Below are 115343 nucleotides of genomic sequence, written 5' to 3'. Positions count from 1 at the left end.
AGGGTCACCAAAGCGGCAGTTGAATTCCAAGACATCCGGACGCCCCTCATCCACCATGAGACCCGCATAGAGCAGCCCCGTATAGGGGCGGCCTTCCCCCTGCATGGCCTCGAGGGTCGGGAGGATCACCTCGTCCATGGCGCGCCGTTCCAACGCGGGCGACCAGCTGACAACCGGCGCCGTCGCTCCCATCCCCCCCGTGTTCGGCCCGGCATCTTTATCCTCGGCTCTTTTATAATCCTGTGCGGTCGGCAGCAACACTGCATCGGAGCCGTTGGTCAAAACGAAGAGGGACATCTCTTCACCCTTGAGACACTCTTCTACAATAAGCCGGTTGCCGGCGCTGCCGAACTCTTTCTGAACCAGCACCCTTTCCACAACCGACTTGGCTTCCTCAATCGTCTTCGTGACAAAAACTCCTTTCCCCGCGGCGAGGCCGTCGACCTTGAGGACCTGTGGAAAGGACTGCCGCTTGAGAAAGGCGATCGCATCCTGCGGTTTGGTGAAGATCTCGAACGCGGCGGTGGGGATGCCGTGGGAACGCATGAGGGTTTTTGAGAAGACCTTGCTGCCCTCGAGAGCGGCCGCATGACGGGAGGGACCGAAGACATCATGCCCGGCGGCCCGCAGGCGATCGGTCAATCCGCCGACAAGGGGTTGTTCCGGACCGACAATGGTGAAATCGATCCCTTCACGGCGCACCACTTCAAGAACCAATTCATTGTCGGATGGATTTCCAGCGACACACCGGCCCAATTCCGCGAGTCCTGGATTCCCAGGCAATCCGATGATTTCGGGTTTGCTCGGGGAATTCGAGAGGGCCCATGCCAGGGCATGTTCCCGGCCGCCGGACCCGATGATGAGAACCTTCTCGACTTCACTCAATGGCGGACCCTCCCCATGATGCAGCCTTGAATCCATTCGTCCCCGACGTTAGAAGCCGCAGAACCCAAAGTCAATGCGCGGAATGTAAAACCCTTGCCCCGGCTCTTTGATACGTACGCATCATCTTCACGCCTTGTTCTTCACTGCGGCAGAACGGTATCGGCCTCACTCAGCCATCCCCAGGATCCCTTGGAGCGCTCCCGCAGCCACGCCTCCAGCTCACGGCCGGTGGCCAGGGGCTGCCATCCCAGGGAGCGGATCTGCTCGGGGTGCTTCCCGCTGATCTCTGAGTAAAAGGCGACCCTCCGTTTCCCTGTCGCTGTCATGAGGGCGACCGCTGTCTGAAGATGTCCCGCATCAGCTTCCTGGGCGGTTACATCAGATAAGGATCTCAGGCTCAGACTTTTCACCATATCGAGGAGTCCCGCTGAACCGAAACCCTCCCCGCACTCACCGATCAACAAGATCCATCCATCCGGACGCAGGAATCGGACAGCGTGTTGAAGGCTCTTGTGAACCTGAAGAAGATGGCGATCCCTCGGATACCCGCCGGCATCCACGATGACACCCTGCAGCGGCGCCGACAAAACAACCCGGTGCCCTCTATGATAAAGGGCGCGGCAGCGGTTGATGCTCAGAACCCAATCTTCCCGCCCCGCCATCGTAACAACACCGATCTGATCCCCGAAGCCGAGGGTACTGATCACCGCATGGGGCGGCGCGAGGGTCGCAGCCTCGGCGATATCCTCCGCAACCGGATTGCCGGCGATCTGAGCCGGCGCGCAGGCCGGATCCCATCCTGACATCCCGCGGCCCAAAGCCCGCAGATGGTTCATCAGAATCCCCGGCCGGGAGGCCAATCCGGGAAAAACAAGCTTGGGACCGCCGCCGAATCCGGCGAAGTAATGATAAGAGGTCCCCCCCAAAAGAATCCGGGCGTCGGATTCGAGATAGTGTCGGTCGATGGAGACGGGGGTTCCCCGTGGCGTTGTCCCCACAGGAAGATTTCCCTCATCAGAATGGTGTTGAACGATTTTTATGCGGCCCGATGCGGCGGCCTGCCGGCCATCGTGATCCGCCGGCGCCGCGTGATCGCCGAACCGGAGATGACGCTCGATATCATCCCGTGAGACCTCTGCATGAATTCCGGTGGCGACGAGAATCTTCAATTCCGTCGCGGGCCATCGCATCAGCAGATCAACCACCAATGATGGAAGGATGTCCTGCCAGAACCCCCTGCGGGTGGCGTCGGGAACAACCAAAACAGGATGGCGCGGCGCTCTTGGGAAAAAAGAAGAGAGCGGCTCCCAGTTGGGCGGCTGCCGGGGCCCGCAGGCGCAGGACCGGGTCTCCCCCAGTTCTTCGAGGACCTGATCCGGCTCCATCTCCTGCCAGGCGCTCCTTCGGCCGCGCCAACGCATGGCGGGTTTACCCAAAATCTCTTCCGAGGGACATTCGAGGCAGGCTTTTCCGTAGGGAATTTTCATTCGCCCCCCTTCGCTTTGCGGAAGGCCAGATCCTCAGTTAATATCATCGCGACCGTCCGGGGGCAGGCCTTTCCATCCGACCTGCGCATCACACAGCCGACAAAGTAGGATTTTAAAACCGCTTTGCCGGCGAGATATTCTTCCACAGCATCCGGGTTATTGTTCAAAACTTCAGCGATCCATCCGCGGATGGTGGCTTCATCATTGATCAACGCCAAGCCCTGTTCTTTAACAATCTGGTCCGCAGGGCGGCCCGTCTGAACCATTACCTCCAAGACAGCCCTGGCCGTATCCCCGCTGATCACGCGATCCATAACCAGACGCAGGAAGGCAGCCATCGCTTGAGGCGCAGGCCGGCGCGCGCAAGGGCCTTCTTCCCTCAAAACCCTCCTTAAAATCCTCCTTAGGTCGCCGATGACCCAGTTTGCCGCGGTTTTGACAGCCTGTTCGGCGTCTGATCCCCGCCCGTCGCCCGCTGAGAGTTGAACCACCAGGCTTTGGAAGTCACAAGCATCAGGACGGGTCCGCGTCAGCCGCTCGGCGTCCGCCGCCGGGAGATTCCAGTCCTCTTGAAAACGTCTCCGAATGTCCCAAGGGAGTTCACCCGCCTCCCGTTGCGCATGCTTTAACAATTCATCATCCAGCACCAGCGGCGGCAAATCGGGTTCGGGGAAATACCGATAGTCGGGACGTTCCTCCTTGGACCGCATGGAACGCACACCGCCGGCCACCTGATCCCATAGCAGCGTCATATGCGTCACCGGGCCGCCGCCCCTTCTGATCAGATGTTGTCTAATTATTTCCGCCTCGATGCCCTTTTCTACATTCTTTATGGAATTGAGATTTTTTAACTCGGTCCGGGGATTCATTTCAAGGCTTCCCCTGCGGCGGATCGAAACATTGGCGTCGCAGCGGAGATGCCCCATCTCCATCCGCCCCCCGCTGATTTCAAGATATTGTACAAGTTGACGGACGGCGGCGAGATAGGCCGCCGCCTCAGAGGGCGATCTAAGCTCCGGCTCACTGACAATCTCCGCGAGAGGCACGCCGCCACGGTTGAAATCAACGCTGGAGTCTCGCTGCCCCTCCCTCTCAGGATGTGACATCTTCCCGGCATCTTCCTCCAAATGGATCCGCTTAATGCGAATCTCCCGCTCCCCGCCCTCAACCAGAATCGGGATCGCACCCCCCTCACAGAGGGGAGACTCAAACTGAGTGATCTGGTACCCCTTGGGAAGATCGGGGTAGAAATAATGTTTTCTGGCAAAAAGACTGCGGCGATGCACCCTTCCACCGACGGCGAAACCGAGACGAGCTGCCAACGCCACCGCCCTCCGGTTGACAACGGGAAGGGTCCCGGGATGCCCCAAACAGACGGGACAGGTTTGCGTATTGGCGGGCGCGCCAAAGCCGGCCGGACAGCGGCAGAAAAGCTTACTGCGGGTCTGAAGCTGGATATGAACCTCGAGACCGATCACAGGTTCAAAATCCTGGATCTGATAATCGGTTTTCCCCTCATGGGCGGACATGCGATCTATTCAACCCCCCGTTCAATCCCCAAGAGCCGGCTTATCCGGCGCGATTTGTGCAAGCTGAAGCGTTTGTTCTAAAAGGTGGGCGGGCCGGATCCAATGCTCTTCCTCGCCGGGGCGCCCCATCAACTGAAGACCGACCGGAAGATTGTTTTGAGTGAAGCCCGCTGGAAAAGCCAGCGCTGGAGCGCCGCTCAAGTTTGCGCTTACCGTGAAGAGGTCGGAAAGGTACATCTGCAGAGGCTGTTTGATGCGCTCACCCAGTTTGAAGGCCGGTGTCGGGCTGGTCGGCAGCAGAAGAGCGGAGACCCTTTCAAAGGCCCGCGTTAATGATTCCTTCACCCAGCCGCGGATCTTTTGAGCCCGCAGATAATAGGCGTCACAATAACCGGCGGACAACAGGTAGCTGCCGAGGATAACCCTTCGCTTGACCTCGGGCCCAAACCCCTTGCCACGGGTATGCTTATACAATGATTCCAAGGATTCAAGGGCCTCTCCATCCGCAGCCCGGTAGCCGAATCGGACTCCATCATAGCGCGCTAGATTTGATGAGGCCTCGGCATCGGTCAAGATGTAGTAGCAGGAAACCGCATGATCCGGCTTGGGCATATCGATCTCTTGAAAACGGACCCCGGACTCTTTGAGAACCCGAACGGTATTTTCGTAAATATCAAATACCTCCCGGTTGCACCCCTCCTCAATCCAGCGACGGGGAAGACCCAGAACCAAATCAGCAACCGGACCCCTTAGAGAATTTAAATTGATCGGAGTCGAGTCGGGCGCTGATGTGGAGTCCATCGAATCAGGCCCACAGATAACATTGTACAATTGAAGGCAATCGGCCACGCCGCGGGCCATCGAACCCATGGTGTCGAAACCGGACGCAAAAGCCACAAGGCCATAGCGGGAAACGGCCCCGTAGGAGGGCTTGAAGGCCGTGACGCCGCAGAAGGCGGCCGGTTGCCGGACGGATCCTCCCGTATCGGTGCCGAGGGCCAAGGGGGCCATTCCGGCGCACAAGGCCGCGGCGGATCCACCGCTGGAGCCACCGGGCACACGGGTTTCATCCCATGGATTCCGGGTGGGTCCAAAAGCGGAGTTCTCGGTGGAGGATCCCATGCCGAATTCATCCAGGTTCGTCTTTCCAAGGATCACCGCCCCCGCCCGGCGAAGCTTCTGAATGGCGGTCGCGTCATAGATCGGATCGAAATCCTTCAAAATCCGGCTGGCGCAGGTTGTTCTGAGGTCTTTGGTGCAGATATTGTCCTTTACCGCAACAGGGATGCCGGCGAGGGGCCCGGGGTCGGAGCCTTCACGAACCAGGTTGTCGATAGCGGCTGCTTGCGTTAGGGATCCTGCTTCATCCACCTTCAGAAAGGCGTGGATCTCCTTCTCTTTATCCTTGAGCCTTGAAAGACAGGCGCCAACGAGTTCCGCGGCCCGCAGTTCGCCGCGCCGGATGAGCCCGGCCGCTTCAACGGCCCCCATCCGCCAGAGGGTCATGGCGCCTGCTCCTCATGACCCTCCCGCAGGGTCAACTCAACGGTGCGGGGAACCCGAAAAGAATCATGATGGACGGCAGGAGCTTCCCGCAGGGAAAGCCCGCGGTTCGACCCCCGGCGGGGATGATCATCACGCATGGGTGCGGTGAGACCGGTGGGGTGGGCCATGGGAGGAGCGTCGCCGGTGTCGACCTCATCGAGAACCTGCAGATACTTTAAGATAGCGCCGAGATCGCGATCCAGATCACGCAGCTCCGCCGGTGTGATATCGATCCGCGCCAAATGAGCTATCCGGCGAATGAGTTCGGGATCGACCAGCGGAGAGTCCGCCATGACATCACCTCAGTTTCTCTTTTGTGGAGATGACGGCGTACGGTGCGGGAATCATCGTTCCCGGCGGCGCGTTTTCACATTACAGCACCTTAAGAAAGTTTCGCTGTATTTTCTTCTGACCGCTTCGGGGAAAACGAACGGTGACCCGAGCGCCATCCCCATCCCCATCGACATGCAGAACGCATCCCTCCCCGAAAGTGGGATGCGAAACACGGGCGCCGACAAGGGGATCATCATAAGAGATGACCGCTTCACCGGAATCGTCATCCCGGTACAATCCCCGCCGATCGTATGAGGGGTTCGGCGCCGCCGGCGCCAGATCCGTCACCTCGAATTCAAGGAGATCAGGGGGGATCTGTGTAACAAACTGCGAAACACCGCGATCGAGCGGGCGGTTCGTCCGGCGCCGCTCCCGCGCGGCGGAGAGATGCAGTCGATCACGCGCCCGTGTGCAGGCGACATAGAACAGCCGCCGCTCTTCTTCCAGCTCTTCTTCATTGCGGTAAGCCGACATATGCGGAAAGAGGCCTTCCTCCAAACCGCTCAGAAAGACCTGATCGAACTCCAGACCCTTGGCGTTGTGAACCGTCATTAGACTGATTGAGGAAGCGGCGGTCTGGGCGGAGTCGATTTGGGATAAGAGGCTGAGTTCGCCGACATATTCGTCAAGCGTCCCCTCGGGAGAACGTTGTACATAAACCTGCGCGCCGGAGATAAACTCATCGACGTGCGCCAGCCGGTCTTCCACATCATGTTCGTTCTGGTCTTGAAGGTATTTTCGGTACTCGATCGCTTCGACAAGCTCTTCAATAACCGGACCGGGCGGACCGTTGCGGCGTTCGCGAAGTTTCAGGATGAGATCCGCCCATTCTTGCAGAGCTTTGCCGGACCGGCCGCCGACCGGTGAACTCTCTCCCGCCGCCAAAGTGACCGGATCGATACCCCGGATGCGCGCTTCGGCCAGCCATCGCAGAATCGTCTTCTCACCGACGCCCCGCCGGGGCACACCGACCGCGCGCCGCAGACTGATTTCATCCAGGGGATTCAATGACAGGCGCAGGTACGCCAGAAGGTCCTTAATTTCACGGCGCTGATAAAAGGTGACCGAACCGACAATGATATAGGGAATCCGTCTTGCAAGACAGGCATCTTCCAAAGGTCGGGACTGGGCATGCGTTCGGTAGAGAATCACAATCTCACCCGGCGACACCTGGCCATCCTTCAGAACCTCGCTGATGTTGGCGAGAATCTCCCGGGCTTCGTCGTCTTCGTTATGCCCAAGATAGAAGCGCACGGGTTCGCCGGGGCCGCGGCCTGTCCAAAGCTTTTTGGGTTTCCGGCCCCTGTTTCTTGAAACCACGGCGTGGGCGACATCCAGAATAGAGGAGGTCGATCGATAATTTTCCTCGAGACGGATCGTCTCCACTTTCGGGAAAGCCCGTTCGACATCAAGAATGTTCCGGATATCGGCGCCGCGCCATCCGTAGATCGACTGATCATCGTCACCCACAACAAAGATATTGCCATCCGGACCCGACAAAGCCTCCACGAATTGGAACTGAACGGCGTTGGTATCCTGATATTCATCGACAAGAATGTGTTCAAACCGCCGGCGGTAGGAATCCTGAATGGATGGATGGTTGCGAAGCAGGGCCAGGCTTTCGATCAGGATGTCATCGAAGTCCACGGCGTTCTGGCGCTTCAATTCTTTCTGATAACGCTGCCAAATATGAGCGATCAGGGCCGCGCGGGGATCCCCACCGGTCATCTGATCCGGGGTTTGCATGGCGTTCTTTGCGCGGCTGATCCGCCCCAGCATCTCCCGAGCCTGGTGGCGCGTCTCGCCAACATTTTCTTCTTTAAGTATCCTCCCGAGAAGCGCCCGCTGGTCATCCGTATCGAACACCGTCAAACCTTCTTTAAATCCGGCCTCCCTAACGTGGATTCTCAGCATGCGGAGTCCAATCGAATGGAAGGTGCCGATCCAAAGACCCGTGATGCCCACCCCTATGAGAGTTTCCACCCGGTCCCGCATCTCAGCAGCCGCTTTATTTGTAAAGGTGACGGCGAGGATTTGCGAGGGGCGGACATTTTGCTGATGGATGAGGTAGGCGATCCGGTGTGTCAGGACGCGCGTTTTACCGCTCCCGGCTCCGGCCAATACAAGCAGCGGACCCCGGCCATGCTCGACGGCCTCCCGCTGAGGGTGATTAAGATTTACGGTTGGTGATATGGTGGGCATGAGACCTCGTTGTTGCTTTCCCTAGCCTTTACTCATACTCGATGCGGAATTTCAAATCAAGGTTATACTCTTCAGCGGAATGCCCGCCCTGAACCGATTCTCTTAAAACTCCGGCCTTCAAATAAAGGATATTGCTCAGCCGGTAATGCATCGTCACTTCCTGCGCGGGTGAGGAGGAGAGTTCCTGGGCATAGTTGAGACTGAATTGCGGGCTGAGGATCGGTTGAATCAGTATCTCATCCATATCGGGCGCCACCCGCACACGGTTCAGCCAGGGAATCTCCTCCGACAGCTGATTCTCCAAACGGGCGACCATTTCGCTGATGAGGAAATCGCGCGTTTCCCCTGACGCCGCATCCCTGCCGGATCCATGCGAGGCGATTCTTCCAAAACTCAGAAGTTCGATGATCTCCTCACGGCTCAATTCGGGCTCAGAAGAGAGCGCCACCTGCAATTCATCCGCCCGACCGGTGACATCGACCTTAACGGTCACCGCTCCCACCGGTTCCCCTTCTGCAGAGAGGACTTCCGTCGCCTGCGTCTCGGCCTGCAGATTGACCCTGACCTCAATACCGGACCCGCTATCTTGAAACTCCAGATCGCCGCTCCTCACGGCGAATTGATTGTTAAAGACCCTGTACCACCCGCCCTGAACATCAATACCCCCCGCCAAGTTCCACCAGTTGTCCCTCTCCGAAACAACCAGCTTGCCGTTTCCCAGCATGAGTTGGGTCGTCGGCTGGGTCACCATGATCTTCGTGGGAGCTTCAACGTCGAGTTGTATCAGCCAGGGTGTCGGCCGAACCGGTCCGGGGATTTTTCTTGGCGTGATATCGAGGATCATGGCCTCACGTATGTAAGCATCTCCGAGGACATGCGGCCGGATTTGTCCACTGATGGAGTCCACCCGCGAGATGATGCGGATATTCCCGTCGGCTTCCACACGATAAACGCCTGTCTCAAAGAAAAGTCCCTCACGGACGGTGAGATCGAGATCCATATCCTCCAATGTGAGAAACCGTCCTGTGGCGGTGATGCGGCCCTTCGGGCCGATGCGGGCCTTTACCGACTCAAGGTGGACGCCGAGTGAATCCATCCTTAATTTGGCATGGATCTCTTCGAGACGCTCCTCTCTCAGTGGGATCCTTAAAGATCCGCCGTCAATTGTCAGATTCCCTGTGATAAGGGGCGGATGAAGAGGACCTTGAATCCGGAGATCGGCTTGGAAAACACCCTTCGGCTCCTGTAGCAGCTCGCTGAGGGAAGACCAGATGGCCAGGTTCCCTTTGGGAATGTTCAAATGCAGATCAATATCCTCTCCGTCATTCGGGAGATGAACCGCGGCGGGCAAGGCCGAGAGTTCGAGCGGAATAACGCCGCTGATCGCGCCGCCCAATCCCTCTTTAAGCCAATGCAGATCTCGAATAGACAATTCCCCGGATTCATAGTCGATTTTGAGAGAAAGAGAATCGAGCCGGGTCCGTCGATAAGCGGCATCCTTACCTTCGACATTAAGATGGAAGAGCGGATGAGCAGGCGTGCCGGAAAGGTTAAGATCGATATCAAGGATTCCTTCAGGACGGATGGCATCATACGATCCTTCGATGGTGGTTTTCGGTCGGACAATCCGGATGATTGATTCCAGATCCCGGGTGGCGGTATCCTGCACCGTTCGAGGCTTGTATTCATCGATCCGCCAGCCGGAGTTTTCCATGAGCCGGTCCAAATCCAGGTTCCGGAAAGTCGCCGCGCCGGCCCAAGGCGTATCCGGCAAATGCAGGGAATCGGGAGAACTCAGATGGGAAAGAAAGGTTGCGAAATCGACATTGATGAACAGCTGCAATGAATCGATCGCGGCCGCCCCCCAGCGTCCCCTTGCCTGTAGACGCCTTAGATCGATGGCTCCTTCCCGCCAATCGAGCGCGCCAGTAAAGTCATTGAGGGGCCAATTCCAAAGAGCCAAGGAGTCGCTCTGAAAACGCACGCTCATTCCGGGATTCGGCCAATATCCCGAGAGTGAGGCGTCGCAGTTGATTTCCCCCCCCGTCGCTTCGGGCCGGAGGCCCCACGAAGAGAGCAGCGGCAGAAAATCGCCGTGCAGGCTGAACCGGCCTTCTACATTATTTTCAGCACCCCACAATCCATCGAAGCTCAAATCCCCGGCGGGAGAGATCAAAGAAAGTCCATCAATCGATACGCCGCGGGAGCCCCACCCGATGAAGAAGGGTTTCTCGGCATCCCAGGCCGCACCCTCCGGCGGCCGCCATTCAAAATTCTCTATCTGAAGACCACCTTCCGGAGCGGGATCCAGGATACCGACGATTGAAACGGCTTGATCGGAGAACCGGGTGCCGCCCCGCACAAGAATCCCCATCTCTAAATCCTGTATCTCGAGCCACACTGAATCAGCGGCAAAAGCTCCGGCATGGAATCCCGAAAGCCGGACCCGGCCATCAAGGTGATTCCCAGGAATTGTATAATCAACCCATGGAAGCCGGATCTCGCTTGCCGCCAGCTCGCCCCAATTTATATCCCTTCCATCCAGCGAACCGTAAATGCGCATCGCCTCTCCGGTTTTTTGCATCTGGAGCCGGCCGAAAAGACGACCCTCCACAGGCGCATCGAGAAAGGGATCGGTGATGGCCGGAGCCGGGACATTCTCCAAGCGGATGGCGGCGTTCATAACGCCGTCTTGCAGATCAAATCGCCCCCCGCCGGTTAATCGTCCCTCGTCCAGATCAATGAGGAATGTATCGGCTTGTACAAATGAGGATGTTACCAAACCTCGAGCTTGAAGCCCGTCCAAACGCTGGTTCCCAATAGCGCTCGGACCCAACCTCAAAGAATAAATGATCTCCCAGATCTCATTTTTCGGCCGGCGATAAACGAATTGCGTCGATCCAGCCAGATTTGTCCTCCCGATCGGTGACGCCCTCCAAGGAAAATCCGGGCCGTTCAGATTCGTTTTCTGGAATGTTACATCACCATCAATATGGGCGAATTCCGAATCAGCGCGCCCTGAAAAGATCAGATCAGCCCCGGGTCTTTTGAGATGAATCTCCTCCGCCTGCCAACCCTCGGGTGTGCGCTGAACCAGCCCTGCGATATCCGCAGGCCCCCCGCCCCAAAAACCCTGAAGCTCCCCATGAAGTGCGAGGGTATCCGGGACAAAAGTCAGATTTATCGATCCGGTGAGCGTATCGCTGGTCCCGGGCGAATAGGGGTCGGGTACCTGCAGCCTCAGGCTATCCATCATTTCAGCCGGCAGGATTTTCTCGAGCTGCATCGTGACAAACCACTCGGAGCCTCGGCTTTGGCGGAGCCAGAGCTGGCCCTCCAATCCGGCGCTCCTCACATCCAAATGATCCAGCCGCAGGGTTCCCTTCGACTCATAACGTAGATCGCCGCCTGAAAAATTGAGCGCCATCTCAGCCGAGGAGGGCCTGAGAGCGCCGGCGGCGAGAAGGACCCGGATCGAATCGACATCAAGTCGAAGGTCTCCCTTTTCCAATTGTATCGAATTCAATTCCATACGCGATTCGCCCACCGGCATCCCTTCTCTCAACAGTGAGAGATGTTGGAGTCCGAAATGGGAACACCTCACGCTACGCGCACGACCAGGACCCGGGTCGGCCAGTTCATCAACAACCCCGGCCTCCGCGTGCCAATGAGGAACGCACGATCTCTGAAGATTCACGGACACCGAATCCAATTCAAGGCGATCGATACTATAGCGGCCCCAAATCAAATCGCTGATATCCCAGGAGGTGTTGAGATGGGATATCCGCGCCCAGTCACTCCAATCTCCAAGACTGTCTTTGCAGGACAAGACGATTCCAGAGAAAGAGGCCCCGCCGGGATCCAATCGGTGGACGTTCCCCACCCGCAGACGGGTTCCCGCGCCTAGAAGCCAATTCCCCGGCCCGTTGTCGAGCATCCAGTTTCTCGGTGTCTCGAAACGAACGAGGATAAAGGGCGCAATGAAGCAGAAAAATAGACCGGCCAAAAGTCCCACGGGAAGCCAGCGCAACCACCGCCGATGGCCCGGTTTGCCACCCCTGGAATTATTCTTCCGATCGTCCGTCATCAGAATGCCTGTCCAAGACTGAAGTGAACCTCTCTCGAGGATTCGCCCTCTGCCGGCTCCCTCCCGATCATTACACCGTAGTCAAGCCTCAAAGGTCCAACCGGTGTTCTGAACCGCAGACCGAAACCGAGAGAGAAAGCAACGGCCAGAGGTGAATAAGGACCATGCTGAAAACCCTCGCGGAATCGACTGATTTTGAACTCCGCGGGATCGGCCCAGACATTCCCCGCATCCATGAATAAGGCTCCCTGAAACTGCCAGACAAGGGGGAAACGAACTTCAACATTTCCAATAAAGAGGGCGAGTCCGCCGATCGGCTGGTCTTCCCCTGTTCTTCTTCCCAAGCTCTCTTCTTTGTACCCGCGCACTGTTGTCCCGCCTCCGGTCCGGTACCGGTCTTCAAAGGGTACGCGCGCGACCTGCAGCGAGTCGGCCCCGGGACCGGTGAGTTCCGGGCCCAGGGGCTGTATATATCCGGCTTTCAGGCGGAACGCCGTGACAACCCCGCTGCTCAATGTGAAATACCAGGAGGCGGAGGCCGTGGTTCTGAAAAAGTTGTTCTTGCCTCCGAGAAACCCGCCGGCATAGTCGGCGATGAACCGGTAAGAACTTCCCTGCGAAGGGTCAAAGATGCTGTTTCGCCGATCTTGATCCAATGTAAAAGTAACCAGATGCGTGTTGTAATGTTCTCGAAGAGCCGTTGAGTCGGATGTGCTGACCCAACGAACCTCGAAATCGATTTTCCCCCTGATTTTCCTGGTCAGTTCTCTGCGAAATGTCTGGATCACACCGTCAATTGTTTGTTCGAAGGTTTTTTCACGTTCGAAGTCATGATAAAGAGTGCTCTGGCTCGCTACCGGTGTCTCAAACAGAAAGGGTTCCGTAAAACGCATCTCCGCGAATCCTTCCCGTAAAACCAGGGGTGTATCACCAAGTGTCTTATCCAGGCTGTATTTGAGACTGCCGGTCACCTGCAGGGCGCGCCATCGTCCGCGCAGATTCCGGTGCCCCCATTCCGCCACGATCCGCGCCTCGTCGTCGGAACTGTAACCGATGCCGGCCCCGTACCACCCCGGTTTCTTCTCCGAAATTTTCACGAGGAGGTCGGCCTGGCCGACGTAGGTTGAGTCGACCAGAGGAATGATCCTTACCGATCGGAAAAGACCGGTTCTTAGCAGACGGGCTTGGCTCTCAAGAAGGCGGGATCGGCGGAAGGTATCCCCCGGCTTTAACAGTACGAGCCGCTGTATAACTCCGGCGCGCGAACCGAACTCTCCCTCCACACGGATATCTCTGATCGAGATAACCGGTCCTTCCTGAACCTGATAGACGATATCGGCTTGAAGGGAATCGGCCAGGTAGCGAACCTCACTCCGCGCTTCCGTCATGGCCATTCCGCGATTGGCATAGTAGATCAGGATTTGTTCAATATCTCTGCGGACGATATCCTCCCGGAGCGATCCTCCCTTCTTTAGCCGGATCTCCTTCCGGACCCCCGGAGCCAGCGTCGGCCGGACCCCTTCCAGAAGAATCTCCCGCACCTCGACCCGCCGGCCTTCATCCAGCGTGATACCGATCCGGATGTGGGTGTCCGTCTCTTCATACTCAACAAGGGCGTCCAGGATTCTCGCGAAAGGGAACCCTTCCTCATGGTAGAGATCCAGGATTCCCAGCAGATCCTTTGCCAGAACATCCCTGCCAAGAAAACGGGGACGGCGGAGAGGATTCCAGGGAGAGGGCTGGCGGTGGCGCATGCCGGCGCGTAACCTGTCGCCGGAAATGGAATGATTTCCCGAGAAGGTAATCTTCCTGATAAAAGGCGACGCGAATTCATCCGGCGCCGCAGCACCAGAACCAACCCAGAGTCCCGCGAGGAAAAGACCCGCGAGAACTAGGTTCCGGATCCGACAAGCAACCCGGCCGCGTTCCGAGCCCACCGGTCAGCCTCCATGATCTTTTCCACAGAATCGGCTTCGCCTCCATCCGATTCCGACATGATCTGTTTCAGGAGTCGGGGGATATCGGTGAATGGGATTTTCTCGCGCAGGAAAGCATTGACGAAGACCTCATCGGCGGCATTGAGCATCGCCGGCGCGGTTCCCCCCCGCCGTGCGGCATTCTGCGCTAAAGCCAGACAGGGATACCGCTTGAGATCTAAATCCTCAAAACTCAAATTTCCGATAGCCGGAAGCGAACAGGGTCCGGCCGGGGATGCAAGCCGCTCGGGATAGGTCAATGCGTATTGAATGGGTATCCTCATATCAGGTTGCGACAATTGCGCCAGCAAGGATCCGTCCCTTAATTCAATCAAGGCATGGACTATCGATTGTGGATGAATCCATACCTCAATGTGATCAATAGGCACTTGGAACAAGTAACAGGCTTCTATTAATTCTAATCCCTTATTCATCAAGCTGGCCGAGTCGACAGTGATCCGCGGCCCCATATTCCATGTCGGATGATCCAAGGCTTGATCAACTTTTACATTTTTTAATTGATCCAGCGGCAGGGTTCGAAAGGGACCGCCGGAGGCGGTGAGAATCAGCCGGGCCACGGAATCAGGATTGATATTTTCAAGAAGCTGAAACAGGCTGCTGTGTTCGCTGTCGACCGGCAGGATTTGTCCCCCATGGCGACGCGCTGTCTCCCGCAGCAACGGTCCCGCCATAACCATGGACTCTTTGTTTGCCAGCGCGACCCTGCGACCCGTTTTGAGGGCCGCAAGTGTGGGCGGGAGTCCGAGGGCGCCGACCAGGCCGTTGACGACAATATCAGCCCTTGAATCACCGGCCAATTCCGCGAGAGCAAGCTCCCCTTGGGATATCTCTCCCTGCCAACCATCTTGTACAATTCTTCTCAGCTCCGCGGCTTCGTTCGGCCCCTTCACGACAACCCGTTCAGGCTTCCAAACAGCGATCTGATCCGCAAGGCGACCGGTCCGAGTTCCCGCCGCCAGTCCGAAGACCTTGAAACGGTCCCGATGAAGTGCGAGAACATCCATCGTGTTTATGCCGATGCTTCCGGTCGAGCCGAGCACAACAACAGATCTGCGCCTTGGGCTCAGCTCCTCCACATCAACGCCCTCCACCGCTTACCAAGAGCAACAAATAAAGATAGAGAATGGGAAGAGAGAACAGGAGGGAGTCAAAGCGATCCAGAATCCCCCCGTGGCCGGGTATCAGGGACGAGGAATCTTTCATTCCAGCCTCTCTCTTCAGGAGCGATTCCGCCAGATCTCCGACCTGGGAGACGGTGCCGCCGATGATTCCAAAGACAACGGCCTGCTCCGTATCCAAGAATCCGGCAAACCATACTTTTCCCAAAAGAGCCATGAGGATGGCGCCGGCGGCCCCCCCTACCGCTCCTTCCCAGGATTTTTTCGGGCTGACCCGGGGCCACAACTTATGGCGGCCGAAAAGACGGCCGAAGGTATAGGCGAACGTATCACAGCCCCAAACAACGAGAAAGATAAGGAGGACCGCGTCACGGCCCATCTCAGGAAACTCTACGGTGGAGAGAATCCGAATTTTGTAAAAGAAGGCGGGCAATAGACCGGTATAAAGGCCGCCCAGAAGCGTTGATCCAAGGAGCAGAAGGGGGCGCATGGAGCCGCAGATCAATTCCAGAACAAATCCGGCGAGGAGCAGGAGCGCCAGCACTACAGCCATTCCTTCCCCCCCGGCGTAACAGGCGCCGGCGAGAAAGCCGAGGGCGGCGATGGCCGTCCAGCCCGGCCAGGGTTTCAAGCCACGAGACTTTAACAACTGCTCCCATTCAAAGGCTCCAAGAATCACCAATAAAAATATGAAAACCTGAAAGGGCCAGGATCCGATGGTAATGAGAAAGTAAAGCAGAGGAAGAAAGACAGCAGCGGAAACGAGACGCCAGGCTAAAGATGATCGCGAGGCGGGACGGAGGGGTGCAGCGGTACCGTGGGGTGGAGCATCAGCCGACACGGCCAAAGCGTCGATTTCTCTTCTGATAGTCGACCACAGCCCGGAAGAGGTCTTCCTTCCGGAAATCGGGCCATAATGTTTGGGTAACCCAGATTTCCGCATAGGCCAACTGCCAGAGCAGGAAATTGGATAGGCGCAATTCCCCGCTGGTTCGTATCAGTAGATCGGGATGAGGCATGCCTTTGGTGTAAAGGTGCTTTTCCATCAGCTCTTCATCCACATCGTCGGTTTTCACACGGCCTTTGATGACCTCATCGACAATCCGGCGCACCGTATCGACGATCTCCGCGCGGCCTCCATAACTAAGAGCCAAATTCAGGCAGAGGCGGTCACCCCCCTCGAGAAAGCGCCGTGTCGTCTCTAATTCATTACGGACCGATTCCGGAAGATCTTCAAGCCGGCCGATCGCCTGGAGTTTAACACCGTTTTTCTTAAGCTCCTCCCTTTCTTCCACCAGAACTTGGCGCAGAAATTCCATCAGCGCCTGCACCTCATCAAGAGGACGTTGCCAATTCTCGATTGAAAATGTGTAGAGGGTAAGGAGAGGAATTCCCACATCAACGCAGCCTTCCACCACCTGCCGGACTGATTTGCGGCCCGCTTGGTGCCCCGCGATTCGGGGTAATCCGCGCTGCTGAGCCCAGCGGCCGTTGCCGTCCATAATGATCGCCACATGCTGCGGGACGTTCGAGTTTTGCGAGATAACCTTCCGAAACTCGGCTAATGTTGCTTCATGCATAACTTGTTCAGCGCTAGTGGACATCCCTGATTCCCTCTGTCAAAGGCTGGGTACGCTTTCCCGCTCGTTTTCCTCAGTCTTCAAGAATCTCCTTTTCCTTGCCGGTCAGAAGGGAGTCGACCTGCACAATATAGTTGTCGGTCGTCTTCTGTATTTCCGTCTGGCCCCGGCGGAGTTCGTCTTCTGAAATCTCTTTCCCCTTCTCCTTCTTCCGGAGTTCTTCAATGGCGTCGCGACGGATATTGCGAACGCTGACCTTATACTCCTCCGACGTCTTCTTCACCTTGCGGACCAAATCCTGCCGCCGCTCTTCCGTCAGGGGTGGAATGGGAATCCGGATGATCTGGCCGTCATTCGAGGGGTTGAACCCCAGATCAGCCTTCTGAATCGCCTTTTCAATATCTCCCAGAACGGTTTTGTCATAGGGTTGCACGACCAATAGACGCGGTTCTGGGGCGGATATGGAAGCAATCTGTTTGAGCGGAACAGCCGAGCCATAATAATCAACGCGAACTCCATCCAAAATGGCCGGAGTCGCCCTTCCCGTGCGGACACTCATTAAATCCTGTCGGAAGGATTCCAAGCTTTTTTTCATCCGTTCTTCGGCGCTTTTTCGCGTCTCTTCCATGGTTGTTATCCTTCTCCTTCCTGGCCCCGGAGGATTCGTGTTCCCAATCTCTCACCCTTGAGCAGCCGTTCAAGATTTCCCGGCACCGTAATATTAAAAACAACGACGGGAAGATTGTTCTCCATACAAAGCGTGAGCGCTGTTAAATCCATGACGCGTAGCTGGCGGGACAAAGCTTCCTGGAAAGTCAATTCACTGTAGAATTCGGCCGCCGGATTGACGACAGGATCCGAGGAATAAACGCCATCCACCTTCGTCCCTTTGAGAACCACCTGGCTGTGTATCTCTGCGGCCCGAAGCACCGCAGCGGAATCTGTTGTAAAATAGGGATTCCCCGTACCCGCCGCGAAGACAACGATACGGCCCTTTTCGAGATGACGGATGGCCCGGCGCCTGACAAAGGGCTCGCAGACCTGTTCCATCCGTATTGCAGAGAGAACCCGGGTCTCTTTACCCAGGTTCTCGAGCTGGCCTTGGAGGGCCAAAGCATTGATGGTTGTACCGAGCATGCCGATTGTATCGGCGGCCGCCGAATCCATCCCGTCCGCGATGGCCTGCCGGCCTCGGAATAGATTGCCGCCACCGACTACGATCCCGGTTTCACAGCCCAAATCATGGACCCTTGAAATTTGCCGTGCCAAATTCTGAATGGTCGAAAAATGAAGACCTGTTCCCCCGTCACCGGCAAGGATTTCCCCGCTCAGCTTCAAGAGAATCCTTTTATAAATTGGCTGTATCACCGGTTCACCAGAGTTCAACTCCGGTCGAGGTTACTCCCCCACCCTAAAGTGGGCGAATTGATGAATGACCGTATTCTCACCCAGCTTGGCGATAAGCGCCTTCAGGAGATCATTAATTGTTATCTCAGGATTCCTGATATGCCCCTGCTCCAACAAGCAAGCCTCACGGTAATACTTTTCCATGCGGCCGTCTATCATCTTGTCCCAGATTTTCTCTGGCTTTCCGGATTCTTTCGCCTGTTCCCGGTAAATTTCCCTCTCTTTGGCAACGATCTCTGGGGGGATATCTTCCCTGGAAATAGCAATCGGATGCGCGGCCGCGATATGCATGGCGATTTCCTTGCAGAAATTCTTAAAATCGTCGGTCCGAGCCACAAAATCGGTTTCGCAATTGATCTCGACCAACACACCGACCTGATCCCCTGGATGGATATAGGCATAGACAAGCCCTTGGTTCGTCGACCGGCCGGTCTTTTTATCCGCCAGAACAAGACCCTGCACGCGCAGTTCTTCCTTGGCCTTCTCTATATCACCGTCCACCTTCTGAAGAGCCTTCTTGCACTCCATCATCCCCGCTCCGGTCATTTCGCGGAGCATTCTCACTTGTTCAGCTGTAATTGTCATCTCTCTTCCCTCTTTCTTCTTGTCCGGGGCAATGCCCGCCTGACCGGCACGCGATCAAAGACCGGGCATTAGGATGAATTAGGAATTCTCGGATGCGGACGCGGCCGTTGCCTCTTTCTCCTCATCGGCAGACGCCGACGCTGCGTGAGGAGCCACCGCTTTCGATTCCAAAATGGTATCGCCGATATATCTCGCGAAGAGCCGGATGCTCCTCAGCGCATCATCATTGGCCGGAATCGGATAATCGATTTCATCGGGATCGGAATTTGTATCGACCAAGCCGATAACCGGGATTTCAAGACGCTTGGCCTCATGAACCGCGATGGCCTCTTTCTTTGTATCCACGACAAAAATGGCGCCCGGCAGCCTATGCATCTCTTTGACTCCGCTAAAAGTCTTTTCGAGTTTCAGGTATTCCTTCTCGAGTTTTGATGCTTCCTTTTTAGTGAGGGTCTGAAGACTTCCGTCTTCCCGCATCCGCTCTAAAGTTCTGAGACGGCGGACAGACATTTTAATTGTCTGAAAATTGGTGAGCATCCCGCCGAGCCACCGTGTTGTGACAAAGAACATCCCGCAACGGCGGGCTTCTTCCTCAATAATGTCAACCGCCTGCTTCTTGGTTCCCACAAAAAGGACCGATCCACCAGCGCTGACGGCACGCTGGACAAGTTCCCCGGCCTGCTCCATCGCCTTCATTGTGAATTGGAGATCGATGATATGAATGCGGTTCCGCTCCATAAAGATATACTTCTTCATTTTTGGATTCCAGCGGCGCGTCTGATGGCCGAAATGAACCCCCGCATCCAACAAGTCTTTAATCGTAATCTGCTGCATAATTCCTCCGCTTGTGCGTCTTTCGCCTCCGCCCCAGGACCCGGCAGAAGCCGGGAAGACGTCCTATCGGGACGTGTGAATTGAGTGGGAACCGTCGTTCAACCGCCGTCTCCCACCCTCGATAGATCAATCTCTATTAACGCTTGGAGTACTGGAATCGTTTCCTTGCACCGGGTTGCCCATACTTCTTACGTTCCTTCGCCCGGGGGTCGCGCGTTAAAAGGCCTTCTTTGCGAAGGGCCAATCTTAGTTCAGGTTCGATCTGCAACAGGGCGCGGGCGATCCCATGACTGATGGCACCCGCCTGTCCCCGCAAACCGCCACCGGAAACCAAGGCCTGAATGTCAAATTTTTCTTCGTTTTCGGTCACCGTCAGGGGGCGTCTTGCTTGAAGAACCAGGTTTCCTCTCTGGAGATACTCCGCCAGCGGTCGCCCATTAACCTCAATTTTTCCGGATCCGGGTATAACCCGTACCCGGGCAACAGCCTCTTTCCTGCGTCCCGTTGTGGCAACCACCGCCGTCTTTGTAACCATCTTCTTTACTCCTCACCCATGGGGATTTACGACTCTTCGGTCGTTTCACCGACCGCCTCCAGGAAGTGCCCGTGAGCACCCGGTTTCAACGGGATCGGGTTTTGAGCCTGATGGGGATGTTCGGCCCCGGGATAAACTTTGAGCTTCCGGACCATGGCCCGCCCCAACGCGTTGTGAGAAAGCATTCCCCACACCGTTCGGCGAACCAGCTCCTCCGGCCGATTTTCCATATCTTTGGACCAAGGCGTAAATTTTTCACCGCCAGGGTAGCCACTATGCCGGAAATGAGATTCTTGCTCCAATTTATTACCGGTAATTTTGACCTTGGCCGCATTAATAATGATGACGTGGTCGCCTACATCGAGATAGGGGACATAGTTACGCTTCCACTTCCCTCTGAGAATGCCGGCCACTTCACTGGCCATCCGTCCCAGAACCTCTCCTTCAGCATCGACGAGATACCATTTGCGCTGAATCTCGCCCGCTTTTGTCGCGTGTGTTTTCATCGCTTACAGCGATCCTCCTTCATGAAAATTTATAGGGCATACAAACTATGCATTGTGCCGGGTGATGGAGCGGATGTCAACCCCTTAGCGCGTTCCCCCTCTCATCATGGAGGATCGGGCCGCAGCCAATCGCTTCTCGGTAAAGGGTGGCTGGAGAATGCCTCCCTCCGTGATCCATCCCGTGATATGAGTGGCGGGCGTGATATCAAAGGCCGGATTAAAAACATCGATCCCCTCGGGCGCCGTTCGGCGTCCTCCCCAGAGGGTCACTTCCTCTTCGCCGCGGTCCTCGATCGGGATGGCCTCTCCATCCGGAATCTTGGAGTCAAACGAGCTGGTTGGGGCCACAACATAGAGGGGGACTTTGTGGGCTTGGGCGGCCAGGGAAAGCATATAAGATCCGATTTTATTGGCGGTATCGCCGTTCCGGGCGATCCGATCGGCGCCATAGAGAATAATATCGATCCCCCGGCTCTTGATCAGCCAGGGGGCCGCCCCATCGACCTGCACCGTCACAGGAATCCCGTTCCGCTTGAGTTCCCAGGCATTGAGACGGGCGCCCTGCAACAGCGGACGTGTCTCATCGGCAAAAACGTGCGGGTTTTTTCCTTGAAGATGAGCCTCGAAAGCGACGTCCAAGGCGGTCCCCAGCCCACCCGTCGCCAATCCGCCTGTATTGCAATGGGTGAGAATGCGAGCTCCCGAGGGCAAAATGGCGGCACCGGCTCGTCCCATGGCCCTGGACATCTCCAAATCTTCTGCATGGATCCGGAGGGATTCCTTTTCGAGACAGGCAAAGATCTCCCCGGGTGACTCCGGACCCTCGCTCTTCAGCCGATCCAGAACCCGATCCAGGGCCCATCCCAGATTGACCGCCGTAGGGCGCGTGGCTCGAAGGCGCTCCGCCGCCGCGGCGACCGCCGGCATCACATCCGCCCCTTCATTCAGAGCGATCCGAGCGGCGAGAGCCAGACCCATCGCGCCAATAATCCCCAGGGCCGGGGCCCCGCGAACTCTTAGCGTACCGATCGCCTCGCAGACTTCTTCCAGGGTTACGAGATCGAGATAGATTTCGTCTGAGGGGAGGCGCGTTTGATCAATGATCCGGATCCCATTCCCGGTCCACTTCATTGTTGGGATCATCGGGTTCATCATTTCTTTCTATATCTCCTTCAATGGCCGGCGGAAGATCAGGTTTCCAATTCCTCAAAGAGCCGGCGCAATCTGGCGAGCGGCAGTCCGACGACATTGAAATAGCAGCCGGAGACGGCCTCAATGATAAGGGCGCCGATGCCCTGAATCCCATAGGCTCCGGCCTTATCCATCGGCTCACCGGTTCTGATATAACGACGGATGGTTCCATCATCCAACGCGGCCATACGAACCCGGCTCGCTTCATATCCGGTGACTTCCCGGCCGTCCCCCCTTCGATGCAGGGCGAGACCGGTGATCACCGTGTGTTCCCGGCCGGCCAGCTGTTTGAGGTACCGGAAAGCTTCATCCTCGTCCTTCGGTTTTTCCAAAACATCCTCACCGAGGATAACAATTGTATCAGCGCCTAGGATAACGACCGGAGAATCTTCCGGCTGGTTCAGCGCCACCGCCCGGCACTTCTGCAAGGCCTGGGTCACGGCATAGCGTTCAGGATCCGAGACCCTTTCCGCCGCCGGGGGATCTTCAGGCGGAGGGACAATTCGGAAGGAAACGCCCAACATCTCAAGCAGCATTTTCCGCCGGGCGGATCGCGAGGCAAGAATGAGATCCTCGCTTCCCCGCCGCAAAATCTCTTCGGCCGGTGGGCTTTTCCCGATCATGACCCGGCCTCTCCGACGGTCCGGGAGTCCGAGGCGCTGGAAGCGGCGGCCTGACTATCGATAATGAGGGTCACCGGTCCGTCATTGACCAGCTCGACATCCATCATCGCCTGAAAAACCCCCGTTTCCACTCTGAAACCCATTCCGAGCAAATGGGAGACAAAATCTTCGTAAAGAACCTTGGCTTTATCAGGAGGCGCCGCTTGTACAAAACTGGGTCGCCTTCCCTTGCGGCAATCTCCCAGCAGCGTGAATTGTGAAATAACGAGAATTCCGCCGCCGGTTTCGGCTAAACCGAGATTCATCTTGCCGTCGGAATCGTTGAAAATTCGAAGCGAGGCGCATTTTTCGGCGGTCCACCGGACATCCTCCGGGCCGTCGTCGCGGCGGACGCCCAGCAAGATGAGGAGCCCGGGTCCAATGGAACCGGTGATCAGACCGTCAACACGGACTTCGGCCCGGCTGACCCTTTGAACAACGGCGTTCAATTGAATTTCAAATTGAGGCCGAGATAGGCCGAGTTCATATCCGGCATATTTTTGTCGAGCACATCCTGATACCGGACCTCCGCGAAGGCGGATAGGGGAAAGGTCGGCAGCGACACCTTGAGACCCAAAACACCATGCCACTCGACCTCGGTGCTCTCGCCCGCCACTTTTTTTATCGCCTCTTCAACAGCATCTTTATCAACGAAGCTCTTGTTGATGGGATTGATATCCACATTAAGGAAATGGGCGCTGAGACCCAGACCGACATAGAAGTGGCTCAGGAAGGGAATGACTCCTGGGACACCGACCTTCGCCGTGCCGAGGATGATGAGATCACTGATCTTTCCATCACCGTCGGTAATGACATCATCGAATTCCCCATCACTAAATGAGAAATCCTTTTCATAGGTCTCTCCCGCCAGCTCGACATCGAGGATGGGAAGGAAATCGAAGATGACTTGCAAACCCATAAGATGGGTATTGCCGAGATCATTCATCCCCTTGAAGAGGTCCTTCCCCTGAATATTGGTTCGGCCGTATCGAATACCGATCTCCGTCGCCTGCGCGGTACTGCCACAAAGGACCATCACAAACAAGGCGCTCAGCATAAAGATTCCTATCCGGCTTCCCTTGTTTTTCATCATCTTTCCTCCCCGGTTCATTCTTCCTCTTTCGGAGACCAGGCAAACCGCTCGGCCCGGCTGACGCCTTTCACTCTCCGGATGGCGCTCATCACGCGTTCCAGTTGAAGGGTGTTTGCGATTTCGACAACAAACTCGCCCCGGGCATCTTTATCTCTATGGCCCATCCGGGCCTCGTAAATACTGACACCCTCCTTGGCGACCGCCGCGGCGACATCAGCCAAGAGGCCGGGGCGTTCCGAGCCATGAACAACAAGGCCGACCTGGAAGATCTGACCCGGCTCAACGCCCCAGGATAACTCCACTTTGCGTTCGGGCTCCACCCGGTCATCAAAGGTGTTGGGGCAATCGACACGATGCACCGAGACACCCCTGCCGCGGGTCACGATCCCGACAACATGATCCCCCGCGATCGGACGGCAGCATTTCGCAAGCCGCATGAGAAGGGAATCAACATTCTGAATGCGGACACCTTTGACGGATTGGCGATCCGGCTTCAGGACGGGAGGAGCTTCCAATCCTTCGGACCCGGTTTTCACTTCCTCTTTCGGCTCAAACCGGGTGATCACCTTTTCGACCGACACATCCCCCTCGCCGATTCGCGCAAAAAGAAGATGCCGGTCATGGATACCCAATTCGACGGCGATGTTGTCCAGGCTCTTGTCGCGTGGCTTGCGGATCTTCCGCCGTTTGAATTCGCGCAGGAGCATATCCCGCCCGAGGTTGATGGCGTCTACCCGGTACTGCTGTTTGAGCCAGCGTCTGATCTTCGCCTTCGTCCTGGGAGAAGCGACAAAGGTCGTCCATTCTTCACGCGGATGAGCATGGGGCGAGGTGATAATCTCGACGACCTGCCCGCTTTTCAATTTGTGGCGCAGGGAAACCTGCCTTGAATTGACCTTGGTTGCGGCGCAATGGTTCCCCACTTCGGTGTGAATGGCGTAGGCAAAATCAACAGGCGTGGAGCCGTCTTGGAGGCGGATGAGCGATCCTTGAGGCGTAAAGACAAAAATTTCATCGGGATAGAGCGAAGCCCTCAGAAAATCCATGAAGAGTTGGGGATCATCGGAGTCGACCTCCCAATCGGTCGTTCGTTCGACAATCGCCTCTCCAAGGGCCTTGGCCAGTTTCGTGTCCCGCTTCCCCCCTTCCTTATAGTGATAGTGGGCCGCGATGCCGAATTCGGACGTGTGATGCATCTTTCGCGTCCGGATCTGTATCTCGACCATCCTTCCATGAGGGCCGATCACGGTGGTGTGAAGCGAGCGGTACATATTCGATTTCGGCATCGCAATATAATCTTTGAATCGCCCGGCCACCGGCGTATACGAATCATGCAGCAATCCCAGCACACGATAACATTCATCACGAGTATTCACGACGATCCGCAGGCCCAATAAATCATAGATCTCTTCAAATCGCGCATCGTCGCGTTTCATCTTCTGATAGATCGAATGGAAAGATTTCGGACGCCCCTGCACCTGGGCTTTAATATCCCAATCATCAAGTTTTTTCTGAATCGGATTTTGTATATTCCTTATCAGTTCCTCGCGTTCTTCCCGCTTCAACCGAACTTTATGGGCAATCTCTTTATAGGCCTCCGGTTCAAGGTATTTAAAAGAGAGGTCCTCCAATTCCCACTTCACGCGAGCGATCCCGAGCCGATGAGCCAGAGGCGCGAAGATATCCATTGTTTCCCGGGCGATACGCCGCCGCTTTTCATCTTCGAGATGTTCCAGGGTCCGCATATTGTGCAAGCGATCAGCCAATTTGATCAGAATGACGCGGATATCCCGGACCATCGTGAGAAGCATCTTCCGGAAATATTCGGTATTCTGGTGCAGGCGGTCCTTGAAGGGGAGACCGCTGATCTTTGTCACGCCATCGACAAGGAGCGCCACATCCTCACCAAAACGGTCTTGGACCATCGCCCTGGTGATTTTTTTGTTGTCTTCCAGAACATCATGAAGCAGGGCCGCGGCCAAAATCGTCAGATCGACCCTTCGCCCAAGGAGATCCATGAGGATGAGCGCGACATTGAGACAGTGTGTGTAATAGTGGGCGCCCGATTTTCTAGGCTGGCCTTCGTGGGCCGCTTCGGCAAATTGATCCGCCTCGCGCACGAGCGTAAGATCGGCGCCGCGGCGCACCTTGCGGAGATTGCCGTAAAGCTCTCTTCGCAGTTCGGGTATCTTTGCCTCTTCTTCTTTTGGCAAATCTATGTCACCCCGCCACGCCACTCGGCTCTGAAGAACCCGGCTCGGTTCTGAGGGAAACCGAACCGGGATGGGACGATCAATTAAGCTGGCTCTTGATATCAGCATCCTTGCGGAGTGTCTCTACCAAACTGGAGAGCTTCTCGCCAAGAGCCTCCTGCCGGAGTTGGTTTTCGATTTGGGGCCGGGCTTGGCTGAACGCCATCCGTCCCCCCTCTTTCCGACTCTCCAATTTAATGATGTGAAATCCAAAACGGGTCCGCACGAGCTCACTGACCTTTCCAACCTTTAAGGCAAAGACCGCCTCATCAAAGGGTGCGACCATTCGGTTTCTTCCGAAAGAGCCGAGATGTCCACCATTGGGACCCGTGGGGCCTTCCGAAAATTCCTTCGCCAGCGCATCAAAATCCTCTCCGCTCTTAGCCCGGGCCAGAACGGGATTCGCCCGCTCCAGAACCGCGTTCACCTCTTCGGCCGGAGCTTCTTGATCAAGTTTGAAAAGGATATGCTGGGCTTCCACTTCTTCACCCGTCACAAATTGATCCATATTCTCATCGTAATACCGCCGGATGGCGGTGGAATCGATTGAGATGGAAGAGCTCACATCCGCCTGTATAAATTCCTGTATCGACAGATCCTGCTTGAAAGCCTCGCGCAGCTCTTCAAGTTCAAAGTTCATTCCGGTCAAAGCTTCCGTCAACTCCTCTGGAGATCGAAAGCGGCTCATGAAAGCCTGCATCTGTCTATCAACCACAAGAGAATCGGCCCTGAATCCCTTGCGCTCGGCCTCCTGAAAGAGCAGTATCCGCTCCGTCAATTGCTTCAGGGCTTCCTTCCTTAACTCTGTTACCGGAAGACCGAGATCGACCGGCGCCTTCTCGGATTGCCGCCAATGAGAAACGACCCGGTCGACCTGGGGCATCGTGATCGCCTCTCCATTAACGAGAGCCGCCACATCTCCGATAGCCTCTTTCCCCTCCCCGCTGGTGGAATCCTTTTTCCCGGAACAGGAAAACAACAACGATCCGACAGTGAGCATAAGTATAAAAACGCCGAGATATTTGCGCATCGAGTACCCCTTTCGCCTCTCATGGCTTCCGTGAACGATTTTCAGAGTTTAGTGTTGGGGAAGCGTAATAGAAAGGACCGGAGATGACTTCTATGGAAAAAAACGAACGGCGCTCCCTTCCCGGGCGGGGTGGTGAGGTCGATCTGGATATTCGGGATCTCGCCTTCGGCGGTGCGGGAGTAGGAGATATCGATGGCCTGATCGTCCTGGTCCGCGGCGGATTCCCCGGGGACCGCGTGCGGGCCCGGATTCGCCGTAAACGGTCCGGATACCTCGAAGCCGATGTTGTCGAGCTCCTGAAAGCCTCCCCGCGACGGCGGAATCCACCTTGCCGGCATACCGCCGTCTGCGGAGGATGCGCCCTGATGCCCCTCGATGAGCATGAGCAGACAGAGATTAAGCAGCGGCAGGCGGTGGACCTCCTGCAGCGGATCGGCGGATTCAAACCCGCCGAACTCCTCCCGCCGCTTATGCTCCCCTCCCCACTTGAATACCGCAACAAGATGGAGTTCACCTTCTCCCGCAGACCCTGGACCGAGGTCCCGCCCGATCCGCTGGCCGCACCCTCCGATGAAGAGAGGCTGGCATTGGGCCTCCACCCCCGCGGCCGCTTTGACGCCGTTTTCGATGTGACCGATTGCCGTCTTCAGAGCCCCCTGACCAACCGGATCCTAACGTGCCTGCGCGAGGAATCGATCCGGTTGGGTTTGCCGGTCTACGACAGCCGCCGTGACAACGGTTTGCTCCGTCACGTCATCACGAGAATCTCCACGCACTGGCCCGATCTGCTGGTCGTCCTCGTGACCCGGGACTGGGATGACCGGATCCGCCTCCTCTCAGCGACCTTGCGCCGGCGGGTACCACAGGTCACCGGCGTCGTGCTGCTTATCAATCGGGAGAAAGCCACCGTGGCCCGGGGGGATGAAACCCATCATATCTGGGGACGGCCTTATATCCGGGAAACAATCGGCGGATGGACTTGGCGGATCGGCCCCTCCACATTCTTTCAAACCAGCGCCGCCGGGGCCGAAAAACTATTGTGCAAGGCTTTGGAATGGGCCGATCCAAAATCCGATGAGACGGCGATCGATCTTTACTGCGGCGCGGGAACATTCACCCTTCCGCTGGCCCGCCGGATGAAACAGGTGGTGGGTATTGAATCGGTCTCCGAAGCCGTATTTGAGGGACGGGCCAACGCGGATCGTTTGGGGATGAAGAATGTTATATTTCATGACGCGCTCGTCGAAAACATTCTCCGTCCCAAGCATGGAAATAACCGGGAAGCGGCGCAGGCCGAGATCTTGGAGCGGCTCAAACTTAAACAATCACCGGACCTGATACTCCTCGACCCTCCGAGGGCGGGACTGCATCCAAAAGCCCTCCCCAGTCTCGCCCTTCTCGCACCGAAACGGATCGTTTATATATCCTGCAATCCGTCCACACAGGCGCGGGACGCCAAGGCTCTCATCGAGGCGGGTTATACGGCGAACAGATTCCAAGTTTGTGACTTGTTCCCCCAGACACCCCATATGGAAACGATTCTTCTAATGGAGCGAGCGCGGGCAGGCGGAGGCCGTCTTAAAGATTGAGAATCGGCATCTTTTTATTCAGCCTGATGCTGATCCGGCCGGAGGGATGGCTTGATATCGTTGGGGAAGTGGCCCTCCGCCCCAACCGGAGGATCCCAGATCGACTCTATCTCCTCCATGAGATCCTTCTCTTCGGCGGTCGGTCTCAAGATGGAGGCCACGATATCATCCGCCTGAAGATACAACTCATCCGGGGTGCAGGCGGCGATTCCTTGCGGGGACAACCAGCCTTCCATCCCTTGTGAAATCCTCCGCCAGCCGGCGCTGTCCGGTACGGGTACGGGTACCAACCGCTGGGTTTGTGGATACAATTCAACCACCGATCCGAGTTTTTTACCGAGCAGGCGCGAGGCGATCCGGCCGGGCCGGCTTGATAAATAGAGCGCCAGCCAGAATACCGCCTGCCGGGCGGTGACCCCCTCAAAACGCCGCAGGACGCCCTCGCACAAACGCCAAGTATAGATATCGGCGCTGAACCGGATCCCTTCGGGAGCCGCGGCGGCACGAACGATGCGCGCCTTCGCCGGCGTCAGGATCCTCGCCCCTCGGAAAAGTTCCTCTTTCCGGCCCCATTGCAGCGACCACCAGGGGATGCGCCCTTTGGCCACCTCGCGGCGGCGTTCCAGATGACTCTTATACTTTAATAAATGACGACGAATGCCCGGAAGGAGCGCAAGATCGGTTTCAGGTGGTAAATGTAATAGTGATGCCGGCGTCTTGCCGACCCGTAGCGGCTCCAGTTGCCGGGATTTGATCCAGGGGAAAAGGAATCGCCTTTCCTCGCGCGTCCATTTGAGGTCATCCACTTCTTCGGGATCGAGAACAAATATGCCCCCGCCCCCGCGGGAGCGATCGGCGCCGGTAATGATACCCTGCGCCGGGGCGGCCCACGTCTCAAGGGCGCTTCCATGCGATCGAAGGATTTCAAGAAATCGTTCTTCCGACTTTAACAGCAGCGGCCAGGGTTCCCGGGTCTTGGAATATTCCATCGAGCGCCGGTCCAAAGGATCGCCGTCCATACTATTTTCAGGCATCAAATAATAATGCATTTTGCCGGTGGACCCCGGTCTGTGCCGCTTTCGAGCCCAAAGACCGAGGACCTGGACACCCGCCCCGGGAAAAAGGTGGCCGCCGGGCCATTGCCGGATCTCCACTATATCGCACTCACGGATAAGCTGATCCCTCAGCGCCTTTCCTGTTCCACCCTCCAGCCAATACCGCGGCAGAATCAATGCAATGAGACCCCCCGGTTCCACCAGTTGGATCGACCGCATCATTGAAAAGCCGGAAAGATCACATTTTCCAAAACCCGGGCCGTAGGTGAGGGATAACCGCCGGCGGAGCGCGGCCCCTTGTGATTTGAAACCCAGGTAGGGTGGATTACCGATGACCGCCCGGAAGGTTTGCGTTTCCGGATTCCAAACCGCGCCCCCGTTCCGGACCTCCCGCCATCCGTCAAAAAGAAAATCGCCGTGATAGATTTTTAAATTCTGATGGACCAGTCGCTGTGCGGCCAATCGGGCCAGCGCCTCATCCACCTCAATACCACAGAAAGAATACCCTTGATCATGGGGCAGCCGCTCCATCATCAGATTCAGAAAGAGACCCGATCCGCACCCGGGATCCAGGATGCCCCCCCCCCGCCCCGCCGCCGACCATTTTTCCAAGCGGCGGCAGGCCAGGTCGGCAAAGGGACCGGCCAGCGATTCCGGCGTGGTGATGCGGGTCCGCTGTGAGGGCATCTTTGGGCCTCTAGAACTCCCCGGCAAAGGGTTCAGGATCGAGTGCCGATCCGGTAAGGTGACGTAACAACACTTCGCCTGGAAGACTCGCCCCTTTGGCAAAAAACTCTTCAGCAAGGATTGTCCCGATCTCACTATGGTTCAACAATCGGCCGAATCGCTTCATAAAATAGAATCGTAATTGGGCCGCAAAGAGATCGGCGAGTATATAATTCTGCAGATAAACCGGATGGGTTACAAAATGTGGGATCTGCGCCCATACCTGAACCTCCGGATGTTCGGGTATCATAAGATATCGACCTAACATTTCCCAGTAGAGTTCAGAGAGATCCTGATCCGGATTCTGATAGGCCCTTTCCTCGAATTCCAGAGCGGCAAGATACCAACGGATATTGAATAGTCTTCGATCCCCACGCCACTTCAGATACGAAACAGCAAGGGATTCAGGAACACCCGCGACCGCAACCAGCCACTCTTTTGTATAAACGAGTTGGCCGAAGTATTCCCCAATCCCCTCGCCAAAGGAGCCGGAAGGCCAATCCTGGAGCAGATGCCCTGCCTGGCGGTATGATACGGCGTGGACAGCATGCCCCATCTCGTGGAGCATCAATTCCGATGACAGCAATCCCTCCCTGGCATTAGCGAGAACCCGGACATCCTCGGGGGGGCTTACCGCAACGCACATGGCGTGCTGGCTCTTCCCCTCCCGGGGCTCCAAATCCATGGTGATGGGTATGGTGTCGAGATCGATACCCAGCCCCCTGTAAGTCCGCCATGTCCGAACCACCATGGAATCGGGGGACAGATACGATTCAATCGCCGCCGTGATCCCGCTCGAATCATAAAGCAGATCCCAGGCCTCGATGGTTTCAACGCCAAGCGCCGCGCGTTGCTTCGCTAGAAACAAATCAAAAGCGGGGCGGGTCATTTCTGCGAGCATCATTAATATCTCGCGCAGCTTTTCCGGCTGGATCTCATCCAGGGCGAGACGCAGTGTATAATAGTCGCCGTATCCCAACTCCGCCGCCGCCTTGGCGCGTGACGCGAAGAGTTCGGCGAGATCACCGCCGATCTTGTCTCCTACCGTCGCCCGGGCGAGGAAAGCCCCTTTTCTCCGCTCCCGATCCTTTTCATGCCTGAGAATAAACCCCAATTCCCCGTCCTCGGTCTCCCGCCCCTCAAATACAGCCCGAAAATTGGTCTGAGCTTCCGAGAGCTCATCCATTAATTCGTAGAGCCGGCCGTAATTGTCGATTCGGGCTTCGAGCACGGCGCGGTGCAGCATTTCGATCTTGCGATTCAGAAGAGGATCCCGGATGAGACCGGCCCATTGTGAAAGCTGATCCGAGATCACGGGGTCATTGAGAAATTCCATGCGGGCGGCGTCGCGGGCGGGAAGTTCTCCCAGTTCGCCTGTCGTATAGAGGATCCAGAGCGCCGCTTTGAAATCGCGGTCCAGCCGGCCGAGCTCGATTTCCCACTTATCGAGGAGGGGGCGCACGCCGGTTGTATCGATCGGGGTTGCGCCGATCGGGGCGCCATCCGCCGGTGATACAGGCGCCGTCTCAAACACCAACGGGATCAGTAGGAAGCATAGAAACAAAATCCGGAATAACATGTACAGCCTCCCCGCCTCTCAAGCACAGAGTTTCACAATCCCAACTGGCTGCGCGCCATCTCCAGGTTCCGTTGGATACCGCTCCGCAAATCTTCATCGGGATCTAACAAAAGGGCCCTCTCCCAAGCCTCGATCGCTTCAGGCAGGCGGCCGCTCTGGGCGAGCGCAACGCCCTGATTGTTTCTCAGCAAGGCCGACTCATAGTCGAGCGCCAGCGCGGCGTCGTAGTGCCTCAGCGCCGGCAGCCAATCTTGAGATTCCAAATAGACATTCCCAAGGTTGACATGGGCGATGGCGTATTCAGGCTGGACCTTGATCGCCTTTTGATAAAACCGCCGCGCGGCCGCCAGGTCGCCCTCTTCTTTGGCGCGCCAGCCCTTCCGAAAATTGGCCAGGGGTTCATTAGGGTCGGCGCTGATAGCCGCCGCCGTCAATGAATCTCCCTCTTCCATCCGCCCCTTCGAATAGGCGATATCGGCCAACTGCGCCAGGCTCGGCGCGTGGTATGGAAAAATGGCGAGCGCCCGCCGCAGGGCGTCAACAGCCCGGGATTCCTCATGAGCTTTTCGATATAGAAGGGCAAGACGACAGTAAGCTTCATAGCTATCGGGATGGGATTCGATTTCCGCTTCATAGGCTTCCCGGGCGTCAGTGAGCCGGCCCGCGGATTCCTGCAGTTCACCCCGGAGAATCTCGACTCCCGGTTTCTTGGGAGCGATGTTTACGAGTCGATCGAATAATTCCATCGCCCGCGGTTCGTCATTCCTGATAATGGAAAGTCGGATCAATTTTGTCAGCAGAGAGGTATCGGCGGGCCTTTGCTCCAGGAGCCCATTATACAATTCCTCCGCCTTTTCCACATCGCCCGCCATGGCATGGGCCGAGGCGTAGGCGAGCATTAAATCCACATTCCGCCGCTCCTGGCGAACAACCGGTTCCAGTATCTTGATGGCGTCTCCCGGGCGGTACTCAGAGATCGCCGTCATGGCCGCCGAGATCGCGATATAGGTATCCACCCGATCTTTGGGATCGGCGCCCGAGTATTCGGCCCGGCCGCCGCCCCCCTGGAGATACCCGAGACTTCTAAGGCGCTCCAAGGTCTCCCGATCCATGGGTTCGACTTCCGGATCGCCGGGCCCTTCCCGCACGAGATACCAATCGAGCCAATCGCCGAGACGGGCCGCAATCTCCGGATACTCGTCAATCACATTGGTCGTTTCCGCAGGATCAGGACCCAATCTGTATAACTCGGGACGGGGCGCCCGGATATATTTCCAGTCGCGGGACCGAATACCCCGCAAATCGCTCCATCCATAATCGAGTGCGGGAACCAGGGTCTCAAGATAGCTCACCTCAACCGGCGCCGGCTCACCGTTGATAAGGCTGGGGAGAAGACTGAACGACCCCCGCCCTTCCCAAGGGGTGGATGCTCCTCCTGACAGATTGGCCAGGGTCGGAGCTAAATCCCGCAAACGGATCGGCGTTTTGTAAACCCGGTCCCGAAGCTCCCCGAACCGACCCGCCATCGACGGAATCAGAAGACAGGGCACCTTCATCGTCGCGTCATAAATGAAGAAAGAGTGGCTCTCCTCGCCATGCTCGCCCAAACTCTCGCCATGATCACCCACGATCAGGATTGTCGTCGCTTTCAAGAGATCCAGATCACGCAGCCCGTTCAATAAGCGGCCGAGTTCCTGATCCATAAAAGCCACCTCTCCCAGATAGGGCTCATCACTGAATCGCTCACTGAAAGGAGACGGCGGATCCCAGGGGACATGAGGGTCAAAATAATGGACCCATAGAAAGAAAGGTTTGGCTGAGCGGTGGCGAGCCCATTCCAAAGCCGTATCCGTCACCGTATCGGCCCGGCGCTGGGATGTTTCCTCATTTGTGGTCAAGATTCTTTCCTGAAAATGGTCGTCATAATGATCAAAACCTTGATTCAGTCCAAAACGGCGGTCCAATGGAAAGGCGGCAAGAATAGCGGCTGTCTCAAATCCGCGCTTCTGAAAAGTTGCGGCAAGGGTCTCGATTGTATCGGGCAGGGATGTGCGCCCATTATCGCGGACTCCGTGTTCGGGTGGATCCAGCGCCGTTAACATCGTGGTATGGGACGGAGCCGTGATCGGTGCCGGCGCCACCGCCATGTCAAAGCGGAGGCCGGATCGAGCCAGGGAATCGAGAACGGGGGTCGTATGGCGGGGGTTTCCATAACAGCCCAGGGCATCCCGGCGGGTCGTGTCAAGGGTGACAAGCAGTATATTTTGCGGATGCGGTTCCGGCTCAAAATCCAGCCAGGCCCAAGGGATACCGTCAGGCACCGGGGGCACCGATTCCACACGAGAGCCACAGCCGGTCCACCAACCGAACGCAAAGATGAGACTCAAGCTGACAGCGAAGGACAGAAATCCTAAATGACAGGGGATTGCAGGATGCCTCACACTCATTCTCTTCCGTTCCTCCATCTCTTCGATTCCAATACTGTTTCCTCAAAGCTCACTCAAGACTCATTGTCCCCCCCGATGATCCTCAATTCAACGGCCGGCAAGTGGTGAGGGGAAATCTATATTCAAATATCGGCGGATTGGGATGCGAGCGCAGAGAAAGGGGGAGGATGGATTCAAGCCCACCCTCCCCATCATGGAAACGCTCTCCGAAACAGGTTATCTAAGAATCGCCATGGTAAAAGTCTTCACCTGCGCTCCGGCCCGCACGCGGGCGAAATAGAGCCCGGAGGGAAGCGGCCGGCCGGTGCGGCTGCGCCCATCGAAGACCATCTCATAGACACCGGGCGGTTGCGTCTTGTCGGCGAGGACACGAACCCTCTCACCTTGCACATTAAAGATCTCAATCTTAACGGGGCTTGTCTCAGGAATCTGATACTGAAAAACCGTTCGCGGTCCGAAGGGATTGGGCCGTGCCGGCTCCACACGGAAGACGGCGGGTGCGGCCGGTTGATTACCCACATCAGCGCCGGTGAGATCGTTCACAGTGACAACCAGATCGTCTATCGCTGCTTCCAGGATTGAATTATTGGGATCGTCCTTTGCAATAAACCGGACCTGTACATTCGACGTAAAATCGATATCGGTATCGCGGAAGTAGGCTTTGAATCGAGTCCAGGTGTTGTATGTCAAGGCCTCGGGATTATTGATCCGGGCCAAGGGGTGCCAAGAGAGGCCATCGCCGCTTATATCAACAAAGAGCGTATCGTCGGCAACATTATAATCAGCCATGAAGAACCAGAATTCTACAAACCCGCCCCCCTCGGCGGTCGTCAAATCGAGAGCCGGTGTGGTTAAGGTCACCTGGCCGCTGTTGACATTCCCATTGGTCCAAAAACCGCCCATGTTTCTCGTAACATAGCAGTTCACCCCGTCGGGTGAATGATCATAGGCGGGTTGGATCGTATCGGCGGTGGTCGGGTGCAGTTTGACCTCAGGATCCCCCCACTCCCAGAAACCATCGGTGGCATCATCATCCACGGCGCTCTCGATCCATCCGGCATGACTTTCGAGGCCGCCGTTCAGCCTCTCGGCGAAATAGCCGACAAGGAATTGATTCACACCCTTCTCCGGAGCGCGGAAAGGATTTGTCCCTGCAACGTTATTCTCCGTAACGGCGCGGATATAATAATCTACAACGGTTCCCGCCGGTTGCGCGGGGATCTCGCCCCTGTACTCATGCGGGGTCCCGGTTTCAGTCATCGGAACGGAAGAGAAACTAACACCATCTAATGAGTAGAAGATCCGGATCGAATCGGCGGCGAATGCCCCCGCTGAAATCGACTCGATATCGGCGACCACCTCATAGGGAGTCAGGGTATTCCCCGTATCTCCGAGCCCTTCGTGCTCCACATCGACATAGATCGTCAAGGAGGGGCAGATCACGTTATGGATGGCAAACGCATCACAGATCTCGTAATAGTCCGGCGATCCATCGGCGGGATTTCCGTTGTCGTCATCCTCTACAATGAGCTGGCTCAAAAATGCGGGAATATTGGTTTTCTTGGTCTGATGCGTCCTGCGGAACAGGTCATCCATGGTTGTAATGCCGTCATCATGCCCGAATTTATCGATCATGGCGACGCGCGTTTTCCACAGGGCCCCCATCGTGATTTCGCCCAGGCAATGAACCTCCCCGCCGCATTCCGTCCCGGGATACTGGCGGAGATTTTCCCCGGTCCGCATCCATCCGCTCCCGCCGAGATATCCCTCACCCATGATAGGCTCATCGGTAATCGTCATCCCGATATAATCGGAGAAGGCCTCGCCCATTCCGGAACTGGTCGGGGCTGGAGAGGGCGCGTAAGTGTATTGTGTAATGGCATGGCCATACTCGTGATAAATCACCTCCGGCATCGTCGCCATATTGACGCAACCGCCACCCTCGCGATAGAAATTGATAGCGTTTCCATTCCAGAAGGCATTGCAGCTGCTAGTGGCGATATTCACGCGGCAGAGGGTCGCCCCGTCCAAACTGGTGAATGCAGGGTCGACATTCTTGATCCACGAATGAACGATATTAGTATGGTAGAAGCAAGACCGCTCGGCGGCATTGGTGTTGGTATCATCAAATTTAAAATGATGCGGCACTCCGGGATCGCAGGTTGCCGAGATCTCATCATAGGCCTGGTCCTCATCATCATAGACGCGGGCATACCGGCCCCACATCTCAGCCTTCACATTGGCCGGAAGATCGGGTCCCGATCCCGAATAGTCACCGTCTGAATCAGTATAGACGACATCACCGCCCGTAATACTGACGCGCAGGTCCGGCATATCCATTTCTATGTATTCACCAGCAGGATGAAAGAGGACATCACTTTTTACATCTCCAGAGAAGGTGCCGTAGGCGATCTCATTGATCCGTCCCAAGAGCTCCCCGTCGGAGGCATCGACATAGGTCCGCCAGAAGCCTTCCGGATCCTTTGTCTCGAGGATCAGTTCATACGAGAGAAAGAAGGCCGTGGCATCTTCCATCGGAATCGCCAGAACGACCAACCGGTTGCTTCTTAGGGCATCGGTTCCGTCCTTCCAGGGAAGTCCGGACGTCCCCGCTGCAACCGCCGCCGGAAGATCAATCCCCGCTCCGGGATAAAGATCCAGATCAGGATAGACCTCCGAACCAAAGGCGACGAGAAGACCCGCTTGGAAACTCATGTGCAACTGAGAAGGCACGATCGGGATTCCCTGATAGGTCTGCCGGAAGATCAGGTGCTGCTTGCCGCCATGATCGAGAAAGGATTCCAGTTCGAGCTGATCCGAACCAACGCCGAAGAGGGAGGAGTGGCCCTCTATAAACCGGCGGGCCGCCTCTTCAACCTGCCGGCCATCGGAAAGGGCGTTTGAGAGACAGGGAAGCCCCGGGCCCATCGCAAAGGCGGGAAGTCCGGTCTCTTCAGCCCACATTGTGACAATCCAGCCTTTTCCCTCGCCGTTGATGAAGGATTGCCAACCGGGATCGAGCAGACTCAATGCCTGATCGAATGCGGGATCGTACGCCCGCTGATCGATCACCCGGGGAATCGGAATCTCAAACTCCGAGGGGAGCGACTCCTGGATGCCTAAAACCTGCACCGGACTCAGTAAAAACGCCGTCAGTATCAGGACCGCCGAGAATCTACACATCATGCCCAGTCTCCCATCTTTTTATTATCTTAGAAGATCCACACGGCAACGATATCCACATTAATTATACCTACGATGGAGAGATGCGTCAATGCGCCTTTGCGCGCAATTCACCTTCAATTTATTTTGTATCATAGTGTTGGAATCATACCTCCCCATTCATGAATGATTGTTTTGACCTTCAATGGGTCGAATTTATAAGATAGCGTGTCCGGGAAGCGATCCGGAGAAACCCAGAGGCGAAAATGGCCATCCGACACCAATTTCTCGAGAGACTTGACCGTGGACCGGTCCTTTGCGATGGAGCGATGGGGACCATGCTCTATTCCAGAGGCATCCATATCAGCCGCTGTTTTGACGAGTTGAATCTCTCGCATCCCGATCTGGTCGGATCGATCCATCGCGATTATATCCGTGCCGGCGTTGATATCATCGAAACCAACACCTATGGCGCCAACCGGGTCAAGCTCCTCCCCCATGCCCTGGAAGACCGGGTGGTGGAGATCAACCGGGCCGGCGCCGAGCTGGCCCGTGAATGCGTTTTGGCGTCTGAAAGCCCCGTGTGGGTGGGCGGAAGTGTCGGCCCCATCGGAAAGCCCCTGAAAATCTCCCGGACCATCTCCAGCGACGAAAGCGAAGATATCTTCATCGAGCAGATAAAGGCGCTTGTCTATGGCGGTGTCGATCTTCTCATCCTTGAAACCTTTTCACATCTCGAGGAACTGAAACTCGCCATCCGCGTCGCCCGCCATCTGACGGATATCCCCATTGTCGCACAAATGTCATTTTTAGAAAACGGGATGACGATCGAGGGAGACCGGCCCGAGGAGATCCCCGCCCCTCTCTCTGAAGCGGGCGCCGACGTCGTCGGCGTGAATTGCAGCTTCGGTCCAAAGCTGATGTTGGAAACACTGCAGCAGATGGCGTCTAAGTCGCAGGGTATTTACCTCGCCGCCCAGCCGAATGCCGGAAACCCGGAACTGGTTGAAGGACGCTGGATTTACGTCAGCTCTCCCGAGTATATGGCCGAGTATGCCCGCCGTCTTGTACAATCAGCGGGCGTTCGTTTTATTGGCGGTTGTTGCGGAACGACACCGGAACACATCCGCGCCATGTCCGGCATGCTCAAGTCCATGAGTCCTCATTCAGGCTCTGTGTCTTACACCGGTGTCATCGAGGAAGACGACACGGAGCCCATGCAGCCCGTCCCCCTCCCTCAGCGTTCCAAATTCGCCAGAGACCTGGCGGTAGGACGGTTTTGTGCCAGTGTCGAGATGAATCCGCCCAGAACCCTCACCATTGAGAAGTTTCTCGACGGGGCGCGCCTTCTCAAGGAAGCGGGCGTGGATGTTATTAATATACCCGATGGGCCCCGCGCCACGGCCCGCATAAGCCCGCTGGCGATGGCAATACTTGTACAAAATAGAATTGATCTCGAGGTTTTTCTTCATTACTCCTGCAGGGATCGGAACCTCCTGGGTATGCAATCGGATCTTTTGGGGGCTCATATTCTCGGGATTCGCAACCTGCTGATCGTCACCGGTGACCCACCGAAACTGGGCGACTATCCCAATGCCACCGCAGTTTTTGATGTCGATTCAATAGGACTGACGGCGATGGTTCATCGAATGAACTGCGGATTAAATCTGGTGGGACGGACGCTTGAGAAGACAACCTCTTTTTTGGCCGCTGTTGGTGTGAATCCGGGCGCGATCAATCTTGACGAGGAGATCCGCCGGTTCCGTGAAAAAGTCCAGGCCGGCGCTGAATGCGTCTTCACGCAGCCGGTTTTTGATCTTGAAAATCTGCAGGAGTTTCTCATCCGGACGGAAGATATTCCCATCCCGGTCATCGCCGGCATTCTGCCGCTGACGAGTTTCCGTAACGCCGAGTTCTTTCACAATGAAGTTCCTGGAATGAATATCCCTGAGGCGGTCCGCGAAAGGATGCGCCGGGTCGGTTCCGGGAAAAAGGCCCGGGCCGAGGGAATCACAATCGCCAAAGCAGCCCTGCTGGAATGCCGAGGGAATCCCCGCATCCGGGGCGTCTATATTATGCCTCCGCTGGGATACTACGAGATGGCTCTGGAGGTGTTGGGACCGATACTCGAGGAGCGCCGGTCTTCCTAATATAAAAGGGACTCAGCCTACCGGCTTCCATCCGATTCCTTATTCTGGCCGTCATTCGAGCTCTCAGCCGGGCCGCCGTCTCCATCTTGATCCTCTCCCGATAATCTCGCGATCGCCTCCTTCGCCAGGACTTGAAGATCAGGATCGTTGCCGATGTTGAGATACCGTTTCAATAGATCGAGAGCCTCCTGCGGCCGATCGAGGGTAAGATAGACCCTCGCGAGCTCAGCATAGGCAAGTTCAAAGCCGGGACTGACCTCAATCAACCTTTCCAAAGTCCGCGCCGCGGCCTCTTGGTCACCTTCGGATCTGTGAATCAGCGAGAGGTTATACAGCGCCTGGTCATGTTCGGGGGACAAGAGCAGTACGGATTCATACAGAGCCCTCGCCTCCGGATAATCCATGAGGCGGTGATAAAGATAGGCTTGTTGGAATAGAGACGGAATATTTGGAGCGCTTTCCGCTCGGGTGCATTGCCACAGAGACAGGGCCACTTCCGGGTGTCGGAGCTTCTTCCAGACCTCGCCGCACTCTTGTATAAGAACACCGCCCGACGCCGACTGCTCCGTTCCCAGCACCAGCACCAGCGCCGCTTCCTCCGGATGTCCATCTTCCATCAAATATCCCGCTAATTCCCGGTAGACGGCCGGATTCCGGGCGCCGATCTTGACCAGAATTCGCAGCTGTGTGTGGGCTTTGAGCCGCTCGCCCGTTCTGTTGTTTAACAGCGCGCTAAGAAACAGGGCCGTCTCATCCCGCGGATTCCTGCGCAGAAGCCAATTGATGTGATGATCCGCAATAGCCCATTGATCTCGGTCAAAAGCCATCTGCGCGAGAAGGTGATGGGCGCCAACATGATTCGGATCCATCCGCAGGACCCGCTGGAGGGCGGCCCGGGCCCGATCGATTTCACCTTGGCCCAGCAGACTTCTCGCCGACTCAATCTCGCGCGTCATCTTTTTCTTCGTATAACCTGAAACGCCGGAGGCGGCGGATGGCGCCAGTATCACAAAAAACAGGAACAGGACGAGCAGGAGACGGCTGCCCGAAACAGTGTGACGGTTCACAAAATCCTCCCTCTGGCGGCGCGGCCGCCATCCGATCGAATTGTTCCATCCCTCATCTCCCCGCGCAAGCTCCCTGCGGCGGGAACCCTCACCAGCTTTCCGGGTTGATGAATTTGGCGGAACAGCCGGTCATCCGTCCCGCATAGGATTGCACTAAATCACCGGCCTGAGGCTTCTGAGAGGAGGAATGCGCCATGCGGCGTGGGACACGCGGGGTATTCACGATAGGAATTGGGATAGGAATTGGTCTCCTTTTAATGGGAAGGTCTTTGACAGCCAATGCCTCCACCGGGGATGAAGAGGTCATCATCCAGCAGATTTCCGAAGCAGAGGACCGCCGGGGGTGGATGGGCATTCATGTCCAAGACCTCACTTCCAGCTTGGCCGAAGCGTTGGAGGTTGAAGAGGATGGTGTCCTCGTGAGCGAAGTCGGGAACGCATCGCCGGCAGAGAAGGCGGGATTGAAGGCGCAAGATGTGATTCTTTCGATCAATGGCAAACCGATCCAGGATGTTGATGAGCTGATGGGGACAATGGCGAATACAGCGCCAGACGAGAAAATCCATCTACAGATCGTCCGCGATGGAAGGAAAAAAGAAATCGACATGACTCTGGCCGCAAAGCCGGAAATGGATGATGAAGTTTATATTGACAGATTCGGCGGAGGCTCGGATAACCTCGATTGGCACATGCTCCAGAGGTTTCCGCCGGGTTTGAGAATCTTCAAAGGCTTTCCTTCAAAGACGAAGACACGGCTCGGTGTCAACATTATCGAGCCGGATGAGGCGTTGGCCTCCTACTTTGACATTTCGGAAGGCCGCGGTGTTCTCATCACAAAGGTTCTGGCCGAGTCTCCGGCCGAGGAAGCCGGTCTGAAGTCGGGTGATGTGGTTCTTTCTGTAGATGGAAAAGAGATCACCACAACCAAGGGACTCCAGGCGGCCATAGAAGAGGCCGTCCCCGGTGAAGTTGAAATGAAGATCCTGCGCAAGGGAAAAGAGATGAAGATGAAAGTCCATTTGGGGGAGGCTGATTCTCACGATTCGATTCACCGCAAATATGGAGATCCGTCGGACCAGGGGAGACTCCCTGAGGAGCTGCAGGAGCAATTACAAGAGATGAAAGGTCAATTGAAGAAACTTCAGAAGGAAATGGAGGAACTCCGAAAGAATATCACGGACAAGAAATAGCCGGCAGGTGCGAGGCCGGAGCACTGGAGCCCCTGCCATCCCATGGGAATGCAGTGGGTTTCCTCTATCCCCGCCCCGCAGCTCCGGGGTCCCGGATCAGACTTCAATGATGTTTAGCTTGTTGTCAATGTGATCCAGCAACCCCAGGAGCGCAGGAATCATGAAGATCGGAGCACCAGAAATCCCATACATATCTATTTCGTCTCCGGCCGAATCGATCTTGATGGCAACTTCCTGCGATCCTGGAATCCGGAAATCACTCATGTCCGTTCTTTCATAAAGAGCGGCTCCAAGAGATCCCATCCAATGGCTTCCGCGACAAAGGAATCCTTGATAACCGCCAAACGAAGAATGGGTTTACGAAACCGGGCTCTCCATGTCGTCTCAACGCCCCGCCCCTGCCCCTCCAGAATGATCGCCTCGACCCCCTTCGCCACACGGTTGAGCTCCTCCCCGACATGCTGAAGATCGATACCCGGGGTTCCGGTCTCCGTGCCGACCAGGCAGATCCGTCCCGTATCCAAAAGCATCCCAAGGCGGGTGCCGGATCGAAGGTCCTGCAGGATCTCCCCACCCTCCGCCAAGGTCATATCATTAGAGGCGGGGGTGCTGTTCATCGCCAGATAGACCTTTTCCCACTCATGGGTTAAGGAGACCGCCAAGGGCAGAATTCCGAGGACAAAATCGGCCCCGGCATTATCGACAAAGAGAAGAACTTCACCCAGCGGGCCGGATTGGGGCTCCGTCTCAAGCAACCATCCCCTCCATCCGGCCTCTTCGATCTTCCGCATCTCCTCGGGATAGATTACCCCAATCCTGGCGGACATCTTCTCCAGTGCATCCCCAAAGCCCATCTTTCCTTCTCGAAATGCTTTCTGTGTCAAGGCCGAACCCAAATCAAATAGATTCCCGGACATCACCCCGGCGAGGAGCGCCAGCGGATCCCGGGAGCCCATCATACCCATCCGATCAAAGCGGTTTTCAGCGAGTCCCCAGTTCCCCGGGTCGTCCATCAATCGTCGGATGGCCCTGGTCGTCTCATTTTTCTTTACCGTGCGATAGGGATCCCCAAGGTTGTGGGCGCGCACGAGCGCCTCTCTAAAGAGTGTCAGGTGGTGGATGGTGGGAGAGAGTTCCCGCGCCTCCGCATGATCGAGATCATCGAGGTAGGCGCGAAAGATGACACGAGCCTCCTTTGCCCGCTTGGATTTTTGATCATCCCCCTCTTGTTCCACCAGATGGACAAGGTAATCAAAATTATTCCGAAGTATCGGAGACCAATGTTCCAGTACCTGTGGCTCATCAGGCAACCACCAAAGACCGGGCTGGTATGACGGATCGTTGAGGTCGGCAAAGGGCTCACCCTGGGGTGCTGGGAGAAAGGGTCGCCAGATCTCAGCCATTATTTTCGCTCCCTTGTTGGCTTATGCCTTTTCCGCGGGCAGGAAAATCGATCTCTGTTCGTTTCTCAGTAGCTTTGATCATCACAGAGGAGACAGCGGTCTCGCAACGCCGATTCCATCAGGAGAGATGAGCCACTGAGAAGTCGAACCAGCCTCCGTGTTTTAAACCGCCTTAAGAACCTGGGGAATTCCCTAGATCGCACTAGGGAAGTAGCAGCTCCCGCGGTCATTATTTGTCTCTATCAAAGATGCCGCCCCTGAAAGCCATCCTTACACACACTGGTCGACATTCTCCATTTCTGGTATACTACCAATGGTGTCATTAAGTTGGGCATGCTCCGAATAGACAACAGCAACCCATGGAGGGTTTCCAATGGAACTGGTGCAGCAGGTTTCCAAGTGCTCCTGTAGAACGGCAATCTGGACCCGTATGGTTCCGATTGCCCTTCTCATGATCATTGTATTATCAACTCCGGTCTTGGGAGAGGGTGAGCGCGGCTTTTATGTCATATGTGGCGACCCTGTTGATACGGTCCCCGTGGGGACAGCGCTGCATGAAATGTTTTTCACCATTCGATCCACGAGTGAAATCGCCGATTCGGTCGATGTCATCATCGAAGGATTACTCCCCTTGGGTTGGAGCGCGAATTATTGTCAGGAAAGTACAGGTATCTGTTATTCGATGGACGCCCGTTTACCGCTGCCCGCGGGATCAGATGAAGGGTTCCGCGTCGATTTTTATCCCCGACTCGATTTCCCGGGCACCGGTTCGATCATTCTCGAGTTCCGTTCGGTTCTCGAACCCCAGATGCGCGGATATTGTACAATAACATGTTCCACATTGCCATCGCTCCCGGATGTCGGTTTGACGGTCGATTGCCCTCCTGAAGTGCAGACAGTAACCGGCCCCTTTGGTTTATCAGAATTCTATGTCCCCATTCAGAGTACCGGTAATGATCCGGATAATCTGGTGGTTAAACTGGACAAATCCGAAATCCCCGCCGATTGGTTCGCCAAGTTCTGTTTGGTCAGCTCAGGCGAATGTTTCCTCGACGAGGCGACACTGCCCTTCTCTCCCGGAACAGACGATGAAATTCGCGTCGACATCGATACCGGCAACGATCCCGGATGGGCTGATGTTCGGATCCATTTTTATTCGGAATCGGTACCTGCCTTTAGCAGGCGTTGTTTTTTCCGTGTATACGATCGCGGCCCCGAAACCGCGGGCGTTCCGAATGTGTTTAACAAAGAGCTGCCTCTCCGGATCACACCAAACCCCATGCAGGTCCATGCTGAACTCTCTTTCTATCTGGAAACTTCCGGTCTTGTCCGGGCCGATATTTTCACGCCGGATGGGAGGAAGATTAGGTCGCTGGGGGGAAACGTCGAGCCGACCGGTTGGTCGCACCTGAATTGGGATGGATGCGATCACATGGGCCGCAGGGCCCCTGCCGGCGTCTACCTGATCAAGCTCGAAACTCCGACCGCAATCAGCAGCGCGAAGATCCTCATGGCGCGCTAGCGAGCGACTCTGATCCCGCTATCGCATCAGGACTGAAAAAATCCCCGGACCCACCGATAGGCTCCGGGGATTTTCATTTTATGCCATTGGGAGGCTCTCGCGTCATGCTATCGGCGGATGTCCCCCCGATCCCTCCTTTATCCTGCCCATCGCTTCGATAAAGGGTTTAAAGAGATCAATGGGTATGGGGAAGATCGTCGTTGAATTATTCTCTGCGGCCACCTCCCTCAATGTCTGCAGAAAACGGAGTTGAAGCGCGATGGGATGTTCTTCCATGATCTCCGCCGCCTGGGCCAAGCGCTCCGCCGCCTGATACTCCCCCTCGGCATTGATGACCTTGGCCCGCCGTTCTCTTTCCGCCTCAGCCTGCTTCGCGATGGCGCGGGTCATTTCGGTGGGAAGATCGACATCCTTCAACTCGACACCGATGACCTTAATGCCCCACGGATCGGTATGTTCATCGATAATCGTCTGCAGCTGCGCATTGAGTTTATCCCGCTCTGACAGCAGATCATCCAGCTCCGCTTGTCCGACAACGCTGCGCAGAGTTGTCTGTGAAACCTGGGACGATGCGAACAGAAAATTCTCGACTTCTATAATCGCCTTCCCAGGATCCATGACCCGGAAATAGAGGACAGCGTTCACTTTGACCGATACATTGTCTCTTGTGATGACATCCTGCGGCGGAACATCCATAACCAGTGTCCGCAAGCTGACCTTCACCATTCGATCCACGAGCGGAATCAGAAATATCAGACCAGGGCCCTTGATACCGACCATACGACCGAGGCGGAAGATGACACCCCTTTCATATTCTCGAAGTATCCGTATGGCGCTGGAAAGAATAAAGAAACCGAAAATAATTAATAATGCCAGTGCTGATGCAAACATCGGGTCACCTCCATATGATCCCGGTTAGTCCTCTTCCCTGGCGGGTTCTACATGAATCCGCAATCCTTCCACTCTTACTACCCGCACCGGGGTCGCCTCCGGGATCGGGTTTGGCGACACGGCATTCCAGATCTCCCCATGTACAAAAACCTTACCCTCACGATGAATAACGGTCCGCGCTTTCCCGATCTCGCCGACAAGACCATCCGCCCCCGTCGTCTTACGGCGGCGTTGCGCCCTCAATCCCATTCCTATCGCGAAGATAAAGAAGGCTGAGACCATGACGACGGCCGGGATGAGAACTCCGAGGGAAACCCTGAGTGACGGAATCGATGATGGAAAGAGCATGATAGATCCTAAAACCAGAGACACAACGCCTCCAATCGTCAAGGCACCATAACTCGTGACCTTGATCTCCAGAATAAAAAGTATAATCGCCAGAATGATGAGAAGGATGCCGGCCGCGCTCACCGGCAGTGTTTGAAAGGCAAAAAAGGCGAGGATGAGACAAATCGAGCCGAGGATGCCGGGCAAGAGTGAACCGGGGTGTGAGAGTTCAAAGAAGAGACCCATCAATCCCATAAGGAAAAGGACATAGGCGATGTTCGGGTTCGAGATAATGGAGAGGATTCTCTCCCGAAGACCCATTTCTAATTCAATAATCTCCGCCCCTTCCGTCTGGAGGATCCCCTCCGCCGTCGCCGTCACAATCCACCGGCCATCCAAAGAATCGATGAGGGCCCTGCGGTTCTCAGCAATGAGATCGATCACATTTTCGCGCAACGCCTCCTCCGCTGAGAGCGAGACGCTTCGGCGCACCGCCTCCTCCGCCCAATCGGCATTACGGCCCCGTTTTTCCGCGATCGATCGAATATAGGCGACAGCATCATTCGTGACCTTCTCCGACATCACCGTATCCATCTCTCCGCCAACGCCGATACCCACGGGATGCGCCGCGCCCATATTTGTCCCCGGCGCCATGGCGGCGATGTGGGAGGCCATGGCAATGAAGAGACCGGCCGATGCAGCGCGGGAGCCCGATGGTGAGACATAGACGATAATCGGGATCGGGGATGCGAGGATCGTCTTCACCATCTGCCGCATCGAAGTATCCAGTCCCCCCGGTGTATCGAGGGAGATACCCAGGGCGGCGCCCCCCCCTTCACTGGCCTTATTCAATGAGGAATCGAGGAATTCGGCAGCGACGGGGTCGATCACCTGATGCAATGTTATCCAATAAATGTCGCCTGGAATCCGATCAGGCTCTCCCGCGGGCTCGGGAAAAGCCGCGGTGAGGAGTAATGAACAACCCAGCAGACCCATACAGAGTGTTCGGAGGATAAACATTCCGATTTTCTCCATTACCCTCTATTTTGATTCTCTATCTTCCTATTTCTTTGTCTTCCGTTTGAGTCCTTGCATATCCATCAGACGGGTTGCATCAGGCCGGGGCAAGTGGAAAATTTCCCCGAGGTGGGCATAGGCGGTTCCGCCAAGACGGGCGATCGGCAGGTAAGCCTCCTTCTTGAGATTTCCCCGGTCCCATAAATCCCTGCGGATATGAAAGAGTATCGCTTGACCGATCACAAAATGCGATGGCCCCGCCCCCACCTCTAATATCTTTTCGACCCGGCACTCCATGGAGACCGGGCTTTCCTCCACGCGCGGGGGTCTGACCTTGACCGACGGCACCGCCGTCAAATCGGCGATTTGAAACTCATCGACATGCGCTGGGAATTCGGCCGCTGTCATATTGGCTTGTTCGATGAGGGAAGCGTCCACCATATTGATCACAAACTCACCCGTATCCAGGATGTTCTTCAACGTATCCTTCTCCCCGCCCTCCCGGCCCTTGCCGATACCCACACCCATGAGGGGTGGATTCGAAGTCACTCCGCCGAAAAAAGAAAAAGGTGCAAGATTGTTAAACCCGGTTTTACTCACCGTCGATATCCACGCAATAGGGCGGGGAAGCAGCAGCTCGGTATGCAGAGTATAGAGTTGCCTCGGTTCCAATCCGGCGGGGTCAATGGTTTTGACTCCGGTTCTGGCGTTCATGGCAGGATCTCCTTAATGTTCGCCCCACATCATTCGCCTCCCGCATCATTCGCTTCCCGCCAGAAACAATAGCACTGTTTTCGCTTGCTTTCAAAATCCAATTCTCTTATTTCTATATGAAGTATTACTAACAAAGGGAGATGAACAGATGCGATGTGAAGTCACTGGAAAGATCGCCCTCGTCACCGGGGCATCCCGTGGGATCGGCAAAGGGATTGCCATCAAGCTGGCGGAGGCCGGAGCAACGGTCGTCATTAACTATCTGAGACGCGCCACCCAGGCCGAAAATCTTGTTGCTGAGATTGAAAAGCGGGGCGGTCGTGCGAGGGCCATCCGCGCCAATGTCACCAATGATAAAGAGTTAGATGAAATGTTTCAGGTGATAAATGAAGAGTATGGATGCCTCGATATTTTGGTTTCCAACGCCGCGTCGGGCGTCTTTCGCCCTGGAACAGAACTCTCCCGCCGTCACTGGCAGTGGACAATGGAGATCAATGCGGGAAGTCTCCTGCCCCTGGTGCAAAGAGCCATCCCTCTGATGCGGGCCCATGGCGGGCATGTCGTCGCCGTCTCGAGTCACGGCGCTGTCCGGGCCATTCCCTACTATACGGCCATCGGCGCCTCAAAAGCGGCGTTAGAGGCCGTTGTTCGCCATTTGGCCGCGGAACTGGCTCCACAGAATATCCATGTGAATGCCGTTAGCTCCGGTGTTGTCGATACAGATGCCCTGAAGCATTTTCCAAATCGTGAAGAACTTCTCAAGGAATCCTTGCGCCGGACCCCGGCCGGGCGCCTGACAACACCTGAGGATGTGGCGGATTGCGTTCTATTCCTCGTCAGTCCCCTATCAAAAATGATTCATGGGCAGACGCTCACGGTCGATGGCGGCCATATGATTCTAGCCTGATCACCCCTTCGGTGAGAGACCGAGAGCCCGTTGCGCGACTAAACCGGCGAGGCGGGGATTCTCCCTGAGGCGGCGGACGGAATAAGCATACCAGCTTTGACCGTAGGGAACATAAACACGCAGCCGATGGCCGGCATCGAGAATGGTGCGGCGCAGCTTTTCGGCGACCCCGAGCAACATCTGGAATTCGTATTGCTCCCTTCCAAGGCCGAGTCTGCGAATCAGCCGCTCCGATTCCCAGACCAGGATCTCATCATGTGTCGCGATGCCGACATACATGCCACCCTTTAGCTGCATTTCCAAGAGTTCGATGAAATTGCGCCGGATGATTTCTGGATCGCGATAAGCGGCGGCGTAAGGCTCAACATAGATGCCCTTGCACAATCTGATATTGGCCTTCATCCGGATCAACCCTGCTGCATCGGCGACACTCCGGCGAAGGTAAGCCTGAAAGGCGACACCCACATGCCCCGGAAATTCGGCAGCGAGAATTCTATGTATCTCGAGCGTCGCATCTGTGGTGGTGATATCCTCCATATCAATGCGGATGAAGCTGTTCAATTCCGCCGCCCTCTTCACAAGAACACGAAGATTCTCCAGGCAAAGCCCTTTGTCCAGATTCAAACCAAGGGCGGTTAATTTGATCGAGACATTGGCATCCAGCCGGCGCTCTGGAATCCGGTTGATGAGCTGAAGATATTCATCCCGCGTCACTCGTGTTTGTGAAACATCCGCCACACCCTCGCCCAGGATATCGAGGGTCGCCATAAATCCTTCCTGATTCAGTTGATGAACCGACTTTAGCGCCTCATCCATCATCTGGCCGGCGATGTAGGGTCTGGAAAAATACCCAACGAGAGGGCGCGGCACAAAGGGAAGCGACCGGACTACCAATTGATCCCAGAGACTCATACTCTTTCCTCTCCCCACAAACCCGTCGTCGTTTATTCCACAGAAGGCCATTCCCAAGAAAGCCATCCCCAGAAGGCCTTCAGTCCCCGTGGGGATCCACCAATCCGGCCTTAAGATAAGACCGGTGATACGATCTGTAAAGACGAACTCTGATCCTCTCTCCAAAAGGCAACCGTCCGTCCTTTCAAATCGTAAATATCTCCGGCCTTCATGCCGGATCGTCCTACGCCAGATCGTCTAGCGATTGAAGCCGATCTTCCGGGCTCGTACACTCCATAAAGAAGTCTGGAGAGTCGCCATTGCCGGGACTTCAGTGGGGATTGGACAGGAAAGGGGAGGAATCATGATGGACACCGGACGTCATTTCTACCGCCTAACGGCCGGACTTTGCCTTCTGCTGGGAATAATGGGAATTCTTTTTATTTTCCAATCAAATGCCGAGGCGGCCTCATGGACTGAAACACATGAGACCCTTCTGAGGGCCTTGGAAGCGCTCCGGGGACCCAAGACGGGATCACCCCTGTCGGGATCACCAGAAGCCCCCGCGTTTGAAGCCCTGAACGCAGCAGGGGTCGGTGCAGAGCTCAGGGCGCAGGATGCCGCTCCGGAGCCGAAGCATCTCCAAGCAGCGCATCAGGCTTTCCCAAACGGCCTGGTCACCTGGGATGGTGAGAGGCCGCATAGAATTCTACTCGGCGGCGATATTCGAGCTGATGAGAAAAGTCTCGATGGATTGATTCAAGCGAGTCTTCGTCTCATCAAGGACCACTCCACTCTTTTTCCCGTGGCCTCCGAGGATCTCGTGCTTGAATCAAAGGCTCAGGTCTCCAATCTCTGGTTCCTCATCTTCCAGCAACACGAACTAGGCCTACCGGTCGAGGGAGGTCGTTTGGATTTCCGGTGGACCATCGACGGCCGGCTGGCGATGCTGGGTTCTGATCTCCGGAATATTAGACCCCTGAATCCCCACCCTACCCTTTCTGAGGATGAAGCGATCGCCCGGGCCGCGGGAGCCATCGACCGGGATCCGCAGACCCTGATCCGGGAAGCCGTCTATCCCGTCATCGTTCCAGACGGAGAGATGGAGCAGGTGGGAGACCGGGTCGCCTGGCGGATGCTGCTTCGGGCCCCGGGGCATGAATATGGTTGGTGGGCGGTCTGGGTCGACGCCCACAGCGGAGAGCTTCTCAATGTCCGAAACCTTATCCACGATTCAACGCCGGCGGCGGGTTCGGTTGAAATCTACGCGGAACGTTTTCAACCCGGTGACATCATGGAGGTCTTTCCCGGTGTCAATGCCATGGTCGCTCTGAAAGATCAAGGTGGGACCCTCATTGAAACGACCTTTACAGACCCCGACGGGAGCTTCGATTTTGGCGACCGCGAAGAACTTGATCTCAGCTATTTCACCATGCTCGCCGGTCCCTATTGCGTTATTAAGAATTCTTCCATGGATGACCGGACACCTGAGCTCGAGATCCCTGTGGGTGGCACCGGCGCCGATACCCTAAGATGGTATGATGACGGATCGACCTGGCCGTCGGAGAGGGATGCTTTTGTTCATCTCAATATCGCGCATGACATCACAAAAGCCTGGGATCCCGGTTGGTTCGGTCTCGATTTCCCATTGTCGGTTTATGTGGAGAACACAGATGGGATTTGCAACGGTTATTATGCGGGTGATCATATCGTTTTTTACGCGCCGGGAGGGAGTTGTCCCTCGATTGGGCAAATCGCTGATGTCGCCTATCATGAATATGCCCATGGGATCACTGGAACCCTGTACTGGCCCGAATTCGGTCCCGCCGACAGCCATGAAGGTTATTCCGACTACTATGGGGCTACTATCACGAATAATCCGAAGATCGGACAAGGCTTCACCGGGCCCGGTTCGTATCTTCGCGACATCGATGAGGATTTAGTCTATCCGGATGACATCAGCGGCGAGCCCCATCACGACGGCATCATCATTTCGGGCGCCTTCTGGGATCTGAGAACGGATGTGGGACCGGCGACAGCCGACTACCTTTATCATTTCCATCGCTACGGCAAGCCGATGAATTATGACGACGCCCTGATTGAAGTCCTGATTGTCGATGACGATGACGGCAACATTTACAACGGAACGCCGCATTTCGACTCTATCCTGACCGCTTTCCGCGCGCACGGGATCGGCGACACATCGATCCGTATCCAGCATAACCGGCTTCCCGACACTGAGGCCGTGAATACAGAAATCGCTCTTGATGCGACGATTCTCTCTCTCTACGGATTGGATGCCGATTCTCTCCGGATCTACTACAGGGTGGCATCGACGCCTCCGGTCCCATACACACCCGTCGACTTGATGGATGCGGGCGGCATCAGGAATTTCTCGGCGATCATTCCAGGTCAATCGGCCGGCACGATGATCGAGTATTACATTTCCGCCGCCGACACGATGGATCATCGCTCAACGCTTCCGGCGGAAGCGCCGGAGACGGTCTATTCGTTCTATGTCGGAACGGACACGGTTGCGCCCACATTCGTTATGTCGCCTCTTTGGGATGGAACGGTCGATCAGGATTCTTTCCGTGTCGAAGTCGATGTCACGGACAACTCCGCCCGCGTGGGATCGGTGCAGATCCGCTACCTTCGTCCTTCAGACCAGGTGGAAACAACGAAAGGTCTCACCCTGACCGAGGGCAGCACCTATCGCGCTTACATTTCCCCCGGCGCCCTATCTGTCGGGGACTCGATTCCGTACCGGATCGAAGCGATCGATGCGGCGCAGACGCCCAATACCGGCGCCTGGCCGGCGCTCGATCAGTGGGAAGCCTTTCATCTTCGGGCCGGCACCTTTAACGATCTTGAGTCGGATAACGGAGGTTATACAGCCGATGGGGATTGGGAGTGGGGCAATCCCGATCCGATCCAAGCGAGCCCCTATTCAGGCGGCAATGTTTGGGCGACGGGTCTGACAAATAACTACAGTACCCTTGTCTATTCGATGCTTCAATTGCCTGAATTGGATCTCACGGCCGGATCGGGTTGGGACAGGGCCACACTCGAATTCCAGCATTTTTACAAAGCGGAGTGGGGTTATGACGGAGGCCAGATTCAGGTCTCCCGCAACGGCGGCCAGTCCTTCCGGCCGCTCACGCCGCGGGGCGGCTACCCGCACCGGAATGTCGACGCCTACGCCGGCCCGGCCTACACGGGGGATAGTGATGGATGGGAACGGGTGGAGGTTCCACTCGACAACTATATCGGAGAGTCCATCGTTCTGGGATTCCTTTTTGGCAGCGATGTCGGTGTCGAAGAACCGGGCTGGTTTCTCGATGATATCCGGATCGTCCAGCGGCAGACGCTCGCTGAGCCGGCCGATCTTTCCGCTGATAGCGGTTGGCCTGACCGGATTCCCCTCAGCTGGTCGAAGCCGCCGGGCATCAATACATCCGGCGATCCATTTCTCGGATATAATATCTACCGCTCCACCACATCCGGCCAATATGGAACCGATCCGCTCAACACGGCGCCGCTTCAGAGCACCCAGTATCATGACACCAGCGCCGCGCCGATGACCGACTACTTCTACATTGTCACTGCGCTCTACGACGAGGACGAAAGCCTGCCTTCCAATGAGGCGATGGGAACGTCTTATCAGGCCATCGTTTCAATGCCATACGATACGCTCAGTGTTGTCATCGACGGCACCACCGATATTGATACGACTCTGACCATCTCCAATGCCGGGGCGGGCTCTCTGAACTACACGGTATTCCTGGCCGACGCCGATCAGGACTTTGATGACATCCGTCTCATCTATACCCTTGGAAGCGCAACCCCGGATGACCTTGTCCTTCTTCACGAGGACCCCGACGACAACGACTCAACGCCCGATATCGCCGGACTCTTCGCTGGAGATGATGATACCGAGGTCACCTTCCTCATCACCGAGTATGAGGCGCACGGGAATCCTGCTTCCGATTTCTCGGTGGTTCTCGAACTCGATACCGATCTGGATATCTCGACAGGGATGCCGGATCTCAATTTGGGGGCCGACTTCACGGTCGTTGTCGGGGCTCTGGCCAATGCCTACGGCTTCTACCCCGGCTTTATTCTCAACGGAGAAGGAGAAATAGCCGGCTTCCCCAACGTCATTCAGATGGATTCGGGCGGCGACTCGATTCGCATCGCCCTTCCTCTGTCGCTGCTGGGAGACCCAACGGAAACGGCGGTCTCTTCATTCGTGATTGACGCCGCCTTTGATCTCGTGGACAGCCAACCCGACCCATTGATGGCGTCTTGGCTCTCGTGTGACGCTTATACAGGATCGGCCACTCCCACAAATCCAGGAGAAATCATGGTCACCATGGCGGCCGCCGATCTGCCGGATGGAGATTACGCCGCCCGGTTGATTATTGAGACCAACGATATCAATCAGCCGATTTTAACTGTTGAAGTCAAACTGGGCGTCGGATTCACGCCGACTTTCCTTTCCTTCCTGGATTTCAACAGCCTCACTGACGGACTGGAGATCGTCTGGTCGCCGCCGATCGATATCGGAGTCGACGGCTTCCGGCTCTATCGCCGCGACGGCGTCACACCCGGTGAGGAGCTTATCTCGGGGCCGACACCGCTGAGACCCGGCGCCGACGGTTCTTATACATTCTTCGATCAGGATGTGGAACCCGGCCATTCCTATGAGTACCACTTTGTCGGGGTCCATCCGGATGGTTCTTCGATGAGTTTCGGCTCTGATTTCGCTGTCTTTTCACCGGAGATCCCCCAGGTTCTCAGCCTGATGCCGCCCCGGCCGGTTCCCTTCCGGTCCCAGGTCACATTGCGGTTCGGAATTCCAAAGCCGGGAGAGATGGAGCTCGCCATTTTTGATGTCCGTGGACGCCGGGTAACTACATTGTGCAATGGCCCCTCCAAGCGAGGCGTCTTTGAGAGGACGTGGGACGCCCGGGACGCGTCGGGACACCCTGTCGGCTCCGGCGTCTACTTCGGCGTTCTTCGACAGGACCATGAACGGCGTGTCAGGCGCCTGGTTTTGACCCGGTAATGATTTCCGATAGTTTCGCCCGCAGACGGCGCCGCGCCCTCGAAAAAGTCGGACGCGGCGCCATCCTCGTTCCCTCCGCTCCGGAATCTTTGAGGAACGGCGATGTCCATTATCCCTACCGTCCGAACAGTGATTTGTACTATCTCACCGGATTAAGAGAACCGGATTCAGCACTGCTCCTCCGGGCCGCAGAAACCGGACCCGAGTCTGTTCTTTTTGTTCGCCCCCGAGAGCGGGAGATAGAGAACTGGACCGGATTCCGGACCGGATTGGATGGCGCCCGCCGCATCTATGGGGCCGGAGAGGCCTATCCTATAGGGGAGCTTTCAAAACGCCTGCCCGACCTCTTGGAAGGAATCGACACCCTGCACTTTTCCTTCGGCGTCGATCCCGCAATCGATAAGATGATGACGGACCTGGTGTCCACCTTTCGGGGTTTGCAACGCAGCGGCGGTACGGGTCCCACGACGCTGGTCGATGCCGCGGAAATTCTCCATGAGATGAGGCTGCGTAAAGACGTGGTTGAAATCGATACAATGAGCCGCGCCGCTCAAATATCAGCACAAGCCCACTGCGAAGCTCTCCAGCGTGTCGGGCCGGGTTTGTTTGAATATGAGATTCAGGCGGTTATTGAATACGAATTCCGGCGCCGGGGAGCTGATGGATGCTCATATCCCTCCATTGTCGCCAGCGGACCCAATGCTTGCACCCTCCATTATCAATCAAACAACCGGCAGATGCTGCCGGACGATCTCCTGCTGATCGACGCCGGGGCTGAATACGAGCTCTATGCCGCCGATATCACCCGGACCTGCCCGGTGTCCGGGCGGTTCACGCCGGATCAAGCCGCTCTCTACGATATCGTCCTCGAGGCTCAAACGGCGGCCATCCAGGCGGCGCTTCCCGGATCATCTTTACAATCGGTCCATCAGATGGCCTGCACCATGTTGGTAGAGGGCCTTCTGCGGATAGGGATCCTGCAGGGCGACCTGGAGGAGATCTTGCGAACCGGCCGGTACCAAGCGTATACGCTGCATCCGACCTCACATTGGCTCGGTTTGGATGTGCATGATGCCGGACGCTATGTTATAGGAGAGTCTCGCCTCCTCGAGCCCGGAATGATCCTGACTATCGAGCCGGGGCTCTATCTATTTGAAGATAATCTGGAGATCGATCCCAGGTTCCGAGGCATCGGAATTCGTATTGAAGATGACCTTCTCATCACAATGGAGGGGAACCAAATCCTGACAAAGGGTGTCCCCAAAGAAAGGGAAGAGATCGAATCTCTTATGGCTCAACATCGGGGACTTTAGCTGCCCTTCAGGGGTACTTCATATGTGTCGATTCCTAACAAAGTGGAGACAGTGTGTAGATACAGGGAGGAAAATCCGACATGCGATCCATCATCAGCAGGCGTCACTTCTGGGCCCTGGCGGCCATCATGATAGCTCTCGTCGCCTTGGGAGTCTTTTTCTCAATCCCCAGCGACCTCCAAGCCGCCCCGGACAAGAATGAAGTCGTATTGAGTTTTGGCCCCGGCGGTGTTCTGACCCGCTCGGGAGCCCTTTGGCAGTATCGTCTGGATACAAAGGATTGGGTCACCATTGATCAGGCCTTTAAGGACCAGGGACAGGATACCCATGTCCTCCCCCTCCCGGTTGCGGTCGATGAGATCAGGTCGATGGAGAGCTTCGGCTTTTTGGTAACCCAGAGCGGCACCTGCTATCTCTTCGATCTTGAAGAGGATGAATGGAAAAATATCGGAACACCCTCGAGTTGACGGTGACCCCCGAGAGATCGTATCCTCATAGGGGGTCGAACAATCTACAAAAAGGCAGGTGATCTGACATGACGGCCAGCAATCATTTTTCCTCACTCACCGCATTGATGATCGGACTTCTTCTCTCCTTCCTCTGGTTCGGTGGGGCCTCCGCCCTAACGGTCGATGATGTTATCGCCCTCCTCGATGCCGGGATAGGAGAAGAGGTTATCCTCCAACAGGTTGCGGCGGACGGCTCGACTTTCTCTCTTGATACTGGCGATATCCTGGATATAAAGGATGCCGGTGGAAGCGATGATCTGATTCTTGCTCTGATTCAGACAAGGGGTGAACAGAGCGACGATCCTGATGGGAGTCTTTCAGACGCTCCTGTCATCGACAGGGGTTATGACGTCTATCAGCCGGCTTCTGTATCCATATACTATGATCCCTTTGGATATTACTGGTATCCATGGCCCTACTATTTCGCCTATTGCGCTCCCTTCTCCTGTTTTGATTTTGGTTTTTACTATGGCGCCCATATCCATTGGGGTTGGGCCCATTGGGGAGCCCGCTACTCATACTATGCCTACGATTGCGGTTACCACTATCCTCCCCGCCGGTCTTACCGCGGTGGATTGTGGAGCCGGCACGGCGGCCGGAACAGAACGCATTATGTGGTGAGCCGTAAAACGCCCCGCGGACAAACGGGAGTCTATGCCCGCGCAACACGGAGAAGCCCGGGAGCCGAAAGGTGGAGCCGAACCTATCAAAAGCCCCAGCGATCCACGCCCTCCCGCCAAATCTATGACCGCCGGACCCGGACGAAGAGATTGAGGGGTAGCACGGGCACCCCGCCCCGTTACAGCAAGCCGAATAGCAAGCCCTCGAGACAGCAGGGTTCACGGCCGGCCAGGACCCCATCCCGAAGCCAGGTGAAGGCTCCAAAATCTGACAAATCCAAACCAGCGATTCAGGCTCCGAGGGCTCCGAGTCCACGATCGGGCGACAAAAAACCACCTGAGTCCAAACCAAGAAAGAGCTCAAAGCCCACGAATTCAGCTGGAAAGAGTTGAGTCACGGGAAATATTGCCGAATCGCTTACGGGTTCACCGATCTCGTAAGCGATTCTCTTTCACGCTGGAATTGTCGATCGTCTTTGTCAAGACCTCGTATCTGCATGCAAATCATTCAGTTAAAGGAATTCGAACTTCGTCATACCTCTCCATACCGTCCGAATCCAGGAAAATACCACCCTTGAACCAACGGGAAGAGCCGGAGCAAGAAAACCTGGAAGTCATTATTGGCACGCATTATTGCTGCGTAGGATTAGAAAAGAAATCCTTGACGGATGCCGCTTCGATCCTGTATTATTAGCTTTGTTGGAAGGTTTAGGTTGTGTTCGACCTTTGAGCTTTCCTCGGAGGCAACGAACGCTTTAAAGAGTTTGGCGCTGCATGCGCCACCGGGTGTCTCGTAGGTCCGTCAGGAATATGAAGGTGGTGGAGTGACTCAGGTCACAAACACCTGATGTGGATGGGTGGGGTGGTGAGAAAACCCACAGGGGTGTTCAGCTAACGGTTAAAAAATCGCAGCTGCAGCAGCCCTAGGAAAGGAGAGAGGAAAAGCAACCATGAAGAAATTAGCAGCTCTTCTCGTCGTATTCGCGCTTGTTGGTCTAACGTCGTTAGCGTTAGCTCAGCCGGCCGAACTCGGCTTCAATATCAATACGACCATCGTCTATGGGCCTACGCCGGATGAAGATTGCGCCGACGCGGTGCTCGCACAGAACGATGATGGCACGTTTGAGAATGGCTACTGCTGGCAGTACGGTGGAGTCGTTGCTCCTGATTACGGTTCCTTTGCCGAGTGCTATAACAACATTTATGTCTGTTCCCTTGAAATCGGTTTCACGCAAACCGGTTATTTCGCGGGTCAGCTGATCGATGCCTATGTTTGGGCCGATGATGGTGGAATCCCGGGCAATGTGGTCTGCAGCGTTATTGGCCACCTCATTTCTGCCCCTGCATTCTGGCCGGTCATCTCAATGCACCTGATCGACATCAACTGCTGCGTTGAAGGCGCGCACTTTGCCGGCTACTGGTCCAACTGGCCAGGCCAGCACTGCGCGTTCTACGTTGGCGCGGATGAAGATGGTTTCGGGCTTGGTTGCCCGTTGACGAAGGTTCCTGCCGGCTCCGCTTACGGCACCGGCTGGGTCCCCGTCACAGTTGCATTCCCGAACTGCTTGGACATCGCGATTCGCGAGTGGTATCTGGACGAGTGTGGAACGAATCCCACACCTACAGTCGAGACCACCTGGGGATCCATCAAGAATCTGTACTAAACAATTCTTGACCATAAGTAAAAGAGAGCCGGCCAATAGGCCGGCTCTCTTTTTTTTGTGTTCATTCCAGTTTGCTCAGGGATCAATAATGAGCCCGCCAATTGATAAAGATCCTCCTGCCGGCTTCCACTTCCACCGTGCCGAGATCTACAGATTCGATGATCTCTCCTCGCGATCCAAGACAATCAAGGGTTAATGGATGGGAGCCTTCGGGAAGAAACAAACGAGCCATCTGAAACTCCCGCGGCAGGGTTGACCACGCGCGGGTGTCCGCAGTCTCTGTGGCGACACCGACGAAATTGGCCAGGAATCCCGCCACCGCTCCCCCACTTTTCTCAGCAAGCCTATGACCGATGTATTTTAAAAGCGCACGGACGATGGCGCGCATGATGATCTCTCCCTCTTGAGCCTCGAAGGAGATCTGCGCCGCCACTCCAAGATCCTCAACTCGTATCGTTTCTGCATGGAGTGAGCCGGAGGAAAGCCGTGCGGTTTGAACAACCAGCGGCCGCAGAGGCGGGAAAAAGGGCAGGGCCACCTCCAACCAGTAGGTGATTTTGACACGCTCGGGAAACCAGGCGCCGTGCATCCTGTGAGTCTCGTAACGGTGATGGAGCCTTCCCGCCAGAAGGATCACCCCATCATCGTCAATATCCGATTCCGATTCGAGAAGGGGTATACTGATGCGTGTTTCGCCCCTGATCGGGATCCAGCCATTTTCTAGAAGAAGGACTATCTCCCCTTGCCCCTCCTCGATCCCCTCTTGGTCCTGATCCCGAGGGATCTTCTCTATAAAATCCGTAAAGCCGCCCTTCAGGGCCACACGGTCAAGATCCGCCGCAAGCCAAGGCGGCTCAGGCGCTGATACCCGATCTTCCAGCCGTGAATAGGCTTCTTCCGCCAGACGAAGGGAGACCAAAGCATCATTCAACTCGCCGCCCTCCTCATGCAGCAGAGCGGCAAAGTACTCAACAAAGGGAAGACGGCCCTGTTCGATAAGATTCCCCTTGGAATCCGCCTGCAGAGCCCACTTTAAATCGATCTTTCGAGCCTCAACCAGAGCCCCCGTCAAATGTCCCATGTGAAGATGATTTAGAGCACGGTAATAGTTAATGAGGAACCGCTCAAAAGGTTCTCCGTCATAGGCCTCGACCTCCTCGTTGAGAAGGTAGGAAAAACCCTTCCGGCTAAGGCTCTTGGTATAGAGATCCTCAATGAGGAGTTCCGCGAGGTCGAACTGGGCATCACTTTCCTCGTAACGCTCCATGAGGTGCAGAAGCATGCCGGTTTCGAGATGGTAGAGAAGATCTCCCGGCTTCATCATCTTGGCGACATGATCGAGAGCACGCTCCATCTCCCCCTGCGCCGCAAATTCTCTGACGGGAGCGATACGATGCTGGTAAGTACTGCATCCCGTAAGGAGGATCAGAGCACAGAGGAAAAGATGAAGCGGACCGGCTGGTAGAATCGCTACCAACCGGATCCTTCGGGTAGGGGAGGTCAAGGAACGATCCCTATGGCTTGTATTGTTTCCGGGCAATGTACTTCTTAATCTTCTTCTGCCCCATCCAAACCTTTTCATTTGTTTCGATCCGCAAGAGGGTCAGATCCGTCTGATAAAAGGCAATCTTCTCGCCATCCTCTTCATCCATGATACTGTTCACGGATCCGGACAGCATGTAATCGGCGCCGAGCTCAACGCCTAATTTTTTGACAGTCTCAGGAGAAGCATTCTCCCACTGATCAAGTCGTTCTTCCCGGATCGACTCCCTCTCCTTGGCTGAGGCGACAAGACGGACTTTACCGGAGTTGATAATGGCACCCTCTATATCATTTAGAAAGGTCGTGACGGAAATATGCTCCGTTGTGAGATTCTTTACGGCTCCCACAATGATTGAAGGCTTCTTCCCCATCTTGTCAGCCATATGATCGGTAATCCAGACATGGCTCAAACAGTCCGCAACCATCTCCTCAGCAACAAGACGGCTGTCTGTATCATTCCATCGACCGGAAAGGTCCACCGTGGCCGAGGGATCGATTCTAGAGACAACCTTCTTCTGGCTGCACCCCATAACCATCACAAGCAGCATTGCAAAGATGACCTGAACAAAACCCCATATCCTTCGTCTCTTCATTGTCTCCTCCTTCGAGAAACCGGATTCAAGAGGCGGGGCAATTGACCGGCTTCATTAGATCGGTCTTCGTTGGCTGAAGTCTATGATTCGCCCCCCGGCGTGTCAACGTATTGCAGATTGTGAAGCGCCGACCCCTTGACAATCGCCCCTGTTTTAGGCTAAGTTCTGTGAGGGTTTCGACCTGGAGGGCACCAATGCGCGGGGGTTATGGGACGGCAAAGACCGTCGCCTACAGTCGTCGAGGGAGTCATCAGCGATTTCAACGGCGACTCTGCTTTTTACATTGTACCATCCCCCCCCACCCTCTTGATTCGGCAGCGATGGATTTGCACTCCGAGTCACGCATTTAACGGAACGCCCCATTGCAATCTCAGGGATTGACCGGTGGTAAAAGGGCATGGAAGACCGGGGCGGTTTGTTAACGCATTTCTCAGGGAAGGAGAAGGTTCAATGGCAATGGTGAGTGTGATTCTCCCGACATGTAATAAGAAAGATGAACTTCTCGTAAGTCTTGATTCGATTTTAAATCAAAACTACCGCAGCTTTGAGTTGATCATCATGGATGACGGCTCAACGGATACGACGTTTGAATCCATTGCAGAACGCTGGAAAGACAATCTTGATGAACCGCTGGATATCGCCCGCGCTATTAGGAATCCGAGAGAGCGCCGGAATGTTACCTTTACAATTGATGGGATTCCGCTCCGCTACGTCTATCAGCGCAACCGGGGATTCAGCACCGCCTGCAATCGCGGTGTTCGTTTGGCCCGCGGAAAACTCGTGTCCGTTTCTGATCCGGAAATCCGATGGTTCCCCGAGCGATTGAGTCAACAAGTTCGTTTTTTCCAGACAAAAACAGGAGTCTATATCACTGTCGCCGGTCAAATCCCAATGCGCAATGGCACGCCATTGAAAAAAGCCAGCACGCCGGGACCGGGCGGATGGCTTTTCGAGGAGATCATCTGCGACCGCCAACTTTCATACAATGCAGCGATTATTCACCGCAAATGCCTGGATGTCATCGGGGGATTCGATGAAAATCTTCCCAACTGTGAAAACTACGATCTCTGGGTGCGTCTCTCGGCCAATTTCCCAATCCACACGATGCAGGAATCCCTTATCTACACTCCTCACCGGAATTCAGACGGGAAGAGTACCTGGGCCACCCACCGCTTCCGTGTCTATGCGCTGGAAAAAGCATTCCAGAGCGGGTACCTCAATTCAGAGTACCGCCGGATGGTCGCCGAGCAGATCGTTTTCAAATGTGAAAAGTTGGTTGAGGGATTCAAGCAGAAGGACAATACGGAGCGAGCGAATTTTTACGAGAGAAAGCGAAAAAAATTCTCCGCAGAGGTGAGAAAGCTTACCGCTTCACAGCCAAAACCTAACGAACTCCTGCTGGAGAAGGAAGAACTCATTCCGGATGATGACGAGCCGTCCGTCGATTTTTAGAATCCCGCCGGCCTCATCAGTGGGCGCCGGACCGGTGAGCGGCAAAAGGATGGAACTCTACGGCGTGAGTTGTTGCATTCTCCCCTGAACGTCTTCGCCCAAGATCCCTGCGTCACGAACGGCCTGCACGGCAAGTTCATTGAGTTTATAACCCAGATTGACCACATTGGACGGTTTAAATCTGAGGTAGTTTTCAGCCTGGCTGATCACGACAAAATCCACCGAGATCCCCGTATAGGTCTGTTTGGGTTTAATGGGTTTTCCATTGACCATGGCATTGATGATTTCAACCCCGCCGTCGGCAGTCGATCTGAAGGAGTAGCTCAAACCTGAGACCTGAAGAATCCCGGACGTCTGAAAGGCTTGGCCCTGCGCATTATGACGAATCATCGTCATGAGTTCCTCACCGGTGCAGGTGAACCGGCAGGCCTCATTGTCAAACGGCAGGATCTCATAAATGTCGAGGCGGTGGATGGGTCCCGGAGGCATATCCTTCCTGAGCCCCCCACTATTCATAACGGCGAAATCGCCCGCGCCGGCGACTCTCAAGATATCCGAGACCCAATCCCCCAGATTGCTTTCACTGTAATGATCCCTTGTCCAGGCGACTTTGAGTTCCCCAAGCACCTCGCCGAAGGTCTCGCCGATCGCCTCCTCATACCCTTGAACCATCCGCCGGATATCTTCCTGTGGCTCCATCCCCTCAATCCATAGATCGATCAGGCGGCCCTTATAAGCCACGACGCGATCATGCTTCACCGTCAGATCCAGGCGTCCAACCTGCGTCAGCCGCCCTCCCGCCTGAACGATGAGCACATCCCCGACCACCTCCGGCTCCTTAATTCGTGTATGACTATGCCCTCCCACAATGACATCGACATTTTTAATCTTCGCCGCGAGTTCCCGGTCGGCCTCAACACCCATATGAGAGAGAAGAATGATGAGATCGGTTTCAGAATCAAGGCTGTCAGCCAGGGCCTGAACCTGTTCCAGGGGGTCGAGAATTTTCAATCCCTCGATATTCTTCTTCTGAACGACGCCGGCGAGAAACTCCGTAATAACGCCGATGATTCCGACCCGCAGCTTTCCAACTCTCTTGATGACACAAGCCTTGCCAAGAAAACCCCGTCCGTCTTCATAGACCAGATTGCAGCAGAGAAAGGGGAAATCGGCCAGGGCTTCCAATCCATGAACATTTTCCTGGGATATATCCAGATCATGATTCCCCAGCGTCATGGCGTCATATTGGAGAGCATTCATGATCTTGATGAGACCGCCTCCGTGAACATCATCAACGACCAAGTCGCAAATCGGATGTCCCGTCATCACATCCCCCCCATCCAGGAGGAGAAGATTCTCGACATCGGCGCGGGTCGCTCGAACCTCGCCTGCCAAGGCTTCCATCCCCCCGACGAGGGGTCTATCATCCCTCCAATCGGCTTCCCTGGATAAATAGGATCCATGGATATCATTTGTGTGGAGGATCGTGATCTCCTGGGCCTGCGAGGTCAGAGTGGAAATGGCCACCGCCAGGAGGAGACCCATGAGGATCCCACCGGCAATCGGCCCAAAACTCATTTTGCCCTTTTTTTTCAATTGGTTTGCCATGGCCATTGCTCCTCAAAAACGCCCACTGAAATCGACGAACTCCTCGTATCCGGAGGACACGCATTTCTCGACGACGGGATCATCCCCGGTTATTCTAACCGATATGCCGGTCAGGGTAACTGGGGAGATAGAGGGATCAGATCGCCCTCTGGATTGAAGCTTTCCCTGTCGAGGAAAGGAAGACCTGCAGAGGAGGTTTTGGTGCGGAAAAGAAGCGGGCCGACACAAAACTTCCCTGACTATACCGATCTCATCGAGAAGTACGGGCCGCCTCTCCGCCGGACGCTGGTCTTGCGTCGCCCTAAAAGCCCCGATTCCAGATTTAGTTATCCTTTCAACCGCAAACGACCCGGGGAAATTGTTTTGGTCATCCCGCGCCCCCCACGGGCCGTCCTCGTCCACACGAAGTCCTTCTATCCTCCCGACCTCTTCCGCCTCCCCACCGGAGGGCTCAAAGGCGGTGAAGAACTCTCTGTGGCCATCCACCGGGAGCTTCACGAAGAGACCGGGTTCAAATTGGGTATCCTCCAGTTCCTCTTTCATCTCGAGGTCCGGATGATAGAGAGCACGAGACAGAGGAGATTCCACTCCTTTGGCTTCCTCTTGGAGCCGACATCGGCGGCGCCGTCCATTCAGGATACCGATGAGCGGATCACAGGGTTTAATGACCTCCCCCTGGAAGAATTAAAAGGGATGGCTCACCGGCTGCGGCGTCTGCCTTCGCCATGGTCGCTCTGGGGGCGTTTCCGCGCCAAACCTCACATTATGACCCTCAGAACCCTCGAGGAGCGTGAAGCCATGAAGAAACCGATCTGGATCCTTCCCAGCCATGATCCAGGATCAGAACGCCCATCAGAAGGATCGCGCGAGTCTTGAAATCGCTATCTTTGAAATGATCAACCTCTGAATCTGGCTCGTTCCTTCATAAATCTGGAATATTTTCGCATCCCGCATGAGTTTCTCGACCGGGTACTCGGAATTAAAACCGTAGCCACCGAAGATCTGCACTGCGTCGGTTGTGACCCGCATCGTCGTATCAGCCGCGAAGGCCTTGGCATAAGCCGCCTCAAGTGTATTCGATTCACCCTGATCGATTTTCCAGGCCGCCTGCCAGACCAGGAGACGCGCCGCCTCCAGATCCTTGGCCATATCGGCGATCATAAAGGCAATCGCTTGATGGCGGTGGATGGAGACGCCGAACGTCTTCCTTTCCTTTGTATAACGGATCGCGTGCTCCATCGCTGAACGGCCGACACCGACGGCAGCCGAAGCGACGACCGGCCGGGTATGATCGAAGGCGGCCATGGCAAGCGACCAGCCCTTGCCTTCTTCACCAATCCGATTCTCGGCCGGGACAACCACATCGCTGTAGGAGATCCCCCGCGTGTCGGATGCCCGTTGGCCCATGTTCCATTCTTTTTTCCCGATCTCTACTCCATCCAGATGTGTGGGGACGATAAAAGCACTCATGCCGCGCGTGCCGGCCTCTGGATCGGTATAAGCAACGACAAAATGCCAATCGGCCACTGAGCCGTTGGTGATCCACATTTTCTGGCCGTTGATGACATAATCATTACCCTTTTTCACCGCCGTGGTTTTTATTCCCTGCACATCGGATCCGGCATCCGGTTCGGTCACGCAATAGGCGGCGAATTTCAACTCATCCAACATCGGAGACAGCCATTTCTTCTTCTGCTCATCGGTGCCGCCGACGATGACGGGAGCTTGCGCGAGGGTGTTGGCCTCCATCGCGGTTCCGATGCCGCTGCAGCCGGCGGCAAATTCCTCGGATATGAGACATCCGTCCAAAACACTGAGGCCCAACCCACCGTACTCCTCGGGAATATGGGTATTGATAAGACCCAATTCCCAGGCCTTCTTTATGATCTCGCGGGGAAATTCTCCGGTTTTATCATGATGGGCGGCTTTGGGTGCAATTTCCTGCTTAGCGAAATCGCGGGCCAATTTCCTAAGATCTTGCTGTTCATCGGTCAAACCGAAACCGATCATCGGGAACCTCCTTTTAAACGAATCCATGCTTTCCGGCGAAGAAGGACATTGTAGGCGCTTGTATCTCCCCGGCAAGATTGAGCATTGTTGTATAGAATCAGAATATAGGAACCGTTTGCCGGGTCAACTCTGGAGGAGTGATGGAACTCAAAGGGTGCGTTACGCTTGTCACAGGAGGCGGCCGCCGGATCGGCAAAGCTATCGTGGAGCATCTCGCCGGGCGGGGTGCGCTTGTCGCCATTCACTACCACACATCATCCGTAGAAGCGAAATCTCTCGCGGCCGGGCTCCAGAAGAAGGGTCTGAAGGGGCTGCCCTTCCGGGCCGATCTCAGCCGCCCCGCGGCGATTGAAGAACTGGTTCGAAGGATTGAAAAGAGGCTGGGGCCCGTCAGCGTCCTTATTAATTCCGCCTCAATCTATCAAATGACCTCCCCTCATCAATTTTCCGTAAGCGAATGGGATCGAGTGATGGCCGTTAATCTTCGGGCTCCGGCCCTTCTTTCCCGGGCCGTGGGTCCCAAGATGAAAAAAGCCGGTCAGGGCGTCATCATTAACCTTGGAGATTGGTCCATTCAGAGGCCCTACGCCGGTTATGCGGCCTATGCGGCAAGCAAAGCCGGGCTCGAGGCCTTAACCAAGGTCCTGGCTCGAGAACTGGCCCCTGAGGTGCGTGTGAATATGATCAGCCCGGGAGCGATCCTTCCCCCCGCGGGCGCTTTAACTTTAAAAAAGAATGCGAAAATGACCGCAAAAATCAAAATGATGGCCGAAGCGGCTGTGCTGAAACGAATGGGGAGGCCGGCCGACATCGCCGAAACGGTTCTTTTCCTTATCGAACGATCGGACTTTACGACCGGGATCAATCTTCTTGTGGATGGAGGAAGGAATCTTCAGTAGCCGCCACGCGGGATTTCCACTTTTGTATAAGACTGGATCGCTGAGCTTTCCACTGCCTTGATCGTATAAGATCAACCCTCCGCCGGGATCCGTTATCAACGGCCCGGGCATAAAGTGTGGGAGACTTTACCTGCAGATCCTCCAGCCAGCCGATGTCACTTGTCTCGGGGACCACCGCAATGTAAGCCTCATAGCGAGCGCCGTCGATGGCTAGCGATCCATCAATCCGTCCCGAACCGCCTTCCGCCTCGATGGACTCGATAAGAATCTCCCGCCCCCACCCCTCAAGATGGGCGTCCAGCTGTTGATAAGCGATCGCCCGTTTTGATCCGGTCAATTGAAAGACATCCTCAAGGGGCTGGAAACCAGAGATCGTTCCCTGAGCGAGATGGAGGTCGGCCTCCCATGTCGGGGGCGGGGAAGGCTCTCCGCGCAGCAGCGCCAGGGGATAGGTTAACCGGCCCCATCCAGAAGCAGGTCCCGCGAGATTCCAAGATCCCGCATCGGGCGAAAGAGACCCCGGCAGGGGTACGCCATCCATCTTGATAAGATTCAGGCGTATCTCCGTTTCAAGGCCGGGCGTCCCCAACCCATGATTGTGGATGAGAACCTTGACGTCGGCTGTTGATGACAAACCCGCTTCTGTGGGAAGATCTTCGACAATCAGGGGGCAGGTATCGGTTCTGCCATAAATGTGAAAGTCAAAACGCTCTATCGGATGAATCCGGTCCTGGTTCGAATCGGCGTCTGCGGGCATCGGTCCGATCCAAATGCTTATTCCATCCTGGACGACCGGGCCCTGAAACGCCCCCTCGAGACTCCAGAGTTCGTTTTCCCAGCGCCCCTTTATTCCGGTAAAGCGCGCTGCTTCTCCAATGGGGAAGCGGGATCCGGTGAGCGCATTCAACCACCGGCCATCCAGGGATCCGCCCTTGAGGATCACGCTGCGGGGCGGTCCCTCCCAGGCATTCCCTTCGCGTTCAGCAAGTAGGGACCAGGGCCGGCCGTCTCCCGGGATCGTCCAATCGGCGCTCCATCGCGTCCGGCCTTCTCGCTCTCCTATATTGACCCTCAATCCTTCCATTTTCAGTAGAAGGGTATCATCTCCAGCCACCCCGGCGGCCAGGATCAATTCGGGGGCGGTCAAACTCCATTGAGCATGACCCTGCCGTCCCCGATTTGATTCTCCACCTTTCCGATGCCGGACGGGACCCGTTGCCTTCGCATCGATCGTTCCGGTGCGATGGGTTGAAATCTCTTTCACAGAATCCGCCAGAACCGCCGGGAGGGAATCGGCGCCTTCCCCCATGGACGCCCCATCGATGCGGTCCCTTACCTCTACGCTCGGAAAGAGGAATCCAAGGGATTCCGGAACAAGGAGCCGGCCGCCCTCGAGGACGGCCGACCAATCGCTGTACCGGAGTCCGCGTCCCACGACGACACCCAAACTTGGTTTTAGAATGATCCGCTCAAAAGAAACCTTTAACAAAACATTGCTGAACTCCCCTTCCGCCTTGATATCGTCCAGAAATACCCGCGGGGGCAGATAGCTCCACCGGATTTCACTCCACTCCACCCTGCCGATCGAGGGGATCACTTCGAACAGCGGCCGGGAATCCATCAGTTTTCGCATCTTTCCATGCCCCCATAAAGCGGCAAGAAGGAAAAGACCGGCGCCAACGCCAAGAGTGATCCACAGAATCCGTCTCATCGATTGATCCAGCATTTCTCTTTAGGATTCATCTTCTTCTCAAACGCCATCCGTCTCAAACGCCTCCGGTGGAATCGGCGGGGGATCACGGTGCGCCACCATCACGTAGGCATCTTCTTCACCCTCGACACGGATCGAATGTCTGAGGCCGTGTACAATATTCGCAATCGAGCCCGAGTTAAGGATGCGGCTGCCGGTGGGAAGTTCAAGGCGCAAACATCCCCTTAGAACGGCGAGAATCTTGTCGACATTGGAGACCTGGGAGCGGTATTCAGTACCGGCCGGGACGATCCAGGGATCAATGGTATAGCCTTCCTTTTCAAGCTCCCGGATGCTGGCCGTCAGCCTTTCGATCGCCCGGAAGGGGGGTGTTGATCCATGCCCCGGCTCTGATTCCCCTGATGATCGGATCATAGGCTTGGTCCTCCCCGGCCTTCTTTGGCTCGGATATTGGAACCGATTTTGGGAACCCAACAAGCGGGCCGTTGTATAGAAAATAACAGTCTTGGGCACTGCGATCTTTCTGGGGCCCTCCACTCGCACGGCACGGTTTCGTTTCGTGCGGACCGAGACCCCAGGGGAAAGCGGTCCCAACATGGTGGCTGCGAGCCTTGGCACCCTCTCCTGCGTACCCCCCATTATGGAGTGTCTCTCGCGGCCACCGCCAGTTTTTGTCTTCTCTTCCGGCATATTTATTATAAATCGCATGAAATGAGGGCCGCCCCACCGGGACGGCCCTCTAATGTTCCTCGATATTAAATCGGGTTACTTCACGAGAACCATTTGGCGTGTCGCCCTAAAGCCGCCCGCATCGAGAATGTAGTAGTAGACACCCGCGGCGACTTCCCGGCCGGCGTCATCACGAGCATCCCATGTCTGCGAGTAGCGACCAGGCTGTACGGTATCTTCCATCAGGTTCCGGACAAGACGTCCATCCACACCGTAAATCCTAAGCGATGCGCGAACCGCCTCGGGCACCTCAAATCTGAGGACGGTCTGCGGTGTGAAGGGGTTGGGCGCCGCGCCTTCAAGGCGGTAGGCCAACCGGGTGGTCGTCCCCTCGACATCAGTGGCGCCCTGAGAGAGAAGCAGCATGAAATCATCCACGCCGGCTTCTACGAGAGAGGGATCACTGAGATCTGAGGCGATAAACTTGAACTGGACATCGCCGATGCCACTACCGAAGAGGGCCAGAAGATCGCCACCGGTGAGGTACCACTGGTTCTGGTTCGATTGAGTGTTCTCGATATCCTGCCAGGCGCCGCCGTTGTTGCGGGCTTGTACAACCCAGATATCGGCATTGGGGGCGTTCCCCTTATCATTCGAGTACCAGCGATGATACTTAACGCGCGCGAAGGAAGCGCCCGACATATCATAGACCGGTGAGTAGAGGCTCGTGGTACCGCCGTCGATGTCAAAGGTGCCGTCAGCGGTGCCGGAGGCCCGACCGGTGATCCAACAGTTAACCCCCGGCGCCGGTGTATGATCATTTTCCGGCTGAGCCGAGGTCGCTTCCGGATCGCCCCTTTCCCAGGCACCCGTCGTGGCGTTATCGGACCCTTCGTCATTCACGCTCCAACCTTCCTCGCTTTCGATATCATCAAAGAGGGTTGGAATGGCGAAGCTGTAGAACTCCGCGGGAGCCGTTGAAGGCGCATTGCGGTAGTTGCCCTCTTGATCGACGGCGTGAATGTAATACTCGACATCAGCCGGTTCGGTCTGGCCGGCCAGGATCAGTTCGTAGTCGTTGCCGCCCGTGTTCGTCATGGGCGCACTGATGAACGACCCGCCGTTCTTGCGGTAGATGACCCGCACGGAATCGGGATCCATGGCGGTGATCGTCGAGAAGATCTCGGCAGCCAAGATGACATCACCCTCGGGGACCGGAGTCACCGGCGGGATATGGCTGATGAGGACACCCTCGAGAATCTCGGGGCAATCGAAGTTATGATTTGTGGCGCCCGTGCAGATCGCATTGTAGTGCGGTGTGCCGTTATCGAGATTGCCGTCGTCATCATCGGCGATGAAATAAGCGAGGACCTGATCCGGCTGATACATGGGATGTTCCAGCACTCTGCCATAGTGCCACAACTCGCCGGCCAGGATCCGTGAGCTCTCATAATCATAGGTGTTCTGCAGCTCCTGCCACATGTCCCAGTTGAAACCGCAGATGACACGGCCGGCGGAGTGGATCGGCTGGCCCACGACATCATTGGGATAAATCAGGTTGTTGTTGCAGTCACGGATCCCGCTGCCGCACTGGTTCAGATAGAATCCGCGGCCGATGATCGATTCGCCCGTCATGAGGGTCGCAATGATATCGCCGTTCCCCTCGCCGAGACCCTCGTTGCCCTGGGAACCCAGAATGGTGTACTGGATACCATGGCCGAACTCGTGATGCACCACGCCCTGTATCTCGCCGGTGTTGGCGCATCCGCCGCCCTCGATGTAGAAGTTGATTGTACCATCCCAGTAGGCATTACAGGTGCTGTTGCGGCTGACAAAGGAGTTCATCCGCGTATTGACATAACTGAAGGTCGGAGCGAACTCCAGGAAGTAATCATGGATATCATTGACAGCGTTAAAGACATCCCGCTCGTCATTCTGCGCCCAGGTCCCATCCCAGTGGACGGTATATGGAACGCCCGGCGTCGCCGTGCCCGAGTAGAGGGCTTCACCGCCGCCCACATTCTCGACATGACACCAAGGGCCGTTCATTTCCGAAGTAATCGCCTTGCTATCGGTGCCGCCGTAGGAAAGCGACCAGTTGCCATTGATATCGGTCGTGACGGTGCCGACACCGGAGACGGTGACATACTGATAGCCCTGCGCTTGATCATTGATGCCGTTGCAATAGGTCGCATCTTGAACCTCGGCTTCATCGTCGCCTGAGAAATTGAGGAATTGGACATCATTGTAACGCCAGAGGATCCCGCCGCTATGGGCATCAACATGCGTCACCCAGATCCCGATCGGGTCCTCGGTGCGAACACGGATACGCCAAACGAGATGAAAGGAAACATCCGTCTCAGATGCCGGAACCGGCAGAATGAGAAGATGGGTTCCATCCTCAATCGAATCAGTGGCGTAGTTGTAGGGGAGGTCTTGACGCGCGACCTCTTCCGCCACGGAAGCAATCAATGTCGGATGGGGATCCACCTGGATATCGGAATAATAGTTTGAACTCATCACGAAGAGTCGTCCGGTATCCATAAAGGTTGTGTGCGCCCGGCCACCCTCGACTTCCAATCCTTCATACATCTGCTGGAAGTGGACGGCTGTCTTTCCGAGGCCTCTTGTAACTTCATGGAGCTGAAGATTGGCCGGATTAAGACCGAGAACACCGGCATTGGCTGCCAGAGCCGTGCGGGCGGCGCTTTCAGCATTGAAATCATCGCTGAGCGAGACAGCCAAATCGACACCGCTGCCATAAATGTAGGATGGCGTACGGGTCTGCGGATTCCAGGAGTAGATGGTCCAGTTTCCACCATAACGATTGGCGATACTGGTCGTGACATCCCGGCTTATCTCATCAAACCGCTCGACGCGATAATTGTGAAGATCAAACTCCTTTAGAGGGATTTCATAGGCCGAATTTTGCTCCGCAGGAGTAAATCCCTGGACCGGAACCAACCCACCTCCAATGACAAGGAGTGCCATGGCAAGGCCGATTAGGCCCCGCGAGTTCCTAAGCATCATAGTCTGGAAATCTCCTTTCCTTGGGTTGAGCCCATTGCCACCCAGACCCGAACCCGCCCTTGAGACGAACGAACCGAATGGTGTATCTCTTAGATTTACAAGGAGATAGAGACACTGTGAAGCAGAAATCCCACGGATAATGAGATTCCCGATCGGCTCATCCGGGTTACCTTCTCCTCTTTGATGGGGAGTTCATCCTTCCCCATTCCCCTAAGGACCCCATCCTGGGGATCCTGCGACGCGGCACAGCAAAGCTATTTTAGCAGCACTGTTAGAATATCAAGATTATGGCAAAAATTCAAGTCCTACCAAGAGCTAGGATTCAGAGAAATAAGCCCGCCTGAGGCCTACTGAATTCCCAATGAATCCGGGGTTTCCGCCGGACTGAGAAGATGGAAGAGGAAGACTTCCCTCTCCGGAATGCCCCGATCGCTGTAGACCAGCTCAAACCGGTTGGGATGCCGGCTGATGGCGGGAAGGAGAAACCGACCGATGTCATCGTAGGGGATGCGGGAGAGGACCACGAGATCGACGTCGCGTTCTTCAAAATTCTGCAGCATCTTCTGCGAATCGGCTTCCCGGGGAAACCCTTCGCAGCGACGTTCGCTGACAAATCCGAAAAGGCCGGGCTTCCGATCGATGATCAATATGCCCTCCGGCATATTCATACGGACCCACCGCGCAGCCTGAAAGTAAGCGTCCCAAGCCGGAGGATACGTCCGGCTTTGTATTTTCAATTTCACAAGGTTCTGGCCCGCCAGAATCAAGAGGGCCAGCACGACCACCCTGAAAAACCAACGCCCTCTGGGACCCAGGATCCAGCGGAAGAAAATCCAGGCGCCATTTAAGAAAGCCCACATGAGGAAGGGGGCGATCGGAACAAGGAACCGGGATGATCCCCAAATGGGGGGCCACAGCAGGCACAGGACAAGGGTCAGCAGGCTTGCCAGAACCCAGGCCTGGAGTCGCCGTGCGCCTTGCACCAGACCGATGAGGATGAGGAGCCATGCGGCGCCCACTGCTGGAATCGGTAGGTACCGGCTCAACTCAGCCACATTTGTATAAGTCGATCGAAAGATCGCCGGCCAGACCAGATGAGGTATTTCCAGCAAAAAATACTCTTTGCCGTTGTGAAGGAGACGATCGAGGAGATCGGGAAATCCTAGAAATCCGAATTCGGGAAAATAGGGATTCACGAGAAAAAATTGACGGATATACGATTGCCCGGCCCCACCCATCGCTGTCTTCACAATCCATGGAAGGATGAGGAGGATGATCGCCAGCGCGGCGCCCATGGCGGCTTTGCGGCGGCGCTGGAGCCCGTACGCCCCGAGAACCGCGGCGGGTATCACCAGCCCGGCGCTGCGGATCCAGAAAGCCGCCATCGCCAATGCCCCTGCGATGAAACCCTCCCGAAAAGAATGGGCGGCTTCCCCATCCCGCCGATCGACCCACCAGAAACAGGCCATAACGACCGCAAGAAAAGGAATTTCACTCATCACGTAGTGCGAATACTCAACGACGGGAATGAGACTCATCCCCAGAAGGGCGGCCAGCCCACCGCGCCACGGCCCCCAGAAACGGAATGTTAAATGCGTGCCGAAGAAAACGGCGACGAGATACGCCGTGAATACCAAAATCTTCTGCGGAAGGAGATTCAGTCCCCAAATTGACTGGATGGGAACGAGGAGCCAGGGGAATCCGGGGGGGAATCGGCTGGCGGGCCAGATCCCCTCCCCATTGCGGATTGACTCGGCAAGGCGCATATACGAGACATTATCGCCATTAATGTGCAGGCGCAGATCCAAGGTCAGAAGAGCGGCAAGACCCAGCAGGATCATGGGCACCCAGACATAATGACGCCTGACCGGCGCAAAGAAACGCATCGCAGGGCCCGCCATGGCATCTGCGGGGGGATCTGATGGAACTTGCCGTTTTTTCATGAAGCCTCGCTGACGGCCTAAAGCTCCACTTCGGTGCCGATCCCCTTTTCGCGGGCGGCGGTATAAATAGAGAGAGCGGTCGAGATATCCTGGATCGCGAGTCCACAGGATTTGAAAAGGGTGATCTCTTTGGGATTCTCACGGCCCGCTTTCCGGCCGGTGACAATCTCGCCGAGGCTCGCGTAGATGTGATCCTGCGTCACCGCCCCTTCCTTGATCGGGATAAGGATATCACCCGCTTCCGCCAGATTGGCCTCTTTCAGATCGGCTACGAATTTTGACCGTTTCACCGTTGTGGTATCCAGTTCACGAGCGGTCGGAGAATGGGATCCGATATTGTTTATGTGGGTCCCGGGCTTCATCCAGTTCCCATCAAAGACAGGATTGGGCGAACTTGAAGCGGTGATGATGATATCCGAATCTTTAACCGCCATTTCAGCATCATCGGTCGGGATCATCTCGATACCGAAGGTCTCGCTCATATCATGGGCAAACTTATCCCGCGCTTTCGTCACGAGATCCAACACATAAACCTTCTCCAGCGGTCTCAGCATGTGGACCGCTTCAAGCTGTTTTTGCGCCTGAACACCAGCTCCGAAGATGACGGCGATTTTTGAATCCTCGCGGGCCAGAAATTTCGTCGCGACACCGCTTGCGGCGCCTGTTCTGACCGCGGTGAGATAACCGGCGTCCATAATTGCGATCGTCCGGCCCGTCGCTGGATCGCAGAGCGATAAGGTTCCAAAGATGGTTGGGATATTGTATTTCTTGGGGTTCTCAGGATAAACGGTGACGATCTTGATGCCGAGGGCGTTCATCTCCCCACCGATATAGGCCGGCATACCGAGAAAAACCCCTTTGTGATCCGAAATGGGAATGACGGCCCTTTGAGGCATGATCGTCCTGCCGTTGGCCAGCTCCGCAAATGCCTTTTCGACGGCAATGATACAATCCTTCATCGTGAGGACCTTCTCGACATCTTTCCGGGAGATGAGCAGCGGCATGACCGCCTCCTTTCATAATTCGTCCAATTCTCCAATGGGACTATTTACCATGTGAATAACATCGATTTTAAATCCTTCAGCCGTTATCCAATGGCGGCGACGGCCTCAACGGCAACCAGCGCCCCTTTGGGAAGCGCCGAAACCTCTAAGACCCCGCGCGAGGGCAGGGCGGTTTCGAAAAACTCGGCATAGATCGCATTAACATTTCCGAATTCGGAGATATCCGTCAGATAGATTGTCGTCTTGACGACACGATCCATTCGACTTCCACCGGCTTCAACAATGACTTTGATATTCCTAAGGCATTGCCGCGCCTGATCGCCCGCCGTCTCACCGAGCATCTCACCGGTCGCGGGATCCAGGGCAATCTGCATCGCCGTAAAGAGAAGATCCCCCGCGACAACGCCCTGCGAATAGGGCCCGACCGCCGCCGGAGCCCCGCCTGTTTGAATCGTGCGATAGGACATCTGTTCCCCCATCCGTTCCCGAAGGTCTGATAGAATCGATCCGCCCGCCTGGAGGATCTTACCAGCCTCTGTACTGATTTAAAACGAAATGTCTGGAAGTGAAAAGGTGGGGAAAAGATGGCGGGGAGCGGAAAGCTCCCCACCGAAATATCATCAGTTTTTGGGTTCGCTATCCAGTCGGAATTGGAATGGAATCGCAATCGTCAATTCGACAGGCTCCCCATCTTCGGTTCCCGGTTTGAATTTCCATTGCTCAAGGGCTTTGATGGAGGCTTTGGTTAGGATCTCCCCTTCCTCGACCTCTTCCAGAACGGTGATATCCCGGAGAGAACCATCCTTCTTTATGGTAACCTGCAAGATGACTTTCCCTTCCAATCCGGCCTTCCGGGCTTCTTCTGGATAATCGGGGCTGACCTGATGTACAACTTCAGGCATGGTGGAGTTTTCCTTCACCGCACTCTCCGCCCGAGCCGGCGGGGAAAGCGGGAAGATAGAGCCAGCCACCAAAAGGGCAACACATGCGGCCAAAATAATTCGATATCTCGCCATATTCCTAAACCTCCAAGGTTGATCCAACCGGCGGAGTCTTCGACTGACGAGGGATCGATCTCCCCCGGGTATCGCCGCAAACTCCCCCGCTGTCCGAAGCCCAGCGCTGAACGCCCGAGCCAGGGCATTCCCATAGAATCCCGGCAGAATTCCACCTTCCACCGCTGCTTCATCACAAGCCATTTCTCGGGTCGTCCTCAGCAGGCTCATGAGGGGCCAGAGCAGCGGATAGTAAAAGAAAACCATCACAACAATCCTCTGAATGAGACCGCGCAGCGGATCCATCCGCAATCGGTGGGCGTTCTCATGCAATAGAATACATCGAAGTTCCAGCGGCGTTAGCTTATGAATGAGAATTTTGGGGATGATGATTTTGGGCCGCAGCAATCCCGTAACCCGGGGCATTGTCGCATGCTCATCTATTTGAAGTGAGTTCAAAGGGATTTCCTTACCACAGCCGGCTTCCAGGAGCCGACGCTGCAAGAGCGCGTCCGAAGAGACAGATTCAAAGGTATCACGCCTCCTCCCGCGCCAGATTTCGAGAATCCACAAAACTCCGAGACCGGTCGCTCCGGCAAACCAGAATGCCGAGAGATAGACACCGACACCTTGTACAAAATGATAGATTCCCGACGAATTTCCCGTTACCACGGTGATGGGATTGAGAATCGAAGAGGTGTTGTGCCAAATCGTTGTGAGAAACCGTTCTTCATTTCCCCCCGCCCCTTGATCCATCCAACATCCGATCAGCCGCGAGCCGATACCGTTCAAGAGAGAGAGCGGAAGGAATAATTTGATCAAACCCAGCCAGTAGAGTCTGTTCAGAAACCTCGCCGGCGCCCGGCGCAGGAGCAAACCCGTGAGAAACAATGGAACCAGAAACAGCGTGGTTTGCCAGAGGTGAGTAGCGACCATCAACCAGATTCGTTCCATTATGTGGCTCGCGAGCAAGATCATGATTCACCTATTTCCCGGAACCCGGTTGCCCACCCTCCGAGGAGCGCTGACCGGATCGATGCGATGCGACCCTCTTTTCGATCTCTCTAAGGTCCTTTAGACTCACCTCCTTCATATCCGCCAGATGAGACATGAGAGGCAAAGCCGCGCCGTCAAAGGCAACATCGAGAAAACGCCGGATCTCCTTGCGGATCATGGCGGGGGCTGAGACGGTCGACCGGTAAAGCCAGGCCTTGCCTTCCATCCGAACCCGCTCGACGGCCCCCTTCTCCTCAAGGCGTTCCACGATTTTCCGAACGGTGGAATAACTCGGAGGATCTTCAAGGGCTTTATAGATATCTCTGACCGTCCCTTCCTTGCAACTCCAGAGCTTTCTCAGGCACTGAAGCTCAAATCGGGAGAGATCGGGAAGCGCCTTCATAGATGGTCCTCTTGATAATCGGGTGAATAATCCCTCTGCCGGTTCCGTTACACCTGTCGCACGTAGTGTGCGACAAATGTAACGGACAGTCAAGGGGAGATCTTTAAATATCAGCAAATCCGAGGGAGATCGGAACCGGCGAGGAGATCCAGGGGACGATCCGCTCCATAAGCATTGGTGAGGATCACCGGAGCCTTCCCCGGATCCAACGGTGCCATCATCCCGATGCGCACGGCCCCCTCCCCCAGCGGGTGCTGCCGGAGTAGATTCAGAATAGGATCGGCTTGCTCCGCCGGACACCAAATAAGGGCGCGCCCTTCACAGGGTACGGAGAGCGGATCCAATCCCAACAACTCGCAGACCGCCTGAACTTCCGGGCGGACGGGAATCAACTCCTCCTCAAGCGATATGCGAAGACCCGTCCGTCCGGCCACTTCATGGCAGGTGGTGAGAATCCCTCCACGGGTCGGATCATGCATGGAATGGATCTCCAACTCCGCTCTGAAGAGAGACTCCAAAAGATGATTCAATGGAGCGCAGTCGGATTTGAGATTGTCTCCCGAAAGATGATGCCGGCAGGCCATGATCGTTGCGCCATGCTCGCCGATGGAACCGGTCACTAGAATGGCATCTCCCACGGCGATTCGATCATCTCCAACATGCCTCTCCATCGGGATCTCGCCCAGCCCGGCCGTCGTAATGTATATCTTATCACCCCTGCCGTGGGGAACGACCTTGGTGTCGCCGGCCACGATCAGGACACCTGCTTCTTCGGCGGCTCTGGAGGCGCCTTTTGCGCAAACCTCGAGCAATTCGCCATCGGCCCCTTCCTCAAGTATCAGGGCCCAGGTGAGATAGAGCGGTTTGGCTCCCGCCACCGCCAAATCATTGATCGTGCCGCATACGGAGAGATAGCCGACATCCCCACCCGGAAAGACAGCGGGGTCGACGACAAAGGCATCGGTGGTCAGAGCCGGCCGGCACCCTGCGGTCAGTTCGGGGAGAACCACCGCATCGGAGAGGGTCGATAAAAACGGATTATCCAGGTGGGCCACAAAAACATCGCGGACCAACTCATGGGTCATCCGGCCGCCGGATCCGTGCGCCAATAGAACCTTGCCGGTGCCGCTTATCGTTTGTTTCACGAAACCCTCCGTTCATGCCTGTGCCATGCTGCGCAGGAGCCTTCACTCGACACCATGCAGGCGCCCACGGGATGGTCCGGCGAGCATCCCTTGTTAAAGAGGTGGCATTCAGGCGGATCAATGAGCCCCTTCAAAACATCCCCGCACCGGCAGCCCTCCGGTTCCTTTGTTTTCGGCAGAGGAACGGGAATCTCCAAAGCATCCCGATGGACCCACTCCTTCCTCAAGGCCAAACCGGATCCGGGGATGGGTCCCAATCCCCGCCAGTCGGCGTCTGCCGGCTCCATATACCGTTTCACGAGGTCCTGGGCCACGCCATTGCCTTTGGCGGTGACAACCCGGCCGTAGTGGTTCACGACTTTCGCCTCTCCTTCCGCAACCTGCCTGCAGAGTTCCAACACACACCGGAGAATATCGGCGGGTGTGAAACCGGTGACAACGGCGGGTAGGTGGAAACGAGATGCCAGAAATGAATAAAAGTCGGATCCCGTAATGACCGATACGTGGCCCGGCAGGATGAATCCGTGGAGTCGAAGTTCAGGATCATCGGCCAAAGCCTCTAATGCCGGTGGGATGATCTTATTTCCCGGCAGGATCATGAAATTCCGGAGTTGGCGTTCCTCCGCCTCCGCCAGGGTAGCGACAATACCAGGGGTGGTTGTCTCAAAACCGACGGCGAGAAAGATCACTCTCTTTTGCGGGTGCTGCGCGGCTATTTCCAGGGCGTCTCGCGGAGAATAGACAATTTGAATGGAGCAGCCCTCCGCCGCCGCTCTCTCGAGACTGCCCCGGCTCGAGGGAACACGGTAAAGATCCCCAAATGTACAAATCACCGTCTCGGGAAGCGCGGCGAGGGCCTCGGCCCGATCCAAAAAACCTACCGGTGTGACACAGACCGGACATCCCGGTCCCGATACTAATCTGATCTTCTCGGGGAGCAGACGGCGAAGACCGGCGGCGCCGATGGCGTGCGTGTGGGTGCCGCAAACCTCCATGAAAGTCACGGTCGCGGGGATTCCCCGCGCGACTTCCTTGATCTGTTTCAAGAGGGCTGAAACCGATCTGGAATCACTGAAGATACGGTCATCGCTCATCATTCAGGCTCCCATTCTCCCGAGCCTTGTCCCCCACAATCTCTTCCCGCGATGCTTTCGCATCAAGCTCGGCCATTTCTTCAAGAATACGGATCGTTTCAGCGGCTTCATTCTCATCCACTGATCCGATGGCGTATCCGGCATGGATAAGAAGATGCTCGCCGAGTTGCGCCTCGGGCACCAGCATGAGGGAAACCTGCCGCCGGATACCTTTGAGTTCCACAATCCCCGATTGAGCTTTCTTCTCAATTAATTTCATCGGCACAGCAAGACACATTGTATAAATCACTCCTGTATTAATGACTCCTGCATGAATCACACCAGGACAATCACACCCATTCCGGTTTCGTGTTCCGGGCCAATGCGACAGCGGTCAAGACGGATTGGCCATAAGATAATCCACCATCGCCCGCCGGCACCCTTTCCGGAAGAAGAACGGTGAAGCCTGATCGCACCAATCTCTCCTTGAGACCCCGCCGCAGCAGACGATTGACGAAGCACCCTCCACCGAGAGCGACGATCCGCACATTTTCAGGGATAGTCTTCATCGTCAGGTCGGCCGCCAGGCGGCAGAATGTTTCGTGAAAGTCACGGGCGACAGAGGCCGCCGGGCAACCCTCCACCATCCGTACGGCGGCGGCAAGCAGCAATTCGGACACCGGTAAAACCGGAGGATCCCCAGCTGGAATCAGAACCTCAGACCAATCCGATCCCGTTCCGGCCTCCGAGGCTTTGGATTCCAATCGAGCGGCGGCCTCTCCCTCATATCGGTTTTGCAAGGCAAGACCGAGAAGGGCGCCGGCGGCCTCAAACAATCTCCCTGCGCCCGTCGCCAATGGCCAAACTTCGGAGACAGAGAGCCGGCAAACCGTGTCGATGGTTTCTTCACCGATCTCCGCCGTCCAGGGCAGCGCTTTGAGAAGATCCCGCCCACCGGCCTTTGTTAAAGCGGCACAAAGCACCCGCCAGGGCTGGCGTACGGCCTGCTCACCACCGACAAGGGGTAGCGGTTCCAGATGGGCGCTGCGCCGCCACGTTAAAGCGCCATCCAAGATAAGCCACTCCCCGCCCCATGCGATGCCATCCGGACCCCACCCGGTTCCATCAAGAAGGAGGGCGGCGCATCTTTCTCCGCGCTGCGGAAACTCACGGTGTTCCCCCAGCACGGCTGCGGCATGCGCCAGGTGGTGCTGAAACCGGAGCAAAGGAATGCCACGCTCCATTGAAAGCGCCTCTCCAAGCCAAGTACTACTGTAATCGGGATGGAGATCGACGGCCACAACCGAAGCCCGTGTCTGAGTTAATTCCTCAAGACCCAAAGCCGCTTCCAACAGAAACTCCCGGGCCTCCTCATGATCGAGGTCACCCACATGCTGCGACGGCACGGCCGCATCTTCAATGGCGAGACATGCGGTCGTTTGCAGGTGCCCTCCCAGCGCGAGGGCCGGTTGCGGCGATGTCTCGGGCAACGGCAGAGATTGAGGGACGGATCCCCGCGAGCGCCGTACAGAATAATGGATGCCGTCATCGGTCCGCATCACGGAATCATCAAGACGTCGAACGACATCCCTATCGTGCAGAAGGAAAAGGTCGGCGATGCCGGCCAATCTTTTCAGAGCCTCGCGATTGCCACAACAGATCGGCTCATCGGAAATATTCCCGGAAGTCATGACCAAAAGAGCATAGTCGGTTCCACGAAAGAGTTCGATATGGAGAGGTGTTGTCGGAAGCATGATTCCGATATCGGCGCATCCCGGGGCCGCGGCGCGGGCCACCGGGCTCCCCTTGCGATGCGGTGCGAGAAGTATCGGCGCCGCCGCGGATTGCAGAAGTTTTTCGTCGGATGGGTGAAGGTGCGCACATTGGCGCGCCGTTTCGATATCCCGGGCCATGACGGCGAAGGGCTTCCCGAATCTCCGTTTGCGTTCCCGCAAAGTCTCTACCGAGGCTGCTCGATCGGCGCGGCAGGCGAGCTGGAAACCACCCATCCCCTTCACCGCGACGATCCCTCCATCCGACAGCATCCTTTGAGCCTTAAAGAGGGCCTCTTCCCCCTCTCCCAACGCCTCTCCGCCTCGGGCCGCCAGCCAGAGACGCGGCCCGCAAGCAGGGCATGCCAGAGGCTCCGCATGAAAACGCCTATCCGCGGGATTGGTATATTCGCTTTCACAATCCGGACACATGGGGAAGCAGCCCATCGATGTCCGCTCACGATCATACGGAAGATTGTGGACAACCGAGAATCGCGGTCCGCAATTGGAACAGGTGGTAAAGGGATAATGTCGCCGCCGGTTGGAAACTTCTTCCATATCTTGACGACACTCTTGGCAGGGTGCGCTATCCGGAGGAAGAGAGCCACGGGCCTGATCTCCCCCTTCGGAGCGTCTGACCTGGAATGGGGACCATTCCTCGGTGGGGACAATCGATGATTCGATGTCCTGCAAATCGGCCAGAATGGGTAGAGCAGCGGGCAGATCTTTCACAAACCGATCCAAGACGTTTGGGGAGCCTTGAATCTCAATAATGACGCCCTGCGGGCTGTTGAGAACCCATCCGCCCAATTCAAGCGATACCGCCAGACGGTAAATCGCGGGACGAAAACCGACTCCCTGCACCGTCCCCCTGCATTGAATGCGCCGGCGAACCTGTCGATTGGCTTTCATCATGGGACACGCCTAATGGGCCGACTGGGCCGTTCGAGAAATGATCTCATCCTGAAGCGATTCGGAAAGATCACAAAAGTAATCGCTGTAGCCGGCGACGCGAACAATCAAGTCCCGGTATTCTTCCGGCGACACCTGAGCTTGTCGGAGAATCTTCTCATCGACAACATTAAATTGGATGTGATGCCCTCCGAGCCTGAAGTAAGTTCGAATGAGTGCAGCCAGCTTCTTCAATCCATCCTCGCCTTCGAGAACATGGGGAAGAAACTTCATATTCAACAGCGTGCCGCCGGTCCTGACATGCTCCATCTTCGCCGCGGACAGCAGCACCGCCGTCGGTCCGTGGCGATCCATGCCTTGTACGGGAGAGATCCCTTCAGAAAGGGCTTCCGCAGCCCTCCGCCCGTCCGGCGTCGCGCCGGTTACCGACCCGAAATAGATGTGGCAGGTCGTCGGCAACATATTAATGTGATACGTGCCTCCGCGTAGATTCGGACGTCCGTCGACCGCCGCAAAAAAAGCGTCAAAGGCCGCACGCATGATTTCATCCGCGCTGTCATCATCATTCCCCCATTTGGGGGATTTATTCCGGAGGAGCCGGCGGAGTTCTTCTTTTCCTTCAAAGTCAGCGTCCGTCGCGGTGAGAAGATCCGCAAGTGTCAGGATTCTTTTGTCATAGACAATCCACTTGATGGCGGCGAAGCTGTCGGTCAATGTCCCGATGCCGACGCCTTGGATGTAACTCGTATTGTATCGAGCGCCCCCTTCGTTGTAGTCCATTCCCTTCTTTATACAATCATCCGTGATCAAAGAGAGAAACGGCGCCGGCATCCGCTCTGCATAGATCCGCTCGATGAGCAGGTTCCCGCGCATCTTTACATCAATAAAATGATGAAGCTGCATTTCCCAAGCCTGAAACAGATCTTGAAATGTCTTAAAATCCTCCGGCGCGCCGGTTTCGGGCCCCAATTGGATTCCTGTTCCGGGATCCAGACCGTCATGGAGGGTCACTTCCAAGATCTTGGGAAGATTGAGATAACCGGTCAGAATATAGGCTTCTTTGCCGAAGGCGCCCGCCTCGACGCAACCGCTGGCCCCTCCTTCGCGGGCATCCTCCACTTCTTTTCCCTGGCGTATCAACTCTTTGACGATCATATCGGCATTGAAAACGGAAGGGAATCCGTACCCCTTCCTGATCACCCGGCAAGCTTCATGAAGAAACTCAGTCTGAGTTTCCCCGGAAATCTGAACATTCTGGCCAGGTTGGAGAATATGCAGCTCATCGATGACTTCCAACAGAAGATAGGAAACCTCACCGACACCGCTGGAGCCGTCCTTCCTCAAGCCTGCCAGGTTTATATTTGTGAAATCGGTGTAGGTCCCGCTTTCGGCGGCCGTAACACCGACCTTCGGGGGCGCGGGGTGGTTGTTGAACTTGATGAAGAAGCTCTGCAGAAGCTCCTTGGCCTCTTCTCTTGAAATGACTTCATCATGCAACCCATTCTGATAGAAGGGTTCGAGGTGTTGATCCAGATGACCGGGGCAGAAAGAATCCCACCCATTAAGTTCCGTAATAACAGCCAAATGACAGAACCAGTACATTTGGAGCGCCTCCCAAAAATCCCTGGGAGGAGCCGCCGGCACACGGAGACAAGTCTCCCGGATTTTCTCCAGCTCCTGTTTTCTATGCGGATCGATTTCCCGTTCCGCTAATCTTTGGGCGAGGTCGGCATGTCGCCGCGCAAAAAGGATCACCGCATCCGCAGCGATGATCATGGCCTGAAGCTGAACTTTTTTTTGAAGCGCCAAGGGATCCTCTATGAAATGCAGCTTCTCCAATACTTCTTTGATGTCGGCTTTAAAGTCGTTCATCCCCTTCAGATAGATTTTCCCATCAGCAACGGTGTGTCCCGGGGCTCTTTGCTCCATGAATTCTGTAAAAATCCCCGCCTCGTAAGACAGCACCCAATCCCGCGGCAGTTCATTGAAAATCTGATCTCTGAGGCTTCGCCCCCTCCAGAAAGGAATGATCTCATTCTCATAGATGGATATCGATTCGATGGAGACGCCGTAATCAGTCCGGCTCCTGCTGTTAAGGATCCTCAAATCTTCAATACTATGGCATGTCAATTCTGGATAGGTGGGTGTGGCCTTGGGTTCCGGCCCCCTTTCCCCGACTATCAACTCCTCTTCTCCGATATAGATTACTTTGTGTTCACAAAGGTACTTAAAGGAAAGGGCGCGCAGGATAGGCGTCGGATATTTATCGATGTTATCTCGATAAAACCGGGTCAACAATTCCGCCCGTTCGGTTGATAGAATCGGTTTTGATGAGAGGCTTTGCTCACGCAATCTTTGAATCCTCGAATTCATGGAATCAGGAGATCCTTTTCTAATTCAACCACAATGTCGAACCCGAATATTCAAAACTGAAGATCCAAACCCAGGGAGGCCAAATGATCCCTCATGCGGCGGATTGTTTCAATTGAAGGGTGTTCGAATTGCCTGAAGGATTTCATGGATCCTAGTAATCGCCTCGCCTTATCAGAGCCTACCATGTGATAGGGCAGGATGGTAATGGGATGTTTTCTTTTCAATGAGAGCAGGAATTCCCCCAAGGAAGCGAGAGCTGGCGCATCGTCATTGAGACCGGGTATCAGTGGAATCCGGATCCATACCTCATTGTCCATTTCATCCAATATCCGAAGATTCTCAAGAATCGGTATGACCGATACGCCGGTCCAGGACCGATGACACTCATCATTTGCGGTCTTTAAGTCAAAAAGATAGAGATCGATCAGAGGTGCTGAATCCATCAGAACGCTTTTGGCGACAAAGCCGCTGGTATCGACCGCGGTATGCAGCCCATGCTCACGGCAGGATGCCAGACAGGCAAGGAGAAATTCAGGTTGATAAAACGGCTCACCTCCCGAGAAGGTGACGCCTCCATTGGATTCCTCAAAAAAAGGACGATCCCGTAGAATGCGATTCATCAGTTCCGGCACCGAGATCTCCCATCCAATGTGTCTCCTCGCTTCAGAGGGGCATACTTCAACGCATTGTCCGCATTGAGTGCAGAGGCGGGTTTGCGTTTCAATGGTATCCCCTTTTCTAACGATAGAGGAAGTCGGACATACCTCCAGACAGGCACCGCATTCAATACAACGGTCCGGAATAAGGAGGATTTCCCGCTCGCGGCTCTTCCCCTCAGGGTTATGACACCAGGGGCAATCGAGAGGACATCCTTTGAGGAAAACAGTGGTACGAATTCCCGGGCCGTCATGGATCGCATATCGCTTTATATCAAAACAAGTGCCTGTCATATCCAGCTTCTGCTTTTCAAACACTCGGTATTTTTGCCGACACCCATCGGGCCAACCGCCCGAATGTCAGCCCCTGTACAAGTATTGCGAAAATAACGATGATATATGTGGACATTAATATCAATCCCCTCTGCGGAGACAGGGGCAGTGATAGAGCGAGCGCGATCGAAACACCCCCGCGAAGTCCTCCCCATGTCATGATACGAATCGTGTACGGGGGCGGGGCTTTATAATACCGCAGCAACGACAATGGTATGCCGACACTGAAAAACCTCGATATCAAGACGGTGGGGATGAGAAGGAAGCCCGCAACAAAATAGGGCCGCATCAAATCCAGGACCAGGACTTCCAAACCGATCATGACAAAAAGAAGAGCATTGAGAATCTCGTCCATCAGCTCCCAAAAGTCATCCAATCGCTCCCTTGTTTTATCCGACATCGCGAAAGCCCGGCCACGGTTCCCAATAAATAACCCGGCCACGACCATTGCGATGGGGCCGGATGTATGCAGAAAACCAGCCAGAGCATATCCTCCAGTTACAAGCGCCAGACTCAGCAGAGCTTCGACTTTATAATTATCTACGCTCTTGAGGAAAAGGTAACCAAGTAGGCCGAGGAGTATGCCGTAAATCACGCCGCCGATGGCCTCCACAAAAAACAATTTTCCGGTCTCCCACAAGGACATTTCATGCCCACCGGCTATAAATCCTAAAACCAGGGTAAAGACAACCACTCCAACACCATCATTAAACAGGGATTCTCCGGTAATCATCGTTTCGAGCGTTCCCGGCATCTTGGCTCTTTTCAGCAGCCCTAGAACGGCGATGGGGTCAGTCGGTGATATGAGGGCGCCGAATAATAATGCATAGACAAATGGGACTTCCAAACCGATTGCATTAAAGATGAGCCAGGATGCCGTTCCGATCATAAAAGTCGAAATCAGGACCCCCACCGTTGCCAGTGTCAGAATACTCCATCGTCTATCCAGGAGCGAATCGAGATCCAAATGCAGCGCCCCGGCAAACAAAAGAAAACTCAGCATTCCTTTCATTAATAGGGCATTGAAGTCTATCCGTTGAAGAATGGAAAAAGCCCATCCTGAAGCATTGAGACCGAGCCTGCTGAGGATAATAAGTATAATGGAAGCTAACAATGAAGCGACCATGACCCCGATGGTTGTTGGCAACTTGAACCACCGTTCGTTTAAAAAACTGAATAGAGCCGTTATCGTCATCAATAAAGCGAAGATGGCAAAAAGACTCATGGGCTCTCCTTCATCGCTCCAATCAAGGAATCTCTGAATGAATTCTTATGACGAATAGTTATGCATCCAATGGGGTCGCGTCAAGACTTTGAAGGGTTTAAGAGTCTGATAGAACCTAAGCTGCGCCGGTTTTAGTCAGCCAAATTGAGGGAAGGCGGCTATCCTCCGATTCATGGACATTACAAAAGTCTTAGGCCGGACTTCGGCATGTCTAGCGGCAGCCCCCCGGATTCGAGTCAGCACATGCAAATTGTGTATAATTGAAAGCCGTCGCAAAGAAGGAGAGATCGGCGGCATTCACCACGCCATCACCCACGGCACCGTTGAAGTCGGTACTCCTGATGATCTGATAGGTGCCGACCGTGATGGCGTTGGCCCGGACAATAACGGTACACTCTTCACACTCCCCCCACACGCGGATCCAACAGAACGACACCTGTTCCACGGGTGACCCCGGAAAGGCCATTCCAGACCGGCTTGATGGTGATACAGGCCGGGTCGGGTTCTGATTCCAACTCAAGAGTTTCGGTGAACGCTGCCCCGGCAAGCAAGAAGAGGCATCCATATATTGACAGAGCAATGCGAAAAATCATGAGGATGCTAGACTCCTCTCGCGAACGACCCGATATGCGTTTACAGCTGAAATGACCCGATGGCAACGAAATTCCGGCAATTCCGCTGGGCATTCCCGCTTGGAATCTTCTAACCGGTTCCATCACAACAGAATACATGTTCTTGCTCTAAAATTTCCCTGCTCTATAATACGCATAATTTGAAATGTTTCATTTGACATGCCTCATCTAAACTCGGCGTCTCATGACCATCCCTTTTGATGGCTCCCCTGAGGCGATCTGAAGGACCGCAGAGGATCACGGCGCGAAGGCGGCGGGATCGGGAAAGGACCGAATCATGGGCGACATGGGCAACACGGGCAAGGATTTCAGCGGCATCAAAGAGATCTTCGATATTATCATCCTCAATGGGCGCCCCGCCGCAGGCAAATCTGAGGTGATCGATTATCTGAAAAAAACACCTGTCGAAGAAAGAATCCGCCGCTTTCACATTGGTGAATTTGAGGAATTCGATGATTTTCCGATTCTCTGGGAGCGGTTTGAGGATGATGATATCTACCAACGCCACGGCAAAGACCGCCTGATTTCCGATACTCACTATTTTTACGAAGGAGAGACAAGACCCGGTTATGTCTTTAAAGATCCGTTTTTTTGGAATTTCCTGATCGAGAAATTGAACCTCTTTTACTCAAAACGACTTCGGGATTGTCCCCGTTATCACGACACCCACACCGCGATCTTTGAGTTCGCCCGAGGAACGCAGCACGGCGGCTTCGCTGAGGCCTATAAGTATCTGGCCGATGTTGTCCTCGCCAAGGCCAACACCATTTATATTAATGTGGATTGGGAGGAATCGCTGCGCAAAAACCGGCGCCGCTATAATCCAGATAAGCCGGATAGCATCCTCGAACACGCCCTTGAAGATAAAAAAATCGAGTTCTTATACAAAGAATCGGAGTGGGCCGAGTTTTCATCGAAGGACCCCGATTTTCTGATTGTCGGCGACAGAAAAATCCCTTATGCCGTTTTTGAAAATATGCCGGAAAAGACCCTTGATCCGAAACGGCTCGGTCCCCACCTGGAAGAGGTTTGTGCGAAGCTGTGGAAGGCGCGGCGGAGCCTATAAGGCATTGGGGGAATACAATCCCTCCTCGAAAGGAGCCCTGATGTGTCGAACTTAGTCGTTTTTCTCGGGATCATTATCGTGGTGATCATCTTCACCAGGATGATGGGAAACCCCATGAACCATTCAAGCGCCTTCATGCGCCGGAGGGTTTTTAACTGGGTGCCTTTGGGAGTGACCTACGCCCTGCTCTATATGGGGCGCTACAACCTCACCGTGGCGAAAATCGCCTTCGGCGATCTGATGACAAAAGCCGACTTTGGAATCATCTTCGCCATCGGTACGATCACCTACGCCTTCGCCTTCATCATCAACGGCCCGATGACAGACAAAATCGGCGGCCGCAAGGCGATGCTCCTCTCCGCTTCCGGAGCCGGTGTGGCCAATGCACTGATGGGTTTCTTTACCTATACGAAACCGGAAACGAATCTTGTCTTGGTCTTCTCAATCCTCTACGCGATCAATATGTATTTCCAGAGCTTCGGCGCCGTCAGCATCGTGAAAGTCAACAGCCATTGGTTCCATGTCCGCGAGCGCGGGATGTTCGGTGGAATCTTCGGCATTCTGATCTCGACGGGCATATTCTTCGCATTTCAGATCGGGCAATTCATTGTTAATCTACTCCACACCACCACGAGTCCTGATGGAACGGTTGTCGTGTCGGCCCCCTATTGGGTCTTCTGGATCCCATCCGTCTTACTCTTCATCTTCGTGCTCATCAATTATCTCATGGTCCAGGACAGCCCCAGCAAAGCCGGCATGAAGGATATCGAAACCGGCGACGCCTCAAGCGGTGAAGACGACAAACCTGATCCCATCCGTGTCATCCTGAAGAAGGTCGTAACGAATCCGGTTGTCATCACCATCGGAGCTATTGAGTTCTGCACCGGCGTTCTCCGCCAGGGCATTATGCATTGGTATCCGATTTTCGCGAAGGACTTAGGATATTATAAAACCTTTTTTGTGACCCAGAATTGGGGTTCCATGCTCTTCCTGGCCGGCGCCACCGGCGGGATGACCGCCGGCTGGATCTCAGACAAAGTCTTCGGCTCCCGCCGGGGACCCGTCGCCGGCCTTCTCTATGCCTTGATGGCGGTCTGCGTCCTCGTCATGGTTTTTGGTCTCAGTCATATTTGGGTTTTGGGGGTCTGCGTTTTTCTCATCTCCTATTGTGTCATCGGCACGCATGGGATGCTGTCCGGGACCGCCTCCATGGATTTTGGCGGCCGCAAAAATGTCGGCACGGCTGTCGGTCTGATCGATGGGCTGGTTTATCTTGGAACCGGTGTGCAATCACTCTGCCTCGGCTTTATCACTGAAAGCCAAAAGGGGTGGACCTTTGGCGGCTATTTTAGCGATAGCCAGCGGGGTTGGTCGATCTGGCCCCTCTTCTTATTCCCATTCGCCGTCATTGGAGCGATCTTGGCGGTGAGAATCTGGAAGGCGATCCCGGAGGCGGCCAAGAAAAGGGGTTAGGCCAAGAAAAGGGACGTCACCCATAGAGGGCTACGATAGGGCACCCTGTTTCGAGCCCGGCCGGGAGATTCCAGTGACAACCCCCGCCGGGCTATGGGTACCGGCAAATCTCGTGACTCTGTCGACTACTGGTCACATAACTGATTGTAAAACAAATCATTACAGGCTATTGGGATTTTTTCGGGTCGCCCCGCTCTACCTCTTGATAAGTCGCCTTGAATATTTCCCACCTTTTTTGTCGGGATAGTCACCATGGACTGGCTACTTTATATGAATCATGTTATAATTTATAGGTAGTAATGGGGAAACGGGATGGATGGGGCTTCGGCTTTATCCCTCGCCGATGAGATATCTGTGGACATCCCGCAACAATATATCATAGGAGGAGACAGATGCGTTTGACCCGGAATGTCTTGATGCTGTTGGTCGCATTCCTCTTCGCCTTGGGAAGCCCGGTCCTGGCCGGTGTTCCCAAGATCATTCTCGGCGAGGAATACGGCGCCACCTGGTGAGGATACTGTCCTGACGCCCGGTGCGGGCTAGAAACCTTACAAAATGAGTTTCCTGATACCTTCTTTTGGCTCGATTTGCATGTCGGCGATGATTATGAGCTCCCTGAAGTCAATGCACGCGCCTCTTGGTATAGTGTGAGTGGTATCCCTGACGTTAAGATTGACGGAATGTATACCGTCACCGGCGCCAGCAGTTGCACATCCGCTTATTCAAATTACCGGACAAGATATGTCACCCGGATGACCAATACCGGCGGCGTGAGCCCGGTGGAAATCACCAACGGCTACTTCGCGCCGGTGGGTGATGTTGGTTATGTTCAAGCCACGTTCGAACTTCTGGATCCTGTAACGCTCAATAATACCGAGGCTGACTTCTTTGTCTATCAAGACAATTTCGGGACCTATGGCAACGGTGTCGTGGCGTTCGGCAGCGCCCCTATCACGCTGACGGATGTGAACGATGTCGCCACCGCCGTGGTCGAAGTAAATCTTCCCTACGGTGTGGATCCAAGCCATCTCCACGGCGTTGTTATATTGCAAGAGCACAATGCCGGCAGAGCAATCATTCAGACGGGGTTCCTGAGCCAGGTTCAAGACTTTGCTCTTACGATCCCGATCCGGATGAAATCGGTCCCCTTGGGCGATGGTGAAGCGATCTTTTCCGGAACTCTCGAGAATATCGGCACCGTCGCCGACAATATCGATCTCTCGATTGATGCAATCTTTGACGGTTGGTCGGCCGATTTCCAGATTGAGGGTGACGCAACTTGGTACACCTCGACCAGTGTCGCTCTCGATCCCGCCGAAGAAGTCGAAGTCACGATCCGCGTCCAAACCGATGGTGAGGTCCGTGAAGGATTCGGCACATTTGCAGCCTCATCAAACAACAGCGGCCGGATGCAGCCGATGTCACTCCGCGTCATCAACGGTTCCTACTCCGTTCTCATGGTGGATGATGACGGCGGCTATGCCATTGATTACCCGACGGAGCAGCCGTTCATTCAGGCTTTGGAATTGAATGGTTTCTTCTATGATTTCTGGGATGTCAACGGCGACCACGGCAATGCGACGCCGACCTTTGGCGATATGAACGGCTACGATGTTGTCATCTGGCAGACGGCTTGGGTTGTCCTTCCATTGAACAGTGATGATAAGGCCGCCATCATGGCCTACTTGGACAATGGCGGAAATCTCTTTCTGAGTTCGATGGACTGCCTGGTGGGTTCAACTCTCGAACCATTCTTCGAAGATTACTTCGGCGTGAGTACCTTCGCTGTCAATTCCCAAGCGAGTGAAATGATCGGGACGCCGGGTGATCCGATCGGCAATGGCCTCCATTATACTCTCGACTGGCCATTCGCTTCTCTCAACCGCGCCGATACGATTAATCCGGGACCCTATGCCGCGACGGTCGCCGCCAACGAATTGGGCGAATCCAATGTTCTGCGGAATGAGATCCCTGGATTGGGCCGGACGGTCTTCTCGAGCATCATGCAGTTGGCGATGGAGAATGAATCGCCCATACCGAATGATAGCTCGATCTTCATCCTAAAGGTTATTAACTGGCTGGTGGACGCTCCCATAACGGCTGATGTTGAGACGGATGCCGTACCGAGCGCGACCCGTTTGTTCCATACCCGACCGAACCCCGCCGTGTCACAGGCCCGGCTCAGCTTCAGTCTTTCCAATGAAGCGGCCAAGGGACCGGTCAGCCTGGCCTTGATGGATGTCTCTGGACGCCGGGTGAGAACGCTGATTGACGGCCTTCGTCCTGTCGGCATGAACCAGGTCGTATGGGATGGGCGTGATGATCACGGTCGTTCCGTTACACCGGGGATCTACTTCGCCAAGTTGCAGAGCATGGATGGAGAGGTCAAAACCAAGTTGGTTCTTATAAAATAGGCGGATCTGATACAGATCCCTTCAGAATCGAACGGGAGGATGCGAGCGCCTCAACAGCTCTCTTTCCTCCCGTTTTCTTCTTCTTGTTGATGGGTATGAAAATGTGGGCCCAACGGGATTTGAACCCGTGTTATCGCCGTGAAAGGGCGGTGTCCTGAGCCAGACTAAACGATGGGCCCATTGAAGTGGATTGCACGAAAAATACAGCCTCCGACTCGGCACAGTATGGGACCCCTTCCCCTTTTCGTCAACCCTTGGATGGGCGATCCCCGGGTGTTCCCCCCTCAGCCCCCCTTGTGGCGTCTTCACCCTGCAGACGGGCGGCCTCACGCAACCGTTCCACATACCGATCCCAGAGGCGGGGCTCCATTCCAAGGGAGCCGGGTTGGTAGTAGCGCCGCCCCTGGATCGCCTCTGGACGATAAACCTCCGAAACCCAACTCCCGGGAAAAGCATGAGGATACTTATACCCCTTCCCATAGCCGAGTTGATCCATCAATCGTGTCGGCGCATTGCAGAGATGCAGAGGAACGGGAAGGCTGCCCTTCTCGCGAACATCCTCCAATGCCGCCTGATAGGCGGACTCCAATCGATTGCTTTTCGGCGCCAGGCATAAATAGACGGCCACTTGAGCGAGAGCCAGCACCCCCTCCGGGTATCCGATAAATTGTATGGCATGGACCGCGGCCATGGCCTGGGAAAGCGCCTGGGGATCGGCGAGACCAACATCTTCCGAGGCGGTCCGAACCAATCGACGGGCCACATAGAGTGGATCCTCCCCCCCTTCAAGGAGACGGACCAGCCAGTAGAGCGCGGCATCGGGATCGCTCCCCCTGATACTTTTCTGCAAGGCTGAAATAAGATTGAAATGCTCTTCACCGGCTCGATCCCCTCTCAAGGGAACCCGGTCACGAACCCGCTCCAAATGCTCGGGAGTGACCCGGCGCCGACCCAGATCATCTGCAACGACCGTCTCGGCCAGTGTCTCCAAAAGATTAAAAAGCTGCCGGCCGTCCCCTCCGCAAAGAACCAGCACGGCGGAGCGGGTCTCTTCATCAAACTCCAATCCCGCCTCACCGAGCCCTCCCTCTGAATCCTCCAGAGCACGGTTCATCAATGTCTCGAGGTGCTCGGGCTCCAATGATTTGAGGACCAAGACATGCACCCGGGAAAGGAGGGCATCATTGACTTTGAAGGATGGGTTCTCGGTCGTGGCGCCCACCAGGACAATCGTCCCCTCCTCCACATGGGGAAGAAAGGCGTCCTGCTGCGCCTTATTGAATCGGTGGATTTCATCGACAAAGAGGAGGGTGCGAACACCTTTTATATCAAAGGTATGCTTGGCGGATTTAACGACGGCCCGGATCTCCGCGACACCCGAAAGAACGGCGCTGAATGTCGCCCAACGGTAACCTGGAATCGAGGCAAGGAGACGGGCGAGCGTCGTTTTTCCCGTACCCGGAGGACCCCAAAAGATAATGGAGGGGATTTGTCCCGTTTCGCACACCCTTCGAAGCAGACCGCCGGGACCGGTGAGATGCTCCTGACCGACAACCGCCTCAAGCGAACGAGGTCTCAATCGATCCGCTAAAGGTGATCGTGCGGATGAGCTGCCCCTCGATTTATCGGGATGGGCTTCCGGATCGTCGAAGAGATCAGATGACTCGGAATCCGGCATGATCGGTACATCCTAAAGATCGGGTCAAAAAAGAGGCTAAAGAATCGGGCTATCCATCGGCCGCGACCGAACCATACCCGTTTGGATGACGCAGTGACCATTTCCACGCTGTCTCAACAATCGTATTGAGATCGCCCTTTTGCGGCTTCCAACCGAGAATGTCTCTTGCCTTCTGTGACGATGCGACGAGGACGGGGGGATCGCCTGGACGTCTCGGTCCCATCTGGGTGCTGACCTTCCGGCCGGTGACGTGCTCCACCGCATCGATCACCTGACGCACGGAGAAACCCTTTCCATTCCCCAGATTGACAATGGTCGACTGGCGCTCCTCCATCACTTTCAAGGCCAGGATATGAGCATCGGCGAGATCCTCCACATGGATATAATCCCTCACGCATGTCCCATCCATCGTTGGGTAGTCGTCGCCAAAGATGGTCAGTTCGGAGCGCCGACCGGCCGCCGCATCGAGAGCCAAGGGGATGAGATGCGTCTCCGGATTGTGATCCTCGCCCAAATCCGGGGAAGCGCCTGCCGCATTGAAGTATCGGAGAGAAACAAACCGCAGGCGCCCGGCCTGGGCTTGCCATCGCAATAGGCCTTCACACATCAACTTGGAGTGCCCATAAGGGTTTGTCGGTTTAGCAGGAGCCGATTCAAGGATTGGAATTTCTTCCGGCTGTCCATAAATCGCCGCCGTGGATGACAGGATGATGCGCTCGACACCGCAGGCTTCCATCCCTCCCAGCAAGGAGATCATCCCGCCGGTATTAGCATCAAAATATTCCAGCGGCTTCTCCATCGATTCCCCGACCAGGCTGCTGGCCGCGAAATGCATTACACACTCAATGCCATACTTTCGCAGAAGATCAATGATGCCGTTTCGATCCCGGGTATCCAAAACTTCGAGTGGACAGCCTCTTGAAACGGCCTCAGGATGCCCCCGCGATAGGTTATCCAGGACAACGACCTCATGGCCATGACTGAGAAGCCGGGATGATGTGACACTCCCGATATATCCTGCGCCGCCCGTGACAAGGACTTTCAATCGATTCCCCCTTTTCCCGTTTTGAGGGTAACTCTAACTTCAAGCCGTACAAATGACAAGAATTGACAATCTCTGTAGAGGATAAACTGACACAAGACGAGTTGACACGAAATCGCAGAAATGCTACATTAATTGGCGAAAGCGAAGCGGAGTTCCCTGCCTAAGCGAGGACATCCGGGGCTCGTAACCTAATCCATGAAGCGGGCTAACTTCCTAGTCGAGGTCTAGGGGTTTCGGATGCGTGAGTGGTGGGGAACTCTTTTTTTTGCCGGATTTCTATTCTCCCCTCCAACATCCTTGACCAAGCGTGGGCGAGGCACTCAGGGATCGGACCTGGCCGTCGCCCCGTACCGCTTGGAATTTATAAAAACCCCAATCTATCCGACGCCTGGGGACCACTCAGAGTCCTTCACCGAATAGCGGCGGGGTTTCCACAGACGCCTTGGCTCGGGCTTTCTTCCTGCGAGGCGCTTTCTTGCGAGTGGCCTTCTTCTTTGTGGCCTTCTTGCGAGTAGCCTTCTTGCGAGTAGCCTTCTTCTTGGTCGCCTTTTTTCTAGTGGCCTTCTTCCTGGTCACCTTTCTTTTGGTCGCTTTCTTCTTGGTGGCCTTCTTCTTGGTCACCTTTCTTTTCGCGACTTTCCTTTTAGTGACTTTTCTTTTCGCCACTTTTTTCTTGGTCACTTTTTTCGCCACTTTACGGCGAGTGACTTTCTTCTTTGTTGCCTTCTTCGTAGCTTTACGCCTGGCTTTCGCCATGCTTCACTCACCCCCCCTCTTTTGAGGATTGGTTGCTGCCTTGGGGAGAAGCTCCCCTGTTTTCATCCTCCGAAACCAACTGCGACGCCAAATCCAAGATGGCGCTCAGGTCAAACGGCTTGCGAAGGTACCGATCCACACCAAGCCGACGGCATCGATCCTGCGTTTCAGCAGTATCAAAGGCCGTCATGAGGATGATCCGCGTCCTATCCAGGGAAGAGCTTTGTTTCTCTAAAAGATCCAAACCAGACATCCCGGGAAGTTTGTTGTCTAAAATCAGAAGGTCAAACGTATCCCCAGCGTTGAAACGCTTTTGGGCATCCTCCGCGGTTGAAGCCGATTGGATATCGAAACCTCTCTCTCGAAAGGCTTGAACCAACGTCCTCACCAAGAGGCCTTCGTCATCAACGATGAGAACCCGATGAGACACGGTTACCTCCCCACCTCTTACATAAGGCAGAAAGTATGCCATCCGAGAATAAATTTCGGCACATCTGATAACAACTTGAACTTCAACAGGTTACAAATTCGCTGGTTTGAAAAATCAGAAGGCAAGCCGAATACTCTTCAGTTTGTCGTGTATAAGCCGTCCATTTGATGGGCATAATTAACACTGACAATGTAACATTCGTATTATCAAGAAGTTACAGGGTGTATATATATCGGACATGTCTAGTTTTTTGACGGGTCAACGACACGGCCTGATTCGGTGATTCTCTTCAAGCGGTCAAGCAGGCCTTGTCGCGAGAGACCGAGAATGCGCGCGGCGCGGCTTTTATTTCCCTCGACCTGATGCAGGACGTGCAGAATATGTTCCTCGGAAACTTCGCGCAAAGATCGGAGATCGTTAGAGCCTTTTTGATTTTCTCTATTTGATGAATTCGGCGATGAAAGAGGAGGTTTTGTATAAGGTAATAAAACACGCCCGGGTCCCTTGTCCCTCCCCGCCCTTTCCAGCGCGTCAGCCTCCAATGAAATGAGATCGGTTGAGATCATCTGCTGTTTTGTTAAGTCCGTCAGTTCAAGAGGAAGATGGCGTAATTCCAATGTTGTACCTTCCTCCAAAAGAACAATGCGTTCCAGCAGATTTTTCAATTCTCTTACATTACCGGGCCACGGATATTGTAGAAGGGCTTCCCGGGCCTTCGGTGAGATCTGATTAAAATTTTTATGGAATTTGGTATTGAACACCTTAAAAAAGTGCTCCGCGAGAAGAATGATGTCTTCACCGCGTTCTCTAAGGGGCGGAAGGTGCAGACTTACAACCTTGAGCCTGTAAAATAAATCTTTGCGGAATCGGCCTTCATTTAAAAGTGTGGGCAAGTCGGCGTTTGTGGCGGCAATGAGCCGGACATCCACCGCCAGATCCGCGTTCCCACCGACACGTCTGAAGGTCTGATCATCCAGAAATCGGAGAAGTTTCGCTTGTATTCCAAGAGGCAGCTCCCCGACCTCATCCAGCAGCAGCGATCCCTTATCAGAAAGCTCCACTAATCCCCTTTTCAAATGTGTCGCCCCGGTGAAAGCCCCTCTTTCATGACCGAAGAGTTCGTTTTCGAGTAAGGACTCTTGAAAAGCCGAGCAATTCAATTCCATCAGTGGGGAACTACGGCGGGCGCTCTGAAAATGGATGGCTCGTGTCACCAATTCTTTCCCAGTGCCGCTCTCTCCGGTAATTAAGGCTGTCGTGGCATCGGATCGGGCGACTTTTCGCACCAATCCGAGAATCCGCCGGAGCTCCGCACAACGGCCAATGATTCGATCTTTGGCGTATCGCACACGATCACGGCGTTGATAAACTTTGAGTTGCGTTTCCTGTTCCTGGCTGCGCAGAGCCGTTTGAATGGCATGCAGCAGCTCTTCCAATTCGTAGGGCTTCCGTAGAAAATCCTGTGCCCCAAGCTTCATCGCCTGTACGGCGGATTTTGTGTCCCCATACGCGGTGACCATGATCACACGGACGCCGGGATCGGTTCGGAGCATCTCCGGAAGAATCTCCAGACCATTCGCGTCAGGCAGTTTCATATCGAGAACAACCACACGGGGGAGCCAACTCTTGAATGTCTCCAACCCGGATGATCCTGTTGAGGTCGTCTTGACCTCCAGACCTTCATCCTCGAGGACCCGCCGCAAGGATTTCAAAATCAAAGGTTGATCGTCGACAACAAGGACTTTTGCTGGTTTCATCCTGATTTCCTGGATGGTGCGCCCGTGGCGGATCCGTTATTCGATTCAGACGGAACCGGCAAGGAGACTCGGAAGGTAACACCCCCCTGCGCACGGTTTCGCACGTAGATCCTTCCGGAATGTTCTTTGACAATCTGCAAAGTAATGGAAAGCCCGAGACCGGTGCCCGAAGCCCCTTTGCTTGTGAAGAACGGATCAAAGATTTTATCCATCTCCTCTTGCTTGATGCCGCATCCTGTGTCGCTGAAGGCAACCTCCACCGCTTGGCGTGTCCGGTAGCGCCGGCTTGATGTCGTCACCCGGATCACTCCTCCATCGTTGGGGATCGCTTCAATGGCATTGAGCATAATATTCAAGAAAGCCTGACGCAAGGCATCAGGATCCAGAGGGATCCGGGGAAGTGGTGAGGCAAGATCCCTTTTGACCTGGATATTCTTTTGCTCACACTGAAGCGCCGTATTATCGAGGCAACTTTCCAAAACTTCATTCAAATCATGTTCTTCGAATGTTGATGTTTTGGGACGCGCAAATTGAAGCAGGTCGGTTGTGAATTGCTCAATTCGATCCAGTTCGCCGATGGCATCCTCGAGATCTTGCTGGAGTGTCGGATTGTCGAGCTTCCCACCGACATACTGAATCGTCGTTCGGATTCCCGTCAGGGGATTGCGCATCTCATGGGCGATGATAGCGGAGAGATCACCTATGGAACTGAACCGATCAACGCTACGTTGAAATTCCCGTTCCTCAACCGATTCCGAGGCGTCTTGAAAAAGGAATAACCCGCCCTGCAAACGCTTCGCTTTCTCCACCGGCACGAGCCGAGCTTCCAGACTCAACTCTCGCGCTCCACGGCGCACTTGAAGCTCACTTGTGGGAAAAGTGAATAACTCCCAGCAAGGATCCTCCGGACCGAGCCAGGTCCGATCGAGCGGGGTAAAGAGATCAAAGAGCGATTTTCCGATAAACTTTTTCGATGATACGTCGCAGATTTCTTCGGCTTGGCGGTTCATAAAGATGACCCGGCGCCCGAGATCCAAATAGATGAGGCCTGTGTCCAAATGATTAAGAAGCTGAAGAGAATCCTCACAACTCAGAGAACGGTTCGTCCCGAGCATGTACTATGGTTCCTCCTGAGTGGCAACACCAGCATCGCCCGTCCCGGTCAATCGCCAAAGGATAGGCACCTCGCCCCACTCTTCTTGGAATTCACCTTGGGGAAGCGGTGCGAAGAGCCAATGAAGCAAGGCCTCTCTCCCCAATGATTCCAATTCAGGGTAACCAGATCGGTGAATTGTCTCAATACGAATCACATCACCTTCAGGAGAAACCCAAAAACGAAAACGAATAGAAGCTTCGATCCCTTGACGCCGGGCCCAGGCCGGATACTCAGGCAATTCGAGATGACGTAGGGTACGTTGTCCCAGGGGACCCGTGATTCCCGCTGAACTGCCCAACGCGCCCGGCACCCCTTCACCACCGCCGCTGGGCGTGCTGGTCCGGCCCTGGGGCAGTTCCAAGGCGGGCGAGCTTCTGGAAAGAAGCTCTTTCTGAAGCGCATTGAGAATATCTTCATTCCGTTCCGGAGAGACTTCATCCGGTGCGGGCAAAATCATTTCCTCTCCGGAGAGTTCTTGCGGGGCCGCTGCTTCAGCAACGGGTGAAACCGTGGACGCCGATCTATCTTCTTGCGGAATGGGTTGCACTTCCTGAGGGGGAAGCGGCTCCTCGCCTTCTCCCACTCTGGGATCTGTCCGTCCCTGCCCTGATTGCACATCAGTTTTCTCACCGGCGCTTTCTTTCACAAGATCCACGACGAAAGGTGTCTGAATTTGCGGTAATCCGGCTTCAAGTGTGCCGGTTAGCCACCAAAGAATCGCGGTATGGAGCAGGATGGAGCCGGCGATCGGAAGCCAGGGCGTTTTCCGTCGCCGGTCCGGTTTGTACCGGCTTTCATCGATGAGGCATTCCATCACGACCTCCGATGCCTAGCTCTTTGTCTTGGGGCTTGCCGCGATAGCCAACCGCTCGGCGCCCAGTTCACGCGCCACATCCATGATTTCAACGGTGCGTCCGAGGGAAACCTCCGCATCACCCTTCACGATGACCGTGCGTGAGGAGCTCTCCGAAAGAGCCTGCTCCATCTCGGTCCGCAGATTCGACCAGGTGATCTTTCGCTCATTGACAAAGAGCTGATCATCGCGTGTCACCGTGACGACGATTTGCTGGCGTTCTTCCATCTCCGGTTGTGTGACCTCCGGCAGCGTGATCTTGATTCCGGTTTGAAGAATAAACGAGGAAGAGAGCAGAAAGAAGATCAGCAGAAGGAAGATGATATCCGCCATGGCGGTTGATTCCATCCCGGTCAGAAACCGATTTTCTGTCTGGAATTTCATAGCGAATCTCCCGCAACAGAGCTTTTATCGCGGTTCACCGGCTTGTCCTCCCTTTGACCTCCGGTTATGAGGAGGAATACAAGATCCCGGGAACGTTCTTCCATATCAATGATGAGAGTCCGAACCTTTGAGACCAGGTAGTTATGCGCGAAGAAGGTGGGCACGGCGACGGCGAGACCGGCGGCTGTCGTCAACAAGGCCACCCAAATCCCGCCGGCCAGGACACTGGCATTGACATTGCCGCCGAGTTCCTGGATCTGGCGAAAGGCCTTTATCATTCCTAGAACGGTACCCAGGAATCCAAGGAGGGGTGCTCCACCGGCAATGGTTGCCAATCCGCCGATATTCCTTTCCAGGAAACGCGCCTCTCTCTCTCCGGCATCGGTAATCGCCTCTCGTGTCCGTTTCTCACCCAGATTCAGGTGCTTCAATCCTTCGTGAAAAATGGCGGCGAGCGGAGATGGATCCTCTTCACAAATCCGAATCGCCTCACCCAATCTCTCCGGGTAAATTCGACCGCGAATCTTCTGGATGAAGAGTTCATTCTCCTTCCGAACCCGGTGATAGCGGATGAGTCGTTCCAAGATGATAGCCAGAGCGACAATGGAACAGAGGAGAATAGGGATCATGAGGACCCCGCCCTTGAGAATCAATTCCATAATTCAGGTCTCCCGCTTTTTAGTGTGAACCAAACTTCGATTAAAAGTATAAATCCCAACCCAAATGATAGGATCTTTGGGATCCATCGACGAAGGTCCATCGTTTCGCTGGATCATTCATTATATTATTCACACGAAACCAAAACCGCCCAATAGATCCCATGAAACGACCGAGCTCCAAGGTCGCTGTCATCCATTCCGGCAAAGATTCCTCGTTATCCTGCGGCGTCTCGCCCCATCCCTCCACAGTCAGTCCGGCGGTATAGGGACCCCATCCTGATGTCGCCGTCAGTTTAACCCACAAGGGAGGCTGAAAGGTTATCACCTCGCTATTGATATCCCCGTCCCCAGCTCCATCATGGAAGAATCCGGCGGCAAGCTCGAAGCTATGCCGCTTGCCCGCCGGTGAGCTCCAAACAACACGGCCATCTCCAATCCAACGGCCTTGCGTTGTGACGGGAAGATAGAAACCGCTGATCTCATCCTCAATCCAAGTTCTGGGCGATCGCAACCGCCGGAGAGCCGCTTCCGCGCGCAACCGCCAACCCGCAGATTCCCAATCTCCGCCGATTTTGAAGGCCGGCAATTCCAAAGTCGATTCACGGTGCAGGTCTTGGACAGCATAATCACGATTCAGACTTTCCTCCCACCAGGGGTCGAGTTGAACACGGGAAACAACCTCCGACCAGAGGATCATCCGATGCGGTCTCAAACTCCACCGCGCGAGGATATGTGGGGAGAGGAAGACCCGCTCCTGATCCCAAAGTCCTTGGACTCCCAACCAGAGATCAAGATCCGCCGATTCAGCGATCCAGGTTCCGGCCTGAGCCTCCCCCAAGCTCCGCCAAGGGGCCCAGGAATGGTTTGGATCTTCAAAAAGCGCCGAAGCGGGATAAACTTCGTTCCTCCCCGATTGTTCCGACCAGATGCCTTTGCCCCATAATGAAAATTCCGGCCGGCGGAGTTCCGGGTGTGAAGATTTTAGGCTGTAATCCCAGCGAAGCTCGGTTGAAGCCCAATGGGATGCCTCCATATTATTCATGGATTCAAAGCCGGCGCCCTCAAACTGAAGAGCCAATCCTGAATGATGCCCGAACCGGTCGTATCCGAATCGCGTACCGGTGAATCTCTGCGGACCTTTAACATGAAGCGCCGGCAAATCCCAATCGGACCGGCGGGCGGAAAATTCACCCCGCAAACTCCACCGATCCTGCGGCCAAAACCCGCGCGCCGCTTGGTATTTGACCGAGAGGGCGCGCCGATTTGTATCAGGCACCGGATCCTCCGCCCATTCCCCACGGGCATCCAAACGCCAGGCGGTGTCTTTCCCGCCGGCCGTTATGAAACGGAGACCGGCATCGGGCAGCGGTCCCCCGCGGCATTCTAAAAATGACCGGGGCCTTGATGCCGCGGCCGGGACGGACGGGTGGAGTTGAAACGGCCGCTGGCGAAGCCAGTTTAGAACCGGATGCGGCGGATTAGAAATCTGCGGCCGCCCTAAAGGCGAGAGTTCCAGTGAGGGCTGGTCCGCCTCGAGATGCCGGCCACCGACAATGAGTGAAAGGTCTTCTCCGCGAACGACAACCTCCGGCAACTCAAAGGGAAGACGCTCTTGCGGATTGGGAATCGCCGTATCCAATGAGTCATTTTGTGAAACGTCGGGAGTCTGGCCCAATGAGATCTGCGGGAAAAGAGTCAGCAAAAGGCAGATGAAGGCGAGCGAAACCCATCCGCAACCGGCCGTCGCTTTTCGCAGACACCCCAATGGCTTCGTTTCGCATCCACTCTTATGGCGAGTCATTTTGTGATCCGTCTTTGACATCTCTCTTCTCATTTTTTGGAGCGCCGGACCAGGTTTGGACCTGGCGGCGGCGGATACCCGCCTCTTCCCGTATGGCGTCACCGACATTCAATGTTAAAACACGATCATATTCCTCCAAGGCCGCATCCCACCGCTCCAGCTTCTCCAGCGCATCCGCTCGTCGCAGGCGAGCCATGGCTTCCCAAAGAGCTTCTTCGGGCGGATTCTTCAAGAAGCGGCTGAGAACCTCCTGGGCTTCATCCCATCGCTCCATCTGAAAGAAAGATTCTCCGATCCAATAGAGAGATCGAAAGGGCTTGGCCAGGGCGCCGGCGGAGTCGGCGCGTTGATAAGCCGCTATTGATTCCGGCCAATTCTTTAACTGGAATTGCAGATACCCGATCCGGGCCAGAGATTGGATCCGCACCGTATCCGTCGGGGCGGTGTCGACGGTCTCCTGCCAGGCCGTAACCGCCGGCTCGAGTCTCTCTAACCCTTCATAAGCCTGAGCCAGGAGGAAAGAAACCCGCCAACGATCCGCAACCGGAATTTCCAAGCCCCTCAGCTCTTCCAGCAGGCGGACAACCTCGCGGGGCTGCCCGGCCTTTAAGTACAAGCCAGCTGCATCCAGCCAGAGTTTTCCCCGGTGGGCCGGATCGCTGAGACGCCCCGCCGCCTCCCAATGGTAGGCCGCCTGCGAACCATGTCCCAATCGTTCCTGAGTCCGAGCGCTGCCGATATGGCTCCGCGCTTGCAGGGCCGGGATAAGATCATCCCTGGCCAGGAGGGCCTTGTATGCCGAGGCCGCCTTTTCGAGCATCCCCTCCTCCAGATAGCCGTCGGCGATCCGCAGATGACGTTCACCCAGGCGCGAAAGCTCCGGAAAAGTCTGCAAAACATCGTCAATGAAACGGGCGGCTTCATCCCATTTCTTACGGAGCACAAGAATGTTATACACACCGTCAGCCGCCGCGGCTCGGATGGCGATTGGCGCCTTGTCTTTTTGGAGCAGGCTTCTGTAATCATCAAGGGCTTGATCTTGGTTTCCACCATTGTACAAGGCATCGGCTGCGCCGAGATCGGCCGCCGTGCGGAGTGAATCGCTCAGCACGATCCGTTGTGAAGCGTCGCGAAACATTCTCTCAGCGTCGCCGAACTGACTCGCGGCAAACCAGGCGGCGCCGGCCCAATAGGCCGAAAGCGCGGCGATGGTCCGCTGGTCGGAGGAGGCCGCTAGACCCTCCCACAAGCGGGCGGCCTCGGCCGGCCGATCCCGGCGCAGCAGGAGGCGTCCCTGGCGGAAGCGGGCTTCGTCCTCCATGGGAGTTCCTGCTCCCATCCGCGCCGCCGCTTCATAGGAATCCCAGGCGGCATCCCATTCCCTCAGATTTGACAGGGAGTGACCCCGCCGGATGGCCGCATCCACCGATTGCGGAGAGGCAAGACCGGCGGCGATCGCCGCGCCAAAATAATCCGCCGCCTCCCGGAAGCGTCCTTTGACATAGGCGCACCACCCCAGCCCATATTGTGCAGCCGCTTTGTTAAACCCCGTTCGCAGTGCCATCCCATACGAATCTTCGGCCTCCTGAAAGCGCCCCAGCCTATAGTAAGCCTCCGCTTTCCAGAAGGCGGCCTCCGGCTGGCGGGATGATCCGGGGAAACGTTTTTGGAGATCGCCCAAGACCCGGGTTCCCTCACCCCATCTTTGAAGATCCAGGGCGGTCACCGCCCATCGCCAGAGCAGATCCTCAGGGGGGTCTTTCACGAGAAGGGCCGCTTGACGGTAGGATGCCAGGGCCTCCTGATTCTGATCCAAACGCCGCCGGGCATCACCAAGCAGCAAGAGCGCCTGGAGTTGCAGGGAATCGGGATGATGCCTTTGAAGCGAGAGATCGAGGGCGCTGAAAACGTCTTGGTATTGTCCAAGCTGAAAGTATATAAAACCTCGTGTGTATGACCAGGACCATTGCAGATCTTCCGGGAGAGGCGCTTCGTTTCCATTTAAGAGCTGCAGCGCGCCGGAAAGATCACCCTGCCTATACATTGCCAAGGCCATTCCATAAATGTCCCGTGCCTCTCCTTCAGCGGGAATCAACGCTGCTGATTCATAATGAAGCTTGGCCTGATCCAAATCGCCCTCACGAAGATGCAGCCACCCCAATACCGCATGTCCCTTGGCGATCCAAACAGAAGGCGGCGGCGCCTGCGTTCGGAGCAGGGCGTTAAAAGCCGACATCGCTTGGGGCCAATCTTCCAGCGAAAGGGAAGCAATTCCTAAAATGTAAAATCCCCTGGGATCTCTGGCGGAAGGCGCTGAGATGGCCGCGTCCCGGCTCCACGGCTCCAATACGCGGCACGCCTCTTCCGGGCGGTTCCCGGCAAGCTCCAACTCCCCCAAATCCAACCGGATCGCGTCCTCCATCATCGGGGCCATAGAGGGGTCCGCCAACGAAGCTGGTGAATCTGACGTCAATAAGAACTCAAGAACGGTCCGTGCCGCTGTCGTGTCCCCCTCCATTCTTTGAATCCAAGCCAGACTGCGTCCCGCAATCCAGCGGAGACGCGCATCCTCCGCCTGTCGAAAAACCCGCTCGAATCCTTCCGCCGCCGCAACCGGCTCTTGGCTGCGGAAGAGAGCCTCGGCCCGGCAGATTTCGGCCGTCATGATAAGGGTGTCCGAGGGATAGTGTTGAATGAACTCTCTAAAAAGTTCGGCCGCCTTTTCCCAGTTTTCCAGATGCAGCGCTGTCTCGGCCCGCAGAAAATGTTCACCCCGGGAGAAAGGCAGGCGTTCCGATTCGGCCTCCCCGTCGAAAAGGAGGGACAATGTCGGATAGAGTTCCTGCTCTCTTCGCAGAGAAAGATCCCATCCCCACGTTGGGGATAGGAAACCCGGCGCCGGGGGAAGCGCATCCGATTCCAGGAGGGTGAGACCGGCCACCCCCGTGAGGGTGTTGGGCGTCGGAGCCGTGAAATCATTCAGATCAGGCGGATTGAATAGCTGCGGCGGAACGGGTAGCTGGTAGAGTTCATTCTCTGAGAAATTAGCAGAATAGTTACTTTTCGCCGCCCCCGGCAGAGGCCAATAGGCCAAAATATTGGCTGCCAAACAGAGGACGGCCATAAGAAAGGTCGCCGAGAGATTGGCAGGAAACCTTCGGTGCATCTTTCCTTCCATGGATGGACCGATAATGCCGGATGATCCTTGTCGCCAAGGGAACGCGGCATAGGGAACGATCGGTCAGGTTGATCAACGGGGCGTTGAGACCTTTCCTTCCGGGCCCACACTCACCTACCGCGATTCTGTCCTTGGGTTCCCGGTTCGGCTGATTCGCGGTGACATCACTTCGTTGAGCTTAGCACGCCCAACGGAGATCTCCAGTACAACCAGGATTCGATGATGACCCATCCAAATTCCACGGCCTGCGCCGGAAGCGGGACGGAAAATCCTTCAACCGTTGAAACGTCATGCTCTTCCCAGGCCGGAGTGGACGCACCCGATGGGGACTGATAAACTGCCACTCCATGGAGACACTTTCAACCCAGGTATCAACAATGGCATGGGCGCCCCTTTGGACACCATGGCGCATGCCATACATTCTTGAGAACAAGAGCCACAGCGGCTGTCTGTTCTGCCGGCTTCTTGAAGCATCCCAGGATCCAACCTACATCCTACGTAAAGGAAAGTCTGTCTTTCTGATCCTCAATACTTACCCCTATACCGCCGGCCATATCATGGCGATCCCCTACCGGCATGCCGCCTCCTTGGGATCATTGGGACCGGAAGAGCTCGAGGAGTTGCTTTCCTTTGCAGCCCGTGGAGAAAAAGCCCTGATTAGGGCCTATGGATGTTCCCTCATCCATGGCGGTATTAATGTGGGACGCTGCGCCGGCGCCGGAGTCGAGGGACACGTTCACATTCATCTTGTTCCCCGGCGGGATGGGGATCTCGAGCGATCGTATCAAAACTCCCACCGGCAGACGCCGGTGGAAGCCCTGGAAACAACCTACTCCCGTCTCGATGAAGCCCTGAAGCAGGATGGGTGGCCCTCCTCATGACGCCGACAAAGCCACTGAAAATCGTTCTTGTCGCCGGCGCCCGGCCGAATTTTATGAAGGTCGGCCCCCTGGTGAACGCGATGAAGGGCTCGACCCTTCTAGAACCCTATCTGGTTCATACAGGACAACATTACGATCGTGAAATGAGCCAGCTCTTCTTCGACGAGCTGCATCTCCCGGAACCTGACCGCTCCCTCGGTATCGGCAGCGGCTCGCACGCCCAACAAACAGCCCGGATCATGGAGAGCTTTGAGACCGTTCTGCTGGAAGAGAAGCCGGCGGCCGTTGTTCTGGTCGGTGATGTGAATTCCACCGTGGCCGGGGCATTGGTGGCGTCAAAGCTGCGCATTCCAGTGGCGCATGTCGAGGCGGGTCTCCGCAGTTATGACAGGACAATGCCTGAGGAAATCAATCGAATCGTCACCGATCAGTTGAGTGACTGGCTGTTCATTCCTTCGATGGAGGCTGAGGACAACCTCTTGAAGGAGGGCATCGCGAAAAGCCGGATCTATTTTGTCGGGAATATCATGATCGATACGCTGGTTCGTTTTCTTCCCTTAACCGACACTGCGCAAATTTTAAAGCAACTCGGTCTTGATGCAGGATCTTATACATTAGTAACATTGCATCGTCCCTCCAATGTCGACGAGCCTGACCGGCTGGATGGAATTCTGGAGGCTCTGGCGGCCGTGGCCGCAGAGATTCCCGTCGTCTTTCCGGTGCACCCGCGCACGCGGTCCCGAATAATCGATGCCGGGTGGGAGCAGAGGATTGAGAGCCTTCCCGGATTTCGACTTCTGCAGCCTCTGGGATATTTGGATTTCATGGCGTTGCAGCGTCATGCTCGTCTCGCTCTCACCGACTCCGGCGGAATCCAGGAAGAGACAACGCATCTGCGGGTTCCCTGTCTCACCTTCCGTCCCAACACGGAACGCCCCATCACGATCTCCATGGGGACCAATCGGTTGCTGGGGGAGGATCCCCGTAAAATCCTCCCCGCGGTTCGGGAGATCCTGAAACAGCCCTATCCCCCACAGGCCGAGGATCCCCCCTTATGGGACGGGAAAACCGCTCCACGCATTGTTAAAGTATTGGAAGAGAGCCTGGCCGGCTCGGGCGGGAATTGATGAGCGCGGGGTCTCCGATCCGCATTGGCATGCTGTTGGACCATCCCTTCCCCCCCGATCCCCGCGTCGCGCAAGAAGGCCGCTCACTCGTCGAGGATGGACAAGAGGTTCATCTCTTTTGTGTCGATTGGGCCGGTCAGCCAAAGCGGGAGCGGGTGGACGGAATTGAGGTTCACCGGTACAGTATGTCAAAGACCTTTCACAATAAGGCCGGCGCCCTATCCCTTACTCTTCCGCTCTACACCGCATGGTTTCGGAGGCGTCTGGCGTCGTTTTTAAAGCAGCACAGAATAGAAGCCTTGCACATTCACGATTTGCCGCTGGCGGCTGTCGGATGGCAGGCGGCGCGCGCGCATGGCATCCCCTTGATACTCGATCTGCATGAGAATTATCCGGCGGCCTTGCGAACCTATGGATATGCCCGGAGTTTTCTGGGCCGATTATTGATTTGGCCTTCCGCCTGGGAGCGTTTTGAAAAGAGGATGGTCCATTCCGCCGATCATATCGTCGTCGTTATCGAGGAAGCGCGGGATCGGATCATGTCACTCGCGGTTCCCAATGAAAGAATATCGGTTGTGCCCAACACCGTCGATCTGGAGACATTTTTAAAGTTCAGTCTTGATGCTGAACTCATAAGCCGGATGCCCGCCGATCGGTACCGCATTCTTTATACCGGCGGATTCGACGAGCATCGCGGTCTCGATACGGCGGTGAAGGCGATGGCCTTGGCCGTTCACGGGGAGGAGACTTCCAAGGTGCACCTTGAGATGACATTGGTGGGCACCGGCCGCAACCGGGCCGCGCTCGAGAGATTGGCGGAGAACCTCAGCGTGGCGGATCACCTCCGTTTTGAGGGATGGCAGCCCTATACAACCTTCCCCTCCTATATCGCCGCTTCCCATGTCGGTCTCATACCCCATCTCAAGACGCCTCACACCGATTCAACGATTCCGCACAAACTTTTCCATTATATGTGTCTCGGCCGGCCGGTCATTGTCACCAACTGCAGGCCCCTGGAGCGCATTGTTAAAGAGACCGGCGCCGGGCTGGTTGTACCCCACTCCCACCCTGAAGCAATGGCGTCGGCGATCCATAAATTGAAAGATCCGGCTCTCAGGAAGGAGATGGGTGAACGCGGCCGCAAGGCTGTGCAGGAGCACTACCATTGGAGCCGTACGATTGACCCGCTGTTGCAACTTTATAGAAAGATCGCTCTTAAAAGAAATCCGCGGGAGCCGGTCCTATGAAACTTCGCGACCTCCTTAAGAAGCTGACGCAACAAGGCGCTGTCTATGGTGTCGGCGAAATGGCCGGGCGCGCCGCCGGCTTCCTCATGATACCGATCTATACGGCCGTGCTGATCACCGAAGATTTCGGGCGATTGCAGGTTCTCTTTGTCATGCATCAGATGGGGCAGATGACGGCCGATCTCGGTTTTATGGCCGCCTTTATGCGATGGTACGGCCTGGCTAAGACCGATGAAGAGCGGAAAAATACGGTGGTGACCATCTCCGCCGGTCTTCTCGCGGCGACCCTCCTGGCAAGCGGTTTACTCGCAAGTCTCGCTTCCCCGATGGCCAAGCTCTTTCTCACATCGACTATTTATACCCGTTACGTACAACTGGTGGCCCTCTCGTTGGGTCTTCGTGTCCTCTCGACGATGGCCAATACATACCTGCGATTGCGGGAACGTCCCGTTCTGTACGCTTTTTTCAGTCTTGGCAGGACCCTCTTGAGTCTCGCCCTTGTTCTCTTTTTTGTCCTTGTACAAAAACAGGGTATCTGGGGTGTTTTGGTCGGTGAAGCCATCGCCAACGCCGCCGCCCTCATTGTCGCCATTTTCATACTGCTGCCTGAACTGAGAGGGAAATTCATCCCCAGCTACCTTGTCGAGTTCCTGAATTACGGCCTCCCCTTTGTCCTGGTGAATCTCGGCGCCTTTGCCCTGCTGTCAACCGATAAGCTCATTCTCTCGGGCAAGGGTCTTGTTTCTGAAACCGGTCTTTACGCTCTTGGGGGGAAACTGGGCATCGCCTTGAATGTCGGGATTATCTGGCCTTTCACGTTGGTATGGACACCGACAATGTTCAGCATCGCGCGGGAGGAGACCGAAGAAGAGGCCCAACGGCTTTTCGCCAAAATCTTTACCTATATGGCGGGGTTGCTCCTATGGGCGGGTTTGGGATTGGGGCTTCTGGCGCCTGAGATTATTGACCTCGTTTCTCCGCCGGAATACGCGAGCGCCGCCCTTGTGGCGCCTTTTTTGATTCTTTCGTATGTCATTTACGGTTTTTACAGAAACTTCCAGGTCGGATTAAACATCTTGGGTAAGAGCCGCCGGCTGGCCAGCTCTTTTCTCATCGCGGCCTCCCTGAATCTCATCCTCAATCTGATCCTGATCCCCCACTATGGAATGATCGGGGCGGCCGTGGCGACTCTCATTTCATATACGGTGATGGCGGGATTGGTCCTTCAAGCGTCGCAACGCCACTATCCAATTCCTTATGAATGGTGGCGCGTCGGCAAGCTGATCCTGCTTACCCTTGGGTTATACATTGCAGGCCGGTGGCTCTCTCCGGCTCCCGGATATGTCCTCTCCCAATTCGTTGTTAAGGCGGCGCTGCTGCTGATCTTCCCGATCGGCGTGATGACCCTCGGCGTGCTGACTCCCGGCGAGCGCCGCCGTCTCGTTGGGCGCCTTAGGCGGAGCCGCGCCGCCAAAAAACGGGAACCAGGAGCAGAAGAAGAGTAACCCCCATCGCCGCCTTGGAAAGCTGCCGCGCCCGGCTTCGATTCTTTTCCACCGCCGTCATGATAACTTCATGATGCCCCTGCGGCACCTCGACCGCCCGTAGGATATGATTCACCGTATGGATCGGCGCCTCAATCCCATCGATCTCCGCCTTCCAGCCCGGCGGATAGGCGATCTCGCTGTAGACCAGCAGGCCCTCTCCGGCCGTCTCCACCTCCGCGTCAACGATAAGCTTGTGTTCGCTCCACTCCCGGAGCGTAGCCGACCCACCGGCCCGCGATCCCGACTTCAGCTCCGAATCCAACGGGATCAGCGCGGTATCAAAGGGCTTGAAGCCGGGTTGCATCATCCCATCCAATACCGCCCGGGCATCGGGCAGCGCATCCACCTTCTGCACAAACCAAACCCTGGGTAACTCAATTTCCCGTTCATAGACCTTTCGCGACCCATTGTGGACAAGCTTGAAACCGGGAACATCGGCAGCGGTGCCGGAGACAAAGAAGCGGGTTTGCAGCATATCAAGGACAGGCAGTGTCTGCAGACCGCCCGCTTCCATCACATCTTTATAGGCGCGCAACTTCGCCGGCTGGTACCCCATGAGAGACTGAAGCCCGAAAGCCGCATGGCGGTTGCTGGTTGATTCATCAAGCGGCAGAAAACGGAAGAGTTCATCGACATCGACAAGATATTGCAAGGCGCTGTCGATCTGAACTGTTTTTTCGAAGGTCGCTTTCGGTTCGAGCTTCTGGAACCGTTTTCCAACGACCCAAACATCACCGACAAGAAGGACACCGCATAGAACGACCGCCCAATACCCGGGAAGAAGCCGCCGCCGGCGCAGAATCAGGATGGCGCCGAGCAGGGTGAGCAGAAAAAGTGACCGTCCGACACCAACAACAAACATCTCGGCCCGCCGGTTCTGCAATGCGGGAATGACGGATGGATTGAAACGCTGGGCATCACCCACCTTCTGAAACCATCCCACTCCACCGTGATTCGAAGCCTTCATCGAATCGGTGATGCCGGGGCCCGCCGCCAACCAAAGGATGAAGAGGATGCCGAGCGCCACCGTGGTTAAGAGAATCCACCGGTACCGGTCCTTGGGAGCTTTGCCTTTCGTTTTGCCTTTGGACTTTTCCTGTCTCTCCGCACGGGGCGGCATGATGCCCTCGCCCTGAATCAGGCGAAGCCCGGCCCCGACCAACGGCAGAACCAATAACGGCAAAAAGGCATAGATCATGGATGGGACACGGAATTTGTTAAAGAACGGCAAAATGAGAAACAGGGGCCGGTAGAGCACCGGCACGATGCGCCCGAAACCGATGATCAACACGACGAGGGCCAACCCCGCCCAGATCCACAACCGGCGATCGCGGAGAGAAAGCAGGGCCAAGAGAGAAAGGGCGATCGCCATCAGACCGAAATAGTGGGTCGATTGCGTGAACGGCATCTCGCCCCAATAGGTCGCCCCTTCCAGACCAAACCATTCCGGGACAAGGAAGGAGGGCAGCTCTTTCGGATGGAAAGACCAGGCCGTCGCATAATCCCAGGAGGTGCCGCCGGCGACATCTTCTTCAGTGGCGAAGGCGCCGGGTGTTCCGCGCTCTGAGTAGGGAGTGTATTCCCGGACACTCGTGATGGGATCCAGCAGCATCACACCGGCAAGCATTCCGGCGAGCAGAACCATCCCCAGACCGAACAGCCAGCCCTTTCGCCCCCAGGCCGGCGGTCGCAGCCAGATCAATCCGGCGATGGCGTAGAGCGCGGCCAGCAATAGAGCGTAATAGGCAATTTGGGGATGACGCGTCCAGCCGAGAAGAGCGAGGGCGAGGGCGAGGAGCGCGGCGGCCCGGATCCGTGGTTTGCGCAACATCTCTTCGACGGCAAGGAAGAGCAGGGGGACGTGATAGAGGGCTCGCAGCTTGGTGCTGTGGCCGGCCTGAATGACACCCGCCATATAGGGTGTGAGGACGAAGAGCAGTGATCCCGCGGCGGCGGCGGGCGGTGAAAAGCCGAGCCGGATCCCGAAAATGTATAAGGAGAAACCGCCCAACAGCATCGCGAGAAAATACCGGATCCCGCGGTAATCGGCAAAGGGGCTGATCACGAGATCAAAGAGATGGTGCCAAGCCGCCGGAGTGTAGATGAAGGAGCCATAGGAAGGCATGCCGGCGAAGATGGCGGGACACCAGAGCGGGATCGTACCGAGCTCTACTTCGGCCTGTTTGGCCCATTGCCCCAGAGGTTGGGCCATCTGGGTATCGGGCGCCAACGGTTCATAATTTTTCAACACCATCGCCGCGTGAAAAATCATTGGAACAAGAATCAAAGCCAGGAGCCATGGCCCATGCCGCCGCAGTCCGCTCCAATGGTCCCCTGTCCTGTTTGTCTTGTTTGCCTTCCCCGCCATTCTGACCTCCAATCATGATCCCGCTGGCCTCCTCCCGCCGCGCCTGTTAGCCTTGAGCGGGGTGCCAGGAGGCTTTAAGCCTGAGAATGAGAAATTACCGCAAAACTTCAAGAGGATACAGATGAAACGGGTTCTTATGATCGCCTACTACTTCCCCCCTTCGGGTGGATCAGGCGTTCAGCGCCCTCTGAAATTTGTAAAATATCTTCCACGGAATGGGTGGCAGCCGGTTGTATTGACCGTTCCGGAAAACTCGGCCTTTCCCGCCCGGGACGAGAAACTGGCCGCCGATATCCCGGAAGGAACCGAGATCTATCGCGTCAGGATCCTGGAACCCCATACCCTCTACAGCCGCCTGACCGGGCGGTCGTCGGGATCGGCGACCGATGTCGAAACGGTGGCCCGCTGGGATAGGCTGCCGCTTCAAGCCCGAATCATGAGCCGCATCCGGGCGACCTTCTTTGTCCCCGACGCCCGGATCGGTTGGTATCCTTTCGCCGTACGAGCGGCGTTGAAAATTCACCGGGCCAACCCCTTTGATGTGGTTTTCTCTACCGGTCCTCCTTTTACAAATCACCTCATCGGCCGTGCCGTGGCGCGTAAAATCGGCCGGCCCTGGGTCGCCGATTACCGCGATCCCTGGACCCGCGCCGTCTTTTATCCGAACCGTCCCGGTCTTGTCCGCGCATGGGACCGCCGACTCGAGGGACGCTGCCTTCGCGACGCCTCGATGAACATCGTCGTTTCACCGGCAATGATCGACGAGTTCATCAAAGACCACTCGGGCCTGAATGAATCCGATTTCGCCCTGATTCCCAATGGTTTTGATCCCGATGATTTCGCCGGTATCGAACCGCCAAAGGAAAGGGCCTTAACCATTGTTCATTCGGGCTCTCTCTTCGCCAACCGCCGGCCGGATCTCTTTTTTGATGCCGTGCGGGATCTCTTGGCCGGCGACCCCCGCTGCCGTGAGGATTTGCGATTGGTTTTCATCGGACGGTTGGACGCCGAGACCCGATCCATTCTACAGAGTCCCCCCATATCGTCTATTGTACAAGATGAGGGCTATTGCTCCCATGCCGAGGCCGTGCGGTGGCTCCGCCGCGGCCAGATCCTGCTGCTTCCCGTCGGCGCGGGCCCCGAGGTGAGGGGTCTGGCCACCGGCAAGATCTTCGAGTACCTCGCCGCCGGCCCCCCGATTTTGACGATCGGCACGCCCGGCGAGGCGGCTCGCATCACCGAGGAGACCGGCACCGGCTGGGTCCTGAATCCTCAAGATAAACGGGGCATGAAAGCCCTTCTTCAGAACGCCCTAAAAACCCATCGCGAGGGCCGGATGCTGCAAACCGATCGCCGCGAGGATGCGATTGAAAACTACAGCCGGGCAGCCTTGACGAAACGCCTGGCGCAATTATTGGAATCGGTTACTTCGGGCCGTCATGATTGAGATCAAAGTCCGCCGCCGGACGCATCCGCACATCTCCCCGGTATGCCGGCTCTTCGCACTCCGCTGAGATCCTCAATCCTAATGTATAAATAACTCCGCCCGGCGCATCGCCTTCGCAGCGCATTCTCATTTGATGTACAATGCCGCGGTGATGCACGGAGCAAAGTGTAATGAGATTGTCGGGTTCGTCGGACCCGCCCCGCGCGCGGGGTATGATGTGGTGAACTTCCAGGCTGCGGCGGGATGAACATCCCGGCGCGGCGCATTGCCATCCGTCACGTTCCAAAATCTTATATTCGGTCGCTTCGCGGACAAGCCGGTCGTCATCCCAAACCTCGAAGAATCTCTGGAGTACATAGAGCAAGGTCTCCCAGGGCTGAAGGGGGCGGCCCGCTTCTATTTCTGTGAGCGTGCGGGCCTTGAACCAG

88 protein-coding genes and 1 tRNA gene (1 of these 89 running past the window's edge) are annotated in these 115343 nt (G+C 55.7%); 21 read left to right on the top strand and 68 right to left on the bottom strand.

Annotated features, from left to right (window positions below; translation table 11 throughout):
• The 23 genes from purD to KJ970_06310 all read right to left on the bottom strand — a co-directional run.
• A protein-coding gene (purD, locus tag KJ970_06420; protein ID MBU2690546.1) for a phosphoribosylamine--glycine ligase crosses the window boundary here: on the bottom strand, positions 1-921 show its 5' portion. Its footprint begins 510 nt before the window's first position; 921 of the gene's 1431 nt are visible here — the first part of the coding sequence; its start codon is at positions 919-921; its stop codon lies off the left edge, out of view.
• 104 nt (positions 922-1025) lie between these two features.
• Positions 1026-2372, bottom strand: coding sequence for a DUF2088 domain-containing protein (locus tag KJ970_06415; GenBank protein ID MBU2690545.1), 1347 nt, complete (start codon positions 2370-2372; stop codon positions 1026-1028).
• Positions 2369-3901 (bottom strand): Asp-tRNA(Asn)/Glu-tRNA(Gln) amidotransferase subunit GatB, encoded by a 1533-nt coding sequence (gene gatB, locus KJ970_06410; protein MBU2690544.1) that lies wholly within the window; start codon positions 3899-3901, stop codon positions 2369-2371. The genes KJ970_06415 and gatB overlap by 4 nt, the downstream gene beginning before the upstream one ends.
• A gap of 21 nt (positions 3902-3922) precedes the next feature.
• Positions 3923-5407 (bottom strand): Asp-tRNA(Asn)/Glu-tRNA(Gln) amidotransferase subunit GatA, encoded by a 1485-nt coding sequence (gene gatA / locus KJ970_06405; GenBank protein MBU2690543.1) that lies wholly within the window; start codon positions 5405-5407, stop codon positions 3923-3925.
• Positions 5404-5739, bottom strand: a complete 336-nt coding sequence (gene gatC, locus KJ970_06400) for an Asp-tRNA(Asn)/Glu-tRNA(Gln) amidotransferase subunit GatC (GenBank protein ID MBU2690542.1) — start codon at positions 5737-5739, stop codon at positions 5404-5406. The genes gatA and gatC overlap by 4 nt, the downstream gene beginning before the upstream one ends.
• A gap of 79 nt (positions 5740-5818) precedes the next feature.
• Entirely contained in the window at positions 5819-7981 is a 2163-nt protein-coding gene (locus tag KJ970_06395) for a UvrD-helicase domain-containing protein (protein ID MBU2690541.1), read from the bottom strand.
• Between the two features lie 28 nt (positions 7982-8009).
• A complete protein-coding gene (locus tag KJ970_06390; GenBank protein ID MBU2690540.1) occupies positions 8010-12068 on the bottom strand; it encodes a translocation/assembly module TamB domain-containing protein in 4059 nt (1352 codons plus the stop codon).
• Positions 12068-14005, bottom strand: a complete 1938-nt coding sequence (locus tag KJ970_06385; GenBank protein ID MBU2690539.1) for a BamA/TamA family outer membrane protein — start codon at positions 14003-14005, stop codon at positions 12068-12070. The genes KJ970_06390 and KJ970_06385 overlap by 1 nt, the downstream gene beginning before the upstream one ends.
• Positions 13960-15069, bottom strand: coding sequence for a 1-deoxy-D-xylulose-5-phosphate reductoisomerase (dxr, locus tag KJ970_06380; protein MBU2690538.1), 1110 nt, complete (start codon positions 15067-15069; stop codon positions 13960-13962). Before dxr ends, KJ970_06385 begins: the two co-directional genes overlap by 46 nt.
• Before the next feature lie 73 nt (positions 15070-15142).
• Positions 15143-16024, bottom strand: coding sequence for a phosphatidate cytidylyltransferase (locus tag KJ970_06375; protein ID MBU2690537.1), 882 nt, complete (start codon positions 16022-16024; stop codon positions 15143-15145).
• Positions 16014-16763 carry an isoprenyl transferase gene (locus tag KJ970_06370; protein ID MBU2690536.1) on the bottom strand — a complete coding sequence of 250 codons (750 nt, stop codon included), beginning with the start codon at positions 16761-16763 and terminating at the stop codon, positions 16014-16016. Before KJ970_06370 ends, KJ970_06375 begins: the two co-directional genes overlap by 11 nt.
• Positions 16764-16836: 73 nt before the next feature.
• A complete protein-coding gene (gene frr / locus KJ970_06365) occupies positions 16837-17391 on the bottom strand; it encodes a ribosome recycling factor (GenBank protein MBU2690535.1) in 555 nt (184 codons plus the stop codon).
• 5 nt (positions 17392-17396) lie between these two features.
• Entirely contained in the window at positions 17397-18131 is a 735-nt protein-coding gene (gene pyrH / locus KJ970_06360) for a UMP kinase (GenBank protein ID MBU2690534.1), read from the bottom strand.
• Between the two features lie 30 nt (positions 18132-18161).
• The gene (gene tsf, locus KJ970_06355; GenBank protein ID MBU2690533.1) at positions 18162-18755 is read right to left on the bottom strand and encodes a translation elongation factor Ts; all 594 of its coding nucleotides are present in this window, start codon (positions 18753-18755) and stop codon (positions 18162-18164) included.
• 78 nt (positions 18756-18833) lie between these two features.
• Positions 18834-19589, bottom strand: coding sequence for a 30S ribosomal protein S2 (rpsB, locus tag KJ970_06350; GenBank protein ID MBU2690532.1), 756 nt, complete (start codon positions 19587-19589; stop codon positions 18834-18836).
• Positions 19590-19725: 136 nt separating this feature from the next.
• Complete coding sequence (rpsI, locus tag KJ970_06345) at positions 19726-20124, bottom strand: 30S ribosomal protein S9 (GenBank protein MBU2690531.1); 399 nt, start codon at positions 20122-20124, stop codon at positions 19726-19728.
• Positions 20125-20150: 26 nt separating this feature from the next.
• Complete coding sequence (gene rplM / locus KJ970_06340; protein MBU2690530.1) at positions 20151-20630, bottom strand: 50S ribosomal protein L13; 480 nt, start codon at positions 20628-20630, stop codon at positions 20151-20153.
• A gap of 84 nt (positions 20631-20714) precedes the next feature.
• A complete protein-coding gene (gene mtnA / locus KJ970_06335; protein MBU2690529.1) occupies positions 20715-21770 on the bottom strand; it encodes an S-methyl-5-thioribose-1-phosphate isomerase in 1056 nt (351 codons plus the stop codon).
• Between the two features lie 50 nt (positions 21771-21820).
• Positions 21821-22444: a septum formation protein Maf gene (maf, locus tag KJ970_06330; protein MBU2690528.1), complete on the bottom strand. Its 624-nt coding sequence runs from the start codon at positions 22442-22444 to the stop codon at positions 21821-21823.
• A complete protein-coding gene (dtd, locus tag KJ970_06325; protein MBU2690527.1) occupies positions 22441-22932 on the bottom strand; it encodes a D-tyrosyl-tRNA(Tyr) deacylase in 492 nt (163 codons plus the stop codon). Before dtd ends, maf begins: the two co-directional genes overlap by 4 nt.
• Positions 22929-23576, bottom strand: coding sequence for a hypothetical protein (locus tag KJ970_06320; GenBank protein ID MBU2690526.1), 648 nt, complete (start codon positions 23574-23576; stop codon positions 22929-22931). Before KJ970_06320 ends, dtd begins: the two co-directional genes overlap by 4 nt.
• Positions 23577-23590: 14 nt before the next feature.
• The gene (locus tag KJ970_06315) at positions 23591-25789 is read right to left on the bottom strand and encodes a bifunctional (p)ppGpp synthetase/guanosine-3',5'-bis(diphosphate) 3'-pyrophosphohydrolase (GenBank protein MBU2690525.1); all 2199 of its coding nucleotides are present in this window, start codon (positions 25787-25789) and stop codon (positions 23591-23593) included.
• 79 nt (positions 25790-25868) lie between these two features.
• Entirely contained in the window at positions 25869-26858 is a 990-nt protein-coding gene (locus tag KJ970_06310; GenBank protein MBU2690524.1) for a peptidylprolyl isomerase, read from the bottom strand.
• A gap of 92 nt (positions 26859-26950) precedes the next feature.
• On the opposite strand from KJ970_06310, the gene rlmD reads away from it, so the two are divergent.
• The gene (rlmD, locus tag KJ970_06305) at positions 26951-28447 is read left to right on the top strand and encodes a 23S rRNA (uracil(1939)-C(5))-methyltransferase RlmD (GenBank protein ID MBU2690523.1); all 1497 of its coding nucleotides are present in this window, start codon (positions 26951-26953) and stop codon (positions 28445-28447) included.
• 14 nt (positions 28448-28461) lie between these two features.
• Here rlmD and KJ970_06300 read toward each other — a convergent pair whose 3' ends face one another.
• The 4 genes from KJ970_06300 to KJ970_06285 all read right to left on the bottom strand — a co-directional run bounded on the left by KJ970_06300 (position 28462) and on the right by KJ970_06285 (position 37440).
• The gene (locus tag KJ970_06300) at positions 28462-30189 is read right to left on the bottom strand and encodes an SAM-dependent methyltransferase (GenBank protein ID MBU2690522.1); all 1728 of its coding nucleotides are present in this window, start codon (positions 30187-30189) and stop codon (positions 28462-28464) included.
• 10 nt (positions 30190-30199) lie between these two features.
• A complete protein-coding gene (locus KJ970_06295; GenBank protein ID MBU2690521.1) occupies positions 30200-31807 on the bottom strand; it encodes a hypothetical protein in 1608 nt (535 codons plus the stop codon).
• Between the two features lie 32 nt (positions 31808-31839).
• On the bottom strand, positions 31840-34254 hold the full coding sequence (locus KJ970_06290) for a sulfatase-like hydrolase/transferase (GenBank protein ID MBU2690520.1): 2415 nt from the start codon (positions 34252-34254) through the stop codon (positions 31840-31842).
• A gap of 216 nt (positions 34255-34470) precedes the next feature.
• Positions 34471-37440 (bottom strand): T9SS type A sorting domain-containing protein, encoded by a 2970-nt coding sequence (locus tag KJ970_06285; protein ID MBU2690519.1) that lies wholly within the window; start codon positions 37438-37440, stop codon positions 34471-34473.
• 242 nt (positions 37441-37682) lie between these two features.
• Between KJ970_06285 and KJ970_06280 the strand changes: the two genes are divergently transcribed.
• Positions 37683-39566 (top strand): bifunctional homocysteine S-methyltransferase/methylenetetrahydrofolate reductase, encoded by a 1884-nt coding sequence (locus KJ970_06280; GenBank protein ID MBU2690518.1) that lies wholly within the window; start codon positions 37683-37685, stop codon positions 39564-39566.
• A 17-nt stretch (positions 39567-39583) separates the two neighbouring features.
• On the opposite strand, the gene KJ970_06275 is transcribed toward KJ970_06280, so the two are convergent.
• A complete protein-coding gene (locus tag KJ970_06275; GenBank protein MBU2690517.1) occupies positions 39584-40633 on the bottom strand; it encodes a tetratricopeptide repeat protein in 1050 nt (349 codons plus the stop codon).
• 257 nt (positions 40634-40890) lie between these two features.
• Here KJ970_06275 and KJ970_06270 point away from each other — a divergent pair, with 257 nt between their 5' ends.
• Positions 40891-41823, top strand: a complete 933-nt coding sequence (locus KJ970_06270; protein MBU2690516.1) for a PDZ domain-containing protein — start codon at positions 40891-40893, stop codon at positions 41821-41823.
• A 96-nt stretch (positions 41824-41919) separates the two neighbouring features.
• Here KJ970_06270 and KJ970_06265 read toward each other — a convergent pair whose 3' ends face one another.
• Entirely contained in the window at positions 41920-42087 is a 168-nt protein-coding gene (locus KJ970_06265) for a hypothetical protein (GenBank protein ID MBU2690515.1), read from the bottom strand.
• Positions 42084-43226 (bottom strand): DUF89 family protein, encoded by a 1143-nt coding sequence (locus KJ970_06260; protein ID MBU2690514.1) that lies wholly within the window; start codon positions 43224-43226, stop codon positions 42084-42086. Before KJ970_06260 ends, KJ970_06265 begins: the two co-directional genes overlap by 4 nt.
• Before the next feature lie 373 nt (positions 43227-43599).
• On the opposite strand from KJ970_06260, the gene KJ970_06255 reads away from it, so the two are divergent.
• A complete protein-coding gene (locus tag KJ970_06255) occupies positions 43600-44748 on the top strand; it encodes a hypothetical protein (GenBank protein MBU2690513.1) in 1149 nt (382 codons plus the stop codon).
• Between the two features lie 102 nt (positions 44749-44850).
• Here KJ970_06255 and KJ970_06250 read toward each other — a convergent pair whose 3' ends face one another.
• The 3 genes from KJ970_06250 to KJ970_06240 form a co-directional block, all read right to left on the bottom strand.
• On the bottom strand, positions 44851-45639 hold the full coding sequence (locus KJ970_06250; GenBank protein MBU2690512.1) for a slipin family protein: 789 nt from the start codon (positions 45637-45639) through the stop codon (positions 44851-44853).
• Positions 45640-45663: 24 nt separating this feature from the next.
• Entirely contained in the window at positions 45664-46962 is a 1299-nt protein-coding gene (locus KJ970_06245; protein MBU2690511.1) for a nodulation protein NfeD, read from the bottom strand.
• 66 nt (positions 46963-47028) lie between these two features.
• On the bottom strand, positions 47029-47697 hold the full coding sequence (locus tag KJ970_06240; GenBank protein MBU2690510.1) for a flavin reductase family protein: 669 nt from the start codon (positions 47695-47697) through the stop codon (positions 47029-47031).
• A 148-nt stretch (positions 47698-47845) separates the two neighbouring features.
• Here KJ970_06240 and fabL point away from each other — a divergent pair, with 148 nt between their 5' ends.
• Positions 47846-48604, top strand: coding sequence for an enoyl-[acyl-carrier-protein] reductase FabL (gene fabL, locus KJ970_06235; GenBank protein ID MBU2690509.1), 759 nt, complete (start codon positions 47846-47848; stop codon positions 48602-48604).
• On the opposite strand, the gene KJ970_06230 is transcribed toward fabL, so the two are convergent.
• Entirely contained in the window at positions 48605-49516 is a 912-nt protein-coding gene (locus KJ970_06230) for a proline dehydrogenase family protein (protein MBU2690508.1), read from the bottom strand. It abuts the gene before it with no gap.
• A gap of 343 nt (positions 49517-49859) precedes the next feature.
• On the opposite strand from KJ970_06230, the gene KJ970_06225 reads away from it, so the two are divergent.
• From KJ970_06225 to KJ970_06205, 5 genes are all read left to right on the top strand, one after another.
• Positions 49860-54566 carry an immune inhibitor A gene (locus tag KJ970_06225; protein ID MBU2690507.1) on the top strand — a complete coding sequence of 1569 codons (4707 nt, stop codon included), beginning with the start codon at positions 49860-49862 and terminating at the stop codon, positions 54564-54566.
• 2 nt (positions 54567-54568) lie between these two features.
• Complete coding sequence (locus KJ970_06220) at positions 54569-55879, top strand: aminopeptidase P N-terminal domain-containing protein (GenBank protein MBU2690506.1); 1311 nt, start codon at positions 54569-54571, stop codon at positions 55877-55879.
• Positions 55880-55959: 80 nt separating this feature from the next.
• Positions 55960-56346, top strand: a complete 387-nt coding sequence (locus tag KJ970_06215) for a hypothetical protein (protein ID MBU2690505.1) — start codon at positions 55960-55962, stop codon at positions 56344-56346.
• Between the two features lie 68 nt (positions 56347-56414).
• Positions 56415-57401 carry a hypothetical protein gene (locus KJ970_06210; GenBank protein ID MBU2690504.1) on the top strand — a complete coding sequence of 329 codons (987 nt, stop codon included), beginning with the start codon at positions 56415-56417 and terminating at the stop codon, positions 57399-57401.
• Between the two features lie 557 nt (positions 57402-57958).
• The gene (locus KJ970_06205; protein ID MBU2690503.1) at positions 57959-58672 is read left to right on the top strand and encodes a hypothetical protein; all 714 of its coding nucleotides are present in this window, start codon (positions 57959-57961) and stop codon (positions 58670-58672) included.
• Positions 58673-58754: 82 nt separating this feature from the next.
• Here the strand turns inward: KJ970_06205 and KJ970_06200 are convergent, their stop codons facing one another.
• Positions 58755-59996 carry a hypothetical protein gene (locus KJ970_06200; GenBank protein ID MBU2690502.1) on the bottom strand — a complete coding sequence of 414 codons (1242 nt, stop codon included), beginning with the start codon at positions 59994-59996 and terminating at the stop codon, positions 58755-58757.
• Positions 59997-60186: 190 nt separating this feature from the next.
• The gene (locus KJ970_06195) at positions 60187-60807 is read right to left on the bottom strand and encodes a penicillin-binding protein activator LpoB (protein MBU2690501.1); all 621 of its coding nucleotides are present in this window, start codon (positions 60805-60807) and stop codon (positions 60187-60189) included.
• 450 nt (positions 60808-61257) lie between these two features.
• On the opposite strand from KJ970_06195, the gene KJ970_06190 reads away from it, so the two are divergent.
• On the top strand, positions 61258-62259 hold the full coding sequence (locus KJ970_06190) for a glycosyltransferase family 2 protein (GenBank protein ID MBU2690500.1): 1002 nt from the start codon (positions 61258-61260) through the stop codon (positions 62257-62259).
• Between the two features lie 57 nt (positions 62260-62316).
• Here the strand turns inward: KJ970_06190 and KJ970_06185 are convergent, their stop codons facing one another.
• Positions 62317-63867 (bottom strand): bifunctional metallophosphatase/5'-nucleotidase, encoded by a 1551-nt coding sequence (locus KJ970_06185; protein ID MBU2690499.1) that lies wholly within the window; start codon positions 63865-63867, stop codon positions 62317-62319.
• 201 nt (positions 63868-64068) lie between these two features.
• Here KJ970_06185 and KJ970_06180 point away from each other — a divergent pair, with 201 nt between their 5' ends.
• Positions 64069-64743: an NUDIX domain-containing protein gene (locus tag KJ970_06180; GenBank protein MBU2690498.1), complete on the top strand. Its 675-nt coding sequence runs from the start codon at positions 64069-64071 to the stop codon at positions 64741-64743.
• Here the strand turns inward: KJ970_06180 and KJ970_06175 are convergent.
• Positions 64720-65874, bottom strand: coding sequence for an acyl-CoA dehydrogenase family protein (locus KJ970_06175; GenBank protein MBU2690497.1), 1155 nt, complete (start codon positions 65872-65874; stop codon positions 64720-64722). The genes KJ970_06180 and KJ970_06175 overlap by 24 nt on opposite strands.
• A 143-nt stretch (positions 65875-66017) precedes the next feature.
• Between KJ970_06175 and KJ970_06170 the strand changes: the two genes are divergently transcribed.
• Positions 66018-66776: an SDR family oxidoreductase gene (locus tag KJ970_06170; GenBank protein ID MBU2690496.1), complete on the top strand. Its 759-nt coding sequence runs from the start codon at positions 66018-66020 to the stop codon at positions 66774-66776.
• On the opposite strand, the gene KJ970_06165 is transcribed toward KJ970_06170, so the two are convergent.
• The 16 genes from KJ970_06165 to KJ970_06090 form a co-directional block, all read right to left on the bottom strand.
• Positions 66739-68487, bottom strand: coding sequence for a hypothetical protein (locus KJ970_06165; GenBank protein ID MBU2690495.1), 1749 nt, complete (start codon positions 68485-68487; stop codon positions 66739-66741). The genes KJ970_06170 and KJ970_06165 overlap by 38 nt on opposite strands.
• 39 nt (positions 68488-68526) lie before the next feature.
• Positions 68527-68901, bottom strand: a complete 375-nt coding sequence (locus KJ970_06160; GenBank protein MBU2690494.1) for a hypothetical protein — start codon at positions 68899-68901, stop codon at positions 68527-68529.
• A gap of 351 nt (positions 68902-69252) precedes the next feature.
• Positions 69253-72147, bottom strand: coding sequence for a hypothetical protein (locus KJ970_06155; protein MBU2690493.1), 2895 nt, complete (start codon positions 72145-72147; stop codon positions 69253-69255).
• 386 nt (positions 72148-72533) lie between these two features.
• Positions 72534-74129: a hypothetical protein gene (locus tag KJ970_06150; GenBank protein MBU2690492.1), complete on the bottom strand. Its 1596-nt coding sequence runs from the start codon at positions 74127-74129 to the stop codon at positions 72534-72536.
• Between the two features lie 17 nt (positions 74130-74146).
• Positions 74147-75133 carry an ornithine cyclodeaminase family protein gene (locus KJ970_06145; GenBank protein ID MBU2690491.1) on the bottom strand — a complete coding sequence of 329 codons (987 nt, stop codon included), beginning with the start codon at positions 75131-75133 and terminating at the stop codon, positions 74147-74149.
• Positions 75134-75216: 83 nt separating this feature from the next.
• Positions 75217-75600, bottom strand: a complete 384-nt coding sequence (locus tag KJ970_06140) for a Rid family detoxifying hydrolase (protein MBU2690490.1) — start codon at positions 75598-75600, stop codon at positions 75217-75219.
• A gap of 153 nt (positions 75601-75753) precedes the next feature.
• Positions 75754-77082 (bottom strand): TonB family protein, encoded by a 1329-nt coding sequence (locus tag KJ970_06135; GenBank protein ID MBU2690489.1) that lies wholly within the window; start codon positions 77080-77082, stop codon positions 75754-75756.
• 31 nt (positions 77083-77113) lie between these two features.
• The gene (locus KJ970_06130; protein ID MBU2690488.1) at positions 77114-77527 is read right to left on the bottom strand and encodes a BlaI/MecI/CopY family transcriptional regulator; all 414 of its coding nucleotides are present in this window, start codon (positions 77525-77527) and stop codon (positions 77114-77116) included.
• Positions 77528-77637: 110 nt separating this feature from the next.
• Positions 77638-78612 (bottom strand): hydrogenase expression/formation protein HypE, encoded by a 975-nt coding sequence (gene hypE / locus KJ970_06125; protein MBU2690487.1) that lies wholly within the window; start codon positions 78610-78612, stop codon positions 77638-77640.
• Between the two features lie 56 nt (positions 78613-78668).
• Entirely contained in the window at positions 78669-79766 is a 1098-nt protein-coding gene (gene hypD, locus KJ970_06120) for a hydrogenase formation protein HypD (protein ID MBU2690486.1), read from the bottom strand.
• Positions 79756-80043 carry a HypC/HybG/HupF family hydrogenase formation chaperone gene (locus KJ970_06115; protein ID MBU2690485.1) on the bottom strand — a complete coding sequence of 96 codons (288 nt, stop codon included), beginning with the start codon at positions 80041-80043 and terminating at the stop codon, positions 79756-79758. The genes hypD and KJ970_06115 overlap by 11 nt, the downstream gene beginning before the upstream one ends.
• A gap of 52 nt (positions 80044-80095) precedes the next feature.
• Entirely contained in the window at positions 80096-82432 is a 2337-nt protein-coding gene (hypF, locus tag KJ970_06110; protein MBU2690484.1) for a carbamoyltransferase HypF, read from the bottom strand.
• 9 nt (positions 82433-82441) lie between these two features.
• On the bottom strand, positions 82442-84802 hold the full coding sequence (locus KJ970_06105; protein ID MBU2690483.1) for a glycyl radical protein: 2361 nt from the start codon (positions 84800-84802) through the stop codon (positions 82442-82444).
• Positions 84803-84852: 50 nt separating this feature from the next.
• Entirely contained in the window at positions 84853-85752 is a 900-nt protein-coding gene (locus KJ970_06100; protein MBU2690482.1) for a glycyl-radical enzyme activating protein, read from the bottom strand.
• Between the two features lie 16 nt (positions 85753-85768).
• Entirely contained in the window at positions 85769-87016 is a 1248-nt protein-coding gene (locus KJ970_06095; GenBank protein ID MBU2690481.1) for a sodium:proton antiporter, read from the bottom strand.
• A 211-nt stretch (positions 87017-87227) separates the two neighbouring features.
• Positions 87228-87482 (bottom strand): hypothetical protein, encoded by a 255-nt coding sequence (locus tag KJ970_06090; protein MBU2690480.1) that lies wholly within the window; start codon positions 87480-87482, stop codon positions 87228-87230.
• Positions 87483-87925: 443 nt separating this feature from the next.
• On the opposite strand from KJ970_06090, the gene KJ970_06085 reads away from it, so the two are divergent.
• From KJ970_06085 to KJ970_06075, 3 genes are all read left to right on the top strand, one after another.
• A complete protein-coding gene (locus KJ970_06085; GenBank protein MBU2690479.1) occupies positions 87926-88714 on the top strand; it encodes a hypothetical protein in 789 nt (262 codons plus the stop codon).
• A 99-nt stretch (positions 88715-88813) separates the two neighbouring features.
• The gene (locus tag KJ970_06080; protein ID MBU2690478.1) at positions 88814-90187 is read left to right on the top strand and encodes an MFS transporter; all 1374 of its coding nucleotides are present in this window, start codon (positions 88814-88816) and stop codon (positions 90185-90187) included.
• Between the two features lie 587 nt (positions 90188-90774).
• Positions 90775-92601, top strand: coding sequence for a hypothetical protein (locus KJ970_06075; GenBank protein MBU2690477.1), 1827 nt, complete (start codon positions 90775-90777; stop codon positions 92599-92601).
• Between the two features lie 104 nt (positions 92602-92705).
• On the opposite strand, the gene KJ970_06070 is transcribed toward KJ970_06075, so the two are convergent.
• From KJ970_06070 to KJ970_06015, 12 genes are all read right to left on the bottom strand, one after another.
• Positions 92706-92780: transfer RNA gene (locus KJ970_06070), tRNA-Glu, on the bottom strand.
• A gap of 68 nt (positions 92781-92848) precedes the next feature.
• Complete coding sequence (locus KJ970_06065) at positions 92849-94279, bottom strand: replication-associated recombination protein A (GenBank protein MBU2690476.1); 1431 nt, start codon at positions 94277-94279, stop codon at positions 92849-92851.
• 49 nt (positions 94280-94328) lie between these two features.
• Positions 94329-95324: a UDP-glucose 4-epimerase GalE gene (galE, locus tag KJ970_06060; GenBank protein MBU2690475.1), complete on the bottom strand. Its 996-nt coding sequence runs from the start codon at positions 95322-95324 to the stop codon at positions 94329-94331.
• A 399-nt stretch (positions 95325-95723) separates the two neighbouring features.
• Positions 95724-96080 (bottom strand): hypothetical protein, encoded by a 357-nt coding sequence (locus tag KJ970_06055; GenBank protein ID MBU2690474.1) that lies wholly within the window; start codon positions 96078-96080, stop codon positions 95724-95726.
• Positions 96081-96087: 7 nt separating this feature from the next.
• A complete protein-coding gene (locus tag KJ970_06050; GenBank protein MBU2690473.1) occupies positions 96088-96510 on the bottom strand; it encodes a response regulator in 423 nt (140 codons plus the stop codon).
• Between the two features lie 242 nt (positions 96511-96752).
• Positions 96753-98267 carry a sigma-54 dependent transcriptional regulator gene (locus KJ970_06045; protein MBU2690472.1) on the bottom strand — a complete coding sequence of 505 codons (1515 nt, stop codon included), beginning with the start codon at positions 98265-98267 and terminating at the stop codon, positions 96753-96755.
• The gene (locus KJ970_06040; protein ID MBU2690471.1) at positions 98264-99382 is read right to left on the bottom strand and encodes a PAS domain-containing protein; all 1119 of its coding nucleotides are present in this window, start codon (positions 99380-99382) and stop codon (positions 98264-98266) included. The genes KJ970_06045 and KJ970_06040 overlap by 4 nt, the downstream gene beginning before the upstream one ends.
• A gap of 3 nt (positions 99383-99385) precedes the next feature.
• Positions 99386-100237, bottom strand: a complete 852-nt coding sequence (locus KJ970_06035) for a TonB family protein (protein MBU2690470.1) — start codon at positions 100235-100237, stop codon at positions 99386-99388.
• 15 nt (positions 100238-100252) lie between these two features.
• A complete protein-coding gene (locus KJ970_06030; protein MBU2690469.1) occupies positions 100253-100660 on the bottom strand; it encodes a biopolymer transporter ExbD in 408 nt (135 codons plus the stop codon).
• On the bottom strand, positions 100657-101319 hold the full coding sequence (locus tag KJ970_06025) for a MotA/TolQ/ExbB proton channel family protein (GenBank protein ID MBU2690468.1): 663 nt from the start codon (positions 101317-101319) through the stop codon (positions 100657-100659). The genes KJ970_06030 and KJ970_06025 overlap by 4 nt, the downstream gene beginning before the upstream one ends.
• A 40-nt stretch (positions 101320-101359) precedes the next feature.
• On the bottom strand, positions 101360-103141 hold the full coding sequence (locus KJ970_06020) for a hypothetical protein (protein MBU2690467.1): 1782 nt from the start codon (positions 103139-103141) through the stop codon (positions 101360-101362).
• Positions 103107-106286: a tetratricopeptide repeat protein gene (locus KJ970_06015; protein ID MBU2690466.1), complete on the bottom strand. Its 3180-nt coding sequence runs from the start codon at positions 106284-106286 to the stop codon at positions 103107-103109. Before KJ970_06015 ends, KJ970_06020 begins: the two co-directional genes overlap by 35 nt.
• A 422-nt stretch (positions 106287-106708) precedes the next feature.
• Here KJ970_06015 and KJ970_06010 point away from each other — a divergent pair, with 422 nt between their 5' ends.
• Genes KJ970_06010 through KJ970_05995 form a run of 4 tightly spaced genes read left to right on the top strand, consistent with a single transcriptional unit; the run spans position 106709 to position 111058 of the window.
• Complete coding sequence (locus KJ970_06010) at positions 106709-107179, top strand: HIT domain-containing protein (GenBank protein ID MBU2690465.1); 471 nt, start codon at positions 106709-106711, stop codon at positions 107177-107179.
• A complete protein-coding gene (wecB, locus tag KJ970_06005; GenBank protein ID MBU2690464.1) occupies positions 107176-108306 on the top strand; it encodes a UDP-N-acetylglucosamine 2-epimerase (non-hydrolyzing) in 1131 nt (376 codons plus the stop codon). Before KJ970_06010 ends, wecB begins: the two co-directional genes overlap by 4 nt.
• Positions 108306-109553, top strand: a complete 1248-nt coding sequence (locus KJ970_06000; protein ID MBU2690463.1) for a glycosyltransferase family 4 protein — start codon at positions 108306-108308, stop codon at positions 109551-109553. Before wecB ends, KJ970_06000 begins: the two co-directional genes overlap by 1 nt.
• Entirely contained in the window at positions 109550-111058 is a 1509-nt protein-coding gene (locus tag KJ970_05995; GenBank protein MBU2690462.1) for a lipopolysaccharide biosynthesis protein, read from the top strand. The genes KJ970_06000 and KJ970_05995 overlap by 4 nt, the downstream gene beginning before the upstream one ends.
• Here KJ970_05995 and KJ970_05990 read toward each other — a convergent pair.
• A complete protein-coding gene (locus KJ970_05990) occupies positions 111006-113468 on the bottom strand; it encodes a YfhO family protein (GenBank protein ID MBU2690461.1) in 2463 nt (820 codons plus the stop codon). The genes KJ970_05995 and KJ970_05990 overlap by 53 nt on opposite strands.
• Positions 113469-113589: 121 nt before the next feature.
• On the opposite strand from KJ970_05990, the gene KJ970_05985 reads away from it, so the two are divergent.
• Positions 113590-114915, top strand: coding sequence for a glycosyltransferase family 4 protein (locus KJ970_05985; protein MBU2690460.1), 1326 nt, complete (start codon positions 113590-113592; stop codon positions 114913-114915).
• Here KJ970_05985 and KJ970_05980 read toward each other — a convergent pair.
• A partial coding sequence (locus KJ970_05980) for an HNH endonuclease (GenBank protein MBU2690459.1) occupies positions 114893-115343 on the bottom strand: 451 nt, incomplete at its 5' end. The two genes, KJ970_05985 and KJ970_05980, sit on opposite strands and share 23 nt — an antisense overlap.

The organism is Candidatus Eisenbacteria bacterium, assembly GCA_018831195.1.
Lineage (GTDB): Bacteria > Eisenbacteria > RBG-16-71-46 > CAIMUX01 > JAHJDP01 > JAHJDP01.
This window is presented reverse-complemented; position numbering and strand designations above follow the sequence as displayed.

Bases quoted from the DNA above. Each gene is read 5' to 3' on its own strand.
- KJ970_06415 (MBU2690545.1), bottom strand. From the start codon at position 2,372: ATGAAAATTCCCTACGGAAAAGCCTGCCTCGAATGTCCCTCGGAAGAG.
- gatB (MBU2690544.1), bottom strand. From the start codon at position 3,901: ATGTCCGCCCATGAGGGGAAAACCGATTATCAGATCCAGGATTTTGAA.
- gatA (MBU2690543.1), bottom strand. From the start codon at position 5,407: ATGACCCTCTGGCGGATGGGGGCCGTTGAAGCGGCCGGGCTCATCCGG.
- gatC (MBU2690542.1), bottom strand. From the start codon at position 5,739: ATGGCGGACTCTCCGCTGGTCGATCCCGAACTCATTCGCCGGATAGCT.
- KJ970_06395 (MBU2690541.1), bottom strand. From the start codon at position 7,981: ATGCCCACCATATCACCAACCGTAAATCTTAATCACCCTCAGCGGGAG.
- KJ970_06390 (MBU2690540.1), bottom strand. From the start codon at position 12,068: ATGACGGACGATCGGAAGAATAATTCCAGGGGTGGCAAACCGGGCCAT.
- dxr (MBU2690538.1), bottom strand. From the start codon at position 15,069: ATGGATGTTCTCGCACTTCATCGGGACCGTTTCAAGGTCTTCGGACTG.
- KJ970_06370 (MBU2690536.1), bottom strand. From the start codon at position 16,763: ATGCATGAAGCAACATTAGCCGAGTTTCGGAAGGTTATCTCGCAAAAC.
- frr (MBU2690535.1), bottom strand. From the start codon at position 17,391: ATGGAAGAGACGCGAAAAAGCGCCGAAGAACGGATGAAAAAAAGCTTG.
- tsf (MBU2690533.1), bottom strand. From the start codon at position 18,755: ATGACAATTACAGCTGAACAAGTGAGAATGCTCCGCGAAATGACCGGA.
- rpsB (MBU2690532.1), bottom strand. From the start codon at position 19,589: ATGCAGCAGATTACGATTAAAGACTTGTTGGATGCGGGGGTTCATTTC.
- rpsI (MBU2690531.1), bottom strand. From the start codon at position 20,124: ATGGTTACAAAGACGGCGGTGGTTGCCACAACGGGACGCAGGAAAGAG.
- rplM (MBU2690530.1), bottom strand. From the start codon at position 20,630: ATGAAAACACACGCGACAAAAGCGGGCGAGATTCAGCGCAAATGGTAT.
- maf (MBU2690528.1), bottom strand. From the start codon at position 22,444: ATGATCGGGAAAAGCCCACCGGCCGAAGAGATTTTGCGGCGGGGAAGC.
- KJ970_06320 (MBU2690526.1), bottom strand. From the start codon at position 23,576: ATGATGAAAAACAAGGGAAGCCGGATAGGAATCTTTATGCTGAGCGCC.
- KJ970_06310 (MBU2690524.1), bottom strand. From the start codon at position 26,858: ATGCGCAAATATCTCGGCGTTTTTATACTTATGCTCACTGTCGGATCG.
- rlmD (MBU2690523.1), top strand. From the start codon at position 26,951: ATGGAAAAAAACGAACGGCGCTCCCTTCCCGGGCGGGGTGGTGAGGTC.
- KJ970_06300 (MBU2690522.1), bottom strand. From the start codon at position 30,189: ATGCCCTCACAGCGGACCCGCATCACCACGCCGGAATCGCTGGCCGGT.
- KJ970_06295 (MBU2690521.1), bottom strand. From the start codon at position 31,807: ATGTTATTCCGGATTTTGTTTCTATGCTTCCTACTGATCCCGTTGGTG.
- KJ970_06290 (MBU2690520.1), bottom strand. From the start codon at position 34,254: ATGAGTGTGAGGCATCCTGCAATCCCCTGTCATTTAGGATTTCTGTCC.
- KJ970_06285 (MBU2690519.1), bottom strand. From the start codon at position 37,440: ATGATGTGTAGATTCTCGGCGGTCCTGATACTGACGGCGTTTTTACTG.
- KJ970_06280 (MBU2690518.1), top strand. From the start codon at position 37,683: ATGGCCATCCGACACCAATTTCTCGAGAGACTTGACCGTGGACCGGTC.
- KJ970_06270 (MBU2690516.1), top strand. From the start codon at position 40,891: ATGGGAAGGTCTTTGACAGCCAATGCCTCCACCGGGGATGAAGAGGTC.
- KJ970_06265 (MBU2690515.1), bottom strand. From the start codon at position 42,087: ATGAGTGATTTCCGGATTCCAGGATCGCAGGAAGTTGCCATCAAGATC.
- KJ970_06260 (MBU2690514.1), bottom strand. From the start codon at position 43,226: ATGGCTGAGATCTGGCGACCCTTTCTCCCAGCACCCCAGGGTGAGCCC.
- KJ970_06255 (MBU2690513.1), top strand. From the start codon at position 43,600: ATGGAACTGGTGCAGCAGGTTTCCAAGTGCTCCTGTAGAACGGCAATC.
- KJ970_06250 (MBU2690512.1), bottom strand. From the start codon at position 45,639: ATGTTTGCATCAGCACTGGCATTATTAATTATTTTCGGTTTCTTTATT.
- KJ970_06245 (MBU2690511.1), bottom strand. From the start codon at position 46,962: ATGGGTCTGCTGGGTTGTTCATTACTCCTCACCGCGGCTTTTCCCGAG.
- KJ970_06240 (MBU2690510.1), bottom strand. From the start codon at position 47,697: ATGAACGCCAGAACCGGAGTCAAAACCATTGACCCCGCCGGATTGGAA.
- fabL (MBU2690509.1), top strand. From the start codon at position 47,846: ATGCGATGTGAAGTCACTGGAAAGATCGCCCTCGTCACCGGGGCATCC.
- KJ970_06230 (MBU2690508.1), bottom strand. From the start codon at position 49,516: ATGAGTCTCTGGGATCAATTGGTAGTCCGGTCGCTTCCCTTTGTGCCG.
- KJ970_06225 (MBU2690507.1), top strand. From the start codon at position 49,860: ATGATGGACACCGGACGTCATTTCTACCGCCTAACGGCCGGACTTTGC.
- KJ970_06215 (MBU2690505.1), top strand. From the start codon at position 55,960: ATGCGATCCATCATCAGCAGGCGTCACTTCTGGGCCCTGGCGGCCATC.
- KJ970_06210 (MBU2690504.1), top strand. From the start codon at position 56,415: ATGACGGCCAGCAATCATTTTTCCTCACTCACCGCATTGATGATCGGA.
- KJ970_06205 (MBU2690503.1), top strand. From the start codon at position 57,959: ATGAAGAAATTAGCAGCTCTTCTCGTCGTATTCGCGCTTGTTGGTCTA.
- KJ970_06200 (MBU2690502.1), bottom strand. From the start codon at position 59,996: ATGATGAAGCCGGGAGATCTTCTCTACCATCTCGAAACCGGCATGCTT.
- KJ970_06195 (MBU2690501.1), bottom strand. From the start codon at position 60,807: ATGAAGAGACGAAGGATATGGGGTTTTGTTCAGGTCATCTTTGCAATG.
- KJ970_06190 (MBU2690500.1), top strand. From the start codon at position 61,258: ATGGCAATGGTGAGTGTGATTCTCCCGACATGTAATAAGAAAGATGAA.
- KJ970_06185 (MBU2690499.1), bottom strand. From the start codon at position 63,867: ATGGCAAACCAATTGAAAAAAAAGGGCAAAATGAGTTTTGGGCCGATT.
- KJ970_06170 (MBU2690496.1), top strand. From the start codon at position 66,018: ATGGAACTCAAAGGGTGCGTTACGCTTGTCACAGGAGGCGGCCGCCGG.
- KJ970_06165 (MBU2690495.1), bottom strand. From the start codon at position 68,487: ATGAGACGGATTCTGTGGATCACTCTTGGCGTTGGCGCCGGTCTTTTC.
- KJ970_06160 (MBU2690494.1), bottom strand. From the start codon at position 68,901: ATGATCCGATCATCAGGGGAATCAGAGCCGGGGCATGGATCAACACCC.
- KJ970_06155 (MBU2690493.1), bottom strand. From the start codon at position 72,147: ATGGCACTCCTTGTCATTGGAGGTGGGTTGGTTCCGGTCCAGGGATTT.
- KJ970_06150 (MBU2690492.1), bottom strand. From the start codon at position 74,129: ATGAAAAAACGGCAAGTTCCATCAGATCCCCCCGCAGATGCCATGGCG.
- KJ970_06145 (MBU2690491.1), bottom strand. From the start codon at position 75,133: ATGCCGCTGCTCATCTCCCGGAAAGATGTCGAGAAGGTCCTCACGATG.
- KJ970_06140 (MBU2690490.1), bottom strand. From the start codon at position 75,600: ATGTCCTATCGCACGATTCAAACAGGCGGGGCTCCGGCGGCGGTCGGG.
- KJ970_06135 (MBU2690489.1), bottom strand. From the start codon at position 77,082: ATGGAACGAATCTGGTTGATGGTCGCTACTCACCTCTGGCAAACCACG.
- KJ970_06130 (MBU2690488.1), bottom strand. From the start codon at position 77,527: ATGAAGGCGCTTCCCGATCTCTCCCGATTTGAGCTTCAGTGCCTGAGA.
- hypE (MBU2690487.1), bottom strand. From the start codon at position 78,612: ATGACCCATGAGTTGGTCCGCGATGTTTTTGTGGCCCACCTGGATAAT.
- hypD (MBU2690486.1), bottom strand. From the start codon at position 79,766: ATGAGCGATGACCGTATCTTCAGTGATTCCAGATCGGTTTCAGCCCTC.
- KJ970_06115 (MBU2690485.1), bottom strand. From the start codon at position 80,043: ATGTGTCTTGCTGTGCCGATGAAATTAATTGAGAAGAAAGCTCAATCG.
- hypF (MBU2690484.1), bottom strand. From the start codon at position 82,432: ATGATGAAAGCCAATCGACAGGTTCGCCGGCGCATTCAATGCAGGGGG.
- KJ970_06105 (MBU2690483.1), bottom strand. From the start codon at position 84,802: ATGAATTCGAGGATTCAAAGATTGCGTGAGCAAAGCCTCTCATCAAAA.
- KJ970_06100 (MBU2690482.1), bottom strand. From the start codon at position 85,752: ATGACAGGCACTTGTTTTGATATAAAGCGATATGCGATCCATGACGGC.
- KJ970_06095 (MBU2690481.1), bottom strand. From the start codon at position 87,016: ATGAGTCTTTTTGCCATCTTCGCTTTATTGATGACGATAACGGCTCTA.
- KJ970_06090 (MBU2690480.1), bottom strand. From the start codon at position 87,482: ATGGCCTTTCCGGGGTCACCCGTGGAACAGGTGTCGTTCTGTTGGATC.
- KJ970_06085 (MBU2690479.1), top strand. From the start codon at position 87,926: ATGGGCGACATGGGCAACACGGGCAAGGATTTCAGCGGCATCAAAGAG.
- KJ970_06080 (MBU2690478.1), top strand. From the start codon at position 88,814: ATGATGGGAAACCCCATGAACCATTCAAGCGCCTTCATGCGCCGGAGG.
- KJ970_06065 (MBU2690476.1), bottom strand. From the start codon at position 94,279: ATGCCGGATTCCGAGTCATCTGATCTCTTCGACGATCCGGAAGCCCAT.
- KJ970_06055 (MBU2690474.1), bottom strand. From the start codon at position 96,080: ATGGCGAAAGCCAGGCGTAAAGCTACGAAGAAGGCAACAAAGAAGAAA.
- KJ970_06045 (MBU2690472.1), bottom strand. From the start codon at position 98,267: ATGAAACCAGCAAAAGTCCTTGTTGTCGACGATCAACCTTTGATTTTG.
- KJ970_06040 (MBU2690471.1), bottom strand. From the start codon at position 99,382: ATGCTCGGGACGAACCGTTCTCTGAGTTGTGAGGATTCTCTTCAGCTT.
- KJ970_06035 (MBU2690470.1), bottom strand. From the start codon at position 100,237: ATGGAATGCCTCATCGATGAAAGCCGGTACAAACCGGACCGGCGACGG.
- KJ970_06030 (MBU2690469.1), bottom strand. From the start codon at position 100,660: ATGAAATTCCAGACAGAAAATCGGTTTCTGACCGGGATGGAATCAACC.
- KJ970_06025 (MBU2690468.1), bottom strand. From the start codon at position 101,319: ATGGAATTGATTCTCAAGGGCGGGGTCCTCATGATCCCTATTCTCCTC.
- KJ970_06020 (MBU2690467.1), bottom strand. From the start codon at position 103,141: ATGTCAAAGACGGATCACAAAATGACTCGCCATAAGAGTGGATGCGAA.
- KJ970_06015 (MBU2690466.1), bottom strand. From the start codon at position 106,286: ATGCACCGAAGGTTTCCTGCCAATCTCTCGGCGACCTTTCTTATGGCC.
- KJ970_06010 (MBU2690465.1), top strand. From the start codon at position 106,709: ATGCCATACATTCTTGAGAACAAGAGCCACAGCGGCTGTCTGTTCTGC.
- wecB (MBU2690464.1), top strand. From the start codon at position 107,176: ATGACGCCGACAAAGCCACTGAAAATCGTTCTTGTCGCCGGCGCCCGG.
- KJ970_06000 (MBU2690463.1), top strand. From the start codon at position 108,306: ATGAGCGCGGGGTCTCCGATCCGCATTGGCATGCTGTTGGACCATCCC.
- KJ970_05995 (MBU2690462.1), top strand. From the start codon at position 109,550: ATGAAACTTCGCGACCTCCTTAAGAAGCTGACGCAACAAGGCGCTGTC.
- KJ970_05990 (MBU2690461.1), bottom strand. From the start codon at position 113,468: ATGGCGGGGAAGGCAAACAAGACAAACAGGACAGGGGACCATTGGAGC.
- KJ970_05985 (MBU2690460.1), top strand. From the start codon at position 113,590: ATGAAACGGGTTCTTATGATCGCCTACTACTTCCCCCCTTCGGGTGGA.